We start from the raw sequence: 112,897 nt of genomic DNA, 5'->3' as shown, positions 1-112,897 counted from the left end.
CCAGCACCAGCGCCTGCCGCTCATGCACGGCCGCCGCGCCCATCGCGCGCCCCTTCCAGCCGCACCGGTCGATCAGCCAGCCGGCCGCCAGCTTCACCCGGCCATCCGCTTGCGCGTACGACACGATATCCGGCTCGCGGCGCTTCAGCGCCTCGAACTGCGCGGAGTCGATCACCGGATTCTTGAAGAAGCTCCCTGCGTTGCCAAGCTCGAGCGGATCGGGCAGCTTTGCGCGCCGCACGGCGACGACCGCATCGAAAATCGCCTGCGCGGTCGGCTGCACGGCTGCGCCATCCGTTTGCCCGGCGTTTGCGGTATCACCGCGCGCCGCCAGCTCGCGCGCGAGATCCGCATAGCCCGCGCGGGGCTGCCACACCTTCGGCAATCGAAACGTCACCGACGTGATCACGAAGCGCTCGCGCCCTTCCCGCTTGAAAAAGCTGTCTCGATAGCCGAACCCGCAGGCTTCGGCGTCGAGCTCCACCGCCTCGCCGGTCGCGATCTCGATCGCCCGCAGGGACGCGAAGCGCTCGCACATTTCGAGCCCGTACGCGCCGATATTCTGGATCGGCGCCGCGCCGACCGTGCCCGGAATCAGCGCGAGGTTCTCGAGCCCAGGCATGCCCTCCTCCAACGTCCACGCGACGAACTCGTGCCACGTCTCGCCGCCGGCCGCCTCGACGTACCACGCGTGCTGGTCCTCGCGCACCACGCGGCGGCCGCGCAGCGCTACCAGCAGCACGAGCCCGGCGAAGTCGCCGGTCAGCACGACGTTGCTGCCGCCGCCGAGCACGAGGCGCGGCAGGCCGGCGACGCGCGGATCGCGCAGCGCGGCGAGCAACTGCGCCTCACGCTCGATCAGGCACGCGAACTGCGCGCGCACGTCGAAACCGAAGGTGTTGTGGGCCTTCAGCGGGTAGTCGGCCATCAGGGACGCGGCGGCGGGAGCGGCAAATTCGGAATGGGACATCGGAATGGCAACAGGGCAACGACGGGAAACAACGAAAAACGACGACTGACGCGTGTGGCAACCGGAGCGGCGCCGTCCGGCGCGGGCTTGCCCGCCGTCAGGACCCTGCGCGGCGGCCTTGGGCAAAAGGGAGCGGCGTCGGTAAAATGACGTCCGGTCCGTGATTATAGCGAGTGCCTCGCACGCAGCCGGCCGGCGGCGTCGCGCACTGCCGCACTATTGGGAGAATGCAATGCCATCGTTTGACGTCGTCTGCGAAGCGAACATGATCGAAGTCAAGAACGCGATCGAACAGTCCAACAAGGAAATTTCCACGCGTTTCGACTTCAAGGGGTCCGACGCGCGCGTCGAACACAAGGAAAACGAAATCACCGCCTATGCCGACGACGACTTCAAGCTCGGCCAGGTGAAGGACGTGCTGCTGTCGAAAATGGCCAAACGCAACGTCGACGTGCGCTTCCTCGACTACGGCAAGATCGAGAAGATCGGCGGCGACAAGGTCAAGCAGGTCATCAAGATCAAGAAGGGCGTGTCCGGCGATCTGTCGAAGAAAATCGTGCGTCTCGTGAAGGACAGCAAGATCAAGGTGCAGGCCAGCATTCAAGGCGATGCGGTGCGCATCACCGGCGCGAAGCGCGACGATCTGCAAAGCGTGATCGCGATGCTGCGCAAGGACGTGACCGACACGCCGCTTGACTTCAACAACTTCCGCGATTGAGTGGCACGCCGCGCGAGGCTTGCAACAAGCCTCACGCGGGCGTGGAAACGCTTCGAATCAGGCCGGACGAACCGCCCTGCCCATCCATTTCACAGATCGTTGCCCGCCGCTGGACCGGCGACCTTCTTCTTGTCGCCGATGCGGCTCTCCTGCCCCCGCATCAGCTTCGCGATATTGCCGCGATGCCGCCACACGAGCAGCAGGCTCATCGCCAGAATCGCAAGCGCGACGATGCGCGGCCCGAACAGAAACACGTAGAAGAGCGGCGCGAACAGCGCCGAGCACAGCGCCGCGAGCGACGAGTAGCGCGTGAAGAACGCGACGATCAGCCAGGTCAGCAGGGTCGCGACGCCGAGCGTCGGGTTGATCGCGAGCAGCACGCCGGCCGCGGTCGCCACGCCTTTGCCGCCCTTGAAGCGGAAGAAAATCGGATACAGGTGACCGAGAAACACCGCGAGCGACGCAATCGCGATCGAACGCTCGTCGAGCCCGTAACGCGCGCCGAAATGCACGACCAGCCATACGGGTAGCCAGCCCTTGAAGGCATCGCCAATCAGCGTCAGAATCGCGGCCTTCCTGTTGCCGCTGCGCAGCACGTTGGTGGCGCCCGGGTTGCCCGAGCCGTACAAGCGCGGGTCGTCGAGACCCATCGCGGCGCTCACGATCACGGCAAACGACAACGAACCGATCAGATAGGCAACGACAGCGACGATCAGGTTTTGCATCTGAGACTCTTATAAGGATCGCGGTCTGACATTCGACGCCCCAACCGCAACAGGGCATGCCCGCCGAAACGGGGCGGCGCACATTTTACCGAACGCGTACGCGCGAAACACATTCAGGCACACGTCAACGCGCGGATGGGCGTCAGTCCACGCTCGCGCACTGCACCGGCTTTGCCGCCAGCAAATCAGTCAGCGCGTTCGGCTCGATACTGACGAGAAAGCCACGCCGTCCGCCGTTCAGCCAGATTTTGTCCATCTCGAGAATAGTCGACTCGACATACACCGGCATCTGCTTGCGCGTGCCGAACGGCGACGTGCCGCCGATCAGATAACCCGAATGCCGGTTCGCGACGTCGGGCTTGCACGGCTCGACCCGCTTCGCGCCGACCTGCCGCGCGAGATTCTTCGTGCTGACGGTGCGATCGCCGTGCATCAGCACGATCAGCGGCTTCGCGTGTTCGTCTTCCATCACCAGCGTCTTCACGACGTGATGCTCGTCGACGCCGAGCTGGCGCGACGATTCCGCAGTGCCGCCATGCTCGACGTAGTCGTAAGGATGCTCGCCGAACGGGACGCCGTGACGGCGCAGAAACTGCGTGGCGGGCGTTTCGGAGACGTGTCTGGATTTGCTCATCGGCGCATTGTAATGGCGAGTTTGCACAACGGCTATTCGCCGAACGGTCGATTGTGCGGCGTCGGCGCCTGTGGCACGATCGTTCGGGAACATGCCTGCGGTGTGCGGTACTGAGGCAAGGGCAATGATCCGCTTTTAGGAGAGAGAGAGAGTGTTGAACTCAGCCTCATCCAACCGTTGGACGATCGACATCCCCGCGTTGCTCGCCGCCCTGCCCGCGCGCATCAGCGACATTCCCGCGCTCGCCGCCGCGCGCGATCCGCAGCATGTCGCGCTGATCGAAGATGCGCGCCGCCTGACCTACGCACAACTGCGTGAAGCCGTCGATGCCGCCGCCGCGCTGCTGCGCGATTGGGGCGTGCGCGGCGGCGATCGCGTGATGATCGTCGCAGAGAACAGCATCGCGCAGATCGTGCTGCTGTTTGCGACCGCGCAGCTCGATGCATGGGCGCTCGTGTCGAACGCACGGCTATCCGCGGCCGAGCTCGATTCGATCCGTGCGCACGCGCAGCCGCGCGTCGTCGCGTATGCGATCGAAAGCTCGCCCGACGCGCGCCAGCATGCCGAGCGCCATCAGGCAGCACAGGCACCCACGCTGTCGCCGGACATCGGCGCATGGTCGTATGCGGTGGATAGCAGCGTGGAGCGCGAACCGGTCGAAGCCGCCAACGATCGCCAATGCGCGGCGCTGATCTACACGACCGGCACCACCGGCGCGCCGAAGGGCGTGATGCTGTCGCATCGCAATCTGCTTTACATCGCGGCGGTGTCGAGCCGGTTGCGCCGGGTCGGGCCGGACGACGTCGTCTATGCGGTGCTGCCGATCTCGCACGTGTACGGCTTCGCGTCGGTGTGCCTCGGCAGCCTGCATGCGGGCGCGACATTGCGGCTCGCGCCGCGCTTCGCGCCAGAAGCGGTGCGCCGCGCACTGGCCGACGAGCGCGTGTCGATCTTCCAGGGCGTGCCGGCGATGCACGCGAAGCTGCTCGAACATCTGCACACGCACGGCCACGCATGGTCCGCGCCGCGCTTGCGCTTCGCTTATTCGGGCGGCTCACCGCTCGACGCGGCGCTCAAGGCGCAGGCCGAAGCCGTGTACGGCCTGCCGCTGCACAACGGCTACGGCATGACCGAAAGCAGCCCGACCGTGTCGCACACGATGCTCGACGCGCCGCGCAGCGACTGCTCGGCCGGCGAGGTGATTCCCGGCGTCGAGGTGAAGTTCGTCGGGCTCGACGGCGCGGAAGCGGCGCCAGGCGAGATCGGCGAACTGTGGGTGCGCGGGCCGAACGTGATGCTTGGCTACTATCGCAGCCCCGAGCAGACGCGCGCAGCGCTCACCGAAGACGGCTGGCTGAAAACCGGCGACCTCGCGCGGCGTGACGCGGACGATGCGTTGCATATCGTCGGGCGCAGCAAGGAGCTGATCATCCGCTCGGGCTTCAATGTGTATCCGGCCGAGGTCGAGCACGTGCTGAACGCGCATCCGCAAGTCGTGCAGTCGGCGGTGATCGGACGCGCGGTCGAGGGCAACGAGGAAGTGATCGCGTTCGTCGAACTGGTATCAGGCGCGACGGTCACGCCCGCGGAGCTGATCGCGTGGTGCGGTGAACGGCTCGCGCCGTACAAGCGGCCGGCCGAGTTGAAGGTGCTCGCGGCGCTGCCGGCTGCGTCGACCGGGAAGATTCTCAAGCATCGGCTGCGCGAGTTCGTGTGAAACGGCGCGCGCCGTTGCACGCGCCTGCGCTTCGTGGCGCGCTCACCCGCGCGGATGATGCTGCGCGTGCAGCGATTTCAAACGTTCGCGCGCGACGTGCGTGTAGATCTGCGTCGTCGAAATATCGGTGTGGCCGAGCAGCAATTGCACGACGCGCAGATCCGCGCCGTGATTGAGCAGATGGGTCGCGAACGCGTGCCGCAGCGTATGCGGCGACAACGGCGCATGAACGCCCGCCACCTGCGCATGCCGCTTGATGATGTTCCAGAACTGCTGGCGCGTCATGCCTTCCGCGCGCGCCGTCACGAACAGTGCATCGGCCGCGCGCGCGCCGAGCAGCGCCGGGCGCGCGTCGCGCAGATAACGCTCGATCCACGCATGCGCCTCTTCGCCGAACGGAATCAGCCGCTCCTTCGAGCCCTTGCCCGTCACGCGCACGACGCCTTCGTTGAGCCCGACCTCGACGGTTTTCAGTGTGACCAGTTCGGTCACGCGCAAGCCGCTCGCGTACATCAGCTCGAGCATCGTGCGATCACGCAAGCCCAGCGGCGTGCCGATGTCGGGTGCGCCGAGCAACGCTTCGACCTGCGCTTCGCTCAACGTCGACGGAAACCGCGGCGGCTGCTTCGCCGAGCGGATGCGCAAGGTAGGGTCGGCAGCCGCGCGATGCTCGCGCACCGCCCATGCGTAATAGCGGCGAAATACCGACAGCCGGCGGTTCGCCGAGGTCGCCTTGTCCTTTTGCCGCGCCGCGCTGTAGGCGGTCAGGTCCGCTTCGCCCGCGAGGTCGAGCGAGGTGTTGCGCGTGTGCGCGAGCCACTCGCAGAACAGGCGCAAGTCGCGGCGATACGCGTCGAGCGTGTTGCGCGACAGGCCGTGTTCGAGCCACAGCGCGTCGCAGAAGGCGTCGATCGACGTGAAGCTGCTCAGCAGCAGCGGCGAGGCTGCGGGTAGGGCTGGGGCTTCGACAAGTGCGGCGGTAGCGGTGCTGGCGCTCATGCGTACGGCACCCCTTCATGCGCGAGCAGCCAGCGCTTCACGTTGCGAAAGAAGCCGTCGCCGCCATCGTGCGCGAAGCCGCCGATGCCGCTCGAACTCACCACGCGGTGACACGGAATCACGATCGGAAAGAAATTCGCGCCGCACGCCTGGCCGACCGCGCGCGGTGCGCTGCCGAGCTGCTTCGCGAGTTGCCCGTAGGTCAACACGACGCCCGGCGGGATCTCGTTGATCGCCTGCCACACGCGCCGCTGGAACGCGGTGCCGCACTCGGCGAGCGGCAGCTCGAACCTGGCTGAGGCGCGCTCGAAGTAACGCTCGATCTGCTCGGCCGCCTCGCGCGCGAGCGGCGTCGTGGGCGCGACGTTGCTCGCTGAATCGGGTAGATAGACGATCTCACGCACGGCCTCGCCTTCGAGCCGGATGCCGACCTTGCCGAACGGGGCGTCGATCACTGCGTCAAACATGATTGCCTGTTCCTCTTGCGTGCCAACTTACCGGCACAGAATTGCCGTCACCGATTGACAGCCGCCGATTTGCAGCCACCGAATTGCAGCCACCGAATTGCGCCAACTTTACGCCGCTTCGAGCGCCCACTCCACATGCTCGCGCACGAGCGCCGACGGATCGTCGGCGCGCTGCCTCAATGCCCGCACGATCGAGGTACGCGCGTCGGCGTCAAGGCTCGCGGGCGCGGCGCGCAACGCGTTGCCCATGCCGACCGCGAGATTGCGCAGCCAGCTCTCATAACCGATGCGGCGAATCGCGCTGCCCTGCATGCGCGTGTCGAACTCGTCCGCACTCCACGCGAACAATTCGACCAGGGACGCGCGATCGAGCCCATGCCGCACGTCGAAATCGGCGACCGGCGCGGCCTGCGCGAACTTGTTCCACGGACACACGAGCTGGCAGTCGTCGCAGCCATACACGCGATTGCCGATCAGCGGGCGCATGTCGAGCGGAATGCTGCCCTTCAGTTCGATCGTCAGATACGAGATGCAGCGCCGCGCGTCGACCTTGTACGGCGCGACGATCGCGCCGGTCGGACAGGCGCCGATGCAACGCGTGCAGCTGCCGCAATGCGAGCCCGGCGTTTCGGGCGCGGCCTCGGGCGAGGTCTCGGCATCGGCCGGCAGCGGGATATCGACGTAGATCTCGCCGAGAAAGAACAGCGAGCCGGCGTCGCGCTGCAACAGCAGCGTGTGCTTGCCGCGCCAGCCGATGCCGGCCTTCTGCGCGAGCTCGACTTCGAGTACCGGCGCCGAATCGGTGAACACGCGATAGCCGAACGGCCCGATCGCCGCTTCGATCCGGTCGGCCAGTTGTTGCAGGCGATGTCGCAGCACCTTGTGATAGTCGCGGCCGCGCGCATAGATCGACACGACCGCTGTCGACGGGTCCGCGAGCCGCGCGAGCTCGGCCGTGCGCCAGTCGCGCGCCCCTTCGGCCGCCTCTGCCTCCCGCATCTGCGCGGGCAAATAGGCGATGCGCGCGGTGATCACGCGTCGCGTGCCGGCCACAAGCTCGGCCGGCCGCGCGCGTTTCATGCCGTGTTTGGCCATATAATCCATCTCGCCGTGGCAACCCGCTTCGAGCCATGCTGCAAGCGGCGCTTCGGCGGCCGACAGATCGGTATCGCTGATGCCGATTGCCCCGAAACCGAGCTCACGGCCCCATGTCTTGATGTCGAGCGCAAGCGCACGCAGCGCCGCTTCATCGAAACGGGACGTTGCACACGAGACTCGCGCGGCATCATCGGCCAGCGCGGGCGTGCAGGAATCAGGGGACTTCGGACTTCGGTTCATCACGCCATTTTACGAGAATGCCTGCCAATCCCGATCACGCGACCCTACCGTCCGCTCCCGTGCTGCTCGAACGCACATTCGCGCTCGCGGACGAAGCCGCCACTCAGGCATTCGGCGCGCGCTTCGCACAGGCGATCGAAAGCGTGCGCGCTGACTCGCGGGCCCAGCCGGAGACCGCAAGCGGCCTCGCGTTCCACGGCCTGCAAGTCCAACTGCTCGGCGACCTCGGCGCCGGCAAAACCACGCTCGTACGCGCAACCTTGCGCGGCCTCGGCCACACCGGCCGCGTGCGCAGTCCGACCTACACGCTCGTCGAACCGTACCTGCTCGAGCGGCCCGCCGGGGAACTCGCGCTTTATCACTTCGATCTGTACCGATTCACCGATCCGGCCGAATGGGCCGACGCGGGCTTTCGCGAATATTTCGACAGCGGCGCGGTCTGCCTCGTCGAATGGCCGCAACGCGCGGGCTTGCTGCTCGGCGTGCCGGATCTCGTCTTCTCGCTCGGGCTCAGCGGCAACGTGGACGCAAACGCGGACGCACGCGTACTCGTCGCACGCGCCTATAGCGAATCAGGAAAGGCATGTCTCGAAAGATGTTAATCAAACCATTCCACTCGATCGAATCGGCCGCGGGCGCAACGCATAACTGGCGGCGCCGGCAGATTCTGCGCGCGGGCGCGTCGACGCTCGTGCTCGGTCTCGTCGCGCCGCGCCTCGCCTTGGCGAGCTCGGTGCTCGGCGTGCGCGTGTGGCCCGCGCGCGACTACACGCGCGTGACGATCGAATCCGACCAGCCGCTGCAGAACACGCAGCAACTGCTGCAGGGACCGGACCGGCTCGTCGTCGATCTGAACGGGCTCAATCTCGATCAGGCGCTGAAGGATCTGGTGTCGAAGATCACGCCGAACGATCCGCAGATTTCGTCGGTGCGGGTCGGGCAGTATCAGCCCCATGTCGTGCGCATGGTGTTCGACCTGAAGGGCTCGGTGAAGCCGCAGGTGTTCGCGCTGCCGCCGGTCGGCGCGTACAGGTACCGGCTCGTGTTCGACCTGTATCCCGCAGTCGCGCCCGATCCGCTGATGGAACTGCTCGCGCAGACCGAGCGCAAGCAGCAGGCGCTCGACGAACAAAACAGTGCGCCTCCCGCGACGCTCGCCGGCCCCGGCACGCCGCCGCCCGTCGACAACAGCGAGGCGTTCTTCGAGCGTTACGCGCAGAACGGCGGTGCGGGCAACGGCGCCGGTAACGGCGCCGCGACGGGCGTACCGCATCCCCCCGCGCGTGGCGCGACGCCGCCACCGGTCATCGCCGGCCGGCAGGCGACGCCCGCCGCTCCGCTTGCGCCGCCCGCCGCGATCGCCCGCAACAAGGGCGGCAACACCAGCAACGGCACTCCCGCGCGCGGCCCTGACAGCGAGAACCTCGGCAACAGCGACGACACCTACGCGTTCACCACGCCGAAGTCGAGCCGCGGCAACACCGTGCGATTGCTCACGGTCGCGATCGATCCGGGTCATGGCGGCGAAGACCCGGGCGCGATCGGCGGCGGCGGCAGCTATGAGAAGCACATCGCGCTCGACATCGCGAAGAAGCTGCGCGCGAAGATCGACGCGCAGCCGAACATGCGCGCGATGATGACGCGCGATGCCGACTTCTTCGTGCCGCTGAACGTGCGCGTGCAGAAAGCACGCCGCGTCGGGGCGGACCTGTTCGTGTCGATCCACGCGGACGCGTTCACCACGCCCGAAGCGAAGGGCTCCTCGGTGTTCGCGCTGTCGGAGCACGGCGCGTCGAGCGCGGCCGCGCGCTGGATGGCGAACAAGGAGAACTCGTCGGACCTGATCGGCGGCATCAACATCAAGTCCGACGACGCGACCGTGAGCCGCGCGCTGTTCGATATGTCGACCACCGCGCAGATTCGCGACTCGATGCGCTACGGCAACTTCGTGCTCAAGGAGATCGGCGACATCAACAAGCTGCACAAGGGCTCGGTCGAGCAGGCCGGATTCGCGGTGCTGAAGGCGCCGGACATTCCGTCGATCCTCGTCGAGACCGCGTTCATCAGCAATCCGGACGAAGAGCGCCGCCTGAACGACGACGCCTATCGCGACAAGATGGCCAATGCGATCCTGGCCGGCATCAAGCGCTATTTCGCGGCCAATCCGCCGCTCGCCAAGAACCGCATGACGTGATGTCGTCGGGCGAGGTGCAACCGGCGCTCAACGCGCTGGCATCAAACGCTGCACGACCCAGCCGCCGAACACGTTGACCGCGAGCCCCGCCATCACGAGCAGCGCGCCCGCCACCTGCATCTCGGAGAGTTGCTCGCCAAGCAGCAGCGACGCCGACGCGAGCCCGACGATCGGCACCAGCAGTGAGAACGGCGCGACCTGGCTGGCCGGATAGCGCGACAGCAGACGGCTCCACAAACCATAGCCGAGTAACGTCGCGACAAAGGCGAGATAGACGATCGCGAAAATCGACAGCGCGCTGATGCCGCTCAGCGCGGTCGCGATCTCGCGCGGCCCTTCGAACACAGCCGACGCCGCGAAAAACGGCAGCGGCGGAATCAGGCTGCCCCACACGACGAGCCCAACCAGATCGACCTTGCCGACCTTCTTCGTGACGATATTGCCGAGCGCCCACATGCACGCGGCGCACAGCGTCAACAGGAAGCCGGCGAGCGACATCGTGTGGCCGCCTTGCAGACCGATCACCGCGAGGCCCGCCGCGGCGATCAGCAGACCGGCGACATTCGGCAAATGGAAGCGCTCGTGCAGAAACAGCGCCGCGAAGATCAGCGTGAAAAACGCCTGCGCCTGTAAAACCAGCGACGCGAGCCCCGCCGGCATGCCGACGTACATCGCCGAGAACAGGAACGCGAACTGCCCGAACGAGATCGTCGCGCCGTAGGCGAACAGCCACCGCCACGGCAACTGCGGCCGCTTGACGAAAAACACCGCCGGCACTGCCGCGAGCGTGAAGCGCAGCGCACCGAGGAGCATGGGCGGCACGCCATGCAAGCCGACCTTGATCACGACGAAGTTGACACCCCACGCGATCACGACGATCAGCGCGAGCAGCAAGTCCCTGGGCGACATCCGCGTCTCCAATGTGATGGTTCGATCCGCCAGTGTAGCGGAGGCCGCGATTTCGATTCATTGCGCCCGCCCGTGGCGTGCCTGCGCCGTTGCCGTCGGCCGCACGCGCCGCGCAGTAGAATCGACCATTCGTGCCCTCCTCTTTCACTTTCACGTCGAGCCTGCCCATGAGTTCCTCGATCAAAGCCGTCCTGAAACCGCATTTGCGCGATATCGGCAATCTGACCGTGCGGCGCGTGCTGCCGGCGCTGGCCGCGCGCCTGATCGGCCCGTTCATCTTCTTCGACCACATGGGCCCCGCGACCCTCGAACCCGGCACCGGCCTCGACGTGCGCCCGCATCCGCACATCGGCCTCGCCACCGTCACCTATCTGTTCGACGGCGCGATCATGCACCGCGACAGCCTCGGCTCCGAGCAGAAGATCGTCCCCGGCGACGTCAACTGGATGACGGCGGGGCGCGGCATCGTCCATTCGGAGCGCACGCCGCCGGAAGACCGCGCACGCGGCCAGAAGATTCACGGCATCCAGACCTGGGTCGCGCTGCCGCTCGCCGATGAAGACGCCGAGCCGTCGTTCGCGCATCATGCGGCCGCGACCTTGCCGGTCGTCGAGCGCAACGGTGTGACGCTGCGCGTGATCGCGGGCGCCGCGTTCGGCGCGGTGTCGCCGGTCGCGACGTTTTCGGGCACGTTGTACGTCGCCGCCAACTTCACGCCGGGCAGCGCGTTCGCGCTCGAACCCGAACACGAGGAGCGCGGCGTGTATCTGGTGGAAGGCGATCTGGAGATCGACGGCACGCCGCTCGAAGCGGGCCAGATGGCCGTGCTCGCGCTCGACGAAACCGTCACCCTCGCGAGCACGGACGGCGCGCGCGTGATGTTGCTCGGCGGCGAAAAGCTCGACGGCGAGCGCTTTATCGAATGGAACTTCGTGGCGAGCTCGCGCGAGAAGATCGAAGCGGCGAAGCTCGCATGGACGAATCAGGAGATGGGCCACGTGCCCGGCGAAACCGAATGGATTCCGCTGCCGCAGCGCAAGTGACGGCCCCGGGACCGCGCGCGCAAGGACCGCATTGAATTCGCGCGCTTCGGCCCCAACTAGCCACAAACCGTTTCTATCGACGAGGACGCAATGGACACCACTCTGGCCACTTTCGAACAGGACGTCATCAAGGCGTCGCTGCTGGCCCCCGTGCTGGTCGATTTCTGGGCGCCATGGTGCGGCCCCTGCAAGAGTCTCGGCCCGATGCTCGAAAAGCTCGAAGCCGAAGCGGCCGGCAAATGGAAACTCGTCAAGGTCAACGTGGACGAGAATCACGAACTGGCCGCGCACTTCCAGGTGCGCAGCATTCCGCACGTCATCGCATTCGCCGACGGCCAGCCGGTCGATCAGTTCGTCGGCGTGCTGACGGAAGGACAGCTGCGCGAGTTCCTCGACCGGCTCGTGCCGCAGGGTGCGCCGGGCGCGCGCATCGAGGCGCAGACCGCGCTCGCCGAAGGCCGCCGCGACGACGCGTACGATCTGCTGCAAGCGGCGCTCGCGTACGACCCGGGCTTCGACGACGCACGCATGGACCGCATCGAGTTGCTGCTCGAAGACAATCGCATCGACGAGGCGCGCAACGAAGTCGATCTGCTGTCGCCGAAAACCACGCAAGGCATCGACGCGCGCTTCAACGCGATCAAGACGCGGCTCGACGCGGTGGACGCCGCCGCCGACCTGCCGCCCACCGATGCGCTCGAGGCGCGCGTCGCCGGCAACCCGGACGATCTCGAGGCGCGCTTCGATCTCGCGAATGCATTTATCGCGCGGCGCAAATATGCGCAGGCGCTGGAACAGCTTCTCGCGATCGTGCAGCGCGACCGCGCGTTCCGCGACGATATCGGCCGCAAGACGATGTTGTCGGTGTTCGATCTGGCCGCGCATCAGCCGGAGCTGGTGTCACAGTGGCGGCGCAAATTGAGCGCGTCGTTGTACTGATCGCTCGTGGCGATTCGCCGTGCGGCGGGTTGGGTGGTGTGCGGGTTGAAGAATCCGGCCGCCTAAACCGCCGCCTTCTTCCCCAACTCCCGTAAGACATACGCCGCGGCCGCGAAACCAAAGCTCGCGGTCACGCACACGCTCGACCCAAACCCCGCGCAATTCAACCCGACCGGCCCCGTATGTCCGGGCGAGGTGCTCACGTGCTCGGCTTCTTCATCGATATCGCAGACGGCCGCCTCCGGATAGATCAACGGCTCGTCCGAATACACGGCGCTCACCTTGAACTTCGCCTTTGGCCCGCGCGGAAAGCCATGCTGTTTGCGCAACTGGCCGCGCACCTTCGAGAGCAGCGGATCCTGAATCGTCAGCGCGAGATCGTCGATGCGGATGCGCGTCGGGTCGAGCTGACCGCCCGCGCCGCCGATCGTGATCAGCGGCTGCTTGCGCTCGACGCACCACGCGATCAGCGCGGTCTTCGTGCGCACGCTGTCGATCGCGTCGATCACGTAATCGAAGCCGCCGCCGAGCGTCGCCGCGAAATTGTCCGGCTCGACGAAGTCTTCGATCAGCCGCACGTCGCAATGCGGATTGATCGCCGCGATGCGTTCGGCCATCGCTTCGACCTTCGGCTTTCCGTAGTTGCCGTCGAGCGCGTGAATCTGCCGGTTCGTGTTGCTTTCCGCGACGTTGTCGAGATCGATCAGCGTCAGCGTGCCGAGCGCGCTGCGCGCAAGCGCCTCCGCGACCCACGACCCCACCCCGCCGATACCGATCACCGCGACGTGCGCGCGCTCGAACGCGGCGAGCGCAGGTGCGCCGTACAGACGCGCAATGCCGCCGAAACGGCGTGCCCGATCGGCGGATTCATTCGCGTCGAGGCTGGTAGTAAGATCGGATTGCGCGGTGGTGCTGGACATGATGGCAGGGCTCGAAGACACAGGCGGAACGGAGAAAGCGGCGGCGTTCTGGCACAGACCAGCGCGCGCAGCCCGTATTTTGCCTGAAGCCGTGAAAGCCGCCGCGCCGGACTCCTTGCAGCGGCGCAACGTTGCAGGCTTGCGCTGGGGCAACATGCGCCGCGCGATACGTTGATCCGCTCGCGCGCAAAAAACCGGCTCCTTAGTTATACTTGCCTTACTGTAGCGTTCGCATAAGAACATGATCTCCCTCGCCGAGCTTCGAAAAAACTATTCGCTGGGGTCACTGGACGTTGCCGACGTCAACCACGATCCATTCCGTCAATTCGACACGTGGTTCCAGCAGGCAATCGACGCCAGGCTGCCCGAGCCGAATGCGATGACCCTCGCTACGGTAGACGCGCGCGGCCGGCCATCGGCACGCATCGTGCTGATCAAGGGGGTCGACGAACGCGGTTTCGTGTTCTTCACCAATTACGAGAGCCGCAAGGGCCGCGAGCTAAGCGCGAATCCCTACGCGAGCCTGCTGTTTCACTGGATCGAACTCGAGCGCCAGGTGCGCATCGAGGGCCGCGTCGTCAAGACGAGCGAAGCGGACAGCGATGCGTATTTCGCGTCTCGTCCGCTCGGCTCGCGCATCGGTGCATGGGCTTCGAATCAGAGTCAGGTGATTGAAAGCCGTTCGCAGCTTGAAGTACGCGAACGCGAAATCAGCCTGCAATACGGCGACAATCCTCCGCGTCCGCCGCACTGGGGCGGCTACCGTCTGGTGCCCGACGCGATCGAATTCTGGCAGGGGCGGCCGTCGCGACTGCATGATCGTCTGCTCTTTACGCGCGCGCAAGAAGGCGGCATCTGGCAAATCGCGCGCCTGTCGCCCTGACCCGACGAATGACGCCGGCCATGCCGCCAATGTGGCGGCACGCGCCGGCGGGATTGCGTTGCGCGGCCCGCGGAATGCGCCGCGCCCCGTCGCGATCCACACAGCTTTGCTTTAAATCATCGAACACGGAGAGATCGCATGTTCTGGGAGAAAAAGCTGGCGCAGTGGGTTGAAGATGTCAAAACCAAAGCTAACCTGCCCGCACGCCTCGTGCTGTGGGACGGTCAGCAACACGACTTCGGGCAGTTCGCCGCGCCCCAGGTCACGCTACACGTGAAGAGCGCAACCGCGCTGCCCTATCTGCTCGAACCGAGCCTCGACAATCTGGGCGAAGCCTATGTGAAAGGCAAGATCGACATCGAGGGCAAGCTGTCGGACATCATCAATATCGGCTACCAGCTTGCTCGCAGCACCGTGACGAGCGCCAGCAAGCTCGCGCGAGTACGGCGCTACTTCAATCACTCGAAGAGCTCGGACAAGAAAGCGATCCAGTATCACTACGACGTCTCGAACGAGTTCTACAAGCTGTGGCTCGACGAGAACATGGTCTACTCATGCGCATACTTCGAGACCGGCACCGAAGATCTCGCGACGGCACAGCTAAAGAAAATCGATCACATTCTGACCAAAATCCAGCTGCAGCCGGGCCAGCGTCTGCTCGACATCGGCTGCGGCTGGGGCGCGCTCGTGCTGCGGGCCGCCCGGAAGTTCGGCGCGCAGTGCGTGGGCGTCACGCTGTCGCAAAACCAGTTCGATCTCGCTACAGCGCGCGTGAAGGCGGCGGGTCTCGCAGACCGGATCGAAATCCGCCTGCAGGACTATCGCGACGTGCAGGGGCAGTTCGACCGCATCACGAGCGTCGGCATGTTCGAGCACGTCGGCCGCAAGAACCTGGCGGGTTATTTCCAGAAGATGCACGATCTGCTCGCCGACGACGGCATCGCCATGAATCACGGCATTACGTCGAGCGACGCCGATAGCGGCGAAACCGCGCTCGGCGGCGGCGAGTTCATCGACCGCTACGTGTTCCCGGACGGCGAGCTGCCGCACATCAGCCTCGCGCTCGAATCGATGCAGCGCGGCGGCCTCGAACCGGTTGACGTCGAAAGCCTGCGCCGTCACTATGCGCACACGCTCGATATCTGGGCGGAGAATTTCGAGGCCCATGCGGACGCAGCCCGCAAGCTCGTCGACGACGAAAAATTCCGCATCTGGCGCGTGTATCTGGCCGGCTGCGCGTATGCGTTCGAGAACGACGACGTGTCGATCTTTCAGGTCGTGTGCCGCAAGGCCGGCCGCAGCGCGAAAACCCTGCCCTGGTCGCGCCGCTACATGTACGAAAAGCCGCTGTGAGCCGGCCCGGCTGTGACCGGTTGCGCCGAGCGCGGGCCTCGAGCATCCGCCTGCTGCCGATTGCAGGCGCACCGCCCCGCCGTCAACCGGCCTTGATCCGGTGCGCGAATTTCTGGCGGAATTTCGCGACCTTCGGCGCGACCACGAACGAGCAGTAGCCCTGATTCGGGTGCTGCGCGAAGTAGTTCTGGTGATACGCCTCGGCGGGCCAGTAGTTCTCGCCGAGCGGCAGCACCTCAGTCACGATCTTGCCATCGTAAATGCCCTTTTCCCCGATCTCGCGAATCGCCTGCAGCGCGGTTTCGCGCTGCGCGTCGGAATGCGTGAAGATCACCGAGCGGTATTGTGTGCCGACGTCGTTGCCCTGCCGGTTCAGCTGGGTGGGATCGTGGATCGCGAAGAAGATGTCGAGAATCTCGCGATAGCTGATCTTCGCCGGATCGAAATCGACCTTGACCACTTCCGCGTGACCGGTGTCGCCATCGCAGACCTGCTCATAGCTCGGATGGCGCGTGTGCCCTCCCGCATAACCCGACTCCACCGCATTGACGCCCTCGACACCCAGATACACCGCTTCGAGGCACCAGAAACATCCACCGCCGAGCGTTGCCGTCTCGTTCATAAGCTTCACTCCAGGATCAGAATCACGAAATGATGAGCAACCCGCGGGCCTGTGTAACGCCGCCGGGTCTGCCGCCGCATTGGAATATATGGCCGAAAACGCGTCCTGAAAGGTACACGCCAAACATCCGTCGCGCGACGCGGTGCGCGATTCCGGAAAATCCGACCGTACCAATATCGAGTATAGAAACGCCGTCGTACGATGGGCGAATATCTCCACCGCTACCGGCACACGCACACAAGCTGTGCGGCTCGCGCGGCGAATGCAGTTAAAATTGGTGGAAATCCACGCTTTTCACCATGACTTTCGAAAAATCCGCTGCCAGCCCCGCATGTCTGTGCGCTTATTCCCACTTTAGCCCGTCTTTCACACGGCGCGCGCCGGGGACCTTGCCCCAATGAAGCGCGCGAGCCCGCCCAACTTCGATCAGAGCGCCTTCAAACAGGCACTCAGCCAGTTCGCGACCGGCGTCACCGTGATCACGACGCGCGCCGCGTCCGGCCAACTGATCGGCATTACGGCCAGTTCCTTCAACTCGGTGTCGCTCGACCCGCCGCTCGTGCTGTGGAGTCTCGCGACGCGCTCGGCGTCGATGCCGGTATTCCGCGCCAACAGTCACTATGTCGTCAACGTGCTGGCCGCCTCGCAGCTCGATCTGTGCAAGCGCTTCGCGACCGTGAAGGGCGACCGCTTCGAGGGCGTGTCGCACGCGGCGGGCGACACCGGCATGCCGGTGCTCGACGGCGCGCTCGCGTGGTTCGAATGCCATAACCGCAGCCGCTACGAGGAAGGCGACCACGTCATTTTCGTCGGTGAAGTGGAACGCTGCGGCGTGCACGAAAATGCCGCGGAGATCCTGCCGCTGGTGTTCCAGAGCGGCCAGTTCCACGGCCTGAAGCCGCTTTGAGCGCTTAGGGTCGGTCAATCAGGCGGGGCAAACCCTGCGCGCCCCCGCCCTCATTTTCCTCAGCGCTCGCTATGCGTCGCCCCGTGCCCGCTGGCCTTCTTCACGAGCGACACCGGCACGCCCGAATCTTCCTTCAGCGTTTCGAGCACGATGTTCGAACGGATGTCCATCACGCCCGGCGCCTTGTAGAGGCGATTGAGCACGAAATCAGAATAGTGTTTGAGGTTGTGCACGAGCACCCGCAGCAGATAATGGGTCTCGCCGGTCACGACGAACGCGCCGACCACTTCGGGCCAGTCGCGTAGCGCTTCGGCAAAGCGCTCGTGCCAGTTCTGCTGGTCGTTGCGCATCGATACCTGCACGAACGCTTCCAGCTCGAATCCCAATACTTCGCGGTTCAGACAAGCGCGGTAATGCTCGATGACGCCCTGCTCCTCCAGCAGACGCAGCCGTCGCAAACAGGCCGATGGCGAGAGCGAGATGCGCTCCGCGAGGTCGAGGTTGCTGATCCTTCCTTCCTGCTGCAGCACCGTCAAGATACGGCAATCGGTGGCGTCGAGCGAGATCGCGTTCATATTCGGTCTCCCTTTTCCGTTTGACTCAAATTATGTTCCAAGACACGGCAAAGAAGGAGATTTTTTCGCAATCACATTTCGCGGCTCGACCTCTATGATTCAGAGACAGTCATCTTGCGCCGGAAGCGTCATGCGAGCACTTTGGGACATCACCCCCGCCGTCGATACCGCCACGCCCGTCTGGCCGGGCGACACGCCGGTCGGCATCGAGCGCGTCTGGCGCATGGAGACTGGCTCGCCCGTCAATGTCGCGCGTCTGACGATCTCGCCGCACACCGGCGCGCATGCTGATGCGCCGCTGCACTACGACGCCGACGGCGCCGCGATCGGCGACGTGTCCCTCGACGCGTACTTAGGTTTATGCAGAGTGATTCACTGTATCGGCGCGTCGCCTGTTGTGACGCCACAACACCTGGCTGGCTCGCTCGACGATCTGCCGCCGCGAGTCTTACTGCGCACTTACAGAAAGGCGCCGACGCGCGAGTGGGACAGCGCGTTCTGCGCGGTCGCGCCCGAGACCGTCGATCTGCTCGCCGCGCGCGGCGTCAAGCTGATCGGCATCGATACGCCGTCGCTCGATCCGCAGGAATCCAGGACGATGGACGCGCATCACAGGATTCGCGCGCACCGGATGGCAATTCTCGAAGGCATCGTGCTCGACGCGGTCGAGCCCGGCGACTACGAACTGATCGCGCTCCCGCTGAAGCTGACCACGCTCGACGCGAGCCCGGTGCGCGCGGTGCTGCGCGCGCTGCCGGGATGCACATGAGACAAAACATGCAACACCAGGCTGACCGCCCCAACCTTTCGGACTCACCATGAATCATCGTGACGAAGCAGTGGCGCTCGACGGCGCCGACCCGCTCGCAGCGCTGCGCGACCAGTTCGCGTTGTCGCCGACCACCATCTATCTCGACGGCAACTCGCTCGGCGTGCCGCCGGCCGCCGCCGCGCAGCGCGCGCAGACCGTGATCGCCGCCGAATGGGGCGAAGGCCTGATCCGCAGTTGGAACAACGCGGGCTGGTTCGCGCTGCCGCGCCGGCTCGGCAACAAGCTCGCGCCGCTGATCGGCGCGGCCAAGGACGAGGTCGTGATTACCGATACGATCTCGATCAATCTGTTCAAGCTGCTGTCGGCGGCGGTGCGGCTCGCGAATACGCGCGATCCGAAGCGTCGCGTGATCGTGTCCGAGCGCTCAAATTTTCCGAGCGATCTGTATATCGCGCAGGGATTGATCGAGCAGCTCGATCGCGGCTACGAGCTGCGCCTCGTCGACGATCCGTCAGAGCTGCCTGACGCGATCGGCGCGGACACCGCGATCGCGATGCTCACGCACGTCAACTACCGCACCGGCTACATGCACGACATGGCCGCGCTCACGAAGCTGATCCACGACAGGGGCGCGCTCGCGCTGTGGGATCTCGCGCATTCGGCGGGCGCGGTGCCAGTCGATCTGAACGGCGTGAACGCCGACTACGCGGTCGGCTGCACGTACAAGTATCTGAACGGCGGCCCCGGCTCGCCCGCGTTCGTGTGGGTGCCCAAGCGTCACCAGAACGAGTTCGCCCAGCCGCTGTCGGGCTGGTGGGGGCATCGCGCGCCGTTCGAGATGAACCCGTCGTATCAACCCGATAACGGTATCGGCCGCTACCTGTGCGGCACGCAGCCGATGGTGTCGATGGCGCTCGTCGAATGCGGGCTCGACGTGTTCCTGCAAACGACCATGCAGGCGGTCCGCGCAAAGTCGCTCGCGCTGACCGATCTGTTCATCGAACTCGTCGAGACACGTTGCGGCGACTTTCCGCTCAAGCTCGTGACGCCGCGTGAGCATGCGCAGCGTGGCTCGCATGCGAGCTTCGAACATCCGCACGGCTATGAGGTGATGCAGGCGCTGATCGCGCGCGGCGTGATCGGCGACTATCGCGAGCCGCATGTGCTGCGCTTCGGCTTCACGCCGCTGTACACGCGCTTCGTCGACGTATGGGACGCCGTCGAAACGTTGCGCGACGTGCTCACGCGCGAGGCCTGGCGGGCTCCCGAATTCGCCCAGCGCGGCGCCGTTACCTGAGGATTGCAGAAATGACCGATCACATGCACACGCCGGGCTTGCCAGAAGAACCGGCGGCACAAGGCTGCCCGTTCGGCCATGGGCAGAAGGCGGCGGCTGCCCAGGCGAGCGCGGCCGACAGCGGCTGGCACGACGCGCAGCTCGACTTCTCGGAGTCGATGAGCTACGGCGATTATCTGTCGCTCGGCACGCTGCTCGATGCGCAGCATCCGTTGTCGCCGGATCACAACGAGATGCTGTTCATCATCCAGCATCAGACGAGCGAGCTGTGGATGAAGCTGGCGCTCTATGAGCTGCGCGCGGCGCTCGCGGCCGTGCATCGCGACGAGTTGCCGCCCGCATTCAAGATGCTCGCGCGCGTCTCGCGGATCATGGAGCAACTGGTGCAGGCGTGGAGCGTGCTCGCGACGCTGACGCCGTCCGAATACACGGCGATGCGGCCTTACCTCGGCGGCTCGTCGGGCTTCCAGTCGTATCAGTACCGGCAGATCGAATTCCTGCTCGGCAACAAGAACGAGCAGATGCTGAAGCCGCACGCGCATCGCGCCGACGTGTACGCGCAAGTGAAGGCATCGCTCGAAGCGCCGTCGTTCTACGACGAAGTGGTGCGCCTCCTCGCGCGGCGCGGCTTCGCGATTTCGCCCGCGCGGCTCGAACGCGACTGGACGAAGCCGACCGAACATGACGCCTCGGTCGAAGCGGCGTGGCTCGAGGTGTATCGAAATCCGTCCGGGCATTGGGATCTATACGAGATGGCCGAGGAACTCGTCGATCTCGAAGACGCGTTCCGCCAATGGCGCTTCCGCCACGTGACGACGGTCGAGCGCATCATTGGCTTCAAACAGGGCACCGGCGGCACGAGCGGCGCGCCGTATCTGCGCAAGATGCTCGACGTCGTGCTGTTTCCCGAGCTGTGGCATGTGCGGACGGTGCTGTAACGGTTAGCGGGTGCGAGGTACTTTCCCCGCAACGGGAGAATCACGGCGAGCGCAATGCTCGCGGCTATTCCCGCTCGATGCAGAACAGGTCCCTCGCATCGGGCTACGGAAGATTCGGAGTTGTCCGAATCCTGAGAGATGGTCAGCAAGGCAGCATCGAAACCCCATAAAAACACCAGAGGGTTTCGATATGCCCGGTGCCGATAACACCGAAGGAGTGAAGGTTGTACTGAGTGCTCCACAACTCGTAGCCGTGCTATCCCACCAGTCGATCAGTCAGACGGAGATGTTTTCCAACCGGCTTTGGGGCGGGTTGCGGATCGTCGGCGGCGTGCTGGAAATGGTCGGTGCAGGTGCGCTGTGCGTTTTGCCCGAGCCGACGATGGCGAGCAAAGCCGGCTGTGTGACGTTCGGGGTACATGGCTCGGACTCGGCGGCTGCAGGCCTGAGGCAGGTCTGGACTGGTCAGGACACGGCCACGTTGACCCAGCAGGGCACGACGAAACTCGCTGAAGCGATGAAGGCGAGCCCCGACATGGCGAACAATATCGGCCTGTCCCTCGACATCGCCGTGCCATTCGGCTTTGCTGGCTCGATCAGGGCGGCCCGCGCCACGAGCGTCACGATGGGCCGGATCCACTTGCACATGCATGAGGCGAGGGCGGGCAGCCGGATTGGTGGGCATACGATTTCGAAGCACGTCGGACGGACTGAAACGCAGTTGCGGGAGAGGCTCAGGCTGGAGCCGACAAGACGCGTAGTATCGTCGTTCGTAAATCTTGAGGAGGCAGAGTGGGCTATATCGGAAACGATGCGCGCAAATGCCTTACTGATTAACGCATGGACGAAAGGACCGAAAGAGCCTCTGAGGCTGGAGAAGGACGTCGGAAGAAAGGTGGGTTATGCATTGGTCAGGAAGACCGACACGTTGGTGAACAGCAGTAAAGTATGGGTTGTCTTGAAATACGAAACGTATAACAGAATGCCCTGCTACATTCTCACGGCGATTCTCAGTGACTGATTTCGAGTGAATATCGATATATGAGATACGACAATCTGGATCAATTGATCGGTGTCTACTTCAATGAAGATTCCGACTACTGGGGAGAGACAATTGAAGATCTGGTTCGGGCTTGTGCAAGCGGATGCACGCCAGACATGATTAACGCGAAGGTGGCCGACATAGACCGGTTCAAGAGAGATCACGCTGGAAATCTTGACGCAGCCTTTGAGGAAAATTTTGGCAGGCAGTTCGATCCGACACTGTGGGGTCACACCACCGAATCCTTTCTTGACGAGCTCAGGCGTCTTCTTCTGAGTGTATAGCCTGCGCCTCCTTCCACGGCACGGCCCCACACAGTCTGGTGGAGCTTCTGCGTACTTTCAATTCATCTGGCAACCGAAAGTGCCTGCCCTCTAGCACGCCGTGATCTATGAGATACGAAGATTTGTTTCAATTGATCGGTGGCTACTTCAATGAAGATTTCGACTACTGGGGAAACACAATTGAAGAGTTGGTCCGGGCTTGTGCAAGCGGATGCACGCCAGACATGATTAACGCAACGGTGGCCGACATAGAGCGGTTCAAGAGCGATCATGCTGGAAATCTTGACGCAGCCTTTGAGGAAACCTTTGGCGGGCAATTCGACCCCGCCCTGTGGGGCCATACAGCGGAGTCTTTTCTTGACGAAGTGAAGCGTCTTCTTCTGAGCGAATAGCCCGCGAGTCCCCCTCTAGCGCGCCGTATACCCGCCATCAATCGGCAGACACACCCCGCTGATCATCGACGCCGCATCGCTCAGCAGAAACAGAATCGGCGCGGCCACTTCGGCCGATTCGGCGAAGCGCCTGAGCGGAATCGCCTGTAAAGCGGGATCGCGTTTGACAGGATCGCTCCAGGCCAGCACCGCCATCGGCGTCAGCGTGACCGTCGGGTTCACGCTGTTCACGCGAATCCCGTGCGGACCCAGCTCGACGCACAGCGCGCGCGTGACCGCATCGAGCGCGGCCTTCGAGGCCGAGTAGCTCAGATGGTCGTCGAGCGCGACGAGCGCGGCTTGGCTCGACACATTCACGATGCTGCCCGCGCGCCCCGAGTCGAGCATACCGCGTGCAACGTGCTTCGCGACCAGCACCGCGCCGCGTGTGTTCACCGCCATCACGCGATCGAAGTTAGCGGCCGTCGTATCCACCGCGCGTTCGAGCAACGCGATGCCCGCGCAATTCACGAGACCATCGAACGGTTCGAGCGAGGCGAATGCCTCGTCGATCGCGGCTTCGTCGCTGACATCGAGCACCAACGGCTCGCAGCAGGTTTCCTCGGCGAGCCGCGCGAGTTCGTTCACGTTGCGCGCGGCCGCGACGACCGACGCGCCGCTCGCGCGCAGTGCCTCGACCGTCGCACGGCCGATGCCGCTGGAGGCGCCCGTCACAAGAATCGAGCGGCCGGAAAAATCGAAAGTGGCATTCATGATGTTTGCAAGCGATGCATGACCGGCTTCAACGCCGGATAGAGATCCGTGTACACGCCAAAGCGCTGCGCGTATGACGCCATGCGCTCTGCGTCAGGCTGCGCGCGCTTGACGAGCGTGACCCAGCCGCCTTGCGCCGCTTCGCGCGACACGAGGCCGACGCCGAGCGCGGCGAGCAGCGCGGCGCCCATCGCGGCTTCGACGTCCTGCTCGATCGTATAGACCGGATAGCCGGTGACGTCGGCGATGATCTGCATCCACAGGTGCGAATGCGCGGCGCCGCCCACGACGATCAGCTTGTCATCAAGCGATTGCGCGCCTTTGCGCCCCGCCTCGATGTTGTGCTTCAGCGCAAACGACACGCCTTCGAGCACGGCGCGATACAGATGCGCACGCGTATGAAACAGCGACAATCCGACGAAGGCGCCGCTCGCTTTCGCATCCCACACCGGACTGCGCTCGCCCATCAGATACGGCAGGAACAGCACGCCGTCGGCGCCGGGCGGCACTTGCGCGGCGCTTTCTTCGAGCAGCCGATGCGGATCGCCATGCGGCGTCGCACGCGCGGCCTCGATCTCCGCGTGACAGAACTGCTCGCGATACCATGTGACCGAGGCACCCGCGGTGATCGCGCCGCCAAACACGTAGATGTCGTGCTGCCCGTTGAAAACGTGGGGCATGCTGATCAGGCCGTGCCGCGCGTCGACGCGCTGATTGATGTAGCCCCAGCACATACTCGTGCCGATCATCGCGACGTGCTGCCCCGCGCGCGTGACGCCGGCCGCGAAGGTCGCCATCGCCGCATCGACGCCGCCCGCCACGATCGCCGTGCCCGCTTCCAGCCCGAGTTGCGCGGTCCATTGCGACAACAGCCCGCCCACCACCTCCGACGATTCGACGAGCCGCTCGGGCATCATCGTCGCGGGAATGCCGAGCATGTCGAGGGCTTCATCCGACCAGTCGCGCCGCGCGATATCGTAGACGCCGCCGATATTGCCGGCCGAACTGTGATCGACGGCGACCTCTCCGGTCAGCATGTAGATCACGTATGCATTCGGCGGCAGGAAAAAGCGCGTATGCGCCCACACGTCCGGCTGGTTCTCGCGCAGCCACAGCATCTTCGTGTAGCCGTAATAGCTGTCCACCCCATTACCCGTGATCGCATAAAGCCGTTCGAGATCGACGTTCTCGCGCACCCAATCGACTTGCGCGGTCGCGCGCCGGTCCATCCAGATCAGGCACGGCGCGAGCGGCCGCATGTCGGTGTCGACCGGAATGCCCGAGCCGCCATACAGGCTGCTCACGCACAGCGCCTTGATCGAGCCCGGGGCGATGCCGGCCGCTTTCGCGTCCTTCACGCACGCGGCCACGCACTCGACAACCGCATTCATCCACACCGCGGGCCACTGTTCGGCCCACAACGGCTTCGGCGTATCGGGCTGATAAGCCGAAGCACGCTGCGCGACGATCGCGCCATGCTCGTCGACCAGCAACGCCTTCGTGCTCTGCGTGCCGATATCGACGCCGACGACGTAGTTCATAGAGTCTCCGTTGCAAAGCCACGCGCGACAGTCACGCGCGCGGCTTCATCAGCACCTTGATCGAGTCGAGCGAGTTCGCGATCCGGATCGCATCGTCCCATTCTTCCAACGAAAAGCCGTGCGTGACGATGCCCTTCGACGTGACGAGCCCGCGCGCGAGCAGATCGATCGCAATGGGATAGCAATAGGGTCCAAGATGCGCGCCACGCACGTCGAGCTCCTTGCGATCGCCGATCACCGACCAGTCGAGCGTCGTATCCGCGCCGAATACGGAGAATTCGACGAAGCGCCCGAGCTTGCGGATCAGGTCCATCCCCTGGTTCACGCCGATCGGCGCGCCCGTCGTTTCAATATAGACGTCGCAGCCGTATCCGTCAGTGAGCGAATGGATAATCGCGAGCGCGTCCTGCTCCTTCGGATTGATCGTCACGTCCGCGCCGTATTCGCGCGCGAGTGCAAGCCGCTCTTCGACGAGATCGATCACGACGAGCTTCTTCGGCGTCTTCAGATGCGCGACTTGCGTCATCATCAAACCGAGCGGTCCCGCGCCTGCGATCACGACGACGTCGTCGAGCTGCAGATCGCCGCGATTGACCGTATGAATCGCGCATGCGAGCGGCTCGATGATGGCGGCGTCTTCGAGCGAGATGCCGTCGGGAATCTTGTGGACGATCGCGGTCGGCGGAATGCGCATGTACTCGGCCATGCCGCCGTCCGCGACTTCGCGCTGAAAGCCGAAAATGTTGTGCACTTCGCACATCCAGTACTGGCCCGATTTGCAATAACGGCACTTGCCGCACGGCACGATCTGCTCGGCGATCACACGCTCGCCCTTGCGCACGCCGAAATGCTCGGCCGCGCCCTCGCCGAGTTCCTCGACATAGCCGAAGAACTCGTGGCCCGGAATCACCGGCGCCTTGACCCACGGGCTCGGGCCGCCCCAGAACATTTTCGCGCCCGAATGGCATTTGCAGTCGCTCGCGCAAATGCCGCACGCGGCAATGCGGATCACGAGTTCATGCGCGCGGGCGCGCGGCTTCTGTACCTGTTCGACGCGATAGTCTCTCGGTGCATGACAGACGATGGCGGTCATGTTCTGCTGGTCGGATTGGGTCGTCATTGCAAAGTCCTGCGAAAAGAAGGATGTGGGAAGGAGACGTTACTTGCGACGGTCGCGGCTGATATAGATTGCGAGCAGAATGATTCCGCCCTTGATCACGTTCTGCACGTATGGATTCACGCCGACCATGTTGAGGCCGTTGTTCAAGACGCCAAGTAGCAGTGCACCGATCAGCGTGCCGATGATTGAGCCGCGTCCGCCGGAGATCGACGTGCCGCCCATCACCACGGCGGCGATCGCGTCGAGTTCGAAGCCGACGCCCGCGTTCGGCTGACCGCTCATCAGACGCGCGGTCAGCACGATCGCGGCGAACGCGGAAGTCAAACCGGCGATCGTGTAGACGATCAGCTTCACCCGCGCGACGCGCACGCCTGACAATCGCGTCGCCTGCTCGTTGCCGCCGATCGCATAGACATAGCGGCCAAACGGCATGCGTTCGAGCAGCACCCACGCGATCACATAGATCACCGCCATGATGACGACCGGCGCCTGGACGCCGAGAATCTTGCCGCTGCCGAAGAAGCTGACCCAATCGGGCAGACCGTCGATCGGATAGCCGCCCGTGTAGATCAGCGCGAGACCGCGCGCGATACCCATCGTCGCGAGCGTGACGATGATCGGCGGCATGCCGGCGAACGCGACGAAGAAGCCGTTGGCCGCGCCGAAACCGAGGCCGACCGCGAGTCCGACCGCAAGCGCGGCCACGCCGTTCATGCCGGCCACCATCAGCCCGGCCGACAGCGTGCCGGCCAGCGCCATCACCGAGCCGACCGACAGATCGATGCCGCCCGTCAGGATCACGCAGGTCATGCCGACCGCGATGATCGCGTTGATCGACACCTGGCGCAGCACGTTCTCGATGTTCGCGGCGGACAGGAAGCTATCGCTCGCGAACACCATCACGATGCAGACGACCACGAGACCGATGAACGGATAGAACAGCGTCGAGCGTTTCAGCGCGGCCCACGCGAAGCTCACCGGAGCGCCCGGCGTGTCGCCGCTGACGCTCGATGTTTTCGGCGAGGAAGGCGGATTAGGCATGTTCATGAGTTGCTCCTGACGACCCGGCGGTCGCATACGTCATCACGGCGTTCGCTTCGATCGCATTGCCTTCGAGCAGCGCTTCGATGCGGCCCTGCCGGAACACGGCGACGCGGTCGCACATGCCGACGATTTCCGGCAATTCGGACGAGATCATGATGATCGAGTAGCCGCGCGCGGTCAGTTCGCGCATCAGCAGGTAGATCTCCGCTTTCGCGCCGACGTCGATGCCGCGCGTCGGTTCGTCGAAGATCAGGATGTTGGTGTGGTGATTGAGCCAGCGCGCGATCACGACTTTCTGCTGATTGCCGCCCGAGAGCGTCGCGACTTCGGTGTGCATCGTCGGCGCCTTCACGCCGACCCGTTTCATGATCTCGGCGGTCGCGCACGCTTCGCTGCGCTGGTCGATAAAGAAGCGCAGCGAGCGATACTTGCCGAGGTTGTTGATCGAGATGTTCTGCTTGATCGAGAAGTCGGTAATGAGCCCTTCGGTCTTGCGGCTCTCGGGCAGAATGCCGACGCCCGCGCGCAACGCATCGGCCGGATCGGCGAGCTTCGCGGCCGCGCCGTTCACGCGAATCTCCTTCACGTGGGCGCGCTCCGCGCCGATCACCGCGAGCGCGGTCTCGGTGCGCCCTGAACCGACGAGTCCCGCGAAGCCGAGAATCTCGCCTTCGCGCAGTGTGAAGCTCAGCTCCGGGCTGTCCTTGAACCGTTGCAGGCGCACGACGTCGAGCACGATCCTGGCGTCGGCGCGCGGCACAGGCTTCGGCGGAAAGCTGCTCTCGATGCGCCGTCCCACCATCATCTGCACGAGCCGGCTCACGTCGGATTGCGCGACCTCGGTCATGCCGACGTACTGACCGTCGCGCAGCACCGTGATGCGGTCGCACACTTCGAAAATCTCTTCGAGGTGGTGCGAGATAAAGATCATCGCGACGCCCTGCTGCTTCAACTCGCGCATGATCGTGAACAGATGCGCGGCCTCGGCGGGCGTCAGCGTCGCGGTCGGTTCGTCGAGAATCAGCACGCGCGCATCGAGCGACAACGCCTTGCCGATTTCGACGAACTGCTGCTGCGCGACCGACAGTTCCCGAATCGGCACCGACAGATCGATCGCAACGCCAAGCCGCCCAAAAATCTCCGCCGCCGCGCGCCGCATCCTGCCACGTTCGAGCAAGCCGAAGCGGTTGCGCAATTCGCGGCCGAGAAACATGTTCTCCACCGCGCTCAGATACGGAATCAGGCTGAACTCCTGAAATACGATGCCAACGCCCGCGGCCACCGCGTCGTGATAGTTCGCGAAGTGGCGTGGCTCGCCGTCGAGCGTGATCGCGCCTTCGTCAGGCTGGTAGATGCCGCACAGAATCTTCATCAGCGTCGACTTGCCCGCGCCGTTCTCGCCGAGCAGCGCATGAATCTCGCCGCGCGCGATCTCGAGGTGAATGCCTTGCAGCGCCTTCACACCGGGAAAGCTCTTGCTGATGTTCTCGAGCTTCAAAATCGTGTCCATCGCGTGTTCCTCTGCCGCGAGCCGCCGCGCATGATCCTCACTCGCGGCGGCCTGCGCTTGCATTACCAGCTGAAGCCCTTCGCGTTGCTCCTGTCGATCATCTTCACGTCGACCGGAATCGCTTTCGGCACATTGGCGCCCCACTTCTTCGCGAGCGCGATGCCGAGCGCGATGCGCACCTGGTCTGCGGGAAATTGCGCCGACGTCTCGACGAACTTCGAATTCGGCTTCTGGATCGCGGCGATCGCTTCGGGCGCACCGTCCACGCTCGTCAGCTTGATGTCCTTGCCCGACGATTCGATCGCCGAGAGCGCGCCCATCGAGCCGCCGTCGTTCACGCTGAACACGCCCTTCAGGTTCGGATGCGCCTGAATCATGTTCTCGGTGACGGACAGCGCGGTCGCGCGTTCCTGCTTGCCGTTCTGCGTATCGACGAGCTTCACGCCCGGCGCTTTCGCGAGCGCCGCCTTGCAGCCGCGCACGCGTTCGAGAATCGGCACGACCGGGATGCCGTCGAGAATCGCCACCTCGCCACTGCCGCCGATCGACTTCGCGAGGTACTCGCATGCCATCACGCCCGCGTCGTAATTCTTCGAGCCGACGAACGAATCGACCGGACCGTTCGCGTTCGCATCGACCGCGACCACGACGACCCCAGCCTTCTTCGCCGACGTGACCGCCGACTGGATGCCGGTCGAGTCGGTCGGATTGACGAGCAGGATGTCGATCTTCTTCTGCAGCATGTCTTCGACGTCGCTGACCTGCTTGCTGACGTCATGATGCGCGTCGGTCACGACGACCGTCGCGCCGGTCGACGCGGCGGCATCGTTCAGCGCTTTTTGCATCGTCACGAAGTACGGGTTGTTCAGCTCCTGGAACGTCATGCCGATTTTCAGCGGCGCGGCCTGCGCGGCCTGCGCGGCGGCTATAGCGACGAGCGACAAGCCCAACGTGAGCGCGGCGACGCGGCGCGGGAACCTGACCGGCGTCACCGAAGAATTGAACCGAAAAGCAGATGACTTCATGGTTGTCTCCATCTTTTGAAGTGAGCACGCCCCTCGCGCTGTGAGCGCACAGCGCGATCGATGCGTGGTGAAACGCGAGTGGATTGAAGCAGTGACTATCGGGCAGGCACTATGAGACCGGATACGCGAGGCCGCTACGCGGCCGGCCGGGCGCGAGCACGATCGCCGGTGCGTTGTCGATGCCCCTGCCATGCGCGGCCGCTTGCTCCGAAGCATCGCGGCTCGCGTCGTTCAGTTGCTGATAACGGCGAAACGTCGACGGCGCCATGCCCTTCATCGCAAGAAACTGCCGGTTGAAATTCGACAGGTTGTTAAAGCCCGCCTTGAAGCAGATGTCGGTCACCCGCAGCTCGCCATCGGTCAACAACTGGCAGGCGAGATTGATGCGCATGCGGTTCACGTACTGCACGAACGGCAGCCCGGTATGGCGGCGGAAATAACGCGAAAACGCGCTGACGCTCTGCCCGGCAAGTTGTGCAAGTTCCGACTCGCGCAACTCGTTCGCGAGGTTCTTGCCGATATAAGCGAGCACGTGATTGATGCGGGTTGCCGCGAAGCTGGTCGGATCGGCCTGATACGCGGGACTCGCGAGCGTGTCGCGATCCGGCGCGTTCATCAGGATCTCGAGCATCGACATGAACAGCACAAGCCGGCGCAGACCCCGCGCCGCGAGCAGTTCGAGAAAGAGCGGCTTGATCCGCTCGGATGTCTGCGGACCGAACGACAGGCCGCGGCGCGCATCGGCGAGCATCGCCTCGACCTGACGCCACTCGGGAAAACTCTCGAGACAGTTCGATACGAACTCCTGACCGAACTGCACGACCAGATTGCGCTGTGCGACGCTCTCGCCTTCAGGCACGTCGCTGACCCAGTTGTGCGGCAGGTTCGGCCCCATCAGCACGAGATTGCCCGGCGCGAAACTGCCGATGTGATCGCCGACGAACATCTTGCCGGTTGTCGCGACGATCAGATGGATCTCGTACTCCGGATGAAAGTGCCAGCGTACCGTGCGATACGGATAGCCATGCGACCACACTTTGAATGATTCGTCGTGGCGGACGGCCACGATTTCGAGATCAGGTTGCACTGTCTGCCTCCATGAAGCGGCGCGCTCAGTCGCTGCCGAACTTGATCTTGTATAAGCGAAAAGTAACCGCCAAACGCTTGGGCGGCCACTTAAAAAGCGGCCGCGGACCGATACTTTTTTGCATCCGGATCGGTCGCGCCGCGCGAAAGGTCAAATTTGATGCAATGCAATATGAATGGCGCGGCGGCTCTCCTGCCCTGCGGGGCTTTTCATTGCAACGCCCGCATTCCGCATGCCGCGCTGCGCCATGAAAAGCCGGGCCCTTACCTTGACTTTCGTTTCCTCGGGTACGATCATTCGCTCACATACAGAGCAAATGCTCTGAACCGAGAAACGCGCGCTCCGAGCGCCGCGAACAAGTTTTTTGGAGACAAACATGGACAGCGGGCAAGGCAGCGGCGCGGCCGCACACGTAATCCTGCACATCGGCGCGGGATCGTTCCATCGCGCGCACCAAGCGTGGTATCTGCACCGCCTCAACGAAGCGACGGCAGCCAGCGAGCCGCGCTGGTCGCTCACCGTCGGCAACATCCGCAGCGACATGAACCCGGTGCTCGACGCGCTCGCCGCGCAGAACGGCGTCTACACACTCGAAACCGTCACGCCGCACGGCGAGCGCGCGTACGAGACGATCCGCTCGATCGAGCGCGTGCTGCCATGGAGCGAAAGCCTCGACGGACTGATCGAAGCGGGCGCCGATCCGGCCTGCAAGATCATCGCGTTCACCGTGACCGAGGGCGGCTATTACCTCGACGAGCATGACCGGCTCGACATCGCGAATCCCGATCTCGCCGCCGACCTCGCCGGTGCCCGCACGACGATCTACGGCGCGCTCGCGGCGATTCTCGACGCGCGCGTGAAGCGCGGCGCGGGACCCGTCACGCTGCAGTCCTGCGACAACCTGCGCAGCAACGGCGAACGCTTTCATGCGGGCATGAGCGAGTTTCTCGAACGGCGCGGCGCCAACGAACTCGCGCAATGGTTCGACGACCACACGTCGTGCCCGTGCTCGATGGTCGATCGCATCACGCCGCGTCCAACGTCCGAGGTGCGCGAGCGCGTGAAGGCCGCGACCGGCGTCGACGACGCGTGTCCCGTGATGGGCGAGGCGTTCATCCAGTGGGTCATCGAGGACCGCTTCATCGCGGGGCGGCCGGCCTGGGAGAAGGTCGGCGCGGAGCTCGTCGCTTCCGTGCTGCCGTATGAGGAAGCGAAGATCCGCATCCTCAACGCGACGCATAGCTGCATCGCATGGGCAGGCACGCTGGTCGGCCTGAACTACATCCACGAAGGCTCGCTCGATGCCGACATTCGCCAGTTCGCGTACGACTACGTGACCGAGGACGTGATCCCGTGTCTCTTGCCAAGTCCGCTCGATCTCGAACGCTATCGCGATGTCGTGCTCGAGCGCTTCAGCAACCCGCATATCCTCGACACGAACCAGCGCGTCGCCGCCGATGGCTTTTCGAAGCTACCCGGCTTCATCGCGCCGACGCTCGCCGAATGCTTCGAGCGCGGAGCGACGCCGGCCGCGACCGCGAGGCTGCCCGCGCTGTTCTTCCGCTTTCTCGAACGCTGGCACAAGGGCAAGCTGCCGTATGCATATCAGGACGGCGTGATGGACGAGCGCGCCGCGCACGCATTCTTCACGGCGCCCGATCCGCTGTGCGCGTTCGCCGCCGACCGGCTGCTGTGGGGCAGCATGGCGCAGACACCGGAACTCGAAGCGGCGCTCGCGGGCGCGCTTGCGCGGGTCGACGCATGGCTCGCAAAACGCGGCGCAACGAGCCAGGCTTAATGCGCATGACAGCGCACACGATGTGCGGCTAAAGTAGCGCATCTCCAACGATGAAGGTTTCGCGCCCATGTACCTAGGCATCGATCTCGGCACGTCCGAAGTGAAAGTTCTGCTGCTCGCCTCCGACGGCCGCGTGATCGGCACGGCCGGCACGCCGTTCACGGTTTCGCGTCCGCACCAGCGCTGGTCCGAGCAGAATCCCGAAGACTGGTGGACCGGCACGCGCGCTGCGCTCTCCGCCTTGCGCGCGCGCCATCCCGACGAGTTCGCGCAGATTCGCGGCATCGGCCTGTCGGGGCAGATGCACGGGGCTGTGCTGCTCGACGCGGATAACCGCGTGCTGCGGCCCGCGATCCTTTGGAACGACATGCGCAGCGACAAGGAATGCGCGGAGCTGACCGAGCGCGCGCCGGAGCTGCACCGCGTCGCCGGCAATCTGGCGATGCCCGGTTTCACCGCGCCCAAGCTGCTGTGGGTCGCGCGTCACGAGCCGGAGATTTTCGCCAGGACGGCCTGCGTGCTGCTGCCGAAAGACTATCTGCGTCTGCAACTGACGGGCGGCAAGGTGTCCGATCCGTCCGATGCGGCTGGCACGCTATGGCTCGACGTCGCAAAACGCGACTGGTCCGACTCGTTGCTGGCTGCCTGCAACATGACGCGCGCGCAAATGCCGGCGCTGCGCGAAGGCAGCGCGCCGGCCGGCACACTGCTGCCGGAAGTCGCGCGCGAATTCGGCCTCAGCGAGAACGTGATCGTCGCGGCCGGCGGCGGCGACAATGCGACGAGCGCGATCGGCATCGGCGCGACGGAGCCGGGCGACGGCTTTGTGTCATTGGGCACGTCAGGCGTGCTGTGCGTGGTCGGCGACAGCTTCCGGCCGAACCCGGCCTCCGCCGTGCACGCGTTCTGTCATGCGATCCCGGACCGCTGGCATCAGATGAGCGTGGTGCTGTCGGCGGCGAGCTGCCTGCGCTGGGTCTGCAAGCTCACCTCGACCGACGAGCCGACGCTGCTCGCTGAAATCGAGGCGCTGCCCGCCGACGCCTTGCCCACCGCGCCGCTCTTTTTGCCGTATCTGTCAGGAGAGCGCACGCCGCATAACGACCCGTACGCGCAAGGTGTGTTCTTCGGCATGACTCACGCGACCGATCGCGCGCTGCTCGGCTACGCGGTGCTCGAAGGCGTGACGCTCGCGCTGACCGACGGCCTCGACGCCTTGCGCGCGGCCGGCACCGAGGCGAAGGTGCTGTCGCTGCTGGGCGGCGGCGCACGCAGCGACTATTGGGCCCAGCTGCTCGCCGACGCGCTCGACACCGTCACGGTCAAGCACGGCGGCGGCGAAACCGGAGCGGCGCTCGGTGCGGCGCGCCTCGGCTGGCTCGCCGCGGGCGGCGACCCCGCTATCGTGCTGACCAAGCCGCCGGTCGAAAAGGAGTTCACGCCGAATCCGCGCCGCCATGCGCAATTGCGCACCCGGCTCGAAGCGTATCGCGCGCTGTATCGCCACGTGCGGCCGCTGTTCGATCCCGCGCGCGCGCCGCTCGCCTGAGCGTCAACCGCGGCTGGCTTGCGCGATCGACGCGCAGGCCGGCCGCTGTCATCGGCACAGTCAAGCAAAACCCAAGCGAAACCTCATCGTGCCCAGGTCCACGGAAAAACTCGATCTCGCCACGCGCGCCGCGTGGCTCTACTACGTCGCGGGCAATACCCAGAACGAAATCGCCGAGAAGCTGCAGGTGTCGCGGCCGGTTGCGCAGCGGCTCGTCGCGTTCGCGGTCGAAAAAAATCTGATCCGCGTACGGGTCGATCACAAGCTCGCGGATTGCCTGTCGCTCGCCGATCAGCTTTCGAAGCGCTACGGCCTCAGCCTGTGCGAGATCGTGCCGATCGACGGCGATACATCCGAGGAACTCGACCGCAAGCTCGCGGTGGCCGGTGCGCAAGTGATGGAGCGCTATCTGAGCGAGGAAAAGCCGATGGTCGTCGCGGTCAGCAGCGGCCGTACGCTGAAGGCCGCGGTCGATCAGATCGCGCAGCTGGACCGTCCGCAGCATCGGCTGGTATCGATGGTCGGGGCCATCGCGCAGGACGGCTCCTCGAACCGCTATGACGTCGCGCTGCACATTTCGGAGAAGACCGGCGGCAAGCATTTTCTGCTGCCCGCGCCGCTGCTCGCCGACAGTGAGGCCGAGCGCGCGCAGTGGTGCAATCACCGGCTGTACCGGATCGTCGAGTCGCTGTCCGCGCAGGCCGATGTCGCGTTCGTCGGCATCGGCAACATCGGCATGACCTGCCCGTTGCACGAGGACGGCTTCATCACGGATGGCGAAGTGGAGGAGCTGATGCACAACGGCGCAGTCGCCGAAATGCTCGGCCTGCCTATTGATGCGGCCGGCGCGCACGTCGAATCGCCGACCGGCCGTCGCGTGACGAGCATCGCGCTCGACGCGCCGCCGCGCCGGCCGACCATCGGCTTCGCGGGCGGGCAGCGCAAGCGTGAGGCGCTCATCGCGGTGCTCAAGGGCGGGTGGCTGTCGGGGCTCGTGACGGACGAGTCGTGCGCGCGGGCGGCGTTGGAGGCGTGAGTTTCGCGCCGCGTGCCGGTCGCACTTTTTTCAACGCAAGGCGAAAAAGCGCCCGCTGAACAGGCGGGCCTTTGTTAGCCTTTCCCGAGGGATTACCTACTCACTCGCCAAATCAATCTTCATCCTCAAACCAGATACAGAAATATTGGCCATTCCCACTACTTATTACAATACCCGAGTCAAATGTCGAGTCCGTAAAATCATTCCATGAATCCGACGACGCTGATTCTTTGTTTGAAAAATATTTGCTATCTTTTGATTCGTTTTCTGCAACTATTCTTTCAGCGAGTTCTTTCGCCTTGCTCCTGTCCATGTGTTCACAATCATAAGCCTGCCCCTTCCAAAGCAGGTTCGTAAGAATTGCGATTGCGCCGGCTCTATCCTGAGCCACCAGCATCGCCTCATCTCGCGTCAAGCCAAATTTTGACAGCACCAGAGAAAGGTCATTTGAATAGTCCAGAATATTCGAAATTCTAACCATCGTTGGACCTCTCGCCGCAAGGATATCCGCAATCAAACTCATTTTCATACCCCCCTCAAAATCAGATATCCGTATAAGCGGTAAGAATAAAATACGGCATTCCATTGTATTTCTTATGCCGAAGAACAACGGTGACCTTGCTCGAATCGATCAATTTCCCTGATTCTTTTAGCAATGTGTAGCCAACATTTCTCCCGACATCCTTCTTCAAAGCCAAATCTCTTGCCGGTGAAGCGGCCCACGACCTGATTGCAATGGCGTTTGCCTGCATCGTCTCCGAAATGGCCCATTCCGCCGCAGCAATATTCGTGAACGACGAGACTCGGTCTCGCCACGGTTCCTTCAACAATCTCTCCGACAATTGTGCCTCAGTACGCTCCACGTGTTTCAGCAGCGTATGGCCGCCAATACCGCCGACCTCCCTCGCTTCATGCATCTTCAGGGAGATCCGGCCCATAGTCAGGCTGGCCGCCCGGGCAGCCTTGATCGAGCCAGCAAAGCCAAACGGCACAACTAGATCGAGCGACAAGCCGATATTGTTGGCCATCTCGGGGCTGGCCTTCATTGTTTCCGCCAGCTTCACAGTACCGCGTTGGGTGAGCGTCGCGGTGTCCTGCCCGGTCCAAACCTGTCGTAGGCCCGCTGCCGCCGTATCCGAGCCGTGCACGCCAAACACGATGCACCCGGCCTTGCTTGCCATCGTCGGCTCTGGCAGCACGCATAACGCACCCGCCCCGACCATTTCCAGTACGCCGCCGACCACCTGCAAACCGCCCCATAAACGGTTGGATAGCATCTCGGTCTGGCTAATCGACTGACGGGCGAGAACGGCCGCCAGTTGCGGCGCACTCAGTACGACGCGAACGCCGTCTGATTCATTCGTCTTTGCGACGCCGGGCATATCACTGACCATCTCTCAAGATTCGGATAACTCCGAATCTTCCGTGGCACTGATGCACAGTGCCTGTTCCACGTCAAACTGGAATATCCGACGCATTCCGTTCGCCGCTATTTTCGGATCATATCCCGCGCTTTCTAAATGGCATGCCACATTGCGTGCTTACCGGTTACATCGACTGTCCTGAAAGCGCAAACCGTGCCGTCAACAGACGGCGCGTGCGCCGCCTGCTTATGCAATGCGTCATGGCGCGGTCAAGCGGCCAACACCTCGACGATCTTGCGCTGGAACGCCTTGCCATCGCTGTCGAACAGATGGCAGTGCTCGGGGGTCGCGCCGAGCTTCTGCGTGTTGCCCTTCGCATGCCGCTCGAGCGGCGGTATCCGCGCGATCAAACCATCCGGCGCGACGCTCGACTCCGCGTATAGATACGCGGCGTCGCCGAGCGATTCGACCGTCATCGTGCGTGCATCGATGCCGTCCTCGGTCGTGCTGACATGCAGATGCTCGGGGCGGATGCCGACCGTCACCTTGTCGCCCTGCTTCGCCGCGCCCGGCTCGACCAACACGCGCTGCGTTTCGCCAGTCTCATAGCGCACCGTGACGCCGTCGCGCGATACCGACTGCACGACGCCTTCCATGAAATTCATCTTCGGCGAGCCGATGAAGCCGGCGACGAAGCGGTTCGCCGGCGCGTGATACAGCATCGTCGGGCTGCCGACCTGCTCCAGGTTGCCCGCCGACAGCACGACGATCTTGTCGGCCAACGTCATCGCCTCGACCTGGTCGTGCGTCACGTAGATCATCGTCGTCTTCAGCTCGTCGTGCAGGCGCGCGAATTCGAGGCGCATCTTCACCCGCAGCGCGGCGTCGAGATTCGACAACGGTTCGTCGAACAGGAACACTTTCGGCTTGCGCGTGATCGCGCGGCCGATCGCGACGCGCTGACGCTGCCCGCCCGACAATTGCTTCGGCTTGCGATCGAGCAGGTGGTCGATGTGCAGAATCTTCGCCGCGTTGCGCACCGCCGCGTCGATCTCCGGCTTCTTCGCGCCGGCGAGCTTCAAGCCGAATGCCATGTTGTCGTACAGCGTCATGTGCGGATACAGCGCGTACGACTGGAACACCATCGCGATGCCGCGCTTGGCCGGGGGCACGTCGTTCATGCGCACGGCGTCGATGTTCAGCTCGCCGCCCGTGATGTCCTCGAGGCCCGCGATCATCCGCATCAAGGTCGATTTACCGCAGCCGCTCGGCCCCACGAACACGACGAATTCGCCATCCGCGATGTCGAGATTGATGTCGCGCATCACTTCGTTGTCGTCGTAGGCTTTTCTGATGTTGCGCAAGGTTACGCTTGCCATGATGTGTCTCCGTGTAATGCTGTTCGATACCTCGTGCCGCCACTCGTTGAAGTGTAGTTCGGTGCGCTTGCGCGCGCTCATGGCGCCGCGGCCGTGACCGACAGCGTCCATCGGGCGACGAGTTCCGGCAACTGCCGCATATCGTCGAACACGTGACGCGCGCCCGCCGCATGCAGACGATCGACCTGCGCTTCGCTCGCGTGGCCGCCGCCGATGAACCCCAGCACCGCCATGCCCGCCGCGGCCGCCGCGCTCACGCCGGTCACGCTGTCCTCGACCACGAGGCACGCGCCCGGCGCGAGCCCGAAACCTTGCGCCGCCGCCAGGTACACGTCCGGCGCGGGCTTCGGATTCGGCACAGCATCGGCGCAGAACAGCCGCTCGCCGAAAAAGCGCTTCAGTCCCGTGCGCGCCAGCACCGCCTCGACATACGGCCGGAAGCTGTTGCTCGCGCAGCCTTTGACGAGCGGCACCTGGGCGAGCGCCATCTCGATGCCTTCGACCGCCGGCGCCTCGATCGCCGCCGCTTCGACCGCGCTACGGATCGCGTCGATATCGTCGGCGCCGAGCCGTTTGCCGAGCTGCGTCGCGGTGTCCTGCAACACGCGCTCGATGCGCAGCCCGAGCAGCGGCAGCACGACCGGTTCGACGTCGACGCCGGGCCAGCGCGCCTCGAGTTCGCGCACCAGCACGCGCCCGGCCACCGCTTCGCTGTCGATCAGCACGCCGTCGCAATCGCAAATCAGCGCGTGTCGCGCGACGCCCGGACCTGCCGTCATTTGACGGCCCCGAACGTGAGCCCGCGCACCAGCTGCTTCTGCGACAGCCAGCCGACGATCAGGATCGGTGCGACCGCGAGCAACGAAGCGGCCGACAGCTTGGCCCAGAACAGTCCCTCTGGGCTCGAATACGATGCGATGAACACGGTCAGCGGCGCCGCGTTCGAGCTCGACAGGTTGATGCTCCAGAACGCCTCGTTCCACGACAGGATCACGAGCAGCAGCGCGGTCGACGCGAGTCCGGGCAGCGCCATCGGCATCAGCAGGTAGACGATCTCCTGCCACGTCGCCGCGCCGTCGATGCGCCCGGCTTCCAGAATGTCGCGCGGAATTTCGGCGAAGTACGTGAACGCCATCCACACCGCGATCGGCAGATTGATCAGCGTGAAGATGATGATGAGACCCGACACGGTATCGAGCAGCCCGCTGTTTTTCCACAGCAGGTAGATCGGCACCAGCACGCCGACCGACGGCATCATCTTCGTCGACAGCATCCACAGCAGCACTTTCTGCGTGCGTTTCGTCGGGAAGAACGCCATCGCGTACGCGCAAGGCACCGCGAGGATCAGGCATAGCAGCGTGACGCCGATCGAGATCACGATCGAGTTCCACGCGAACGCGAAGTAGTTGCTGCGCGCGAACACCTCGCGGAAGCTGTCGAGTGTCGGAGTGAAAAAGAGCGAGGACGCATAGGCCTGCTGCTCGGTCTTGAATGCGGTGATCGTCATCCAGAAGATCGGGAAGAACAGCAGCAGTGCGACGAGCCAGGCGAGCACGCCGGGAATCGCACGCAGCACCGGCTCGAACGGCGACTTGTGCGGCAGCACGACCGGCTGCGCCGTCGATGCAGGGGTGGAAGCAACGTGGCTCATTTTTCGTACTCCCCTTTCAGGTTCTTCGCGAGCATCCGCACGAGGAAGAACGACACGATATTGGCCAGCACGACCGCGAGAATGCCGCCCGCCGAGGCGAGACCGACGTCGAACTGTTGCAGGCCGAGCGAGAAGATCAGGTACGACAGGTTGGTGGTCGCGTTGCCCGGACCGCCGCCCGTGGTCGTGTAGATCTCGGCGAAGATCGACAACAGGAAAATCGTCTCCATCATCACGACCACTGCGATCGCACGTCTGAGGTGCGGCAGCGTGATGTAGAAGAACATCGAGAATGGCCCTGCACCGTCGATCCTCGCCGCTTCCTTCTGCTCCTGGTCGAGCGACTGGATCGCCGTGAACAGGATCAGGAACGCGAACGGCAGCCATTGCCAGGCGACGATCATGATCACCGCGGTGAGCGGATAGTCGGCGAACCAGTCGATCGGCTGCATCCCCAGCGTGCGCATGCCTTGCGCGACGAGACCGTACACCGGGTGCAGGATCATGTTCTTCCAGATCAGCGCGCTGACCGTCGGCATCACGAAGAACGGCGCGATGGCTAGCAGGCGAGCCACGCCCTGACCGTAGAACTTGCGATCGAACAGGATCGACATCAGCACGCCGCCGCCCACGGTGATCACCAGCACGGACACGATCAGCTCGACCGTGTGTGCGATCGACGGCCAGAACGACGGATCGGTCGCCAGATAACGGTAATTGTCGAAGCCCGCGAAGCCGCGCAGATCCGGGTTCAGCAGGTTGTAGTGCGAAAACGAGAACCAGATCGTCATCGCGAGCGGAATCGTCATCCACAGAACCAGCACGCCGACCGACGGCGCGACGAGCCAGCGGGCCGTATTGGCCTTACGGGTCTCGCGTTCTTTTTCTGTCTGGGGATGGGTGTGCATCAGAGGTAAGCGCAACGGACGCATGATGAACCACCTGTACGGTAATGCGCGGAGCGTTCACCTGAGCCGCGTACGCGCGAGGCGGCGTGCCGTGCCGAAAGACGCACGACACGCGCCGCAGCGCATACGGCGCAGGCAAACGGCCGCCCTGCTGCATGAGCCGCATCGGTCGATGCGGCGGGCCTGCCGGGTTATTTCTGCGCAGTTATTTCCGCGCAGTTACTTCTGCGCAGTTACTTCTGATAACCCGCCTGCTTGACCGCGCGATCCGCGGCCGCGTTGCCGGCCGCGAGCGCCTGGTCGACGCTCATCTGACCGGCGATCGCGCCGGAGACGCTCTGGCCGACCACGGTGCCGAACGACTGGAACTCGGGAATCCCGACGAACTGCACGCCGGTGTACGGGACCGGCTTCAAGGTCGGATGATCCGGGTCGGCGGTCTGGATTGCCTTCAGCACGAAGTCGCCGAACGGCGCGGCCTGTTTGTACTCGGGGCGCGCATAAGTGGACTGGCGCGTGCCCGGGGGCACCGAGGCCCAGCCCTCATCCTTGGCGACCAGGTCGATGTACTCCTTCGACGTGGCCCACTCGATGAACTTCTTCGCCGCGTCTTGCTGCTTCGACGACTTAGGAATCGCGAGCGCCCAAGCCCACAGCCAGTGCGAGCCCTTCGGCGTGACCGCGACCGGCGCCGCAGCGAAGCCGACCTTGTCGGCGATCTGCGACTGCTGCTTGTTGTACAGCATGCCGGCCGCGACCGTCGCGTCGATCCACATCGCGCACTTGCCGGACGACATCAGCGTCAGGTTTTCGTTGAAGCCGTTCGAACTCGCTCCGGGAGGGCCGTCCTTCTTCAGCAAGTCGACGTAGAACGTCATCGCCTTCTTCCATTCCGGCGAGGTCAGCTGCGCGTTCCACTTCTCGTCGAACCAGCGCCCGCCGAAGGTGTTCACGACCGTCGTGCCATACGCCATGTTCTCGCCCCAGCCCGCCTTGCCGCGCAGGCAGATGCCGTATTGCTCCTTGGACTTGTCGGTGAGCTTGTCGGCGAACTGCGCGATCTGGTCGTAGGTCGGTTGGTCGGGCATCTTCAGGCCGGCCTTGTCGAACAGATCCTTGCGGTAATAGGTCATCGAGCTTTCCACGTAGAACGGCAGCGCATACAGCTGGCCGTTCACGGACAGGCCGTCGCGGGCCGTCTTCACGACGTCGTTCAGGTCATAGCTCGCCGGCAGGTTCGTGATCGGCGCGAGCCAGCCGCGCTTGCCCCATTGCGGCGTTTCGTACGCGCCGATCGTCATCACGTCGAACTGGCCGCTGCCGGTCGTGATGTCGGTCGTCGCGCGCTGCCGCAGCACGTTCTCTTCGAGAATCACCCAGTTCAGCTTGATCTCGGGATTCGCTTTTTCGAACGCGGGCGACAGCTTCTTCAGCTCGATCATGTCCGGATTGTTCAGCGTCGCGATCGTCACGGTCGCCGCCGATGCGCTCAGCGCGAAACAGGTGGCCGCACCGGCACCCAGCGCCTTCAGCGCGAATTTGCAAGCAGGTTTCATCGTTGTCTCCTTTCTCATACGTTATGTGGTTTTGTGTTCGTCCGACGACATGACGCGCCGCTCATAGCAGCCAACGTGCCCGCTCCCGGCTCGTCTTTCAACTCATCCAGTTACCGCCGTCGACGTTCAGCGTCTGCGCGGTGATGTAGTCGGCATCGGCCGACGCGAGGAACAGCGCGGCGCCGGTCAGGTCGTCGGGCACGCCCATGCGGCCAAGCGGCACCGCCTCGCCCACGAGGCGCTTCTTCTCGCCCGGCGGCCGATGCTCGTAGCGCGCGAACAGCGCGTCCACCTCGTTCCACATCGGCGTATCGATGACGCCCGGCGCGATGCCGTTCACATTGATCTTATGCGGCGCCAGCGCGAGCGCCGCGGACTGCGTGTAGCTCAACACCGCCGCCTTGGTCGCGCAGTAGTGCGAAACGAGCGCCTCGCCGCGCCGCCCGGCCTGCGACGACATGTTGATGATCTTGCCGCCGCGGCCCTGCTCGACCATCTGCCGCGCGACCGCCTGCATCAGGAAGAACATGCCCTTCACGTTGACCGCGAACAGGCGGTCGAACACGTCCCAGGATTCGTCGAGGAGCGGGCGCATGTCGAACAGCGCCGCGTTGTTGAACAGGATGTCGATCTGGCCGAAGCAGCCGAGCGTGCTCGTCACGATGCGCTCGATGTCCTCGCGGCGCGTCACGTCGGCGCTGACGCACGACACGCGCTCGCCATACGTGCCGCGCAGCGTGCCGCCGATGCTCTCGGCCGGCTTCACGTCGACCAGCACGCAGCGCGCGCCTTCGTCGAGATAGCGGCGGGCCACCGCTTCACCGATACCGCTGGCTGCGCCCGTCAGAATGGCCACCTTGCCCTGCAATCGTGCCACTGCCTGTCTCCGGTTCGTTTTGCATGCTGGCGCGCAGTGAGCGAACGCTCGTTGCGCGAACAATTGCTCTGTTTGTGATCGAATGATCGGATACGGACCGGGTCATGTCAAGGCACGCGGACGAATTTCGATGGTGCAGCGCGCCATGCGAAAACTTGCCCCGCTGACAGCAAATCGCGATACGTTATATCATTGCGGCCGCGAGGCCTCCCCGGTCCGTCCGTCAGGAAATTCGCGCGGTCATCGCCACCGCGACTGACTCATTCGACTCTCACGCAGCAGGAACCCACATGAAAGCAATCGGCTCGATGTTCTGCGCAGCGCGCCGCGCGCTGAAGCGATCGGCTTCTGCGCGCACGCATCTGTGCACCTGTCTTCTCGCGGTCGCGGCACTCGGGCTCGGCCACAACGCGTTGGCCGCCGACGCGAAAATCCCGGTCGTCGCCGCCGAGAACTTTTATGGCGACGTGGTGCGGCAACTTGGCGGCGATCGCGTCGACGTGACCAGCATCCTCAGCAATCCAGAGCAGGACCCGCATCTGTTCGAAGCGAGCCCGGCCACCGCGCGCGCGTTGCAGCACGCGATCCTTGTCGTCTACAACGGCGCCGACTACGACCCGTGGATGGCGAAGCTGCTGGCCGCGTCGAAGGGTGCGCAGCGCAATGTGATCGTCGCGGCCGATCTGGTCGGCAAAAAAGGCGGCGACAATCCGCACCTGTGGTACGACTTGGCGACGATGCCGAAAGTCGCGCGCGCGGTGAGCGACGCGCTCGCCGCTGCTGACCCCGCGCACAAGTCGGCGTACGATGCGAACCTCGCGAAGTTTCTCGATTCGCTGAAGCCGATCGACGCCAAGGTCGCCGAGCTGCACGGCCGCTATGCGGGCCTGCCGGTCACGGCGACCGAACCGGTGTTCGGCTACATGTCGGACGCGATTGGGCTCGCCATGCGCAACCAGCGCTTCCAGCTCGCCGCGATGAACGACACCGAGGCGAGCGCGGCCGATATCGCCGCATTCGAACGCGATCTGCGCGAGCGGCGCGTGCGCGTGCTGATCTATAACAGCCAGGCGACCGAGGCGCTGACCCAACGTATGCTGAAGCTCGCGCAACAATCGAACGTACCGACGATGAGCGTCACCGAAACCTTGCCCGCCGGCAAGACCTATCAGACGTGGATGCTGACGCAGCTCGACGCGCTGCAGAAGGCCCTTGCCGCGGGCGACGCGAACGGCGCGACGAACGCCAAAGGAAAGACGCCATGACTTCGACTGGCCGTCAAGCGCCAGCAGGTGGGCCGCCGGGCGCTGCAACCTCAGCCCGCGGCGGCACGCCCGTGCTCGAACTCGAGAACGTGACGCTCGAACTCGGCGAGCGCACGATCCTGCGCGACACGAGCTTCGTCGTGAATCAGGGCGAGTTCATCGGTGTGCTCGGACCGAACGGCGCGGGCAAGACGACCTTGATGCGCGCCGTGCTCGGGCTCGTGCCGGCCATGGGCGGTTCGATTCGCGTACTCGGGCAGACGGTCGAGCGCGGCAACGCCTCGATCGGCTATATGCCGCAGACGCGCAGCGCGCTCGCCGGCCGCCGTGTGCGCGGACGCGATTTCGTCGCGATGGCCGCCGACGGTCACCGCTGGGGTCTGCCGCATGCGGATGCGAAGACGCGCGCGGACGTCGATCGGGTGCTGGAGCTCGTCGGCGCGACGAATCTCGCGAAGCGGCCGCTCTCGCAGCTGTCGGGCGGCGAACGGCAGCGGCTCCTGCTCGCGCAGTGCCTGCTCGGCAATCCGAAACTGCTGCTGCTCGATGAACCGTTGATCAGCCTCGATCCGCATCATCAGAAGAGCGTCGTCGAACTCGTGCGGCGCGTGCAGCGTGAGCTCGGCATCGCCGTGCTGTTCTCCGCGCATGAACTCAACCCGCTCCTGAACTCGATCGATCGCGTGCTGTATCTCGGCAGCGGCGTCGCGGCGCTCGGCACCGTCGACGAAGTGATTACGCGGCCTGTGCTGTCGCGTCTGTACGGCTCGCCGATCGACGTGATGCGCGTCAATGGCCGCATCTTCGTGATGTCGGGCGGCGTCGAAGTCGAGAAGCACGATCACGAGCACGAACACGACGAGGACGGCGGACATACGCATTCGCACGATCACTCGCATGACCACGGCCACGGTCATTCACGCAAGCACTCTCACTCGCACGGCTCACGCGACGGACACACGCACGATGTTTGAATACGACTTCATGGTGAACGCATTCGCGGCGTCGGGGATCGTCGCGGTGCTGGCCGGCGTGGTCGGCTATTTCCTGGTGATGCGCGGACAGACGTTCGCCGGCCATGCGCTGTCGCATGTCGGCTTCACGGGCGCGACGGGCGCGGTGCTGATCGGCATCTCGCCGATCTGGGGGATGATCGGCTTCACGCTCGCGGCCGGTGTCGGCATGGGCGCGCTCGGCGAGCGGCTCGCCGGACGCGACGTGGCGATCGGCGTGATCCTGTCGTTGTCGCTTGGCTTCGGGCTGCTGTTTCTGCACTTCTTCACCGCGTACGCGACGCAGGTCACCGCGTTGCTGTTCGGCAACGTGCTCGGCGTGAATGCGTCGACGCTTGGCGTGCTCGCGGCGTTGGGTGTGGTCAGCCTCGCCGCGCTCGCGGCGATCATGCGGCCGCTGCTGTTCGCCTCGCTGCAGCCGGAGCTGGCCGAAGCGAAGGGCGTGTCGCTGCGTCGCGTGTCGGTGCTGTTTCTCGCCATCGCCGCGCTGGCCGTCGCCGCTTGCACGCAGATCGTCGGCGTGCTGCTCGTGTTCACGTTGATGGTCGGCCCGGCCGCCGCCGCGCAGAACCTGAGCACGCGGCTGTCCACCGGGCTCGTGCTCGCGGCCGTGTTCGCGCTCGCGCAGGCGTGGCTCGGGCTAACGCTCGCGTTTTATACCGATTGGCCGACGAGCTTCTGGATCACCGTGCTGTCGGCAGTGGTGTATGGCGGGAGTCTGCTGAAGCGGCATTGAGCGCCGCTTGCGCCGGTCACACGAAAAAACGGCGGCACGATGACGTGCCGCCGTTTTTCATTTCGCGCCGCACTCCACGACGCTTTCAGCCGAGCAACACCTTCGCGTGATGCGCGAGATGATCCTCGATGAACGTCGAAATGAAGTAGTAGCCGTGATCGTAGCCCGCATGACGGCGCAGCGTCAGCGGCTGACCGGCGGCTTGGCACGCCGCTTCGAATACGTCGGGATTCAGCTGCGTGGGCAGGAACTGATCGGCGAGGCCCTGATCGACGAGAATCCCTTGTGCAAATTTGCGCGTTGCGTGCGCGACCAGCTCGCTCGCGTCGTACTGCTTCCACGCCTCGCGGTTCTCGCCGAGATAACCGCTGAACGCCTTCTCGCCCCACGGGCAGCGCATCGGCGCCGCAATCGGCGCGAACGCCGACACCGACCGATAGACGTCCGGATTACGCAGCGCGAGCATCAGCGCGCCGTGCCCGCCCATCGAATGACCGAAGATGCCGAGGCGCGCGCCATCGACCGGCAAGTTCGCAAGCGCCGTTTCGCGCAGTTCGTCGCGCACGTACGAGTACATGCGGTAGTTCCGCGCCCACGGCTCCTGGGTCGCGTCGACATAAAAGCCCGCGCCGACGCCGAAGTCCCATGCAGCGCCTTCGCCGGGCACACCTGCGCCGCGCGGGCTCGTATCCGGCGCGATCAACGCGATGCCGTGCTGCGCCGCGAAGCGCTGCGCGCCGGCCTTGACCGCGAACGTCTCTTCGGTCGAGGTCAGCCCGGCCAGATAGAACAGCGCAGGCACGTTGCTCGCGCGCGCATGCAACACCTGCGGCGGCAGATAGACCGAGAAGCGCATCGGCAGACCGATCGTGCGCGACTCGTGGCGGTAGAAGCGCTGCTCGCCACCGTGGCAGGCGTGCGCCGAAAGTAGTTCGAGCATCGCGACGCTCCTCTGTTAGTAAAGCACGACCGAGCGGATCGACTCGCCCTTCTTCATGAGGTCGAAGCCCTCGTTGATGCGTTCGAGCGGCAGACGGTGCGTGATCAGATCGTCGATGTTGATCTTGCCTTCCATGTACCAGTCGACGATCTTCGGCACGTCGGTGCGACCGCGCGCGCCGCCGAACGCCGAGCCCTTCCACTCGCGGCCCGTCACCAGCTGGAACGGCCGCGTGCTGATCTCCTCGCCCGCCGCCGCCACGCCGATGATGAACGACTGCCCCCAGCCCTTGTGCGTGCATTCGAGCGCCTGGCGCATCACCTTCACATTGCCGATGCATTCGAACGAATAGTCCGCGCCGCCGTCGGTCAACTGCACGATGTGATCGACGACGTTCTCGACTTCGTTCGGGTTGATGAAGTGCGTCATGCCGAACTTCTTCGCGAGTTCAACGCGGCCCGGGTTGATATCGACGCCGATGATCTTGTCGGCCCCTACCATCTTCGCGCCCTGGATCACATTGAGGCCGATGCCGCCGAGCCCGAACACGACCACGTTCGCGCCCGCCTCGACCTTCGCCGAATAGACGACCGCGCCGACGCCCGTCGTCACGCCGCAGCCGATGTAGCAGATCTTGTCGAACGGCGCGTCTTCACGCACCTTCGCGACCGCGATCTCCGGTACGACGATGTAGTTCGAGAACGTCGACGTGCCCATGTAGTGGAACAACGGCTTGCCGTCGAGCGAAAAGCGCGAGGTCGCGTCGGGCATCAGGCCACGGCCCTGCGTGGAGCGGATCGCCTGACACAGGTTGGTCTTGCGCGACAGGCAGAACTTGCACTGGCGGCATTCGGGGGTGTAGAGCGGGATCACGTGATCGCCCTTCTTCAGCGTGCCGACGCCCGGTCCGACATCGACGATCACGCCCGCGCCTTCGTGGCCGAGAATCGCCGGGAAAAGGCCTTCGGGATCAGCGCCCGAGAGCGTGTAGTAGTCGGTGTGGCAGATGCCCGTCGCCTTCACTTCGATCAGGACTTCACCGGCGCGCGGACCTTCGAGATCGACTTCCTCGATCGTCAACGGGGCGCCGGCTTTCCATGCGATTGCTGCTTTGGTTTTCATCGTCAATGCTCCTCTGAATCCGTGAATGCGAAATGGCGTTGCGTGCCGGCCGACTGCGTGGCGCGCGAAAAGCGTCATGGTATTGCAAAGTGCGTGACGGCAGCGTTGCCGCGTTCGGTGCCGCGCCCGCTAATTCGCTTCGCCCGGCGTCGCAGCACCGAACCACGGCTCGACCCGGCCATACAGATCGATGAAGCGCGCATAGCGTTCGGCGAGCGCCGCATCGCCTCGCGGACTAGCGACGCGCGTCGCGCCTGGCGCGAGCGCGGCGAGATCGCGCGTGTGCCAGTGGCCGCATGCGAGACCGCCGAGGATCGCCGCGCCGCGCGGCGCCGCGTTCGGACAATCGACCGCGTGCAGCTCCGCATCGAGCGCATCGGCGAGCAGTTCTCGCCAGCGCGCGTCGACGGAGCCGCCGCCCGCGAGCTTGAGCGCCGTCACCGGCGCGCCGCTCGCGCGAATCGCGTCGAGCCCCGCGCGCAGCGAGAACGCGACGCCCTCGAAGGCGGCACGCATCATCGCGCCGCGCGTATGTTCGAGCGACAGACCGAGCCAGCCGCCACGCACCTGCGGATTCAGCCACGGCGTGCGCTCGCCGGTCAGATACGGCAGGAAGGTCAGCGGCGACGCGGGATGAGCGGCTGCATGAGCGCTTGCGTCAGCCGCATCGCCGAATGCCTCGCGATAAGCATCCGCCCATTCGTACGACAGCCACCCGCGCACCCGCTCCAGCGCGATGCCGACGTTTTGCATCGCCGCCATGCGATACCAGTGATCGCTCGCCGCGCGATAGCGATGCAGGCCCTTCAGCGGCGCGGGCTCGTCGTTCGCGAGCACGACGATCTGTCCACCGGTGCCGGTCGTCAGCAGCGCGTCGCCGTCACGCGCAAGTCCGCTGCCGAGCGCCGCGCACGGCGTGTCGGCGGCGCCGGTTGCGAGCACGATCCCGGCCGGGAGGCCGAGTGCCTGCGCCGCCTGTGACGACAGCATGCCCGCCGCCGCATACGACGGCGCCAGCGGCGCGAACCACGCGCGCGGAATCGCGAGGCGTTCGAGCAGCGCCGTGTCCCACACGCCCGCGGGATCGGCGAGCGCGGTCGCGCACGCGTCGGATGCATCGGTCACGCAGGCGCCGCCGAGCGCGACGCGCAGCCAGTCTTTCGGCTGCACCGCCCAACGCGTGCGCCGCGCGGCTTCCGGTTCATGCAGCACGAGCCAGCGCAGCAGGGGACCGGCCATGCCGGGCGCGACCGGATTCGGTTGCGGCTCGGGCCACGCGTCTAGCACGGCGAGCGCGCGCGAGTCGGGCCACAGCATTGCCCGCCGCACCGCTGTGCCGTTTGCATCGAGCAGCACGACGCCGTGCATCTGGCCCGAGAAGCCGATCGCGCGCACCCCGTCGCGCAACTCGCGCGGCAGGCGCGCCATGGCATCCACGAGCGCGTTCCACCAGGTCTTTACGCCGATTTCAGCCCAACCGGCTTGCGGCGTCACAAGCGCATAAGCGACGCTCGACACCGCCTGCTCGCGGCCATGTTCGTCGACGATTGCCGCTTTCAGGGAGCCGGTGCCGAGGTCGATGCCGAGAAAACTCATGAGCGCGGGAGGTTGAAAAGAGGGTGAGGAACAGGTCAGCGACGCTGGCAACGTGCTCGTCAGAACAGCACTATGCGTGACGCCTCATGGACGTCATTGATTCTCACACATATCCCTGCGCACGACGAACCGGTGCCGCGCACAAACAGAAACGCCACGGCATGCCGCGGCGTTTCTGTTTTGCTTCAGCGTTGCATCAACCCGCCGCGTTCACCCCGCGGTCGCCGCCGATGCCGCGACCGGCGCGCTCGCCGCACCGTAGTCGACCGGTGCGTCGGCGGGACGCGGCTGCTCGCCGCTGTGCTCGATCCAGCCGCCGCCGAGCGCCTGATACAGCGTGACCAGGTTCTGCAGACGCTCCATGCGCGCGGTGACCAGAGCCTGCTGAGCCACGTACAGCGCGGTCTGCGCGGTCAGCACCGACAGATAGCTGTCGACACCGTGCACATAACGGAGGGTCGACAGGTCCAGCCGGCGCTGCTCGGCCGCGACGTCCCGCTCGAGCGACGCGATCTGCTCGTCGTACGTGCCGCGCGCGGCCAGTCCATCCGCCACTTCGCGGAAGGCCGTCTGGATCGCCTTTTCGTATGTGGCGATCTGCACGTTCTTCTCGATGTTGGCCAGATCGAGGTTGGCCATGTTCTGGCCGCCCTCGAAGATCGGCAGCGTGATCGACGGCGCGAAACTCCACGCCGCCGAACCCGGCTTGAACAGCCCGCCGAGCGTAGGGCTGAGCGTACCGGCGCTGCCGGTCAGCGTGACCCGCGGGAAGAACGCGGCGCGCGCCGCGCCGATGTTCGCGTTGGCCGCGAGAAGATTTTCCTCGGCCTCCATGATGTCGGGACGGCGCGTCAGCAGATCGGACGGCAGGCCCGCCGGAATATCCGTGAGCAGGCTCTGATCGTTCAGCGGCAGCCCGTTCGGCAGATCGGCCGGCAACGGCTCGCCGATCAGCAGCACCAACGCGTTGTCAGCCTGGACTCGCAACCGCGTCTGCGCCTGCAGGTTTGCGCTCGCGGTCTCGACGACCGTCTGCGACTGGCGCAGATCGAGTTCAGAACCGGTGCCGTTGTCGAACTGCAGCTTGGTGATCCGATACGACTCCTCTGCGGTCTTCAGCGTGTTCTCAGTGACCTTGAGCAGGTCGTCCAGTTCGAGCACCGTCATGTACTGGTTCGCCACCTGCGCCACCAGCGCAATTTCCGCGGACTTGCGTGCCTGCGCGGTGCCGAGGTACGTCGCCAACGCCTGATCCTTCAGGCTCTGCACACGTCCGAAGAAGTCGATTTCCCACGACGCGTTCAAGCCCACCGAATACGTGTTGGAAATCGTCACGCCGTTGAACGTCAGGTCTTTCGGCGTGCGCGACCTGCTTTGCGAGGCCGCGGCATCGAGGGTCGGGAAGAGACCGGCGCGCACGATGCGGTACTGCGCCGCCGACGCCTGCATGTTCAGCACCGACACGCGCAGATCGCGGTTGTTCTTCAGTGCGATTTCGATCAACTGTTGCAGCCGCGGATCGACGAAGAAGTCGCGCCAGCCGATGTCGGCGGCGGCCTGGCCATTCGCGCTGCGCGCGCCGTGCGCGCCCGGCTGCTGGTCGTACACGCCGCCGGTCGGGAAGGTCGCCGTCACGGGCGCCGCGGGCCGCTGGTAGTGCGGCGCCAGCGTGCAACCCGCGGCGAGCAGCGCGACCGCCACTGCAATCAAAGAGTGTTTTTGCATCTCAATGCCCGTCCTTGCCCGTGCCATTGTCATCCGGCCGTTCGGCCGGGCCACCCGTCGCGCCGCCTTGCGGATCGTGCGGATGGTGTTGTTGGTAGTGGCGCATTGCTTCATCCGGATCTTCCGTCTCGCCGCCGAACTTCGCTCGAATCACGACGAAGAACATCGGGATCATGAAGATCGCGAGGAAGGTCGCGGTCAACATCCCGCCGATCACGCCCGTACCGATCGCGTGCTGGCTTGCCGAGCCCGCGCCGTTACTGATCGCGAGCGGCAGCACGCCGAGAATGAACGCGAGCGAGGTCATCAGGATCGGACGCAACCGCAGACGCGCCGCTTCGAGCGCGGCCTCGATCGGCCCCATGCCTTCACTCTGCTGCAGTTCGCGCGCGAATTCCACGATCAGAATCGCGTTCTTCGCCGACAGACCGACCGTGGTCAACAGTCCCACCTGGAAGAACACGTCGTTTTCGAGCCCGCGCAGCGTTGCGGCCAGCAGCGCGCCGATGACGCCGAGCGGCACCACCATGATCACCGAGAACGGGATCGACCAGCTTTCATAGAGCGCCGCGAGACACAGGAACACGACGAGGATCGAGATGCCGTACAGGATCGGCGCCTGCGAACCCGACTGGCGTTCCTGCAGCGATAGACCCGTCCACTCGTAACCGACGCCCGCCGGCAGCTTCGTGACGATCGATTCCATCGCCGCCATCGCCTGGCCGGTCGACTTGCCCGGCGCCGCCGTGCCCTGGATTTCCACCGACGAGATACCGTTGTAGCGTTCCAGCTTCGGCGAGCCGAACGTCCATTCGGTGCGCGCGAAGGCCGAGAACGGCACCATCGTGCCCGCGTTGTTGCGCACGAACCAGGCGTTCACGTCTTCCGGTTTCATCCGGAACGGCGCGTCGCCCTGCAGGTAGACCTTCTTGATCCGGCCGTCGGTGTCGAGGAAGTTGTTCACGTACGCCGACGCCCATGCGATCGAGAACGTCTGGTCGATCGAGGCCAGCGACACGCCGAGCGCCGAAGCCTTCTCGTGGTCAATGCTCACCTTGAACTGCGGCGTATCGTTCAGGCCGTTCGGACGCACCTGCGCGAGCGTCGGGTCCTTCGCGGCGAGACCGAGCAGCATGTTGCGCGCTTCCATCAGTTTCGCGTGACCAATACCCCCGCGATCCTGCAGCTGGAAGTCGAAGCCCGCCGCGGTGCCGAGTTCCGGAATCGACGGTGGATTGACCGGAAATACCACCGCGTTCTTGTAGCTGCTGAAGTGCATGTAGAGGCGCCCAACCAGTGCCTGCACTTTCTGGTCCGCATGCTGACGCTGCGCGTAGTCCTTCATTCGCACGAACACGAGACCCGCGTTCTGGCCACGACCCGCGAAGCTGAAGCCGTTCACCGTGAAGGTCGATTCGACGATCGCCTTCTCTTCGTTCAGCAGGTAGTCCGAGACGTCCTTCAGCGCGTGCGCGGTGGTCTCCTGCGTGGAACCCGACGGCGTTTGCACGAGCACGAACATCGTGCCCTGGTCTTCGTCAGGCAGGAACGACTTCGGCAGTCGCACGAACAGCAAGCCCACCGCGAAGATCACCACCATGTAGATGATGAGCCAGCGGCCCGAGCGCTTGATCACGTGGTGTACGCCCGAGTGATACTTGTCGCGGCTCCTGTTGAACGTACGGTTGAACCAGCCGAAAAAGCCGGTGGCTTTCTCATGATGCCCCTGCGGAATCGGCTTGAGGATCGTCGCGCACAGCGCCGGCGTCAGAATCAACGCGACGAGCACGGACAGCACCATCGCCGCGACGATCGTCAGCGAGAACTGCCGGTAGATCGCACCCACCGAGCCGCCCGAGAACGCCACCGGCACGAACACCGCTGACAGCACGAGCGCCACGCCGACGAGCGCGCCGGTGATCTGGCCCATCGCCTTGCGGGTTGCTTCGCGAGGCGACAAGCCCTCCTCCTGCATCACCCGCTCGACGTTTTCCACCACCACGATCGCGTCGTCCACGAGCAGACCGATCGCCAGCACGAGACCGAACATCGACAGCACGTTGATCGAGAATCCGACCACGCTCATGATCGCGAACGTGCCGAGCAGCACCACCGGCACCGCGATCGTCGGGATCAGCGTGGCACGCAGGTTCTGCAGGAACAGGTACATGACGAGGAACACGAGCACGATGCCCTCGAGCAGCGTCTTGACCACTTCCTCGATCGACAGGCGCACGAACGGCGTCGTGTCGTACGGGTACTGCACGACGAGACCATGCGGGAAATATTTCGACAGTTCGGTGATCTTCGTGCGCACCGCCTTCGCGGTGGCGAGCGCGTTCGCGCCGGTGGCGAGCTGGATACCGAAGCCTGCAGTCGGCTGACCGTTGTACTTGGTGTCGAAGTTGTAGTTTTCGCCGCCGAGCTCGATGTGCGACACGTCGCGCAGACGCACCTGCGAGCCGTCCTGGTTCACCTTCAGCAGGATGTTGCCGAACTGCTCGGGCGTATTGAGCAGCGTGGCCTGCGTGATGGTGGCCTGCAGCACCTGACCCGGCACCGACGGCGTGCCGCCGAGCGAGCCGCCCGCGACTTGCACGTTCTGCGCCTGCAACGCACTTTCGACATCGAGCGGCGTCAAGCCGAAGTTGTTCAGCTTGTTCGCGTCGAGCCAAATCCGCATCGCGTACTGCGAGCCGAACAGCGTCACCGTGCCCACGCCGTCGATACGGCTGATCGGATCCTGGATGTTCGACGCGACGTAGTTCGCGAGGTCGTACTTGTTCATGCTGCCGTCGGTCGACACGAATGCCATCACCAGCAGGAAGCTGCTGCTCGACTTCGTGACCCGGGTGCCGAGCTGCTGCACCGCCTGCGGCAGCAGCGGCGTGGCGAGCTGCAGCTTGTTTTGCACCTGCACCTGCGCGATGTCAGGGTTGGTGCCGGCCGCGAACGTCAGCGTGATGGTGGCCGTGCCCGAGTCGTCCGAGGTCGACGCGAGGTACAGCAGGTGGTCGAGACCGCTCATCTGTTGCTCGATCACCTGCGTGACGGTGTTTTCCACCGTCTTCGCCGAAGCACCCGGGTACGTTGCGCTGATCTGGATGGCCGGCGGCGCGATGGTCGGGTATTGCGCGATCGGCAGCGTGAACACCGACGCAAGACCCGCGAGCATCAGGATGATGGCGATCACCCATGCAAAAATCGGGCGATCAATAAAGAACTTTGCCATGAGGCGGGCTCCCTGTTATTACGCGCCTGACGCGGCGGAGGCAGGTTGAGCCGCGGGTTGGCCCGTCTGCGCGCCATTCGCGGCGGCGTCGGAAGCCGGGGTGCCGGGCAGTTGCGCCGGCACGGGCTTGACCTGTTGGCCGGGGCGCGCCTTGTCGACGCCCTGGACGATCACGCGGTCACCCGCTTTCAGGCCGTCGGAGACCACCCAGTACGTGCCGAAGGTGCCCGTGGTGACGAGCTGACGCAGTTCGACCTTGTTGTCCGCGCCGACGACGAGTGCGGTAGGCTGACCCTTCTGGTCGTGCGTGACGCCGACTTGCGGCACGATCAGCGCGTTCTGGTTGACGCCCTGGTCGATCTTCCCGCGCACGAACATGCCCGGCAGCAACACGTGGTTCGGATTCTTGAAGATCGCGCGCACCGTGACCGAGCCGGTGCTCTGGTCGACGGTCACGTCGGTGAACTGCAGCTTGCCCTTCTCGGGATACACGCGGCCGTCTTCCAGCACCAGCGAAACCTGCGCGGCGCTGGGACCCGTCGTCTTCAGACGCCCTTCCTGGATGTCGCGGCGCAACTTCAGACCATCGAGGCTCGATTGCGTGAGGTCGACGTAGACCGGGTCGAGCTGCTGGACCGTGGCCATCAGCGTGGCCGCGCTCTGCTGCACGAAGGCGCCCGGCGTAACCTGCGACACGCCGATCTGGCCGCTCACGGGCGAGGTCACGTCGGTGTAGCCGAGGTTGATCTGCGCGGTATCGACCGCAGCCTTGCCCGCGGCGACGTCGGCGGCTGCCTGGCCTTCCGCGGCGACCGCGTTGTCGTAGTCCTGCTTGCTGACCGCGTTCGCGGCGACCAGCACCTTATAACGATTGGCCTGCGCGGTGGTCGACGCGAGGTTCGCCTGTGCCTTCGCAAGCGCTGCCTTGGCGTTGTTCAACGACGCGATGTACGGCGCCGGATCGATCTTGTACAGACGCTGGCCGGCCTTGACCTCACTACCTTCGGTGAACTCGCGGCGCAGCACGATGCCGTCGACCCGCGCGCGCACCTGCGCGACGAGGAAAGCACTGGTACGGCCGGGCAGTTCGGTGATGACGGGAACGGTCGTCGGCTGCAGGGTGACGACGCCGACTTCGGGGGTCTGTGGCGGCGGAGCAGATTGTTTTGGTCCGCATGCCGCCAGCAAGATGGCAGCCGTCGCGGCACTGATTAAGCGGAATGGAACCCGTTCGACGCGCATGGAGCGACCTCTGTCAAAGACTGGGAATGAAAAAGCGCCCGCCCCTACCCCGGGGACGACAGCGCAAACAGGCGTCTCGCGACGCTCAACCGGAAGCCCACGGATGCAAACGTTCGCCTGCAGGACGCCCTGCCACGAACGCGCCATATCGGGGAGTGCCGCACAGGACCGCCGTTTGGCGGGTGTGATTGCGTGTTGGCATGCAGCAGTGACGGATATTAACCGGTCGTCGCAGCTTGGGCTATCCGATCATGGGGTGCTATTATATATACATCCACGGATGCATGTATAAGTGCATTTACATCAGTTGGAGGGCGATGTACGCAAGTTCGCTTCGTCATTGGTGGGGAAAGTAGTCAGATTGTCATCGGATTGACTTCAAACCACCCCGGAGAAACTCCAGGATCAGCGCAGGTCACACCAATATGGTCAGAAGAACCAAAGAAGAGGCGTTGGAGACGCGCAACCGGATTCTCGACGCGGCCGAACAGGTCTTTTTCGAGAAAGGTGTATCGCGCACGTCGCTGGCCGATATCGCACAGGCCGCGGGCGTCACGCGCGGCGCCATCTATTGGCACTTCGCGCACAAGAGCGATCTCTTCACCGAAATGTTCGATCGCGTGCTGCTGCCGCTCGACGAACTGAAGGCGGCGTCGAACGACCCGAGCGCAGCCGATCCGCTTGGCCTGATCATGGAAACCTGCGTGGTCTGCCTGCGCGACACCGCCAACGACCCGCGCCGCCGCCGCGTGTTCGACATCCTGTTCCTGAAGTGTGAGCTGGTCGAGGATATGGGACCGGTGATGGAACGGTATCAGACCAATATGCGCGAGGGGCTCGCCAATATTGAAGGCGGTCTGCGTAACGCGGTCTCCAAGGGCCAGTTGCCTGCCGATCTCGACACCAAGCTCGCCACGGCGATGGTGCATGCCTTTGTCGGCGGCTCGCTGCGCGACATGCTGTTTTTGCCCGAAGCGACCGACTTCGGCGCGCATGCGCAGCAGATGGTGGAAGCGATGTTCGACGCGTTGCGCCTGAGTCCGGCGTTGCGCAGGAAGGCGCCGGCGTAGCAGGACGCAAGGGTGGCAGGTTCAGAAAGCGGGCGGTCCGGTGAACCGCCCGTTTGTTTTTTTGGGTAGACGGGCCGCTCATCCAATGCGCTGCGGGTCAGGCAGCCGCCCGCCGCGCTCGCGCCGCCTGATTCGACGCATAGATATTGCCGCGCTCGAGCGGCGCGCCGCTCTTGAGCGCCGCGATCCACTGATCGGTGCTGGCGACCGCAGCGAAGCGCGACTGCAGCACCACGCTGAACACGCGATGAATCTCCTCCGCGCTCGCGAAGCCCGCGCTGTTCTCGTACGGCACCGAACCGGTGGCGTCGTGCAGGAACTCGACCGCGAGCCCCGCATGCACCGCGTGGTTGATCGTCGAGGCATCGCAGTTGTGGGTCATGTAGCCGGTGACGGTCAGCGTATCGATCTGCCGGGCTGCGAGCCAGTCTGCCAGATCGGTGCCGGTGAACGCGCTCGGCAGCGATTTCTCGACGAAATGGTCATGCGCGCGCGAGCTCACGACCGTATGCAGTTCGGCGCCCGCGCTGCCGCGCGCGAACAGCGGCGAGCTAGCCGGCGCGACGTTCTGCACCACCACGACCGGAACATCGACGGCACGTGCCGCATCGATCGCGCGACCGATGTTGGCGAGCGATGTCCGCACGTCCGGAAACTCGATCGGCAGGTCGCCGCTCACGTATTCGTTCTGGACGTCGATGACGATCAGCGCGCGGCGCGGTGAGGATGTGGTCATGGCAAGACTCCGTGTCAGAAAAAGGTCGACGACGCGCGCCCAGCCTGATGGCCGCAGCGCCGCGGTAATGGAGGCATTGTTGCTCCGCGGCCCGCGCGCCGACAGCGGCCCGGATGACAACTTTCGCTAGAATCGGGCCACACTTCCGCCATTCATGAGGCGTCCGGCATGTCCGCATCCAGACCTTCCGGGGATCTTCCCGACCCCGTACCGCGCCACGTCGTAGCCGTCGTCGCGTTCGACCGCATCAGCCCGTTCCACCTGTCGGTGCCGTGCGTCGTGTTCGGCGAGGACCGCCGCGGCGGCGAGGTGCCGGCCCTCGACTTCCGCGTCTGCGCCGCGGAGACGGGCGCGCTTGCGACGACCGCGGGCTTCTCGATCGCGCTCACGCATGGACTCGACGCGCTCGCCGACGCGCACACGATCATCGTGCCGAGTTGGCGCGATCCCGACGAACCGCCGCCCGCCGCGCTTCTCGACGCGCTGCGGGCCGCCCATGCACGCGGCGCGCTGCTGGTGAGCCTGTGTCTCGGCGCGTTCGTGCTGGCCGCCGCGGGTATCCTCGATGGACGGCCCGCTGCGACGCACTGGGTCTGGGCCGACGACTTCGCCCGCCGTTACCCGCGCGTGCGGCTCGACCCCGACGTGCTGTATGTCGACGACGGCAACGTGCTGACCTCGGCCGGCACGGCCGCCGGTCTCGACTGCTGCCTGCACGTGCTGCGCAAGATCTGCGGCGCGCGGGCGGCGAACTATGTCGCGCGCCGGCTCGTCGTATCGCCGCACCGCCAGGGCGGCCAGGCGCAATACGTGGAGCAGCCAATGCCGGCGAATCCGCGCGGCGACCGCCTGTCGGGTCTGCTCGACTGGATGAGCGGCAATCTGGCCGTACCGCATACGCTCGACACGCTCGCCGCACGCGCCTTGATGAGCCGCCGTACGTTCACGCGACGTTTCCGGCTGGCGACCGGCACCACCGTCGGCGCGTGGCTGCTCGCCCAGCGCCTCGCACGTGCGCAACAACTGCTGGAAGGCACCGACGAGTCGGTCGAAGCGATCGCGGCGAACGCCGGATTCCGCTCAGCGGCCTCGCTGCGGCAGCATTTCGGGGAAGCGTTTCGCACGTCGCCGAGCGCGTGGCGGCGGGAGTTTCGCGGAGATTAGGCGAAGGCGGCGAGAGCACCGGCATTTCGTAGTGCGCCACCGGAATTTCGTAGTCGCACGTACGCGTCAGTCGCGCGCGCCAGGAGACGCCGCACCGGACCCGGCGCCTCAATGCTCGCTGAACCAGCGTGCGAGATACAGGAGCAGCGCGACCAGAAAAATCATCCCGGCCCACGCCCAGTACGGCACGACATGTTGGCCGGGCTCGTGGTGCGACCAGCTATGCGACGCGCTCGCCGCGCGTCCCGGCAACGCATGGCTGTGCTCGATGCGCGCCCGCCGCGCGAGGCCGCCAAGCGTGATCGGCCGCAAAAATACGTACTGGCGACGCGGCGCCTCGCCGCGCGCGCGGTTCGGCCCCTTGCCGTGCTTGGCGCGCACGACGGCGTCGAACTCGGCGAAAAAATCGTCGGCCAGCTGACGCAGAGCGCTTTCGAGCTGGCGCGTCGGCAGCTCGGCGAGCGGTCCCGACGACGTCGCCCACATCGTGTAATCGATGCGGGTGCCGCTCTCCCGGTCGTCGTCCGCGCGCAAACGCACTTCGATCTGACCGCGCAGCGCGCCGATGCCCTCGGCGCGCGCCTTGAAGCTGATAGTGCGGCGCTGCGCGTCCGCCGGGCCGGAATCCTGGCCGGCGACGTGCGCGCGCACTTCGTAATGCGCGCGCAGCGGGCCGAGCGGAACAGTCATCGTCAGCGCGTATTCGCCGTGGGCAAGACGCGCGAACGACTCGCAGTTGTCGAGGCTGGCACGCAACAGCGCGAGATCCTGCAGCGCCTCCCAGACTACGGTAAGCGGCAGCGGAATCCGTAACGCGTCGTTCAGTTCCATGACAACCTCCCCCGATGAACGGCTCCGACTGCAGGATCACGACGTCTGATCGATGCGGTCGACACGCGATGCGTAAAAAGCGAGATAGCCCTTGATCCGCCCAACCTGCTCGAACGGCGCTTCGTAGCTCCACACCGCGTTCTCGATCACGCCATCTTCGGTGCGCAGATGGTAGTACGACGCGTCGCCCTTGAACGGGCAATGCGTCGAGTGCGTCGAGCGTTCGAGCCGGGCCATGTTCACGTGCTCGCGCGGGAAATAGAACACGTCGGGCAGGCCGGTCTCCGACAGCGTCAGCGCGGCCTGGGTGTCGGCCATCGTCACGCCGCCGTGAATCACGCGCACGCGGTGGCTGTTGTCGCGAATCACAATGGTATGACCGTCCGGCCGTCCCGCAGATGTCGATGCATCGCTCATGTCCACGCTCCGTGATGGGATGGGCGCTGCAATGGCGGCTGTCACCGCGGGAACGGCGAAGCCACGGCAGAGGCCCGTGGCTTCATTATCGGCCAAACTTTGGCCGATTGCGTAGGCCTCCTGCGCGGCGGGAAGCAGACCTGTCCGCTACGTCACGTTCCAGACGAACGCGGATTTGACGTTGCCATGCGCCGGCACGCTGACCGCGCGGGTCTGCTCGCTGTCGTTGTATTTCGCGTGCACCGTGTAGCGGCCGGGGCTCAGGCGTACCAGCATGAACGGGCCGCGCGAGGTCGTGTTCAGCACTTCGCCGTTGTGCGCATCGACGATACGTACGTGCACGTCGGCCAGAAACTCGGCGTTGGGTCCGGTAAAGCGCAGCGTCAGCGGCCACTGGCTTTGCGCGCTTCGCAGCGCCTGCGACTCATCGAGGCCGACACCGCCCGACACGTACGACACGTCGCCCTGCTGCTGGACCTGCGGCAGACCGCCGCCGTTGGTGTTGCCCGCGCTGGTGTTATCGATGGTCGAGCCGCCGGCGACGCCTGCCTGCTGCGCGTACGCACCGCCCGCCACTGCGAGCGTAAGCGCCGTGCACAGCGCGCCGGCTACGATCCGTTGCAGATTGCGTTGAGTTTTCATCGGTTCGCCCTCTTGTCGAAGCCCTTCCCAGGTACCGGGATGGCTCAATTCATGGAGGTCAGCAACCTGTGTGCCAATCGTCCGGTTGCATCGACCGAAACGGCGCGGCTGTCATGATTCCGAGGCACGGCGCGCGTTCCGCCTACGCGCGCCGGGCGCGGACGCCGTAGGTCGGACAGACGAAAAAAAGCCGGTTCTTGGAGTAAATACCAAGGACCGGCAATCGCTACTACAGCTCTTACGAGGTTGGGCGATCCGTTCGAACCGCCCGGATACTGGATCAGCCGAGATCAACGGGCACAAAAATCTGCGCGTTGTCCCGCTGGATCAGCAGCGCAATGCTGTTGCCTGCGCCCGAAATCATCTGCTTCAGCTGGTCGACGTTCGTGACCGGACGGCCGTTGACCGCGAGAATCACATCCCCCGGCTGGATGCCGGCGCTCGCCGCCGCGCCGCCCGCCTGCTGCACGAGCAGACCATGCGACACCGAGGCGCTGCTCTTCTCTTCCGGCGTCAGAGACCGCACGGCGACGCCGAGACGCCCTTGCAGTTGGGTCTGCTCATCGGTCTTGGCCGCGGACGCGACCTTTGCGTCCGAGAACGAGCCGATCGTCACCTTCACGTCCTTGCTGGCCTTGTCGCGCCACACTTTCAGTGTCGCCGAGCTACCCGGTGCGAGGCTGGCGATCTTCCCCGGCAGATCTGTCGAATCGCTGACTTCGTCGCCATTCACGGACAGGATTACGTCGCCAGGTTGCAGGCCAGCCTTGGCCGCAGGACCGCCGGCGTCGACCGAGCTGACCAGCGCGCCTTGCGGCTTCTGCATGCCGAACGAATTGGCGAGCGTCTGGTTCATGCCCTGCACCGCGACGCCGAGGCGGCCGCGGCTCACGTGACCGGTCTTGACGAGGTCGTCCTTGACCTTGATCGCCTCGTTGATCGGAATCGCGAACGACAGGCCCTGGAAGCCGCCCGTCTGCGAGTAGATCATCGAGTTGATGCCGATCACTTCGCCTTGCAGATTAAAGAGCGGACCGCCCGAGTTGCCCGGGTTCACCGGCACGTCGGTCTGGATGAACGGCGTGTAGTTCTCGTTGGGCAGCGAACGTGACTTCGCGCTGATGATGCCCGAGGTCACGGTGTTATCGAAGCCGTACGGCGAGCCGATCGCGACGACCCACTGACCAACCTTGCTCTGGCGCGGATCGCCGATCTTGACGGTCGGCAAATTGCTCGCGTCGATCTTCAGCACGGCGACGTCGGATTGCTTGTCGGCGCCGACCACCTTCGCCTTGAACTCGCGCTTGTCGGTGAGCTTCACAGTGACGACGTTCGCGCCATCGACCACGTGCGCGTTCGTCAGAATGTAGCCGTCATTGCTGACGATGAAGCCGGAACCGAGGCTCGCGCTCGGCTGATCGGGCACGTCGCCGCCATCGCCGCCTTGCATGCCCGGTACGCCCGGCATGCCGCCAAAGAAACGTTTGTAGAACTGATAGAACGGATCGTTCGGATCGATCGGCAACTGGTTGCCATTGAGGGTGCCGCCATTACGGCGCAGGGCGGTCTGCTTGACTACGTGCTTCGCGCTGATGTTGACGACAGCCGGACCGTAGGTCTCGACGAGACCGGAGAAATCGGGGACACCGGTCTTGGCCGCCGCTTCGGCTGGCATCATCGCGGCAGCTTCCGCCGGCGAGATGATCTGCGGCGCGGGCACGTCGCGATGGCCTGCCGCGTAGCCGGCTGAAAGAGCAGCGGCGACCGCTACCGCAACGGCGCCGCGGGACAAGGTTTTCGCGTTCATCATGAGCTCCTGATTGGAGAAAGTGACTTTGGATGTCGACGAGCGTAAGCGGCCTCACTTAAACGAGTCTTAAGCAGCGCCAGATCGTGGGAACCTTTTCCGATGGTCCGCCGGAACCGTCGCGGCGGCACGAACGGCGAGTTTGTCCGAAGGACTAACCGCCATTGTCAAAAACGTACGACCACCAGCAAACCGCCGGCCGTCGATTCGTCGAGCGACACTTCCGCATGATGTTGGGTGGCGATCCGGCGCACGATCGCGAGACCGAGACCACTGCCCGCCACATCGGTGCGTGCACGATTCGCCCCCGCGCCCGCGCGATAGAAGCGGTCGAACACGCGCTCGCGATCGGCCGGGTCGATGCCCGGGCCGCTGTCGGCGATCCGCACTACCGGATGGCCTTCCTCGACGCGCAGGCTCACGTCGACGCGGCCGCCGTGAGGCGTGTACTTGGTCGCGTTGTCGACGAGGTTGTTGAACATCACGCGCAGCGCTTCGGCGTCGCCGCTCACGCTGGCGGCCTCGCTCGCCTCGATGCCGAGGTCGACGCCGCGATTCACCGCGAGCGGCGCGTAGGTCGCGACGCACTCCCGCAGCAGTTCGCGCAGATCAAGCGTCTCGGCGACAGCGGCGCCGTCCGGTTCGGCGCGCGCGAGCGCGAGCAACTGCTCGGCGAGGCGCGTTGCGCGCGTGACGCCCGCGTGCAGATCGGCGAGCGCTTCGCCGCGGGCAGCGTCGTCCTTCGCGCGCGCGACCAGTTGCGCCTGAATCTGCACCGCGGCAAGAGGCGTGCGCAGTTCGTGCGCGGCATCGGCGACGAACGCCTTCTGGATGTCGAGCGCGGTCGCGAGCCGCTGCAGCAGCCCATTCAGCGCGCGCACGAGCGGCTGCACTTCGAGCGGCAAGCGCCGATCGGGCAATGGATCGAGCGCCTCGGGACGACGCGTGTCGAGCGCGCTCGTCACGCGTCGCAGCGGTTGCAGCCCGCGGCCGACGATCACCCACACCGCGAGCCCGAGCAGCGGCAGCAGCACGATCAGCGGCCACAGCGTGCGCAGCGCGACGTCGGCGGCAAGCCGGTTGCGCACCGACAACGGCTGCGCGAGTTGCACGACGTTGTCGCCGACGATCGCGCCATACACGCGCCAGTCGCCGCGGTCGGTACGTTCCGTCGAAAAGCCGAGCTCGGCGCGCGGCGCGAGCGGCGCGCGCGGCCGCGAGTAATACATCAGCATGCCGTTGCGATTCCAGATCTGCAGCACGATGCCCTCGTCGCCGGTATCGCGTCCAAGCACCTGCGAGAATGGCTCCGCCGGCAGCGCCGCGGCAATCTGCTCGAGCTGGTAATCGAACAGCTCGTTCGCTTCGGCTAGCGCCTGCCGATAGATCAGCCAGCCTGCGATGCCTACGCCGAGCAGCACGAGCGCGAGCAGCCAGAACAGCAATTGACGGCGAATCGAGCGCATCGGCTCAGGCTTCCTTCGCGATCATGTAGCCGAGCCCGCGCACGTTGCGAATCAGATCGGCGCCGAGCTTCTTGCGCAGCGCGTGAATATAGACCTCGACGGTATTGCTGCCGATCTCCTCGCCCCAGCCATACATCTTTTCCTCGAGCTGGCTCTTGGACAGCACCGCGCCGGGCCGCGCGAGCAACGCTTCAAGCAGAGCGAATTCGCGCGCGGAAAGCGCGACCGGCGCGCCATCGAGCGTCACCTGGTGCGACGCGGGATCGAGGGTCAGGGTGCCGTGGCGAATCGTCGAATCGCTGCGTCCGGACTGACGTCGGATCAGTGCGCGCATGCGCGCACCGAGTTCGTCGAGATCGAATGGTTTGACAAGGTAGTCGTCGGCGCCGGCGTCGAGGCCCTTGACGCGGTCGGCAACCGCGTCGCGCGCGGTGACGATCAGCACCGGCAGCGCATGGCCGCGCGCACGCAGTGCGCGCAGCACCTCGAGACCGTCGCGCTTGGGCAGACCAAGGTCGAGCAACGCGAGATCGTAAAGCTGGGCGGCCGCCGCGCGCAGCGCCGCTTCGCCGTCTTCGACCCAATCGACGGCGAAGCCTTCGCCGCGCAGCGCCTTGCGCACGCCTTCGGCGATCATCCGGTCATCTTCGACTAGCAGGATGCGCATGGTTGTCCGTTCCGAAACATTTGATGATGCCGCATTCTAGCGCCCGCCTTCGGGCTGCGCGGCGTGTGGCGCTTTTTTCACCGCAGCGCCGTGGCATGTCACTACAATGGGCGCTTTGCGTCGCGCGACGTCCGTCGGGTGGCACGCGGCGCGTTGGTGCGCCGTCCGAGCGGCCGGATGGTAGTTCCATCGTCCCGCGCTCGCCGCATGCCGCTCGCCGCGCGCCCTGAAATCCTGCTCGTCTGTTTGCCCGTTCACCCGTTCATGACGCACGCTTTTTTGTCTTCTGTGGTACGCCGTATGGGGCTGCGTCCGCGCAGTATGTTCAACCGTGCAGCCATCATGCCTCAGCGCTTCGTGCCGCGTGCGGCCGTGTGGCTCTTCGCCGCAGCGCTCGGTGCGAGCGCACTGCTGCCGCAGGCCGCAGCGGCGCGCGTCAGGGCCGCGCATCCGAGTGTCAACGTCACGACGGTCCTGCCGCCGGCGGTGATGGCCGGTCTGCAGCGCGCGCACGTGCCGCTGTCGTCGATCAGCGTGGTCATCGAAAAGGTCGGCGACCGCACGCCGATCGTCGCGCTGAACGCCGGCAAGCCCATGATGCCCGCCTCGACGATGAAGCTCGTCACCACCTACTCGGGCCTGTCGATCCTCGGACCCGGCTACCGCTGGCGCACCACCGCATACGCCGACGGCACGCTCGACGCGAGCGGCGTGCTGCATGGCAATCTGTACATGCAGGGCACCGGCGATCCCAAGCTCGTGCCCGAGGAATTGATCGATCTCGTGCAGAAGATTCACAAGGCGGGCATCAACGGCATCGACGGTGCGCTCGTGCTCGACAAGCGGTACTTCGATCCGTCGACGCGCGAGCTCCCCGCGTTCGACGACGACGTCAACGCGCCATACAACGTCGGCCCCGATCCGCTGCTGTACGCGTTCAAATCGCTGTCGTTCACGCTGACGCCATCGCAGGACGGCACCGTGGCGATCGACGTGCTGCCCGCGCTCGCGCAGCTGCGCATCGACAACCAGCTGCGCGCGACGAACGGCCCGTGCCGCGGCGAGGTGCCGACGCCGACCGTCACACCGCAGCCCGACGGCACGATCGACGCATCGTTCACCGGCGACTTTCCGGTACGCTGCGATGCACGCACGATCAACATCGCCGTGCTCGATCACTCGACGTTCTTCGTGCGCGGCTTTCTCGCGTTATGGCAGCAAACTGGCGGCACGTTCACCGGCACGACCCGCGAAGGCGCGGTACCGGCCGGCGCGAAGCTCGTCGCGACGCACGAGGGGCCGATGCTGTCGGACATCGTTCGCGACATCAACAAGTTCAGCAACAACACGATGGCGCGCAATCTGTTCCTGACGATCGGTGCTGCCGAGGAAAGGCCGCCCGCGACGCCCGACAAAGCCGCGCGCGCGGTCGAAGCTTTCCTGCAGCGCGACAGCCTGAACACCGAGTACCTGACGCTCGACAACGGCTCGGGCCTGTCTCGCGACGAGCACATCACCGCGCTCGCGCTCGCCGATCTTCTGCAACGCGCGAACGCGAGTCCGGTTGCGCAGGTGTTTGTCGACTCGCTGCCGATTGCGGGTGTCGACGGCACCATGCGCAACCGGCTGACCACCCAGGGCGCGGGCGGCAACGCGCACATCAAGACCGGCACGCTGCGCGACGTGCGTGCGATCGCCGGCTACGTCGCGTCGGCCGACGGCAACAGCTACGTCGTCGTGAGCCTGATCAACGATCCTCATTCGGAAGCGGCGCGCGCCGCGCACGACGCGCTGCTCGAATGGGTATACGACGGCCCGTCGCAAGGCTTCACGAAGGTCTCCGCGCCCATCGGGGAAGCGCGCGAGAAGCCCAGGAAAAACCCGCGCAGGCGCGGCGCCCACTGAGTATTCCTTCTAGCGATGCGGCGCGCGGCAAGCTGCTAACCGTGTACGCTGTCGGGCAACATGCGGCGCACGGCATCACGCGCCTGGCGCGCAGGACGCCCGGTCGTTCAGACCACGCGACCCGCACGAACGATAACGACACCACCCGCCGCGTACCGCGCGGTGATCAGGGACCAGGAAGGGAGACTCGATGCAATTCGATGCCGAATTGCTGTTGCTCGCGATGGCGCCCGTCATTCTTGCCTGCATCGGCTGGGAGGCGGGGCACTTCGTTGCGCTGTTCTTCGCGCAGGACCCGGTCCATTACGTGTTGCATCGCTGCGGTCATCGGGTGCGCTGGATGAGCAAAACCACCGCCGAACCCCGAGGCTTGAACCTGAACGGTACGATCGCGCTTCGGGCCTCACCCAAGCCGTAGAAGATTCTGCAAGCTGTCGTCACGCCGCCGACGCGACGGACGCTGCCTGCAATACATGGCATCAAGAGCCACACATACGAGGAGATGCAGTCAACATGAATCAAACCGCTTCGAAAAAACAGCAATGGATGCGCGCCACGCAGATCGCCCTGGCGAGCGCAGCGTTCGCCGCGCTCGCGGCGTGCGGTGGCGGCAGCAGCGACAATAATTCGAGCAGCACGCCGGCGGGGGGCGTCAAGCTGCAGGTCGTGTCGTTCGGCGACAGCCTGTCGGATGTCGGCACCTATCAGCCGTCGGTCCAGGCGAACGTGGGCACGGGCGGCGGCCGCTTCACGACGAACCCGGGCGAAGTCTGGACGCAAAAGGTTGCCGAGTATTACGGTGGCACGCTCACCGCCGCGTACGTCGGCGGCTTCGGCGCGCCGCTCACCGCGGCGGGCGGTCTCGGTTATGCGCAGGGCGGCGCCCGTGTCGATCTGCAGCCGGGCATCGGCTACGCGCCGAACAATATGGCCGCGACCACGGTGCCGGTCACCACGCAGGTCAGCGAGTATCTGGCCGCGCACAACAACAGCTTCAATTCGAACCAGCTCGTGCTGATCGAGGGCGGCGCGAACGATATCTTCTACTGGGTGCAAGCGGTTTCGGCTGCCGGCCCGGCAGCGGCGCAGGCAGCGATCGCAGCCGGCGGCGACCCGCAAGCAGCGGCCACCGCCGCGACGGCGCAGGCCGTGAGCGCCGCGCAGACGGCGATCTACACCGCGGCGACGACGTTCGCCGGCACGGTGCTGCAGAACATCGTCGCGAAGGGTGCAACGCATGTGGTGGTGTCGAACCTGCCGGACATCGCGCAGACGCCGCAAGGTCTCGCCGCAGGCGCACAGGGCCAGGCGCTCATCACCGGGCTCGTCCAGCTCTACAACGGCGTGCTGAAGCAAGAACTCGGGTCGGTCCCGCAGGTCATTTACGTGGACTCGTACGCGTGGCTGGACCAGACGTTGGCGAACTATCAATCGCTCGGCTTCAGCGTGTCGAATACGGGCACGGCTTGTAACCTGACGTCGATGGCCGCGGCCGCGACCGCCTACGCGACGGCCAATCCGAGCGTGCTCGCATCGGGCCAGACGGCGGCGTCGTGGGGCAGCGCGTTCGGGTCGTCGCTGTTCTGCTCGCCGCAGACCTACACGGTGGCCGGTGCCGATCAGAGCTACGTGTTCGCGGACAACGTGCATCCGACCACGCATACTTGGGCGCTGTTCGCGCAGCAGGTCGAGTCGCAGATCGCTGCGAGCGGGCTTGGCAAGTAACGCGTTGTCGGCCGCGGGGTAGCTGGATCGACAGCAAGGCCGCGGAGCTAAGGTTACTCAGATGGCAAAAGGCCCGGCTCGTTCAACGAGCCGGGCCTTTATCATTTTCCGCTGGCCTCCCGATGCAAGGCAGCGAGCCGATCGCTTCAGTTCTGCGCTTCGAAAGCCGCCGCCGCGCGCCCGAGCCGATCGTTGACCGCGATCCATTCGATCGTGTCCGGCAGCTTCTCGATCAGAATCCGCGTGACGTTGGCGCGATCGAGCGCGCGCAGCAAGCCGTATAGCTCGCGTGCATAGACGTGCGGATCTTCTGGCGCGGCGACGAAATGCACGCCCTCTGCATCGGCCCACTGGCCCGCCCGCGATGCGCGCGCAACCAGCGCGACGCGCTCGCCCGCCTCGCGCACCGCGAGCAGCGGCTCGAGCTCGCCAAACGGCAGCAGCGCGAGCGGCGTGCGTGGCGCGTAGTGCGCCTTCAGCGTTCCCGACGCGCGCGGCGCGGTCGCATCCGAGCCGTCGGGCAGACGCGGCGCCTCGCCGAGCACGTCGGCGATATCCTGCGGCGTCACGCGCCCCGGTCTGAGCAGCGCCGGAAAGCCGCGCGACAGATCCAGAATCGTCGATTCGATCCCGACATCCGACGCGCCGCCGTCGAGCACATGAATCGCGCTGCCGAACTCGTCGCGTACATGTTGTGCGGTGGTCGGGCTCACGTGGCCGAAACGGTTCGCCGACGGCGCGGCGACACCGCCGTGTCCGCCACGCAACGCGCTGAATGCTTCGAGCAAGGCCTGCGCGACCGGATGCGACGGGCAGCGCAGCCCTACCGAATCCTGCCCGCCGCTGACCGCCGCCGGAATGCGCGCGGCGCGCCTGAGGATCAGCGTGAGCGGTCCCGGCCAGAAGGCGTCGATCAGGCGCTGCGCGTCCGCCGGCAGATGCTCGACCCAGTAGTTCGGGTCGCCGTGCGGCGCGAGATGCACGATCACCGGATGATTGGCCGGCCGCCCCTTCGCCGCGTAAATGCGCGCGACCGCGTCCGGGTTCTCGGCATCGCCGCCGAGTCCGTAGACAGTCTCCGTCGGAAATGCGACCAGTTCACCGGCGTCAAGCAACGCCGCCGCGTGCTCGATCTGCGCGGCGCTGACGGGCAACGCGTTCGAAGCGTCTTCGGCGGGTTTGTGTTGATCCGGCATGGCGCGCGCGTCAGCTGGTAGCGATGTGCAGCAGCCGTGCGCAATCACGCGCCGCGGTGCGGGCTTCTTCGAGCGTCGGCGCGGTGAAGTTCACGTGGCCCATCTTGCGGCCGCAACGCGCCTCTTCCTTGCCGTACAGATGCAGTCGTGCGGCCGGCATCGCGGCGACCTCCTGCCAGGGCGGCGTGACCGCCGCGCGCTTCGGACCGTCCGGGAACCACACGTCGCCGAGGATGTTCAGCATCGCCGCCGGCGAATGCTGGCGCGTGTCGCCGAGCGGCATACCGGTCATCGCGCGCACCTGCTGTTCGAACTGGCTCGTCGCGCAGGCGTCGACCGTGTAGTGGCCGGAGTTGTGCGGGCGTGGCGCCATTTCGTTGGCGACGAGCGAGCCGTCTTCGAGAATGAAGAACTCGACGCACAGCACGCCGACATAACCGAGCTTCTCGGCGATCTGCAGGGCGGCCTGTTGAGCCTGCTGCACGAGCGCCGGCGACGCGTCCGGCGCGGGGACGATGGTGTGCGACAGCACGCCGTGGCGATGCGTGTTCTGCGCGAGCGGATAGACGACCGACGCCCCGCTTGCCGCGCGCGCGATCAGCGCCGACACCTCGAACTTCAGCGGCAGGCGCTTCTCGAGCACGCACGGCACGCCGCCGAGCGACGCATGCGCCTCGCGCACTTCCTCGGCGTTGCCCACGCGAATCTGACCTTTGCCGTCGTAGCCCATGCGCGCCGTTTTCAGGATGCCCGGCAGCACCGCTTCAAGCTCGGCATCACCGAGCGCCGCAAGCGCATCCGAGGACTCGATCACGACGTGCGGCGCAACCGTCACACCCGCGCCCGCGATAAAGCGCTTCTCGGCAATCCGGTCCTGGGCAACAGCGACGCACCGCGCCGCCGGACTCACGAACGTGGTTTTGCCGAGAAAGTCGAGGCTCGCGGCCGGCACGTTCTCGAACTCGGTCGACACCGCGGCGCACAGCCGCGCGAGTTCGGTCAGCGCCGCTTCGTCGTCGTAGGCCGCGCGCAGGTGGCGGTCGGCGACCGCGCCGGCCGGACTGGTCTCGTCCGGGTCGAGTACGGCGACGCGATAGCCCATCGCCTGGGCGGCAAAGCAGAACATGCGGCCGAGCTGGCCGCCACCGACCATGCCAAGCCATGCGCCGGGCAGAATCGGTGAAACCGGGGTGTTGTCAGGGTTCATCTTGGTGGTCGGTCGCGGCCTGATACGCGTCGCGCTCGCAGTGCGAGCGGCGGGCATCCGGCCGGGGGTCGGACAGGAGACGTCATTAAAAACAGCCGGCGCGCTTACAGCGCCGGCAATACCATCGCGTGAGCCGCTTCGTTCTGGCGCACACGGAAAGCAGCGAGCTTGTCCGCGAATTCGACGCTCGTGCCGGACAGCAGCGACACCGCGAACAGCGCCGCATTCGCGGCACCCGCCTCGCCAATCGCAAACGTCGCGACGGGCACGCCCTTGGGCATCTGCACGATCGAATGCAGCGAATCGACGCCCTTCAGATACTTGCTTGCGACCGGCACGCCGAGCACCGGCACCGTGGTCTTCGCGGCCAGCATGCCCGGCAGATGCGCCGCGCCGCCCGCGCCCGCGATGATCGCGCGAATGCCGCGCGCGCGCGCGCTTTCAGCATAGGCGAACATTTCGTCGGGCATGCGGTGCGCGGACACCACTTTCGCTTCGTACGGCACGCCGAACTCCTGCAGGATCGCGACGGCGTTTTTCATCACTTCCCAGTCGGAACTGGAGCCCATCAATACGCCGACGACCGGCGCATCATGCGTATGGGCGGTTTGTGCTTCACTCATTTTTACGGCTTCCTTGTTTCCCGGCGATGCGCGCCTGACACGGCGCGCGCGATCAGATCAGTCGAGCTTATGGCCGGTCAGGCGCCCGAGCGCTTCCTGATACTTTTCGCCCGTTTTCGCGACCACGTCGTCCGGCAGCTTCGGTGCTGGCGGCTCTTTCTTCCACGGCTGGGTTTCGAGCCAGTCGCGCACGAACTGCTTGTCGAACGACGGCGGGTTCGTGCCGACCTGGTACTGGTCCGCCGGCCAGAAGCGCGACGAATCGGCCGTGAGCGCCTCATCCATCAGGTACAGCTTGCCGTGGTTGTCCAGCCCGAATTCGAACTTCGTGTCCGCGATGATGATGCCGCGCGTCGCCGCATAGTCCGCGGCTTCCTTGTACAGGCGAATCGAGATGTCGCGGATCGTGGCCGACAGCTCGGTGCCGATGCGGCGCTCCATCTCGTCGTAAGTGATGTTTTCGTCGTGGTGGCCCATCTCGGCCTTGGCGGCCGGCGTGAAGATCGGCTCGGGCAGCTTCTGCGCGTTCTGCAGGCCCGGCGGCAGTTGCACGCCGCACACCGAACCGGTGGCCTGGTAATCTTTCCAGCCGCTGCCGGCCAGATAGCCGCGCACCACCGCCTCGACGAGGATCGGCTCGAGACGCTTGACCACGACCGCGCGCCCCTTGACCTGCTCCACTTCGTCCGGCGCGACCACCGACTCGGGCGCCACGCCCGTCAGGTGGTTCGGCACCACGTGCTGCAGTTTCTCGAACCAGAAGTTCGCCATCGCGTTGAGCACGCGGCCCTTGTTCGGAATCGGCTCGCCCATGATCACGTCGAACGCCGACAGACGGTCGGTCGTGACGATCAGCAGCTGGTCGTTACCCACCGCATAGTTGTCGCGGACTTTGCCGCGGCCGAGCAGCGGCAGCGAGCGGAGCGTGGATTCGTAGAGGGTAGACATCGTCGTGGTTCGCTAAAAGTGGTGCAGAAAATGTGACCGGAACAAAAGGGAAACGCCGTTCCCCATGATGCGGGAACGGCGATCGGACGACAACCTGGCCAATCGGCTAAGCGAGCGGCCAGGCGCGGAGCCAAAATTACAGCTTAGCGGACGACTTGCGCGAGCTCGCCCGACTTGTACTTCTCAGCAATTTTATCAAGCGAAACCGGCTTGATCTTGCCAGCCTGGCCTTCGCAGCCGAATTGCATGTAACGGTCGATACAGATCTTCATCGCGGCTTCGCGCGCCGGCTTCAGGTAATCGCGCGGATCGAACTTGCTCGGGTTGGTCGCCATGTAGCGGCGAATCGCGCCCGTGATCGCGAGACGCAGGTCGGTGTCGATGTTGACCTTGCGCACGCCGTGACGGATGCCTTCCTGGATTTCCTCGACCGGCACGCCGTAGGTCTCCTTCATGTCGCCGCCGAATTCGCGGATTTCCGCGAGCAGCTCCTGCGGCACCGACGACGAGCCGTGCATCACGAGGTGCGTGTTCGGAATGCGCTGGTGGATTTCCTTGATGCGCTGGATCGAGAGGATATCGCCCGTCGGCTTCTTGCTGAACTTGTAGGCGCCGTGCGAGGTGCCGATCGCGATGGCCAGCGCGTCGCACTGGGTCCGCTTGACGAAGTCGGCGGCCTGCTCCGGATCGGTCAGCAGCTGTTCACGCGTCATCGTGCCTTCGGCACCGTGGCCGTCTTCCTTGTCGCCCTTCATCGTTTCGAGCGAACCGAGCACGCCCAGCTCAGCCTCGACGGTGACGCCGATCGAGTGCGCCGCTTCCACGACCTTGCGCGACACTTCGACGTTGTACTCGTACGATGCGACCGTCTTGCCGTCGGCTTCGAGCGAACCGTCCATCATCACGCTCGTGAAGCCGCTGCGGATCGCCGCCATGCACACAGCCGGCGACTGGCCGTGGTCTTGGTGCATCACGACCGGGATGTGCGGATACGACTCGACCGCCGCTTCGATCAGATGACGCAGGAACGGCTCGCCCGCGTACTTACGCGCGCCAGCCGACGCCTGCATGATGACCGGGGCGTTGACCTTGTCGGCCGCGGCCATGATTGCCTGCACCTGCTCCAGGTTGTTCACGTTGAATGCCGGAAGTCCATAGCCGTTTTCCGCGGCATGGTCCAGCAGTTGACGCATTGATACGAGAGGCATGCTCAAACTCCTTGGATTGAAACGAATTCTCTTGCCGTCGGCATCTCTTGCGGCGATTTTATCGCGAAGCGGGTGACGTTCCCGCGCTGGCGCCGGCGCGTTGGTGCGCCGTCGCACATGGACCGCGCGGGTTGCGCCGCCCTGCTTCGCTCAATCCAGCCCCGTGCCGATCGGATAGTCTTGCCTGATCAGTACGGCTCACCCACCCGCACGATCTTCAACGTATTGGTGCCGCCCGCCTGACCCATCGGTTCGCCGACCGTCAGCACGACCATATCGCCGTGCGACGCGTAGCCCTTGCCGACCACGGTTTCAAGCGCCTGCTGAAGCGCGGTGTCGCGGTCGGTGTTGGTGTCCAGATGCAGTGACGTCACATTGCGGTACAGCGCCATCGCGCGCTCGCTGCCGACGCGCGGCGTCAGCGCGAAAATCGGCACGTGGGTCCAGTGACGCGACAACCACAGCGCGGTCGAGCCCGATTCGGTCAGCGCGACGATGGCCTTGGCGCCAAGGTGATAGGCGGTAAACAAGGCGCCCATTGCGATCGACTGGTCGATCCGCGTGAACGTACGGTCGAGGAAATCCTTGTCGAGCTCCGACTGCTCGGACTTCTCCGCTTCGACGCAGATCGCGGCCATCGTCTCGATGGTCTGCACCGGGTACTTGCCCGCCGCCGATTCCGCCGACAGCATCACCGCGTCGGTGCCGTCGAGCACGGCGTTCGCGACGTCAGACACTTCCGCGCGGGTCGGCACCGGCGCGTGGATCATCGACTCCATCATCTGCGTCGCAGTGATCACGAACTTGTTCGATTCGCGCGCCATGCGGATCATGCGTTTTTGCAGCGCCGGCACCGCGGCATTGCCCACTTCCACGGCCAGATCGCCACGCGCGACCATGATGCCGTCCGACGCGTCGAGGATGCCCTGCAGCGCCGGAATCGCTTCCGCGCGCTCGATCTTCGCGATCATCTTCGGCTTGATGCCGTACGGCGCGCCGGCGATGTTCGCGAGCTGACGGGCCATTTCCATATCGGTCGCGTTCTTCGGGAACGACACCGCGATGTAATCGACGCCGAGCGACATCGCCGTGCGGATGTCTTCCATGTCCTTCGCAGTCAGTGCGGGCGCCGACAGACCGCCGCCCTGGCGGTTGATGCCCTTGTTGTTCGACAACTCGCCGCCGATCCTCACGACCGTGTGGATCTCGTGGCCGATCACGCGCTGCACGCCCAGCACGATCAGGCCGTCGTTGAGCAGCAGCACGTCTCCCGCTTTCAGGTCACGCGGCAGATCCTTGTAGTCGAGGCCGACGCGCTCGTCGTTGCCGAGCTCGCATTGCGCGTCGAGGATGAACAGATTGCCGGCGACGAGCGTCGTGCGGCCGTTCTCGAACTTGCCGACGCGGATCTTCGGGCCTTGCAGGTCGGCCATGATGGCAACTTCGCGGCCCGCCAGGCGGGCCGCCTCGCGCACGAATTCGGCACGCTGGCGGTGGTCGTCGGCGGTGCCGTGCGAAAAATTGAGCCGCACCACATCCAGCCCCGCCTGCATCATTTGCAGCAGGATCTCCGGTGTGCTGGAAGCCGGACCGATAGTGGCGACAATCTTGGTGGCGCGATGCATGAGTCTCCTCGTCTGGATGGGATCGCTGGAAAGAGCGCTGCGAGTCTGGTGCGGAGTCTGCGCATCGGAAGATGCTGCCAGGGGGCGCGCGCCGGCTGTGGCCGATGTCGCTTTGTGGAGTGATGCGGTATGCGAGACCGGCGCCTCGGGCGCCGGAGATAGGTGGCCCTGCTTGCCGGCAGGCTGATCCGGCTGGGTGGGATCGGCAGGTGCCGCCAGCGGTGGCGCGGCTTGGGCGGCCGCGAGCGCTACGAGCGCCTCGGCAGCCGCATCCTGTCCGGCCATGGCTGCCGACGCCGCGGCCGCGCGTATCGTGGGCTCCCCCGCCAGCGCCGCCGCGTCACCGCGCTGCGCTTTCGCGCCGCGCGCCTTTATCGACTTTGCCGAAGGGGAGCGCGTCGCCACGTTATGCCCGCGATTCCAGAACTTCGACCGCCGGCAGCTTCTTGCCCTCGAGGAACTCGAGGAACGCGCCGCCGCCCGTCGAAATGTAGCTGACCTGATCGTGGATGCCGTACTTGGCGATCGCCGCGAGCGTGTCGCCGCCGCCTGCGATCGAGAATGCCGCCGAGCGCGCGATCGCGTCCGCGAGCGTCTTGGTGCCGTTGCCGAACTGGTCGAACTCGAACACGCCGACCGGTCCGTTCCACACGATCGTGCCGGCCTTCTCGAGTTGCGCGGCAAGCGCCTTGGCGGTGTCCGGACCGATGTCGAGGATCATGTCGTCGTCCTGCACATCGGCGACGGCCTTCACTTCGGCCTTCGCGGTCGGCGAGAACTCCTTGGCCGTGACCACGTCGGTCGGGATCGGCACCGAGGCGCCGCGGGCCTTGGCTGCGTCGATGATCGCCTTCGCTTCGTTGACGAGATCGGCTTCGGCGAGCGACTTGCCGATCTTCAGGCCGGCCGCGAGCATGAACGTATTGGCGATGCCGCCACCGACGATCAGCTGGTCGACCTTCTCGGCGAGCGACTTCAGGATGGTCAGCTTGGTCGACACCTTCGAGCCCGCGACGATCGCCACGAGCGGCCGCTTCGGCGCGCCGAGCGCCTTGCCGAGCGCTTCGAGTTCAGCGGCGAGCAGCGGACCCGCGCACGCGATGGGCGCGTACTTCGCGATGCCGTGCGTGGTCGCTTCGGCGCGGTGCGCGGTGCCGAATGCGTCGTTCACGTAGACATCGCAGAGCTTCGCCATTTTCTGCGCGAGCTCGTCGGAGTCCTTCTTTTCGCCCTTGTTCACGCGGCAGTTTTCGAGCAGCACGACCGAGCCCGGCGCGACGTTCACGCCATTCTCGACCCAGTTCGCGACGAGCGGCACATCGCGGCCGAGCAGCTCGGCGAGGCGCTTGGCCACCGGCGCGAGCGAATCTTCCGGCTTGAAGCCGCCTTCGGTCGGACGGCCAAGGTGGGAGGTGACCATCACGGCGGCACCGGCGTCGAGCGCGGCCTTGATGGCCGGCACGGAGGCACGGATGCGCGTGTCTTCGGTGATGTTGCCTTGATCGTCCTGCGGCACGTTCAGATCGGCGCGGATGAACACGCGTTTGCCGGACAGCTTGCCTTCGGCGATCAGGTCGGAGAGACGCAATACCTTGTTCATGGGCTTGAGTATGCGAGTTGATGAGAAGGCGGTGACGGACTGCGCGCGGGGCGATGCGCGGCGAACTCCAGCGCTTCGGCCCAACGGCTCCGCGGGATCGGGCGCCGGCGGCCGGCCGCGACACAGGCGCCTTGCCGCGGCGCGCTCAACCCGGAAAAGGCCATTTTAACTGATCCAAACCGCCTGCTGACCCGCGGCGCCGTGAATGTCGCGCATTTGATCGCCGGGCCGTCGGTCTCGCGCTGCAGCATTGACGGTGGGGACGGTCAGAGGAAGACGCGCATCAGCGAGAACACGACCATTCCGGTCACGATCGTGCCGAGCATGGTGCGCCGCCACAAGAACCAGCCGAGTGCGGCGAGCGTCGCGTAAAGCTCATGGTTGGAGGTGGCGAACGACAGTCCGGCCGGTGTCGTCAGCACTTCGGGCACCACCACGGCGGCGAGCGCGGCCGCCGGCGCGTAGCGCAGCATCTTCTGCACGCGCGCCGGCAGCACGGTGCGCTCGCCGCCGATCAGGAACATCGCTCGCGTGAGCGCGGTAACGAACGTCATGCCGAAAATGGCGAGCCAGATTTGCGTGGAGGTCATCGGGAGTCTCCGGCGGCATCGCTCGCGCTACGGATGCGGCGCAGGTCGGCGCGCTCGATCATCAGATCGGCCGCGCTGCCGGCGACGATCGCCGCGACCACCGCGAGCGGCAGCGCGAGCCGGTACGGCAGATCGAGCGCGAGCAGCGCCACGATGCCGGCCACGCTGACCGCGACCAGCGTCGAGCGCGTGGCGATCGCCGACACCATCACCGGCAACAGCGCGAGCGTGCCGGCGAGCGCGAGCCCCCAGTTGTCGGGAATCAGGCTCGCGAGCAGGATGCCGATGATGGACGACACCTGCCACGACAGCCAGCTCGACACGGCCATGCCCCAGAAGTACGCCTCCTTGCCCGGCACGTAGCCGGTCGGAAAGCTCTTCTTCACGAACAGCAGATAGATCACGTCGCCGTTGAAATAGCCGAGCACGATGCGCCGCCACATCGACAGATACGAGAAATGGGGCGCGAGGCCGGCACTGAAGATCACGAAGCGGGTGTTGACCATCGCCGCGGTTAGCAGCACGGTCCATACCGGCAGCTTCGCCGCGAGCAGCGGCAGCACCGCCAGCTGCGACGAGCCGGCATAGCAGAGCAGCGACATCGTGAGCGCCTGCGGCAGCGTGAGCACTGACTTGCTCATCGCGATACCGGTGACGAGGCCCCACGAAAAAATCGCCATCAACGTGGGGGCATAGGCGCGCGCGCCTTCACGAAAAGCGCGGCAATCGGTGTCTGACAGTCGAGCGAGCATCGGAAGAAGAATACGGGCGCAAGGCGCGCCGTCGGCAAGGCCCGGTCGGAGCCGGGTCGCGAGGCCGCCCGCCGGCGTACCCGGATGTGATTTATGCGTGCGCCGGATTATAGCCTCCGGGGCGCGCTCCAATGCCCGTTGTGCGTGCAAAAGACGCTAAAATAGCGCTCCCGGCTATGTCCTGCGCTCATGGCCGCACCTCATAACGCACCTGCTGGAGAACCGTATGTCAATGGCCGACCGTGACGGCAAGATCTGGATGGATGGCAAGCTCATCGACTGGCGCGATGCCAAAATCCACGTGCTCACCCACACGCTGCATTACGGCATGGGCGTGTTCGAGGGCGTGCGCGCTTACAAGACCGCCGCCGGCGCCACCGCGATTTTCCGCCTGCAGGAGCACACCAAGCGGCTCCTGAACTCTGCAAAGATCTTCCAGATGGACGTGCCGTTCGACCATGAAACGCTCGCCGCCGCGCAGCGCGAGGTGGTCCGCGAGAACAAGCTCGATTCGTGCTATCTGCGCCCGATCATCTGGGTCGGATCGGAGAAGCTCGGCGTGTCGGCCAAGGGCAATACGATTCACGTCGCGATCGCCGCGTGGCCGTGGGGCGCGTACCTCGGCGAAGACGGCATCACCAAGGGCATCCGCGTGAAGACGTCGTCATTCACGCGCCATCACGTGAACGTCTCGATGGTGCGCGCGAAGGCGTCGGGCTGGTACGTGAACTCGATCCTCGCGAACCAGGAAGCGGTCGCCGACGGCTACGACGAAGCGCTGCTGCTCGACGTCGACGGCTACGTGTCGGAAGGCTCGGGCGAGAATTTCTTCCTCGTCAACAACGGCAAGCTGTACACGCCGGACCTGTCGTCGTGCCTCGACGGCATCACGCGCGACACCGTGATCACGCTCGCGCGCGACATGGGCCTGCAGGTGATCGAAAAGCGCATCACGCGCGACGAGGTCTACACCTGCGACGAAGCCTTCTTCACGGGCACGGCAGCCGAAGTCACACCGATCCGCGAGCTCGACAACCGCACGATCGGCGCTGGCGCCCGCGGCCCGATCACCGAAAAGCTGCAGTCGGCCTTCTTCGACGTCGTCAACGGCAAGAACGCGAAATACGCGCACTGGCTTACGAAAATCTGAGCGAACGTCCGAGCGAAGGTCCAGGAAGCACCCCGCATACAACGAGAATCTCTCATGAGCGAAATCAAGGAAATGCCGCTGGTCGAACTGTCGGCAAAAGATCTGCCGGCGTATTGTCCGAATCCGGCCATGCCGCGCTGGAGCGCGCATCCGCGCGTCTTTATCGACGTTTCGCACGGCGAAGCGCGTTGCCCGTACTGCAGCACGCGCTACAAGCTGCGCGACGGCGAAGTGATCAAGGGCCATTGATCCGGCTCATCGAGCGGTTCTGAGCCAGCTTGGGCGGCACGCGGCGCGGGGTTAGGACCACGCGCTCGCCGCAATTCAGGCTCGAGCCGCGCGGCCACGTGGCCGCCCGCATCGTCATTGCGACGTGAATGGGCGAACGGCTTGCGCCGCGCGGTTTTCCGCTTTCCCCTTTTACCCATTCGAGTGCCACGCGCAGCGCGCGCGGCGCTCGCTATCGACACCGGACACTCACTCTGATGCGTCGCGCGTTGGTTATCGCACCGAACTGGATCGGTGACGCATTGATGGCGCAGCCGCTGTTTGCGCGCCTCGTGAAATTGCATCCGCGCATCGTCATCGACGCGGTCGCGCCCAGCTGGGTCGCCCCCGTGCTCGAACGGATGCCGGAGATCCGCGACGTCTACGCGACCGATCTCGCGCACGGCAAGCTGCAGATGCTACGCCGCTGGCAGCTCTCGAGCGATTTGCGCGACGTCGGCTACGACGCGGCCTACGTGCTGCCGAACTCGTTCAAATCGGCGCTGATTCCGTGGCTGGCGGGCATTCCGCTGCGCATCGGCTATACCGGCGAGAGCCGCTACGGCGTGCTGAACGTGCGTCACGCGAATCCGCGCAAAGACGAACGTCCGCCGATGGTCGGCCACTACGCCGCCCTCGCCTATGCGCCCGGCGCCAAGGTCCCCGAGAACCTGCCGATGCCGCGCCTCGACACGGATCTGAACGAGGCCTCGCGCGTGTCGGCGCGCTTCAATCTCGATACGCGCGTGCCGCTGCTGGTGTTTTGCCCCGGCGCCGAATACGGCCCCGCGAAGCGCTGGCCGCCCGAGCATTTCGCGTCGCTCGCGCGGATGGTCGGCCAGTCGTTCCCATACACGCAGATCGTCGCGCTCGGCTCGCCGAAAGACGCGCCGCTCGCGCAGGCGATCGCCGAGAAAGCGCCGAACGTGCGCAACCTGTGCGGCCAGACGGCGCTCGGCGAGGCCTGTGCGCTGATCTCGCGGGCCAACGCGGTCGTCACGAATGATTCCGGCCTGATGCACGTCGCCGCGGCGCTGCGCCGCCCGCTCGTGGCCGTCTACGGTTCGACCGATCCGCGCCACACGCCGCCCTTGTCCGAGCTCGCAAAGGTACAATGGCTTCATCTCGAATGCAGCCCCTGTTTTGAGCGCGAGTGCCCGCTCGGTCATCTGAACTGCCTGAAGCAACTGAGCGCCGAGCAGGTTTTCGGCGATTTGCGCGGCATGCTGCTCGCGCAGCGCTGAGCCACTGGCACTTGCACGCAACACCGCACGCCTCCTTCGCGCGTCGCGTCACGTTCGCGCCTTGCGGCGAGGGCAAGCTGACGCCGGGGAGCGAAGGTCCGGCGCATTGGACCGTCCCGCTACCGCTGACCCGCAACCGCGCGCCGCGCACAAGAGACTGACGAGCCATGCCACGTTTTGCCCATATCTTCGAAGCCGCCGCCGATACCCTGAACGCCTACTATCAGGCCGTCGCCGAGGTCAATATCGACAGCTTGATGGGCTTGTGGATCGACGAGGAGTTCGTCACTTGCATCTGTGCGGACGGCGCGCATCTGCACGGTCTCGACAGCATCCGCAATGGCTTGCAGGTCCAGCTCGAAGCGATGCCGGTGTCGATCGAACCGCTCGACATCCGCGTCTACGACAGCCTCGGCACCGTCGTCTATGCGATTGCCGAAGCGCATCGCCCGGCCGACCCGACCGCCACGCCCACGATGGTTTTCACCACCTACGTGATGGTCCACGAACGCGGCGAATGGCGCATTGCGCATATTCACGCGAGCCCGATGCCGAACGAGACCGCCAGCCAGTTCGCAACGAAGATGCGGCATGGTCAGGGCCCGCTGCACTGAGGCGGCACCACTACAGATTCGGATTCACGTTTTTCCGCTTGTCCTCCGGTATGAGTTCGACGCCCGATAAAACCGCTTCCCCCGCTACCACCCCCGCCAAGGTGGCGGCCGCCGTCGAGGCGAGCGTCGAGCTGCTGTACCGCGCGCCGCTGTGGCTGCCTAACCGGCATGCGCAGACGATCGTCCCGTCGCTGTTCGCGCGCCGCCCCGCGGTGTCGTTTCGACGCGAGCGCTGGGACACGCCCGACGGCGATTTCATCGATCTCGACTGGGTCGCGCACGATACTCCCCCCACCGACGCGGCGCCCCTTTTCGTGCTGTTTCACGGACTCGAAGGCAGTTCATCGTCGCACTACGCGGCCACGCTGATGGCGGCCGCGCGCGGGTATGGCTGGCACGGCGTGGTGCCGCACTTTCGCAGTTGCAGCGGCCCGTTGAACCGGCTGCCGCGCTTCTATCATCTCGCCGACAGCAACGAGGCCGACTGGATCCTGCGCCGCCTGCGCGCCGCGCACCGCGGGCCGGTGGTCGCGGCAGGCGTGTCGCTCGGCGGCAACGTGCTGCTGCGCTGGCTCGGCGAGCGGCAAGACGATGCGGCGCAAGTGGTATCGGCCGCCGCCGCAATTTCGACGCCGATCGACGTCCATGCGGGCGGCCGTGCGCTCTCGCAGGGCTTCGGTCTCGTCTACACGCGCAACTTCCTGAAGACCCTGAAGCACAAGGCCAACCAGAAGCTCGAGCAGTATCCCGGTCTGTTCGACCGCGACGCGATGCTCGCAAGCCGTACCATGTACGAGTTCGACAACGTCGTGACCGCGCCGCTGCACGGCTTTCGCAATACCGACGACTACTGGCGCACCGCAACCACCCGCCCGCTGCTGCCGCACATTCAGGTGCCGACGCTCGTGCTCAACGCTCGCAACGACCCGTTCCTGCCGGCCGAGGCGCTGCCGTCGCGGCACGAGGTGTCGGCTGCGGTCGAGCTTGACCAGCCCGAGCACGGCGGCCACGCGGGCTTCATGACCGGGCCGTTTCCGGGCCGCATCGACTGGCTGTCGCGGCGCGTGTTCGGCTATCTGGAACAGCACGTCAATCATGGATGACATCGTCAAACAGTCGTTGGCCAAATGGCCGAACGTGCCGAGCTGCACCGGCTGGCTGATGCTCGACCGGCGCGGCAACTGGCGCATGCGCGACGAAGCGGCCCAGGCGAGCGGCGCGCCCGGCGCGCCGATCCGGCACGAAGCGCTGCTCGGCTTCATCAACCGGAACTACGAGGCCGATGAGCGTGGGCAGTGGTTTTTCCAGAACGGGCCGCAGCGTGTCTATGTCGAGCTGGGTTATACGCCGTGGGTGGTCAGGTTATCCGCGCACGCGGACGGGACGCTCGCGTTGCACGACCAGGGCGGCGGCGCATTCGAACCGGCGGCGGTATTCGTCGATGAAGACGGCGGCATTCTGTTCGCCGATCGCGCGCAGCCGCCGCGCATCGCCGTCCTGCATGACCACGACCTCGAGATCTTCTGCGACCACGCAACGCTCGCCGACGATGGATCGATGAGCGGCGCATTCCACTGGAGCGCGCAGGTCACGTTGCCGCTGCAAAGCGTGCGACGCGATCAGGTGGCTGCGCGCTTTGGCTTCGTCGCGAGCCCCGCCGCGCAGGTCTGACGCGCGCGCCCCTACCCCTTCTCGTCGAGCCGCTCTTCCTTGTAGCGGTTCTCCATTTCGTGCAGACGCGCGTCGACGGTCGCGAGGTCGTAGTAGCCAATCGTCTTCAGGTCGCGCGCGTCCTTTAACTGCCGGATCGCCGACGGCCACGCCCCCTCCAGCGCGAATTTCTCGGCCATCGCGCGATGCTGCGTCAACGCATCGCCGCTGCCCGCGCTCGCCTGCGCGAGATACAGCCACCACGCGGATTGATCGGGATGCGCCTGAGTTTCCTGCCTCGCGAGGGCCTGCGCGTCGGTGAAACGGTGCAGCGTCAGCAGCGTGCGGATATGCATGTCGATCGCGGCGTTCGATCGCGGCCAGCGCTTCTGCGCGAACTCGGCGAGACGCGCGGCTTCGTCGGGGCGACCCGCGGACCGCGCGATATCGGCCGCGAGCACGTCGAGGCTCGGCGAATCGCGCTCCGGCTCGCCTTGCGCACGCGCGCCCAAAACGAAAGTAGCGCGCGCGTTCGCGAGCGAGGCTGCCGCGTCGTCGTAGCGCTCGAGCAGCATTTGCCCGTACGCGATGCCGTACCAGTTCGCCGCGACGTTCAGCGCGGTGCGCTCGTCGATTTCCGAGCGCAGCCGCGAAATCTCGTCCGCGTAGTCGCTGCGCGAGTGGACCTGCAACAGACGCGAACGCGCCCGCACGAAGCCGTACTCGGAGTCCTGATGCGGTTGCCGGTACGGCGCGCGACGCGCGCGGTCTTCCATGTCGGCAATCCGCTCGCCGGTCAGCGGATGTGTGCGTGCGTAGGCCGGTATGCCGTTTTCGTTCATCGCTGCGCGGTCGAGCCGCTGGAAGAACGCCGGCATCGCGTACGGGTCGTAGCCGGCGCCGGCAAGCAGCAGAAAGCCGACGCGATCCGCTTCCTGCTCGGCCGATCGCGAGAAGCGCAACTGGCTGTCGACCGCATAGGCTTCGCTGCCGAGCGCGATCGCGCTGCCGAGGTCGCCGCTATGCGCGAGCACGCCAGCCAGCACGCCGAACAGCACACCGGCGAGCGCCGCGTAACCGCTGCGCTCGCCGTTCGAAAGCATCCGCGAGATGTGCCGCTGCAGCACGTGTCCCATCTCGTGACCGAGCACCGAAGCGAGCTCGGACTCGGTCTGCGTCGCCACGATCAGCCCGGTGTTCACGCCGATGAAACCGCCCGGCAGCGAAAACGCATTGATCTGCGCGTCGCGCACCGCAAACAGTTCGAAGTCCGGACGATAGCCGCCGATATAAAGCGCATTGGCCGCCGCCGCGAGCTTGGCCGCGACCGAATTCAGGTAGTCACGCACGAGCCAGTCGTCGAGATAGTCGGGGTCGCGGCGCAGCTCGCGCATCACGCGCTCACCGAGCTTGCGCTCGGCTTGCGGGGTCAGCGAGCCGGCCCCGCCGCTGCCGAGATCGGGCAATTGCTGTGCGGCGATCGGCGCGCGCCAGTCGTTACTGCCGGCTGTGCTGCCGTTGCCGCCGCCGGAGAAACGGCTCTGCGCGCCGCCATAGGTGCCGAACACGCCGCGCGCGATGTCGGACGGCAGGATCGGATCGGCGTAAGCGTCGGTCGGGCCGCTGACGAGCGGCGCCTCCGAGGACGACGTGTCCGGTGCGACGGCCGCTCCGCCGGTCGATTGCGCGAACGCGCCCGGCGGCATCGCGAGTGCGACGCAAAGGAATACAGCGAGGAACCGTTCTGGATGCATCGCGAAGCTCGTCAGACGAAGTCGAAAAGTGCCGCCCGCGGCCCGGACTAAGATAACGGGCAGAGGCGCCGCAGGGCACGCACAAGGCAAAACGCAGAGCACGACACAGCGCAAGTGTAACCAGTCGGCGCGAGGATTCGAGGGCGCGCCGCACTGCTATGATAGGCGCCCTCTGAAGGAGTCAACCATGCCTGAACTCACTCATTTCGATGCGGCCGGCGACGCGCATATGGTGGACGTCGGCGGCAAGCAGGAGACGAAGCGCATCGCGATCGCGCGCGGCTCGATCCGCATGCTGCCCGATACGTTCGCGCTGATTCGCGACGGCAGGGCCAAAAAAGGCGACGTGATCGGCGTCGCGCGCATCGCGGCGATCCAGGCCTCAAAGCGCACCGCCGATCTGATTCCGCTGTGCCATCCACTCGCGCTGACACGCGTGAAGGCCGATTTCGAACTCGACGAGCAGATGCCTGGCGTGCATTGCACGGTTCAGGTGGAGACGTTCGGGCGCACGGGCGTCGAAATGGAAGCGCTCACCGCCGTGCAGGTCGGACTGCTGACCGTATACGACATGTGCAAGGCCGTCGATCGCGGCATGACCATCACCGATGTGAAGGTGATGGAAAAGCATGGTGGGAAGTCGGGAGATTGGGTGGCGCAAGGTTGAAGCGCCGTTCGACAACTATCCGGATACCAAAATGACCATCGACGAACTGCTCGAGCAGCTACTGGCGTTTCGCGACGCGCGCGATTGGCAGCAGTTTCACACGCTGCGCAACCTGATCGTTTCCACCGGCATCGAAGCGGGCGAATTACTCGAGACGATCCAGTGGAAGACCGATGCGCAGATCGACGCGCTGCTTCACGATCCGGCGGAATCGACGAACCTCAGGCACGAGTGCGCCGACGTGTTCATGTACCTGCTGCTGGTCGCCCATACCGCCGGCTTCGATCTGGTTGACGCAGCGGCGGAAAAGCTGAAGCTCAACGAAGCGCGCTATCCCGTCGACAAGGCGAGAGGCACGGCCGCGAAGTATTCCGAACTTTGAACTTCGGGGCGCGCAAGCCTCGGCGCCAACGCGCCCAGGCTTGCGCCGCACGATCAGTCGTCGTCGCCCTTGTCGTCGGGCGCCGCATTGGCCGGCGGCGGGCCGTAGCGCTTCACCAACTGCTCCCTGAAGCCCGCGAGCGACTTCTGCTCGTCGACGAGTTCGTATAGATAGCCGAGCTGGGCGGGCCAGTCCTTCAGTTCCTCCGCGAAAATCCGCAGGCGTTCGACCGTATCGAGCGCCGCCGCGGTGTCGCCGGTCAATGCCTGCAGCACCGCAAAGCGACGCAGCACCGTCTCGCCCGGCAACAACGAGATCGCCTGCTTGTGCATGGCGAGCTTGCGTTGCAGGTTCAGGGGATTCATCGGCTGCAAGGTCGCGAGACCGTATTCGCCCCAGGAGCCGAACAGGACCGACGGGGCGGCGCTGTATTGCTCGGCCGGATGGGCGCCGTAGTACAGCACCTCGGCGCGCGCATAGTCGCGATACACCGGATACAGCGCGGCAAGTCCGCCGAACACCACGACCGCAAACGCGCCGAACGAAACGCCTGGGGGCATTGCGCGCAACGGCCGTGTCTCGAGCAAGCCGAACACGAACATCGAGGGTAACAGGAAGAACATGTACTGCTGCGGATACTCGACAAGTGCATGCATCGTCAGCACGCCGATCAGCGCGATGCCGAATACGCGCGTGGCGCTTTGCGGCGCACGCACGACACGCACGAGCCACGCGACGAGACCCACGAGCACGATCCCGAGACCGATCAGACCGGTTTTCGCGAGCAGGTCGATAAAGATGTCATGCGAGTTGTTGGCGATCTCGACCCCGCCTAGCTGCCTGACGAGCGCGTATTGATAGCCCGGGAATTCGCCCCAGCCGACGCCGAGCAGCGGATGCTCCTTGAACATCGTCCAGCCGTACTTCCACAGTGCGAGGCGCGGTGCGATCTGGCCGGCATCCTGGAAGCGCTCGGCGGCCGACTGCGCGAGCCCGAAGTGATAACGCACGTTGGCCCAGCGGATCAGCGCGTTGACCACGAAGAACAGCACCGCTAGCACGATGGGAACCAGCCATTCACGGTTGCTGCGACGCAGCCGGGGCTCGTTGCGCGTCTGCGCGAAGGCCATCCAGAAACCGGCCACGACGATCACACCCATTTGCAGCCACGGACCGCGCGACACGGTCAGCGCGAGTCCGGCAGAGAAAATCGTCGACACGAGCAGCCAGACCGGCACCGCGATGCGGCGCGTCTGCACGAGATACAGCGCACCCGCCATCGCGAACGCGATATACGTCGCGAGATGATTTGCCTGCGCCATGTTGCCGAACGGCCGGCGCTCGACGGTCACGTTATACGCGACGACGAACGGCGCGACCCGCGTCTCGAGGTGGAGCAGCTGGATCACCTGGCTGAACACCGAAAACAGACCGCCGACGATCAACGCCCCCGCCGCCCAGCGCAAGGCGGTCTCGTCGAGTTTCACGCGCGTGAAGCCATAGCCCACATGCGCGGCCATCAAAGCGGCAAGCAGGAAGCCCGCGCCGAGCCAGTTCATCGACGGTTGCGCGACCGGCAACACCAGCGTCTGCACGACCAGCACAAGGCCGAACAGCAATGGCACGAGCGCGACCGTGGGCGACGCGAAGCTCACGCGCGGCCGCGCGGACCTGACCAGCAGCACGACGGCCGCGCCGGTCAACAGATACATCGCGAGCGAGGTGAATTCGGCGTAGAAGGTCGGGATCGGATATGTATGGTTGGCAACTGCGTAGGGCAGGATCCACGCAAGAGCCAGCAGTACGAGAGACAGGTAGCGCGCGAAAGGGGTGGGCATTGAGTCAACGGTAGGCATCAGCAACCGGCGCACTATACAAAAAAATCGTTGCACTGTGCGCCGGCCCGGCCGAAATAGCCGGAAAACCGGCCTTTTACGTTGCGGTACCGACTCCTCCGGTCAGCGCTCGGTCACTCCCTCATTGGCGACCTTACGAACGGCATTCCGGCGGTGCCAGATTCGCGGCGAGGGTCGGCGCTTCGACCGGCATCGGCCCCGAGCCCGGCGCCGGCAGCGACGACGCGCTCTTGCCGCTCGCGAAGCATTCCCACGTCAGCGCGCCGCCCTGCACCGCGTCCTTGCTCAACGCGACACGCGCGCTCGGCGCATCCGCGTTGTCCGGCACCGAGGGCACCAGCGTCAGCGTGTTGGCACCGGCCGGCGCGACGCGCGTCGTGTACGTGATCGAGATCTGGCCGGTATCGTCGTCGATCTGGATGGACTCGACGTTGCGCGTGGCGGGCGGCGACGCATAACCGCCGCTGAGCGCATTGCCGCTCGCGGCATTTTCGGCCACGGCGAGCCGCGCCGACGCCGCGAGCGACAAGCCCTCGCCGACCCGGCTACGCGCCAGATAGTCCTGATACGCGGGAATGGCATAGGCCGCGATCACGCCGACGATCGCAAGCACGATCATCAACTCGATCAGCGTGAAGCCGACGCGGCAACGGCGCGACGCTCGTCTGGAATGAGAGCAGAGAAAATACGGCAGCAGGGTAACGATCATCGGCAGACTCCTGATACGAGAAACGCCTGGCCCGCGAATCGGGAACAGGCGTATTTATCGTAGCGAGAGAGGCTCGCGGCTCACAGTCAGCCGGATGGCCAGGCTTGCGTTCGGACCGCACTACGGTTCAGCCGGCGGCTCGCGGCGGAACCACGCTCACACCGCCGCGCGTTTCGCGCGACGGCGCTTCAGCAGATGACCCACGATCACGACGAACAGCGCGCCCGCGACGCTCATCCCATATTCGGCGACGGGCGTGTCGAGGATCGGCCAGCGATCGCCCGCCGGGTCGTTGATGATCAGCCCGCCCGCAATCCAGCCGAGCAGAGCCGCGCCGAACAGCACGATGACCGGAAAACGATCGAGCAGCTTCAAAATTAGCTGGCTGCCCCACACGATCAACGGAATGCTCACCACAAGGCCGAAGATCACCAGGGCAAGCCGATGCTGAGGCTCAGCGGCTTCGGCCGCGCCCGCGATCGCGATCACGTTGTCGATGCTCATCACCGCATCCGCGACGATGATCGTCTTTACCGCCGACATCAGTCTCTCGGCCGGCTTCACGTTCTCATGCCCGTCGTGCGCCGGCGAGAGCAGACGCACGCCGATCCATAGCAGCAGCACGCCCCCCGCGAACTTCAGGAACGGCACGTCGAGCACCACGACCGCGAACGCGATCAGTACGACACGCAACACGATCGCGCCGACAGTCCCCCACACGATGCCGCGCATGCGCTGCGACGACGGCAGGTTGCGGCAGGCGAGCGCGATCACGACCGCGTTGTCGCCGCCGAGCAGAAGGTCGATGACGATGATCTGAAAGACCGCGCCCCAATGAAGGGTCGTAAAGGATTCGAGCATGGAAAAACGGATCAGAAAAATCGGCCGGGTGGACGGAAACCCGGCACGAGCGCGGACGAAAAAAAACGGAGGAGTCTGCACTCCCCCGTTTTTCGGGACCATCCGCTCACGAAAGGATTTCGTAAGCGTATCAAAAACGCGCGCCTACGGCACGCGAATTCGATTTACAGCATCGCCTTCAGAAGACGCGCCATTTCCGACGGGTTCTTCGTGACCTTGATACCACATGCGTCCATGATTTCCAGCTTCGCTTCGGCGGTGTCAGCACCGCCCGAGATCAGCGCGCCGGCGTGACCCATGCGCTTGCCCGGAGGCGCCGTGACGCCGGCGATGAAGCCAACCACCGGCTTCTTCATGTTGTCCTTGATCCAGTGCGCGGCGTTCGCCTCGTCCGGACCGCCGATCTCGCCGATCATGATGACGGCGTCCGTGTCCGGATCGTCGTTGAACATCTTCATGACGTCGATGTGCTTCAGACCGTTGATCGGGTCGCCGCCGATACCGACTGCCGACGACTGGCCGAGGCCGATCGCGGTCAGCTGGCCGACTGCTTCATACGTCAGCGTGCCCGAACGCGACACGACGCCGATGCGGCCCTTGCGGTGGATGTGACCCGGCATGATGCCGATCTTCAGCTCGTCCGGCGTGATCGTGCCCGGGCAGTTCGGTCCGAGCAGCAGCGTCTTGCGGTTTTCGCGACGCATGCGGTCCTTGATCTCGATCATGTCGCGCACGGGAATGCCTTCCGTGATGCAGATTGCGAGATCCAGGTCGGCTTCGACGGCTTCCCAGATTGCCGCGGCAGCGCCTGCCGGCGGAACGTAAATCACCGACACGGTCGCGCCCGTTTCAGCCTTGGCTTCAGCGACGCTAGCGTAGATAGGAATGCCTTCGAAATCTTCGCCTGCACGCTTCGGATTCACGCCTGCAACGTACGCTTCGCGGCCGTTTGCGTATTCACGGCAAGCACGCGTGTGGAACTGACCAGTCTTGCCGGTGATGCCCTGCGTGATGACCTTGGTGTCTTTGTTGATCAGAATCGACATGTATTGACCTCTGTTCGTTTGGCGTCGCACCTGTGCGCCACGAGGCGCGATGTTGCGCGCCCGCGTCGCTCGCGCGCCGCCATTCGTAATCCTGGTAAACGCGCTGGGGAGCTTACGCCTTGCCCGCAGCGGCCGCGACGACCTTCTGAGCCGCTTCTTCCATGCTGTCGGCCGAGATGATCGGCAGACCGGACTCGGCGAGCATCTTCTTGCCCAGGTCTTCGTTCGTGCCCTTCATGCGGACGACGAGCGGCACCTGCAGCGACACGGCCTTCGACGCCGCGATCACGCCTTCCGCGATCACGTCGCAGCGCATGATGCCACCGAAGATGTTGACCAGAATCGCGGTCAGGTTCGGGTTCTTCAGCATGATCTTGAACGCTTCGGTGACCTTCTCGGTCGTGGCGCCACCGCCGACGTCGAGGAAGTTCGCCGGTTCGCCGCCGAACAGCTTGATGGTGTCCATCGTTGCCATTGCGAGGCCGGCGCCGTTCACGAGACAGCCGATGTTGCCGTCGAGCGAGATGTACGCGAGGTCGAACTTCGACGCTTCGATTTCAGCCGGATCTTCTTCGTCCAGATCGCGGTACGCGACGATTTCCGGGTGGCGGAACAGCGCGTTCGAGTCGAAGTTGAACTTCGCGTCGAGCGCGATGACCTTGCCGTCGCCGGTCAGGATCAGCGGATTGATTTCGGCGAGCGATGCGTCGGTTTCCCAGAATGCCTTGTAGAGGCCTTGCAGGATTGCACGAGCTTGCGGGATCGAAGCCTCGGGCACGCCGATCTTCTTCGCGAGGTCGTCCGCTTCCGCGTCCTTCAGGCCGGTCGACGGGTCGACAGCAACCTTGTGGATCAGCTCAGGCGTCTTTTCCGCGACTTCTTCGACGTCCATGCCGCCTTCGCTCGACGCCATCACGACGATCTTCTGCGAAACGCGATCGATCACGAGACCGACATACAGTTCCTTCTTGATGTCCGCGCCTTCTTCGATCAGCAGGCGGTTCACCTTCTGACCTTCCGGACCGGTCTGGTGCGTGACGAGCTGCATGCCGAGGATCTGGTTCGAGTACTCGCGAACCTGTTCCAGCGACTTGGCGACCTTCACGCCGCCGCCCTTGCCACGGCCACCTGCGTGGATCTGAGCCTTGACGACCCACACCGGGCCGCCCAGCTCTTCCGCGGCCTTGACCGCATCATCCACCGAGAAGACCGGCTTGCCGCGCGGTACCGCGACGCCGAATTTCCGCAGGATTTCCTTACCCTGGTACTCGTGAATCTTCATGCGTGATTCCCTTCAGTCTGAGAGTTGGATTGAACTTCGTTTCCGTTGCCGCCGTTCAGGCAGACGCAGTGCCGCCTGGGTCGCGGGGCACCGCGTCGTCCGATGAGGCCTCGCGCTCCGCCGGACGCGGTGCGCGGCCATACCAGCGCGGATAAAACTGTTGCACCGCCTCGCCGTCGAAACGCAGCGCGTGGCAGCGTCCCAGCTGGAATGGCGGTTTGTCGTTGGAATGCTCGCCTGTGCCGTTAGACGATTCGTCTCCCGAACCCGTGCTCGCGCCCGCCGCGCCGTCACCGGTGTCCCACACATCACCGGCGAACGCCTGAATCGCGGCGGTCGGCAGGATCGCGCACAACTCGGTGAGATGCGTGCAACCGGCCGTGCCGGCCAGCAAACGGGCAGCATCGCGACGGAAGTTGTGGAACAGATTGAGCCCGATGAGGGCTCGGTAGGCGGGATTGCTGGCCTGGCACAACCCTGGATAGGGAACCCAGTCGGACGACGCCTCGGCGTCGACGACGTTGAGCTTGCGATCGATGGTGATGCGAAGCCAGAGTTCATGGATCGGCTGGCCATTGGGCCGGACACCCGACGCAAGCACCACGTCGCGTGGCTTTTCGTCGGTCAGGCACGCTTCCACGTCCCACAGGCCATCGACTCGCTCGTAAGCTTCCGCTCTGATTGCGCGACGATGGCGCAACTGACGGGACACTGGCGGGGAGAGCGACATGCGGGAAGGAAAGGCCGGATTGGAAAACCGTTGGATTTTAGCATAACGGGTATTTGGGACAGCCCCGATTGCGCACGGCCGCGCGGCGGGGTACGGCGCGGCAATTGCCGGCTGCCGGGGGTGGCGAGCTAGTCGCCGTCCCACATGTCGTCGATACCCTTGAGGATCTTGCCGATCGTCGCACCAGAAAAACCGCGCGACGCAAGAAAGCGCGCCTGCTTCGCGCGCTCGGCCGGCGTTTGCGGCAGCTCGCCGAATTTCTTGCGCCAGACGGCCTGAGCGCGGGCGAGTTCGGTTTCGCGCAATTGCGCGCTCGCCTCTTCGACGAGCGCCGGGTTGAGCGCGTGCTGCTTCAGTTCGCCGAGAATGCGGCTCGTGCCGAGCCGCGATGCGCGCCGGTGGACCAGGCTTTCGGCGAAGCGTGAGTCGGAAAGCCAGTTTTCGGCTTCCAGCGAGTCGAGCACCGTGTCGAGCGAATCGGTTTCCTCGACGTAGGGCTTCAGCTTGCGGGCGAGTTCGGCGCGGCTATATTCGCGGCGCGACAGATAGCCGAGCGCACGCGCTTTCAGCGAACGGACGGGGCGTTGGGATTTTCTGTTGTCGTCTTCGTCGGACTGCCCTGGCTTCGCTTCGCCGGGTTGGCGGCGCGAGCGGGTGTAGGTGGCTTCGGAGGGAGAGGTGGAATCGAGCGCGGAAAACTTCTGGCTGGACGACGCCGCAGCGGATACAGACCGCCTACGCTGCGTGCCACGCCCAGCGGCATGGTCGTGCGCGTCGAACGATTCGAACGATTCGAACGGATCGAATGGATCGCCGGAGTCAGGCGATCCATTCGCCGCATCGCGCGGGCCGTCCGGATGGCGCCCTGAGTCGGACAACGGCCGGCCTTTGCGTATCACGTGATACTTACTCTTCTTCGTCCGCGACTTCAGCGTCGGCGCCGGTCACGGCGTCCGCCATCGCGGTGACGCCCAGCGATTCGCGGATGCGGTTTTCGATTTCGCGAGCGATGTCCGGATTTTCGCGCAGGAATTCACGCGCGTTGTCCTTGCCCTGACCGATCCGCTCGCCGTTGTAGCTGTACCATGCGCCAGCCTTGTCGACGATCTTCGCCTGCACGCCGAGGTCGATGATCTCGCCCTGCCGCGAGATGCCTTCGCCGTACAGGATGTCGAAAATCGCTTCGCGGAACGGCGGCGACACCTTGTTCTTGACGACCTTCACGCGCGTTTCGTTGCCGATCACTTCGTCGTTCTTCTTGATCGAACCGATGCGGCGAATGTCCAGGCGCACGGACGCGTAGAACTTCAGCGCATTGCCGCCCGTGGTGGTTTCCGGGTTGCCGAACATCACGCCGATCTTCATGCGGATCTGGTTGATGAAGATCACGAGGCAGTTGGTGCGCTTGATCGTGCCAGTGAGCTTGCGCAGCGCCTGCGACATCAGACGCGCCTGCAGACCCGGCAGCGAGTCGCCCATTTCGCCTTCGATTTCCGCCTTCGGCACCAGCGCGGCGACCGAGTCGATCACGATCATGTCGATCGAGCCCGAGCGCACCAGCGCGTCGGCGATTTCGAGCGCCTGTTCGCCGGTGTCCGGTTGCGAGACCAGCAGGTCGGCGACGTTCACGCCAAGCTTGCCCGCGTATTGAATGTCCAGTGCGTGTTCCGCGTCGATGAACGCCGCGGTGCCGCCGAGCTTCTGCATTTCGGCGATGACCTGCAGCGTCAGCGTGGTTTTACCGGACGACTCCGGACCGTAGATTTCGACCACGCGGCCACGCGGCAAGCCGCCGACGCCCAGTGCGATGTCGAGGCCGAGCGAACCGGTGGAGACCACCTGGATGTCTTCGACTGCCTCACCTGCGCCGAGCCGCATGACCGACCCTTTGCCGAACTGCTTTTCGATCTGCGCAAGCGCGGCGGCGAGAGCCTTGCTCTTTTCAGCAGTCAGTCCAGCCGAGCCTTTCTTGCTTTCTTCCATGAATCGTCCTTTGCTATGATGAACGGCGTCTGAGGCAGGTGTATGCCCGAGATACCGCCAGATTGGGCGGAGTATTCAGGTCATCACACGAAACGCAGACACTGTATAAAAAAACAGTAGTCTTGGCAAGCGCGATTGCGATGCGAACGCGCATTTTTACCGTCGCGTTGCCCCAACTACCCACAATAATGTTCGGAGACCGCTGCGCGCCGGGGCGAACCCCACGGTGCCGGCAAAGCCAGGCTGCGCATCATGCGAATTCTGATAGCCGAAGACGACAGCATACTCGCGGACGGTCTGGTTCGATCACTCCGCCAATCGGGCTATGCGGTCGATCACGTCAAAAGCGGCGTGGAAGCCGATACCGCGTTGTCAATGCAGACGTTCGACCTATTGATCCTCGATCTGGGCCTGCCGCGCATGTCCGGGCTCGAGGTGCTGCGCCGACTGCGCGCGCGCAATTCGAACCTGCCGGTGCTGATCCTGACCGCGGCCGACAGCGTCGACGAACGCGTCAAAGGCCTCGACCTCGGCGCCGACGACTATATGGCCAAGCCCTTCGCGCTGAACGAACTCGAAGCGCGCGTGCGCGCGCTGACGCGGCGCGGCGCGGGCGGCGGGCCGACGGTCGTGCGGCACGGCTCGCTATCGTTCGATCAGGTGGGCCGCATCGCCTACGTGAACGACCAGGTGATCGATCTGTCCGCGCGCGAGCTCGGCCTGCTCGAGGTGCTGCTGCAACGGATCGGCCGGCTGGTCTCGAAGGAACAACTCGTCGACCATCTGTGCGAATGGGGCGAGGAAGTCAGCAACAACGCGATCGAAGTCTACGTGCACCGGCTGCGCAAAAAGATCGAGCCGAGCGGCGTGCGCATCATCACCGTGCGCGGGCTGGGCTACTGCCTGGAAAAGGCCGCGCCGCCGGCGACTGCGAGCCCGGCGCCAGGCGCAACGGCGAACGCGCCCGCCGGCTCGGAGCCGCAAACGCCGCAAACGCCGCAAGCGTCCAGCGCGCCGCCGTCCGCCGCGATGCCGGCGAGCCACCACTACAAATAGAGGCCAGCGATGTCCGCACGCGCTGATCGCGCCACGGCGCACGCGGCGGACCTCGACGAGGCGCGCGACGCGCGCTACGCCAATCCGTTCGCCCCGCCCGACGAAACCGAAGCCGCCGCCGAAGCACGTCCGCGCTCGCTGTTCGGCGAGATTCTCGACTGGATGCTCGCGCCGCTCCTGCTGCTGTGGCCGATGAGCCTTGCGGTCACGTATCTGGTCGCGAAGTCGATCGCGAACGGACCGTTCGACCGCGCGCTCGAAACCGACGCCTACGTGCTCGCGCGCCAGATCCACCCCATCAACGGCGTCGCGGAGCTGGCGCTGCCCGAGTCGACGCGCGATTTCCTGCGCGCCGACAACGTCGACAGCGTGTTCTTCCAGGTGCTTGGCACGCGCGGTGAGCTCGTCGCGGGCGAGCGCGACATGCCGCTGCCGCGCGAGGAGGACCGCCCGCAACCCGGCATCGTGGAATTCCGCGATGACGTGCTGCGCGGCAACGACATTCGCGTCGCGTATACGACCGTCGAGTTTCCGCAGACGCCTGGCGCGCAGCCGGTGCTCGTGCAGGTTGCCGAAACGCTCGACAAGCGCAGCCAGCTCGCCAACGACATCATCAAGGGCGTGATCCTGCCGCAGTTCGTGATCCTGCCGCTAGCGATCCTGCTCGTTTGGTTCGGGCTGTCGCGCGGGCTCGAGCCGTTGCATGCGCTGCAGGCGCACATCCGCGCGCGCCGGCCGGACGACCTGTCGCCGCTCGAGGCGCGCCGCGCGCCGCCGGAAATCGAACCGCTCGTCACGTCGTTCAACGATCTGCTCACGCGCCTGGAACAGAACATGGAGTTGCAGAAGCGCTTCATCGCCGACGCTGCGCATCAGATGAAAACGCCGCTCGCCGGCCTGCGCACGCAGGCGGAGCTCGCGCTGCGCCAGAACGTGTCGGCCGAGGTGCATCGCTCGCTCGAACAGATCGCGACGAGCTCCGAACATGCCGCGCGGCTCGTCACGCAGTTGCTCGCGCTCGCACGCGCGGAGAACCGTCGGTCGGGACAGATCTTCACGCCGGTTGAGCTGGGCGAACTCGCGCGCAGCGCGGTGCGCGAATGGGTGCAGGCCGCGCTCGCGAAGCAGATGGACATCGGCTACGAGGCGCCCGACGCGCCGGTCGAAGTCGCAGGCAATCCGGTCATGCTGCGCGAGATGCTCTCGAACCTGATCGACAACGCGATCCGCTATACGCCGGCGGGCGGCCGCGTCACCGTGCGCGTGCGGCACGACGCGGCCGCGCGGCGCGTGCATCTGGAAGTCGAGGACACCGGGCTCGGCATTCCGGTCAGCGAGCGCGCACGCGTGGTCGAGCGGTTCTACCGGATTCTCGGCCGCGAGGAAGACGGCAGCGGCCTCGGTCTCGCGATCGTGCGGGAGATCACGGCGATGCACGGCGGCGAGCTCGTCATCGACGACAACGTCTACCAGGAGTCGCCGCGGCTCGCCGGCACGCTCGTGCGTGTCAGCTTGAACGTGCTCGAACGGGGGCGGGACTTACCCTAACACGGCTAGCTCGCCGGCCACACGGCGGCGCGAATTTCAGATATTTCGACGCAAGTTGCGCGAACATACCGGTCCATTGCCTGAAGTTGAACGCCAACTCATCGTCCTGCCGGCCTGCCCCAGGTTCTGCCGCCGAGTCAGAACGCCGTAAGTTTCCACTCCAATAATCGCTTGCACGGAACGCCGTTCCCGGCGACCCGTGTGTATATCAAAATTGGAGACGACATATGGCTACCGTTGGCGGGCAAATCTCGCACGCGCCGATGACGCGCGATGAGAAGCGGGTGATCTTCGCATCGTCGCTGGGTACGGTTTTCGAATGGTACGACTTTTATCTGGCCGGCTCGCTCGCGGCCTTCATCAGCAAGAGCTTCTTCTCCGGCGTCAATCCGACCGCAGCCTTCATCTTCACGCTGCTCAGCTTCGCAGCGGGCTTCGCGGTGCGGCCGTTCGGCGCGATCGTGTTCGGCCGGCTCGGCGACATGGTCGGGCGCAAGTACACGTTCCTCATCACGATCGTCATCATGGGCCTGTCGACGTTCCTCGTCGGCTTCCTGCCTGGCTACGCGGCGATCGGCATGGCTTCGCCGGTGATCTTCATCGCAATGCGCCTGCTGCAGGGTCTCGCGCTCGGCGGCGAGTACGGCGGCGCCGCGACCTACGTTGCCGAACACGCGCCGGCGGGACGGCGCGGCTTCTACACCGCGTGGATCCAGACTACGGCGACGCTCGGTCTGTTTCTGTCGCTGCTCGTGATTCTCGGCGTGCGCACGACGATGGGCGAAGACGCGTTCGGCGCATGGGGCTGGCGCATTCCGTTCATCGCGTCGATCGTGCTGCTCGCGGTATCGGTGTGGATTCGTCTGCAGCTGCACGAGTCGCCGGTGTTCGAGCGCATCAAGGCCGAGGGCAAGACCTCGAAGGCGCCGCTCTCTGAAGCGTTCGGCCAGTGGAAGAACCTGAAGGTCGTGATTCTCGCGCTGCTCGGCCTGACGGCCGGCCAGGCCGTCGTGTGGTACACGGGGCAGTTCTACACGCTGTTCTTCCTCACGCAGACGCTGAAGGTCGACGGCGCAAGCGCCAACATCATGATCGCGCTCGCACTGCTGATCGGCACGCCGTTCTTCCTGTTCTTCGGCTCGCTGTCGGATCGCATCGGCCGCAAGCCGATCATCATGGCCGGCCTGCTGATCGCCGCGCTGACCTACTTCCCGCTGTTCAAGGCGCTCACGCACTATACGAACCCCGCGCTCGAAGCGGCGACCGCGAAGTCGCCGATCGTCGTGATCGCCGATCCGGCCGAGTGCTCGTTCCAGTTCAACCCGGTGGGCACGGCGAGGTTCACGAGTTCGTGCGATATCGCCAAGGGCGCGCTGTCGCGCGCCGGCCTGAACTACGACAACGTCGCGGCGCCGGCTGGCACGATCGCGCAGATCCGCGTGGGAGATGCGGTCGTCAACACGTTCGACGGCCGCGCCCCCGACGCGAAGGAGCAAGCCAAGATCTTCGAGAAGACGCTCGCGGCGACGCTGAAGGCCGCCGGCTACCCGCCGAAAGCCGATCCGGCGCAGATCAACTGGCCGATGACCATCGTGATCCTGACGATCCTCGTGATCTACGTGACGATGGTGTACGGGCCGATCGCGGCGATGCTGGTCGAGATGTTCCCGACGCGCATCCGCTATACGTCGATGTCGCTGCCGTATCACATCGGCAATGGCTGGTTTGGCGGCTTCCTGCCGGCGACCGCATTCGCGATCGTCGCGGCCAACGGCAACATTTATTCGGGGCTCTGGTATCCGATCGTGATCGCGCTGTTCACGTTCGTGATCGGCATGCTGTTCGTGCGCGAAACCAAGGATTCGGATATCTACGCGAGGGATTGAGCGGCTCGACGCCAGCGTTATCTGAAAAAGTTGGGCGACGGGGTTGACAGTCTCCGGTTGCCCCAGCATAATCTCGCTTCTTTCGGCGAATTAGCTCAGTCGGTTAGAGCGACGGAATCATAATCCGCAGGTCCGGGGTTCGAGTCCCTGATTCGCCACCAGCTTCAAGAAAAGCCGCTGTCCCACAAGGACAGCGGCTTTTTGCTTTGAACCACCACCACGGCCGATGCGCCGGAAATGGCGCACTGCGCGCATCTAGACTTTAAATGCGCGCTTCTTCGAAGCATCCCGGTTGCTACGCGCCACATGCCCAAACCCCTCGCGCGAAAGGCAAACAGCATCTGAACTCTGGCGGTCAATCTGCCGAGGGCGGGCAGACCACGGGATGAAATCCCGCTGCTTCGATGGCGGCGGCCAACCGCTGCGGCGGCAGCACGGAATCGATTTTCACGATTTTGCTTGAGATATCCACGTCGAGCCTGGCCGCAGGGTCGACGTTCGCGACCGCACGCGTAATTGCGCTGGCGCAGCCTCCACAGGACATATCTTTTACCTCGAATTCCACTTGAACCTCCATTGAGCGACAAGAAATCCAAGCATGAAGCTTCCCACGGTGGCATGGTCAAGTGGACGATGAGAAGACGGGATGCGGCGAGCTGCCGTCGAGACGATTTGCCCCAGCGTGACAACCGAAAACCAGTGGACTCCAAGGTAGATGCGTGAGAACGAGACGATGAAAATCCGCGAAAGCAGGAAGGGGAGCTGGCGCGCGGCAGTCCTCCACTCTTCGATGGTCCGCCGTCGAGGGCCCTTCCCTTCGAAGCCTCCGCAGAGCACTACAACTGCTTACAAATCTCACGCTGGTCCAGTGCACCGCCGTGTCGATTGCGGCGTTCTTGCTGACACACATCAACGGAGCGCGACATGAGCACCAACCTCACTTCCAGTTCGCCGCAGCGTAGTCGCATTCACCCTTTGGTCGCCGGTGCAGCGGTGGCGGTCATCCTTGCAAGCGCGACGGGTATCGCGGCGATGACAGGCGTTCTTCCGACGTCCCGAGCGGTGACGGCTCCTGCGACGCAAGCTACACCGGTCGCCGCACACATCGCCAGCGCACCGGTCGCTTCGCGGCAACCGAATGTGGAACAGCGCATGTCCCGGGAAGAAGCACCCGCCCAACCTCGCGTCCATCATCACCCTGGCGTGTCGACTCAGCAGCCCCCAAGGTATGCGAACAACGACGCATACCCGTCGTCGGCACAACCTGCTCCGAGGCCCGTCGCCGTCGATCCGAACGCCGGTGAAGTCGTTGCCGTCAATACACTCCAGGAACCCGAGCCGACAACGGGTCTCGGGGCCGTAGGCGGGGCAGTCGCCGGCGGGCTGTTGGGGAATCAGCTCGGCGCGGGACGCGGTCGAGTTCTGGCAACGATTGCCGGCGCCGTCGGCGGCGGCCTTGCGGGCAATGGCATCGAGCACGCTGTACGCAAGGCGACGAGCTACCAGGTGCAGGTCAGGATGCAGGACGGCAGCTACCGGAACTTCAACTATTCGACGCAGCCACCGGTCCAGGTCGGTGAGCGCGTTCATGTCTCGGGTGACGCCCTGAGCGCGTCGTAGTCAGCCTCCAAACGGCGGCGTCTTTACGCTTACCGCCGGTTAGAGAATGGACGACCCGACTGGATCTTCTGCGGCCTGGCAGCCGCGCAATAAGCGTCATTCGGCGTCGTCTGACACCCGCCAGCACCGGGAAGGACAGGAAAACTTCATGAAGCGCACTACTCTTTTTCTCGCAGCGGCAATCTCCGCTGTCTGTGCTTCGAGCGCGGCTTTCGCTCACGCGGACATAGGCGTTAATGCATGCGGCGGGGTGTGTGCACCGTCCGCAAGTCTCCACTCAGAAGTATGACTGCAGTGTGCCGCGCCGACGAACATCGAGGGTCGCACAATGGAAGGTGCCGCCGAACGGCCCATAACTGATGAACGCACACGGAATCGGCTCGAATCCCCAAGTCCTGAACGCCTTTATCAGCGACACCTGGGACGCGTCGACGATCACGCGCTTTTCGTCGAGCATCAACGTGTTGACACTGGTCCAGGGACTGCACATCGAAACTTTCGACATGACCCCGGGGACCGGATCGGGGCGTGGCGCGACCAGCACGTCCCAGCGCTTCAGGATCGGTGGGAGCCGGTCAACGTCGATATAGTCCGGGTTGACCAGCACCTTGCCCGGACACAATGGACTGAGGCACGAATCGATATGCATGGGCTGACGGCAACGGGTCTCGATCTCGTGAATGTGAAAGCCGTCGCCGAGATGGCGCCGGAGCCATTCGATGCCGGCCCGGTTCGTGACGTTGGAGCGGGTGACGAACAGGTCGCGGCCGCAGCGCGCGAAATCGGCGGCGTCGAACAACGGCTCGAACTCGGTGACGATGTAGCGCAACGGCTCAGCCGTCTGCGGGATGCCGTAGCGGTAATCGAATAGCTCGTCGGTCAACTGCGGCCGCGGCGCAGCGACCCAGCGAGCGCCGTTGCGAAAGTACTCCTCGAATAGCGCACGGTACGCTTCGCCCTCGAAGTAGCGGGAACGCCAGCACATCGGCGTTTCGATGATCTCGTCGCCGATCACCAGGTATCCGTCACGCGGGCAGGACACGCAAATCCCGCGGCTAGACCGGCATGGCGTGCGGAAGCGGGCGCGATGGTCGACGACGTCGGGCCGGCGAACCATCACGCCTTCTCCTTCCAGGAGGCGGACGAACGCGTCGAATTCCTTCTGCGCCTGATCGAATATCCACTTCGGGTAGTGCCGGCCAGCGAAAAGACGATGCAGCCTCGCCGTGAAGCCCGGCACGTTGGCAGTAACTGTGACGTGGTATGGAGGAATGACGGCTGCGTCGGGCCGTCCGACGATGACCTCTTCGAGCGGGTCCCACTCGTTCCACGAATTGACCGGCTTGCTGCCTCCGGATGTCCGATCAGGTGGCAGCGAAACGGTTAAGGCTGGCTTGACCTGAATATCGATCGTAGATCCCGTCGGTCGCTCGTCGGCGAAGCGAACTTCCGAATGAACCCGTGATCCGGTTACGTCGGCCGACACGGCCCCCACCCGGCGGCGCAACAGCAGGCGTCGCGTCTCGGTGAGATGCCAGGCCAATAGCCCCGGCAGGCCCAGCGCGACGTCGGGTACGCGCTTGACCAGCGACAGCGCAAGCGCAATCTCCGCAGGCAGCCCGTAGATGTGGCCAAGCAGCAGGAAACCGCCCTCCTGAACGCCGATGGCGCCCGGCACGGGGAAGGCCGCATCGCGCACCGCCTGGCCGATGCTTTCCAGCACCAACGCCTGCGCGAGAGTTGGTTCGGCGCCCATGCACGTCAGCGCGATCCATACCTCCGCGACTCCGCAAAGCCAGGCCGCCAGGTGGGCGAAGAGGGCACTCAGCATGGCCATCCTGTTCGCGTGGATGCGCTGCAGGTTGTCGTGCAGCCGGATCTCGCTGCCGAACGACGCCTTCGACCAACGCAGTACCGCGAGCATGCCGCGCTCGACCAGATCGAACAGGCGCAAGCGTTGTGCGACGTAGAAGCCGACGAGCGCCGCCGCTGCGATCAGCAGGCCGGTCGCCAGCCACTGTGCCATCGCGCCTGCGCGACCGTCGGCAACGAGCAGCCCCACCCCCGCGACTGTAAACAGGAACTGGGCGAAAGCCTGAATCAGCAGGTCTACGAGAATTGATGCGCCGGCAAGGCCACCGGCCACACCCCAGAAGGTCAAGAGCCGCGCGCCGATCAGATCGCCACCGAACGACGCTACCGGTAGCAGCACGTTGATCGCCTCTCGCACCCAGCGCAGAAACACGAACAGCCCGAACCCCCGCTGCACGAGCGGGCGAACGAGGCAACCCCAGGCCACGCCAGTCAACCCCATGATGCCGGCGCGAATCGCCACGATGACGGCGATGCCCCAACCGACGCGGGCTATGGCACGCAGCACGAGCGCTGCATCGTTGGCGACGACCAGCGCAACGGCTGCGATGAGTCCACAGGAAGTCACGACGATCGTACCAATCGCGATACTCCAGCTCTTCTTCGCCGCGGCAATGTCTGTTTGAGTTTCGAACAAACGACCTCCTACAGGCCGACAGTCTTGCGCCAGTAGCCCCGCTTGCGGTCAATCGAGCTTATTCGTTCTGTGCTGCCAAACGGCGTGCGCCGGTCCGCCCTGCTAACGAGGTCAGCGACGCCCGAGGCAATTCCTCCACGGCAAGCGCCCACAGCGAATACGCAACGCCGCGCTGGAACAACGAACTAACGGCAGCGCGAAACTCGCCCCTGCCCAGCGCGTACGCCGACTCCGTCACTGCAATGGCGCCATGCATCAGGACGCTGGCATGCCGGTAGCACCCCATCATGCAGTCGTTGCAGGGCTCCCGATTGTCGGGCAGCCGGTCGAGGTCGAACACGGAGCCCATCGGCTCAGGCCACGCTTCGCAACGCCAGATATCGAGGTTCCAGTCGATATAAAAATACTTGCTGCCACCGATACAGGGAATTAGTTGCTGTTCGCCGCGCACGAACCGCGCGACCTCGGCCAGCGCAGCGCTCGGGTCCATCACACGGAAACGCTTTTTGAGTTGCGCAATCGCGCTCAACGCTTCGAGCAATTCGGCAGGGCTTAGGTCGACGAGCGTCGAATTTTCGTCGTAAACAAGCGATGAGGAACCGAACGCCTCGCGTCTTGGATAGGAAAAAACGGCGCTATCGAAGCCAAGCCGGCTGAGCGTTTCGGGAAGCAGTTCGTAACGAACCAGACGGCTCACTGTAATCGATGCGCAGACCTCGATGCCGAAGGTATGCGCCTGAGCGATACCCTCGCGGATGCGGGCCTCCAGACCGCGCAGGCCGCGGTTGTGCTCATGCTCGCGCATGTCCGCACTATCGATGGAGATCAGAAGACGCTTGAGGCCGGCCGCCGCCAGTTCCTTGATGTGGCGGGGAAGAAACCAGCCGTTCGTGATCACGCCGCACTGGATGCCGGCCTTGGTGGCCGACGCCACGAGCGATGCGATCTCGGGGTGAACCAGCGGTTCGCCTCCCTGCAGCGTCATGTAACGAATACGGCGTCGGCGCAGGATCGGCAGCGCACGCGCGAACTCGTCAGGGTCGAGATAGCGTCGCGGGCCCGCCAGCTTCTTTTCGCGCGAGAACCCGCAGAAGTCGCACGCGGCATTGCAAACGTTCGTTATCGATACATCACAGACCGCAGGAAGTGGATTCCTTGGCTCGCTTCCGGCAGCTTCTGCGTGCCGAAGATTTCGCCACTTGATGGTCCGCTCAGTCGTATCCATGAAACCCTCACCGTCTGTTGACGAATCCGGCACGAACCTTCGTAGGATACACGCCACGCGAGACGGCGATTCAATTTCGCCCATACTACCGGGGGTGAGGCGGCCAGCCGCGGCGTCCGCGAGCGGCGGCGCAGAGCAGCTCAATCTGGCATTCGCAGCCGCCCGCCATTGGCCGATTCTGTCGAACGAATGTCGCTCTGGTTTGGGGACGCAGGCTCTGGCAGCCTTCTTTCCAGAATCGTCCCATCTATCGCAACTTCGAGGAGGTTCCCCCTGATGACGTTCCGCACCGTCGCGCTCGCCGCAACCACTGCTGCGCTCACGCTCGCCGGCACGACCGCCACCCTGACCGCTCGAGCCCAAACCCCGGCCGCGTCCGACAGCCAATGGCGCGCCAGCTCAATCATGCTCGCGACGTTGCTGCAGGACGGCTACAAGATCGTCGCCGTCGTCAACACGAGCCCGACCGAGACGATCTTCGTGCAGCGCGATCAGAGCGCGTTCAAATGCATCGATCCACAGCAGCCGGATGCAAAAGCGAAAACCTCGGCGGCGCCGGGCTGTTACGAGCTGGTACCGCCGAGCGGCGCCGCGGCCGCCTCGGAATCCCGATAACGTGATTTGAAGCGCGAGCCGAACACCACCCCGGCTCGCGCGAGCGGCCTCGACGTCGCGCAAACACCGCGACGCTTCAGCGGTCCACCAGCCGGCTCAGATTGCCGCGCACCCGCTGCAAAAGCGCGATCAGCTGCGCCGCTTCATCATCGCTGAAGCCGTTTAGCGCTTCGAGCGCAACTTCGTCGCCGACCTTGCGCGCCTTGCCGAGCGTGCGCTCGGCTTTCGGCGTCATGCGCACCTGGCGCTCGCGACGGTCCTGCGGATTCGCAGCCCGCACGATCCAGCCGCCCTCTTCCATCCGGTCGAGCAGCCGGCCCGCCGAGATCGGGGCGACCTCGAGCAGATCCGCGAGCCGCGCCTGATTGATGTCGCCGTAGTGGCCGAGATAGGCCAACACGCGGCACTGCGCGCGCGTCAGATCGACCGACGACTTCGCGAGATCGTCGAAACGCTTGCCCGAGAGGCGGCCAACTTCGTAAATGAGAAAGCCGAAGCGCTCTTCGAATTGAGTTTTCATGCGCGGATTATACGGAAGCGCTCCGGCTTGCAGCGCGACTGCGCTTCCTCCCGAACGTCAGAACAACCCCCGCTAGCGCAAACCGGCGCATCCGATATACTAAGCATGCTTACTATATCGACGATTCCCTCCCTTCATGTCTTCCGCCTCCACGCCGGCAAGCGCCGCCGCGCCGCTCAACCGGCCGATGATCACGATCTCGATCATGCTCGCGACGCTGATTCAGACGCTGGACAGCACGATCGCCAACGTCGCGCTGCCGCATATGCAAGGCACGCTTTCCGCGTCGCAGGACGAGATCACGTGGGTGCTCACCTCCTATATCGTCGCCGCCGCGATCGCGACGCCGCTTACCGGCTGGCTGTCGGATCGCCTCAGCACGAAGCGGCTGCTGCTGATTGCGATCAGCGGCTTCACCGTGGCGTCCGCGCTGTGCGGACTCTCGGAGACACTGCCGCAGATCGTCGTGTCGCGCCTGCTGCAGGGGGTCTTCGGCGCGTCGCTGGTGCCGCTGTCGCAATCGATCCTGCTCGACATCAACCCGCGCGAAAAGCAGGGTCAGGCGATGGCCGTGTGGGGCATGGGCGTGATGGTCGGCCCGATCCTCGGTCCGACGCTTGGCGGCTGGCTGACCGATAGCTACAACTGGCGCTGGGTGTTCTTCATCAACGTGCCGATCGGCGCGTTCGCGCTGTTCGGCGTCGCAACCTTCCTGCCGACGCGCGAACCGAAACACCACGTGAAGTTCGACGCGTTCGGCTTCGTCACGCTCGCCCTCGCGATCGGCGCGTTGCAGGCGATGCTCGATCGCGGCGAGCAACTCGACTGGTTTTCGTCGACCGAGATCGTGATCGAGGCGCTCGTCGCGGCGACCAGCTTTGCGTTTTTTCTCGTGCACACGGCGACGGCGGGCAAGGATTCGTTCTTCAAGTACCGGTTGCTGAAGGACCCCAACTTCGCGACCGGCACGTTCTTCATCTTCGTGATCGGCGCGGTGATGTACGCGACGCGCGCGCTGTTGCCGCCGATGCTGCAAAACCTGATGGGGTACCCGGTCGCGACCACGGGCCTCGTCACCGCGCCTAGCGGCGCGGGCACGATGGTCGCCATGCTGATCGCCGGCCGGCTGCTAAGACGTGTCGATGCGCGGCTGCTACTGCTCTGCGGCTTCGTGATTTCGGCGTTCGCGCTGTGGCAGATGATGCATTACACGATCGTGCTGTCGGCGTCGAACATCGTGTGGCCCGGCGTGATCCAGGGCTTCGGGCTCGGCCTTGTGTTCGTGCCGCTGTCCACGCTGACTTTTTCGACGCTGTCGCCGGAACTGCGCGCGGACGGCACCGCGACCTACAGCCTGATGCGCAACATCGGCAGCAGTATCGGCATCTCGATCGTGCAGACGCTGATGACGCGCAACACGCAAATCTCGCACGCGGACCTCGCGGCGAACATCACCGCGTTCAATCCGGTGATCCAGCCTATGCTCGGCAGCGGCTCGAGCTATGACATCGCGGCGCTGAACGCGTCGATCACGCAGCAGGCGGCGATGGTCGCCTATCTGGACGACTTCAAGCTGATGTTCATGGCGACGCTGCTCGTCATTCCGTTGCTGCTGCTGATCCGTCCGTCGCGCAAGGCGCCCGATGCATCGATTGCACACGCGGCAATGGATTGAGATCGAGTACGGCGACGCCGGCCTCAGCTTTCGATTCGCCCGCGCGTCACGCCGAGCAATGACGCCATCGCCGTGCGCGCCGCTGCGGCATCGCGCGCGCGGATCGCGTCGAACACCGCCGTGTGCTCGGCGAGCGACGCGTTGAACACACCGGCGCGTTTCGCATTGAGCCGCAACTGCGCCTCGAGCGTGCGCTCGATCAACGCACCGAGTGGAATCAGCAATTCGTTGCTGCACGCGTTGAGCACGCTCAGGTGAAACTCCAGGTCCGCGCGCACCCATTCGTCCACGTTGCGCGCCGCCGCCATCGCGGCATGCGCGGCCGCGAGCGCGCGCAACGTCTCGGCGGTGTACGCGTCGGCCGCGAGGCCGGCGGCGTACGGCTCGATCATCTCGCGCATCTCCTGAAGCTTCAGAGCGAACGCCATCGGCTCGGCGACTCGCGAGTACCAGTCGAGAAGATCGGCATCGAGCAGATTCCACGCGGACTTCTGACGCACGCGCGTACCGACGCGCGGCCGCGATGCGATCAGCCCTTTCGATGTCAGCGTGCGCAGCGCCTCGCGCAGCACCGTCCGGCTCACGTCGAACCTCTCCATCAGCTCGGCTTCGCGCGGCAGGATCGAGTCCGGCGCGTAGTCGCCGCGCAGAATCGCAGTTGCGAGCAGTTGGGCGACTCGCCCGTGCAAATCGTGCTGAATGGCTTTCTCCTCGCGGCTGGTGGCGTCGTGGCACCCGGTTTGACCACTATGTGGCAAATAATACTATTAATAGTACTTTAATGCGCTTTGTTGTAGCATGGGATTCCCGAATCTACGAATGCGCGCTGACCGCAAGAAGAGACACTCACCATGAAAATCACGAAGCTCGAAACCTTCATCGTCCCGCCGCGCTGGTGCTTCCTGAAAATCGAGACCGACGAAGGCATCGTCGGTTGGGGCGAGCCGGTGGTGGAAGGCCGCGCGCATACGGTCGCCGCGGCCGTCGAGGAACTGTCCGACTATCTGATCGGCAAGGACCCGCTTCTGATCGAGGATCACTGGCAGGTGATGTACCGCGCGGGCTTCTATCGCGGCGGCCCGATCACGATGAGCGCGATCGCCGGCGTCGATCAGGCGCTGTGGGACATCAAGGGCAAGCATCATGGCGTGCCCGTGCATGCGCTGCTCGGCGGCCAGGTGCGCGACAAGATCAAGGTGTACTCGTGGATCGGCGGCGACCGTCCGAGCGATGTCGCCAACAACGCGCGCGCGGTAGTCGAACGCGGCTTCAAGGCCGTCAAGATGAACGGCTCGGAAGAGTTGCAGATCATCGACACGTTCGACAAGGTGCAAGGCGTCATCAACAACGTCGCGGCGGTGCGCGAGGCGGTCGGGCCTAACATCGGCATCGGCGTGGACTTTCACGGCCGCGTGCACAAGCCGATGGCGAAGGTGCTCGCCAAGGAACTCGATCCGTACAAGCTGCTGTTCATCGAGGAGCCGGTGCTCTCCGAGAACGCCGAGGCGCTGCGCGACATCGTCAACCAGACCAACACGCCGATCGCGCTCGGCGAGCGTCTGTATTCGCGCTGGGACTTCAAGCACATCCTGTCGGGCGGCTACGTCGACATCATCCAGCCGGACGCGTCGCACGCGGGCGGCATCACCGAGTGCCGCAAGATCGCCGCGATGGCCGAAGCCTACGACGTCGCGCTCGCGCTGCATTGCCCGCTCGGCCCGATCGCGCTCGCAACCTGTTTGCAGATCGATGCGGTGAGCTACAACGCGTTCATCCAGGAACAGAGTCTCGGCATCCACTACAACCAGGGCAACGACCTGCTCGACTACATCCGCAACCCGGAAGTCTTCAGGTACGAAGACGGCTTCGTGTCGATTCCGCAGGGCCCGGGACTCGGCATCGAGGTCAACGAAGAAAAGGTGCGCGAGATGGCGAAGGTCGGTCATCGCTGGCGCAATCCGGTGTGGCGTCACGCGGACGGCAGCGTCGCCGAGTGGTGATCTGAGCGGTTGAGCGAAGCAGGCGGAATGCTGCCGGCCGGCGGCGTTCCTGCCACCTTGCGCGACGTTTGTTCGGTATCGGACAGACGCATCGCCTGCGCCTTGCTGCAATGCATGCAAACCACACATGCATCGGGCACGGCCATGGGCGAATTCCTTCCTGACTATCTGATCCGCGAACAGGCGGCGGTCGGCGCGCTGGCCGCGTTCGGCGTGCTGCGCGTCATCGGCGCGATGCTCGCGTACGAGCGCGGATGGAGCATCGCGGTGGTCGGGAGATGCTTTCTCGCCGCGGCGGTGCTGTACTGCCTGCCGCAGGTCTTCGATCTGCTCACGCAGATGGCCGGCTCGCACGCGGCCGGCGCCGAACTCGAAGGCAAGGCCGCGGGCTGCGCGATCGCGCTATTCTGCGCGCCGATTCTCGGTCATCGCCTCGGCTTCGAGTAAGCGGCCGTCAGGCATCCGTCGACGCGTCGCTCAAACACGCATGCCGCGCCGCGCGTTCAACCGAGCGCCGCGAACGCCGGCACGGTATGCGACAGCGCAGCCGCGACGACGAACACGCCGATCATCACGAGCGCTTCCAGATACATCACGTTGACGAAGGTGTGCGCATCCGTGGTCGACGCGGTGCGGCGCAGGCGCGGCAACGCGGAGGTCCGGTTCAGCCCGCCGAGCACGAGGGCGAGCGCGACGAGCACGAGTTTCAATGTCAGCACATGCCCCCACGTGCTCGCATGGACCGCCTCGAACGTACCGCCCGAGCCGCGCACCGCATTGAAGACACCGGACAGCAATACCAACCCGACCGCGACGATCGACACGTTCGACACCTGGGTCGCCGTGCGGATCAGCATGCCGCGCGCCGTCGATGCGCCGAGCGCCGGCAGCACTGCAAGGCCGGAGGCCATCGCGAGTCCGCCCCATACGCTCGTCGCGAGCACGTGCAGCGTCTGCATGCCGATTGCAGCCGACACGACGCCTGCATCGGTCGCATGACCGAGCGACGCCTTGCCCGCGGCAATCGCGAGCACCGCAAGCCACACCAGGGTATTGCGCAGCATGCCCGAGCCGTGGCTCAGCGCGGTCCCGAGCAACACCAGTGCGCCGCCGAACGCGATACTCCAGCCGTAGCCGACGTGAGTTTGGGTCAACACCGTCGGGACCATGCCGAACGCCGCGGGCAACGTGACGCCGCTCATCGAGGCCGCCTGATACAGGAGCCAGCCGAGATCGGCAAGCACCAACACGATGGTCGCCGCGAGCATCGACCGTTGCGCCCGCATCCAGCCGGGGCGCGCCGGCGACGTGCCTGCTCGTCCGTCCTTCGCGAGCCATGCGTCGAGCAGTGCCGAGCCGACGGCGAAGCCGAACGCGACGTTCATGAGCGCGGCCATTGCGACCTGCCCGATTCCCAGTCCGTCGAAGTTCATTTGACGTTGAACGCGAAGTCGCCTTGCGTACGATGGCCGTCGGTGGCCACCGCGACCCAGTGCACCGCATAGCGGCCGCTCGTCAGTTGAGGCAGCGCGAGGCGCATCACGCGAGCGTCCGAGCTGTCCACCGTCGAGGTGCTCGTCGTCGCGGGCTTGCCGCTGGCGCCGGCAAGCGTAATCCGGCTGAACGCGGGCTCGAGCGGCTCGGTGAAATGAATCGTCACGTCGGCAGGCCCGACGGCGTCGGCGTTCGCTGCCGGCACGCTCGAGATCAGATGCGCATGCGCGAACGCGGTGGACGACATGGCCAGCGCCACCGCGCCGGACATCAACGCACGCAGCGTCGACGAGGAAAAATCGAATAGCTTCATGTAGGGCCGATAGCGGATCAGAACGAATGGAACATGGCCGGACCGGCGAGGCGCGTCGTCTCGACGACGGCCGGCGAGCCCCGAAGTGTACGCTTCGATGGCGCGCGCGGGGATCGGTTCAACCCGGCTCGATCGAATGCGTTGCGTGACATCACGCTTGCCGCGGCGACACTGCGATCATCTTCGGGTGACAGTAGGCGTTGACCACGACACATGTCTCAAGAGAAGTCCTAAATCGGCGAACCGCGCCGCACTGTCGCATGGCGGTCACACCTTGAACGGTCTCTCATGCGGCAAATAGTCACCATTACCCTTCGATGATAGAATGCTGCGTCGCCGCAGCGACGGCTGTCCTTCACACCGAGCCGCCCGAAGTTCGGTCAGGTCCCCGATTCTGATGGAGTTACGCGTGTCTTCAAGACGCCTCTTCCGCCCGTTGCTTGCCATTCTGTTGATCGGCACCGCGGGTGTCTACAGCGCTGCGAAAGCGCAGACTCAACCGAAGGCCCCTGACACGATGGAAGCGCGCGTGCAAGGCTGCACAGCCTGCCACGGCTCACATGGGCAAGGCACCGACAACGACTACTTCCCGCGCCTCGCGGGCAAACCGGCGGGATATCTGTTCAATCAGTTGCAGAACTTCCGTGAAGGGCGCCGCAAGTACCCGCCCATGAACTACCTCGTCACGTATCTCTCCGACGACTACCTCCATCAGATCGCCACTTTCTTCTCGCAGCAGCGCCCGCCGTATCCGGCGCCGGCCACGCCCACGGTATCGACCGCCACGCTCGCGCGCGGTCAGCAGATCGTGCTGCAAGGCGATGCATCGAAGCAGGTGCCCGCTTGCGCGGCTTGCCATGGCAAGGCGCTGACCGGTATGGAACCGGCCATCCCGGGTCTCGTCGGTCTGCACGCCGACTACATCAGCGCGCAGTTGGGCGCATGGCGCTCGGGTACGCGTCGCGCCATTGCGCCGGACTGCATGCACACCATCGCCACGCGCCTGAGCGACGAAGACGTGAACGCGGTCGCGGCCTGGCTTTCCACGCAGCACGCTCCGCAAAACCCCGTGCCGGCTCCGGCCCGCTCCTTGAAGACTCCGCTTGCCTGCGGCAGCGCACCGCAATAAGGCGCCGGGAGAGACATTCAAATGAAACGCAAGTCTTTGTTCGCCCTCTCGGCAGTCATCGTGGTCGCGGCTGCCGCACTCGTTCCCGTCCTCTGGTCGGGCGGCGACAATCTGCATGGCAGCGGCGCGGCCGTGGCGGCAACGCCCGCGGACCAGGCCGACCTGATCAAGAAAGGCGAGTACCTCGCCCGCGCCGGCGACTGTATCGCCTGCCACACGGTGCGCGGCGGCCAGCCGTTCGCCGGCGGCCTGCCGATGGCCACGCCGTTCGGCACGATGTTCACGCCGAACATCACGCCGGACGACCAGTACGGCATCGGCAAGTGGACTCAGGACGACTTCTATCGCGCGATGCACACGGGCCGCTCGAAGGACGGCAGCCTGCTGTATCCGGGCTTCCCGTTCACGAGCTACACGAAGGTCACGCGCGCCGACTCCGACGCGATCTACGCGTACCTGCGCTCGGTCGCGCCGGTCAACGTGCCGAGCCGTCCGCACGAACTGAAATTCCCGTTCAACCAGCGCAACATGCTGATCGGCTGGCGCACGCTGTTCTTCCGTGAAGGCGAGTTCAAGCCGGATCCGACCAAGTCGGTCGAATGGAACCGCGGCGCATATCTGGTCGAGGGTCTCGGTCACTGCGGCATGTGCCACACGTCGATCAATGCAATGGGCGGCCCGGTCAGCTCGGCGGCCTTCGCGGGTGGTCTGATTCCGCTGCAGAACTGGTATGCGCCGTCGCTGACGTCGAACAGGGAAGCAGGCCTTGGCGACTGGGACCTGCAGGACATCGCCGATCTGCTCAAGACCGGCGTGTCGAACCGCGGCGCGGTGTTCGGTCCGATGGCCGAAGTGGTTCACAACAGCCTGCAATATCTGACGACTGAAGACATCAACGCGATGGCGACGTACCTGAAAACGATTCCGCAGAAGAGCGAAGCACCGGAACCGTTGCAGCTTGAAACCTCGGAGAAGTTTGGCGGCGAACTGTTGAAGCAAGGCCAGAAGATCTACACCGACAGGTGTGCGAAGTGCCACGCGGACAACGGTCTCGGCATGCCGCCGGCGTTCCCGCCGCTCGCGAACAACCAGTCGATCCAGATGCCGTCGGCGGTCAACCCGATCCGCATGGTGCTGAACGGTGGTTATCCGCCGAGCACGGACGCGAACCCGCATCCGTATGGCATGCCGCCGTTCGCGCAGTCTCTGTCGAATCAGGAAGTGGC

The 112,897-nt window shown here is 65.0% G+C and carries 107 protein-coding genes and 1 tRNA gene (2 of these 108 cut by a window edge); 45 read left to right on the top strand and 63 right to left on the bottom strand.

The genetic code is table 11. The features are described 5' to 3' along the window. Positions 1-970, bottom strand: the 5' portion of a protein-coding gene (gene murB, locus LJ655_RS17435) for a UDP-N-acetylmuramate dehydrogenase (protein ID WP_230562487.1). The gene continues 113 nt to the left of window position 1, outside the view; the window shows 970 of its 1,083 coding nt (coding positions 1-970); it begins with the start codon at positions 968-970; the stop codon falls past the left edge of the window. 232 nt (positions 971-1,202) lie between these two features. Here murB and LJ655_RS17430 point away from each other — a divergent pair, with 232 nt between their 5' ends. Further along, positions 1,203-1,688, top strand: coding sequence for a YajQ family cyclic di-GMP-binding protein (locus tag LJ655_RS17430; protein WP_018421633.1), 486 nt, complete (start codon positions 1,203-1,205; stop codon positions 1,686-1,688). A gap of 89 nt (positions 1,689-1,777) precedes the next feature. On the opposite strand, the gene plsY is transcribed toward LJ655_RS17430, so the two are convergent. Both plsY and ybaK read right to left on the bottom strand, forming a co-directional pair. Then, a complete protein-coding gene (plsY, locus tag LJ655_RS17425; protein WP_230562486.1) occupies positions 1,778-2,413 on the bottom strand; it encodes a glycerol-3-phosphate 1-O-acyltransferase PlsY in 636 nt (211 codons plus the stop codon). A 142-nt stretch (positions 2,414-2,555) separates the two neighbouring features. Continuing rightward, positions 2,556-3,047, bottom strand: a complete 492-nt coding sequence (ybaK, locus tag LJ655_RS17420) for a Cys-tRNA(Pro) deacylase (protein WP_230562485.1) — start codon at positions 3,045-3,047, stop codon at positions 2,556-2,558. A gap of 154 nt (positions 3,048-3,201) precedes the next feature. On the opposite strand from ybaK, the gene LJ655_RS17415 reads away from it, so the two are divergent. Then, the gene (locus LJ655_RS17415; RefSeq protein ID WP_230562521.1) at positions 3,202-4,764 is read left to right on the top strand and encodes a class I adenylate-forming enzyme family protein; all 1,563 of its coding nucleotides are present in this window, start codon (positions 3,202-3,204) and stop codon (positions 4,762-4,764) included. A 42-nt stretch (positions 4,765-4,806) separates the two neighbouring features. On the opposite strand, the gene xerD is transcribed toward LJ655_RS17415, so the two are convergent. The 3 genes from xerD to queG form a co-directional block, all read right to left on the bottom strand. Beyond that, positions 4,807-5,763 carry a site-specific tyrosine recombinase XerD gene (gene xerD, locus LJ655_RS17410; protein ID WP_230562484.1) on the bottom strand — a complete coding sequence of 319 codons (957 nt, stop codon included), beginning with the start codon at positions 5,761-5,763 and terminating at the stop codon, positions 4,807-4,809. After that, positions 5,760-6,230 (bottom strand): methylated-DNA--[protein]-cysteine S-methyltransferase, encoded by a 471-nt coding sequence (locus tag LJ655_RS17405; RefSeq protein ID WP_230562483.1) that lies wholly within the window; start codon positions 6,228-6,230, stop codon positions 5,760-5,762. Before LJ655_RS17405 ends, xerD begins: the two co-directional genes overlap by 4 nt. 108 nt (positions 6,231-6,338) lie before the next feature. Continuing rightward, positions 6,339-7,568 (bottom strand): tRNA epoxyqueuosine(34) reductase QueG, encoded by a 1,230-nt coding sequence (queG, locus tag LJ655_RS17400; protein WP_230562482.1) that lies wholly within the window; start codon positions 7,566-7,568, stop codon positions 6,339-6,341. Positions 7,569-7,585: 17 nt separating this feature from the next. On the opposite strand from queG, the gene tsaE reads away from it, so the two are divergent. Next, complete coding sequence (tsaE, locus tag LJ655_RS17395; protein WP_230562481.1) at positions 7,586-8,170, top strand: tRNA (adenosine(37)-N6)-threonylcarbamoyltransferase complex ATPase subunit type 1 TsaE; 585 nt, start codon at positions 7,586-7,588, stop codon at positions 8,168-8,170. After that, positions 8,164-9,762: an N-acetylmuramoyl-L-alanine amidase gene (locus tag LJ655_RS17390; protein ID WP_230562480.1), complete on the top strand. Its 1,599-nt coding sequence runs from the start codon at positions 8,164-8,166 to the stop codon at positions 9,760-9,762. Before tsaE ends, LJ655_RS17390 begins: the two co-directional genes overlap by 7 nt. A gap of 27 nt (positions 9,763-9,789) precedes the next feature. Here the strand turns inward: LJ655_RS17390 and LJ655_RS17385 are convergent, their stop codons facing one another. Continuing rightward, entirely contained in the window at positions 9,790-10,671 is an 882-nt protein-coding gene (locus LJ655_RS17385) for an EamA family transporter (RefSeq protein WP_230562479.1), read from the bottom strand. 167 nt (positions 10,672-10,838) lie between these two features. Here LJ655_RS17385 and LJ655_RS17380 point away from each other — a divergent pair, with 167 nt between their 5' ends. Further along, the gene (locus tag LJ655_RS17380) at positions 10,839-11,714 is read left to right on the top strand and encodes a pirin family protein (protein ID WP_230562478.1); all 876 of its coding nucleotides are present in this window, start codon (positions 10,839-10,841) and stop codon (positions 11,712-11,714) included. 90 nt (positions 11,715-11,804) lie between these two features. Further along, positions 11,805-12,653: a thioredoxin gene (gene trxA, locus LJ655_RS17375; RefSeq protein WP_230562477.1), complete on the top strand. Its 849-nt coding sequence runs from the start codon at positions 11,805-11,807 to the stop codon at positions 12,651-12,653. A gap of 62 nt (positions 12,654-12,715) precedes the next feature. Here the strand turns inward: trxA and tcdA are convergent, their stop codons facing one another. Further along, a complete protein-coding gene (gene tcdA, locus LJ655_RS17370; protein ID WP_230562476.1) occupies positions 12,716-13,573 on the bottom strand; it encodes a tRNA cyclic N6-threonylcarbamoyladenosine(37) synthase TcdA in 858 nt (285 codons plus the stop codon). 241 nt (positions 13,574-13,814) lie between these two features. Here tcdA and pdxH point away from each other — a divergent pair, with 241 nt between their 5' ends. Together pdxH and LJ655_RS17360 are read left to right on the top strand one after the other, a co-directional pair. Next, the gene (pdxH, locus tag LJ655_RS17365; RefSeq protein ID WP_230562475.1) at positions 13,815-14,456 is read left to right on the top strand and encodes a pyridoxamine 5'-phosphate oxidase; all 642 of its coding nucleotides are present in this window, start codon (positions 13,815-13,817) and stop codon (positions 14,454-14,456) included. Positions 14,457-14,594: 138 nt separating this feature from the next. Next, complete coding sequence (locus LJ655_RS17360) at positions 14,595-15,809, top strand: SAM-dependent methyltransferase (RefSeq protein ID WP_230562474.1); 1,215 nt, start codon at positions 14,595-14,597, stop codon at positions 15,807-15,809. An 82-nt stretch (positions 15,810-15,891) separates the two neighbouring features. Here the strand turns inward: LJ655_RS17360 and msrA are convergent, their stop codons facing one another. Further along, the gene (gene msrA / locus LJ655_RS17355) at positions 15,892-16,431 is read right to left on the bottom strand and encodes a peptide-methionine (S)-S-oxide reductase MsrA (RefSeq protein WP_230562473.1); all 540 of its coding nucleotides are present in this window, start codon (positions 16,429-16,431) and stop codon (positions 15,892-15,894) included. A 397-nt stretch (positions 16,432-16,828) separates the two neighbouring features. Here msrA and LJ655_RS17350 point away from each other — a divergent pair, with 397 nt between their 5' ends. Continuing rightward, on the top strand, positions 16,829-17,338 hold the full coding sequence (locus tag LJ655_RS17350; protein ID WP_230562472.1) for a flavin reductase family protein: 510 nt from the start codon (positions 16,829-16,831) through the stop codon (positions 17,336-17,338). A gap of 59 nt (positions 17,339-17,397) precedes the next feature. Here LJ655_RS17350 and LJ655_RS17345 read toward each other — a convergent pair whose 3' ends face one another. After that, complete coding sequence (locus tag LJ655_RS17345) at positions 17,398-17,913, bottom strand: Lrp/AsnC family transcriptional regulator (protein WP_230562471.1); 516 nt, start codon at positions 17,911-17,913, stop codon at positions 17,398-17,400. Between the two features lie 130 nt (positions 17,914-18,043). On the opposite strand from LJ655_RS17345, the gene kynB reads away from it, so the two are divergent. The 6 genes from kynB to LJ655_RS17315 all read left to right on the top strand — a co-directional run bounded on the left by kynB (position 18,044) and on the right by LJ655_RS17315 (position 22,638). Beyond that, complete coding sequence (gene kynB, locus LJ655_RS17340; RefSeq protein WP_230562470.1) at positions 18,044-18,682, top strand: arylformamidase; 639 nt, start codon at positions 18,044-18,046, stop codon at positions 18,680-18,682. A 49-nt stretch (positions 18,683-18,731) separates the two neighbouring features. Then, positions 18,732-19,982 carry a kynureninase gene (kynU, locus tag LJ655_RS17335; RefSeq protein ID WP_230562469.1) on the top strand — a complete coding sequence of 417 codons (1,251 nt, stop codon included), beginning with the start codon at positions 18,732-18,734 and terminating at the stop codon, positions 19,980-19,982. 11 nt (positions 19,983-19,993) lie between these two features. Next, entirely contained in the window at positions 19,994-20,920 is a 927-nt protein-coding gene (gene kynA / locus LJ655_RS17330; protein WP_230562468.1) for a tryptophan 2,3-dioxygenase, read from the top strand. Positions 20,921-21,110: 190 nt separating this feature from the next. After that, positions 21,111-21,941, top strand: a complete 831-nt coding sequence (locus LJ655_RS17325) for an RNase A-like domain-containing protein (protein ID WP_230562467.1) — start codon at positions 21,111-21,113, stop codon at positions 21,939-21,941. Positions 21,942-21,961: 20 nt separating this feature from the next. Next, complete coding sequence (locus tag LJ655_RS17320; RefSeq protein WP_230562466.1) at positions 21,962-22,246, top strand: contact-dependent growth inhibition system immunity protein; 285 nt, start codon at positions 21,962-21,964, stop codon at positions 22,244-22,246. 107 nt (positions 22,247-22,353) lie between these two features. After that, entirely contained in the window at positions 22,354-22,638 is a 285-nt protein-coding gene (locus LJ655_RS17315; RefSeq protein WP_230562465.1) for a contact-dependent growth inhibition system immunity protein, read from the top strand. Positions 22,639-22,653: 15 nt separating this feature from the next. Here LJ655_RS17315 and LJ655_RS17310 read toward each other — a convergent pair whose 3' ends face one another. From LJ655_RS17310 to LJ655_RS17280, 7 genes are all read right to left on the bottom strand, one after another. After that, a complete protein-coding gene (locus tag LJ655_RS17310; RefSeq protein ID WP_230562464.1) occupies positions 22,654-23,391 on the bottom strand; it encodes an SDR family oxidoreductase in 738 nt (245 codons plus the stop codon). Further along, the gene (locus LJ655_RS17305; protein ID WP_230562463.1) at positions 23,388-24,932 is read right to left on the bottom strand and encodes an FGGY-family carbohydrate kinase; all 1,545 of its coding nucleotides are present in this window, start codon (positions 24,930-24,932) and stop codon (positions 23,388-23,390) included. The genes LJ655_RS17310 and LJ655_RS17305 overlap by 4 nt, the downstream gene beginning before the upstream one ends. Before the next feature lie 31 nt (positions 24,933-24,963). Next, entirely contained in the window at positions 24,964-26,052 is a 1,089-nt protein-coding gene (locus tag LJ655_RS17300; RefSeq protein ID WP_230562462.1) for an alcohol dehydrogenase catalytic domain-containing protein, read from the bottom strand. 39 nt (positions 26,053-26,091) lie between these two features. Continuing rightward, entirely contained in the window at positions 26,092-27,099 is a 1,008-nt protein-coding gene (locus LJ655_RS17295; protein WP_230562461.1) for an ABC transporter permease, read from the bottom strand. After that, a complete protein-coding gene (locus tag LJ655_RS17290) occupies positions 27,086-28,669 on the bottom strand; it encodes a sugar ABC transporter ATP-binding protein (RefSeq protein ID WP_425605815.1) in 1,584 nt (527 codons plus the stop codon). The genes LJ655_RS17295 and LJ655_RS17290 overlap by 14 nt, the downstream gene beginning before the upstream one ends. Continuing rightward, positions 28,669-29,631 carry an ABC transporter substrate-binding protein gene (locus LJ655_RS17285; protein WP_230562459.1) on the bottom strand — a complete coding sequence of 321 codons (963 nt, stop codon included), beginning with the start codon at positions 29,629-29,631 and terminating at the stop codon, positions 28,669-28,671. The genes LJ655_RS17290 and LJ655_RS17285 overlap by 1 nt, the downstream gene beginning before the upstream one ends. Positions 29,632-29,740: 109 nt before the next feature. Further along, positions 29,741-30,718, bottom strand: coding sequence for an AraC family transcriptional regulator (locus tag LJ655_RS17280; RefSeq protein ID WP_230562458.1), 978 nt, complete (start codon positions 30,716-30,718; stop codon positions 29,741-29,743). 376 nt (positions 30,719-31,094) lie between these two features. Between LJ655_RS17280 and dalD the strand changes: the two genes are divergently transcribed. The 3 genes from dalD (at position 31,095) to LJ655_RS17265 (ending at position 35,101) form a co-directional block, all read left to right on the top strand. Beyond that, positions 31,095-32,516, top strand: coding sequence for a D-arabinitol 4-dehydrogenase (dalD, locus tag LJ655_RS17275; RefSeq protein ID WP_230562457.1), 1,422 nt, complete (start codon positions 31,095-31,097; stop codon positions 32,514-32,516). Between the two features lie 67 nt (positions 32,517-32,583). After that, on the top strand, positions 32,584-34,065 hold the full coding sequence (gene xylB / locus LJ655_RS17270; RefSeq protein WP_230562456.1) for a xylulokinase: 1,482 nt from the start codon (positions 32,584-32,586) through the stop codon (positions 34,063-34,065). 88 nt (positions 34,066-34,153) lie between these two features. Beyond that, a complete protein-coding gene (locus tag LJ655_RS17265; protein ID WP_230562455.1) occupies positions 34,154-35,101 on the top strand; it encodes a sugar-binding transcriptional regulator in 948 nt (315 codons plus the stop codon). Between the two features lie 112 nt (positions 35,102-35,213). Here LJ655_RS17265 and LJ655_RS17260 read toward each other — a convergent pair whose 3' ends face one another. The 8 genes from LJ655_RS17260 to LJ655_RS17225 all read right to left on the bottom strand — a co-directional run bounded on the left by LJ655_RS17260 (position 35,214) and on the right by LJ655_RS17225 (position 42,836). Then, positions 35,214-35,630, bottom strand: coding sequence for a hypothetical protein (locus tag LJ655_RS17260; RefSeq protein ID WP_230562454.1), 417 nt, complete (start codon positions 35,628-35,630; stop codon positions 35,214-35,216). A 13-nt stretch (positions 35,631-35,643) separates the two neighbouring features. Next, the gene (locus LJ655_RS17255; RefSeq protein WP_230562453.1) at positions 35,644-36,483 is read right to left on the bottom strand and encodes an RNase A-like domain-containing protein; all 840 of its coding nucleotides are present in this window, start codon (positions 36,481-36,483) and stop codon (positions 35,644-35,646) included. Positions 36,484-36,734: 251 nt separating this feature from the next. Further along, positions 36,735-37,844 carry an ABC transporter ATP-binding protein gene (locus LJ655_RS17250; protein ID WP_230562452.1) on the bottom strand — a complete coding sequence of 370 codons (1,110 nt, stop codon included), beginning with the start codon at positions 37,842-37,844 and terminating at the stop codon, positions 36,735-36,737. Positions 37,845-37,921: 77 nt separating this feature from the next. Beyond that, complete coding sequence (locus LJ655_RS17245) at positions 37,922-38,623, bottom strand: HAD family hydrolase (protein ID WP_230562451.1); 702 nt, start codon at positions 38,621-38,623, stop codon at positions 37,922-37,924. After that, on the bottom strand, positions 38,620-39,495 hold the full coding sequence (locus tag LJ655_RS17240) for a carbohydrate ABC transporter permease (protein ID WP_230562450.1): 876 nt from the start codon (positions 39,493-39,495) through the stop codon (positions 38,620-38,622). Before LJ655_RS17240 ends, LJ655_RS17245 begins: the two co-directional genes overlap by 4 nt. Then, complete coding sequence (locus tag LJ655_RS17235) at positions 39,492-40,427, bottom strand: carbohydrate ABC transporter permease (protein ID WP_230562449.1); 936 nt, start codon at positions 40,425-40,427, stop codon at positions 39,492-39,494. The genes LJ655_RS17240 and LJ655_RS17235 overlap by 4 nt, the downstream gene beginning before the upstream one ends. A gap of 209 nt (positions 40,428-40,636) precedes the next feature. Next, complete coding sequence (locus LJ655_RS17230) at positions 40,637-41,959, bottom strand: ABC transporter substrate-binding protein (protein ID WP_230562448.1); 1,323 nt, start codon at positions 41,957-41,959, stop codon at positions 40,637-40,639. A 97-nt stretch (positions 41,960-42,056) separates the two neighbouring features. Further along, the gene (locus LJ655_RS17225) at positions 42,057-42,836 is read right to left on the bottom strand and encodes an L-iditol 2-dehydrogenase (protein WP_230562447.1); all 780 of its coding nucleotides are present in this window, start codon (positions 42,834-42,836) and stop codon (positions 42,057-42,059) included. 290 nt (positions 42,837-43,126) lie between these two features. Between LJ655_RS17225 and LJ655_RS17220 the strand changes: the two genes are divergently transcribed. The 3 genes from LJ655_RS17220 to LJ655_RS17210 are packed head-to-tail and all read left to right on the top strand — an operon-like array spanning position 43,127 to position 45,850. Continuing rightward, on the top strand, positions 43,127-44,101 hold the full coding sequence (locus LJ655_RS17220) for a metal ABC transporter solute-binding protein (protein ID WP_230562446.1): 975 nt from the start codon (positions 43,127-43,129) through the stop codon (positions 44,099-44,101). Next, positions 44,098-45,075 carry an ABC transporter ATP-binding protein gene (locus tag LJ655_RS17215; protein ID WP_230562445.1) on the top strand — a complete coding sequence of 326 codons (978 nt, stop codon included), beginning with the start codon at positions 44,098-44,100 and terminating at the stop codon, positions 45,073-45,075. The genes LJ655_RS17220 and LJ655_RS17215 overlap by 4 nt, the downstream gene beginning before the upstream one ends. After that, positions 45,068-45,850, top strand: coding sequence for a metal ABC transporter permease (locus LJ655_RS17210; protein ID WP_230562444.1), 783 nt, complete (start codon positions 45,068-45,070; stop codon positions 45,848-45,850). The genes LJ655_RS17215 and LJ655_RS17210 overlap by 8 nt, the downstream gene beginning before the upstream one ends. Positions 45,851-45,935: 85 nt before the next feature. Here LJ655_RS17210 and fghA read toward each other — a convergent pair whose 3' ends face one another. From fghA to LJ655_RS17180, 6 genes are all read right to left on the bottom strand, one after another. Continuing rightward, a complete protein-coding gene (gene fghA / locus LJ655_RS17205) occupies positions 45,936-46,790 on the bottom strand; it encodes an S-formylglutathione hydrolase (RefSeq protein ID WP_230562443.1) in 855 nt (284 codons plus the stop codon). A 15-nt stretch (positions 46,791-46,805) separates the two neighbouring features. Then, complete coding sequence (locus LJ655_RS17200) at positions 46,806-47,912, bottom strand: S-(hydroxymethyl)glutathione dehydrogenase/class III alcohol dehydrogenase (RefSeq protein WP_230562442.1); 1,107 nt, start codon at positions 47,910-47,912, stop codon at positions 46,806-46,808. 129 nt (positions 47,913-48,041) lie between these two features. Further along, entirely contained in the window at positions 48,042-49,508 is a 1,467-nt protein-coding gene (locus LJ655_RS17195; RefSeq protein ID WP_230562441.1) for a xylulokinase, read from the bottom strand. Positions 49,509-49,718: 210 nt separating this feature from the next. After that, on the bottom strand, positions 49,719-51,233 hold the full coding sequence (locus LJ655_RS17190; protein WP_230562440.1) for an efflux transporter outer membrane subunit: 1,515 nt from the start codon (positions 51,231-51,233) through the stop codon (positions 49,719-49,721). 1 nt (position 51,234) lies between these two features. Beyond that, a complete protein-coding gene (locus LJ655_RS17185) occupies positions 51,235-54,465 on the bottom strand; it encodes an efflux RND transporter permease subunit (RefSeq protein ID WP_230562439.1) in 3,231 nt (1,076 codons plus the stop codon). Positions 54,466-54,483: 18 nt separating this feature from the next. Beyond that, positions 54,484-55,707 carry an efflux RND transporter periplasmic adaptor subunit gene (locus LJ655_RS17180; protein WP_230562438.1) on the bottom strand — a complete coding sequence of 408 codons (1,224 nt, stop codon included), beginning with the start codon at positions 55,705-55,707 and terminating at the stop codon, positions 54,484-54,486. A gap of 425 nt (positions 55,708-56,132) precedes the next feature. On the opposite strand from LJ655_RS17180, the gene LJ655_RS17175 reads away from it, so the two are divergent. Beyond that, complete coding sequence (locus tag LJ655_RS17175; RefSeq protein WP_230562437.1) at positions 56,133-56,777, top strand: TetR family transcriptional regulator; 645 nt, start codon at positions 56,133-56,135, stop codon at positions 56,775-56,777. A gap of 97 nt (positions 56,778-56,874) precedes the next feature. Here the strand turns inward: LJ655_RS17175 and LJ655_RS17170 are convergent, their stop codons facing one another. After that, complete coding sequence (locus LJ655_RS17170; RefSeq protein WP_230562436.1) at positions 56,875-57,513, bottom strand: isochorismatase family protein; 639 nt, start codon at positions 57,511-57,513, stop codon at positions 56,875-56,877. Positions 57,514-57,681: 168 nt separating this feature from the next. Between LJ655_RS17170 and LJ655_RS17165 the strand changes: the two genes are divergently transcribed. Then, positions 57,682-58,677 (top strand): helix-turn-helix domain-containing protein, encoded by a 996-nt coding sequence (locus tag LJ655_RS17165; RefSeq protein ID WP_230562435.1) that lies wholly within the window; start codon positions 57,682-57,684, stop codon positions 58,675-58,677. Between the two features lie 108 nt (positions 58,678-58,785). Here the strand turns inward: LJ655_RS17165 and LJ655_RS17160 are convergent, their stop codons facing one another. The 6 genes from LJ655_RS17160 to LJ655_RS17135 all read right to left on the bottom strand — a co-directional run bounded on the left by LJ655_RS17160 (position 58,786) and on the right by LJ655_RS17135 (position 64,507). Beyond that, entirely contained in the window at positions 58,786-59,508 is a 723-nt protein-coding gene (locus LJ655_RS17160) for an SRPBCC family protein (RefSeq protein ID WP_230562434.1), read from the bottom strand. 36 nt (positions 59,509-59,544) lie between these two features. Beyond that, entirely contained in the window at positions 59,545-59,925 is a 381-nt protein-coding gene (locus LJ655_RS17155) for a DUF427 domain-containing protein (RefSeq protein WP_230562433.1), read from the bottom strand. A 147-nt stretch (positions 59,926-60,072) separates the two neighbouring features. Continuing rightward, positions 60,073-60,567, bottom strand: coding sequence for a carboxypeptidase regulatory-like domain-containing protein (locus LJ655_RS17150; protein WP_230562432.1), 495 nt, complete (start codon positions 60,565-60,567; stop codon positions 60,073-60,075). A 280-nt stretch (positions 60,568-60,847) separates the two neighbouring features. After that, positions 60,848-62,374: a DegQ family serine endoprotease gene (locus LJ655_RS17145; protein WP_230562520.1), complete on the bottom strand. Its 1,527-nt coding sequence runs from the start codon at positions 62,372-62,374 to the stop codon at positions 60,848-60,850. A 167-nt stretch (positions 62,375-62,541) separates the two neighbouring features. Then, positions 62,542-63,840 (bottom strand): ATP-binding protein, encoded by a 1,299-nt coding sequence (locus tag LJ655_RS17140; RefSeq protein ID WP_230562431.1) that lies wholly within the window; start codon positions 63,838-63,840, stop codon positions 62,542-62,544. Between the two features lie 4 nt (positions 63,841-63,844). After that, positions 63,845-64,507, bottom strand: a complete 663-nt coding sequence (locus LJ655_RS17135) for a response regulator (RefSeq protein ID WP_230562430.1) — start codon at positions 64,505-64,507, stop codon at positions 63,845-63,847. A 264-nt stretch (positions 64,508-64,771) separates the two neighbouring features. Here LJ655_RS17135 and dacB point away from each other — a divergent pair, with 264 nt between their 5' ends. From dacB to LJ655_RS17120, 3 genes are all read left to right on the top strand, one after another. Further along, complete coding sequence (dacB, locus tag LJ655_RS17130; RefSeq protein WP_230562519.1) at positions 64,772-66,412, top strand: D-alanyl-D-alanine carboxypeptidase/D-alanyl-D-alanine endopeptidase; 1,641 nt, start codon at positions 64,772-64,774, stop codon at positions 66,410-66,412. Positions 66,413-66,602: 190 nt separating this feature from the next. Beyond that, on the top strand, positions 66,603-66,830 hold the full coding sequence (locus LJ655_RS17125; RefSeq protein ID WP_230562526.1) for a hypothetical protein: 228 nt from the start codon (positions 66,603-66,605) through the stop codon (positions 66,828-66,830). A gap of 95 nt (positions 66,831-66,925) precedes the next feature. Then, positions 66,926-68,137: an SGNH/GDSL hydrolase family protein gene (locus LJ655_RS17120; RefSeq protein WP_230562429.1), complete on the top strand. Its 1,212-nt coding sequence runs from the start codon at positions 66,926-66,928 to the stop codon at positions 68,135-68,137. A gap of 146 nt (positions 68,138-68,283) precedes the next feature. On the opposite strand, the gene LJ655_RS17115 is transcribed toward LJ655_RS17120, so the two are convergent. The 9 genes from LJ655_RS17115 to LJ655_RS17075 form a co-directional block, all read right to left on the bottom strand. Continuing rightward, entirely contained in the window at positions 68,284-69,333 is a 1,050-nt protein-coding gene (locus LJ655_RS17115) for an L-threonylcarbamoyladenylate synthase (RefSeq protein ID WP_230562428.1), read from the bottom strand. Positions 69,334-69,343: 10 nt separating this feature from the next. Further along, positions 69,344-70,540 (bottom strand): 5-(carboxyamino)imidazole ribonucleotide synthase, encoded by a 1,197-nt coding sequence (locus LJ655_RS17110; protein WP_230562427.1) that lies wholly within the window; start codon positions 70,538-70,540, stop codon positions 69,344-69,346. A 104-nt stretch (positions 70,541-70,644) separates the two neighbouring features. Beyond that, positions 70,645-71,163: a 5-(carboxyamino)imidazole ribonucleotide mutase gene (purE, locus tag LJ655_RS17105; RefSeq protein ID WP_230562426.1), complete on the bottom strand. Its 519-nt coding sequence runs from the start codon at positions 71,161-71,163 to the stop codon at positions 70,645-70,647. 57 nt (positions 71,164-71,220) lie between these two features. Next, positions 71,221-72,111: a phosphoribosylaminoimidazolesuccinocarboxamide synthase gene (locus LJ655_RS17100; protein ID WP_230562425.1), complete on the bottom strand. Its 891-nt coding sequence runs from the start codon at positions 72,109-72,111 to the stop codon at positions 71,221-71,223. A gap of 143 nt (positions 72,112-72,254) precedes the next feature. After that, the gene (gene fba, locus LJ655_RS17095; RefSeq protein WP_230562424.1) at positions 72,255-73,319 is read right to left on the bottom strand and encodes a class II fructose-bisphosphate aldolase; all 1,065 of its coding nucleotides are present in this window, start codon (positions 73,317-73,319) and stop codon (positions 72,255-72,257) included. Between the two features lie 188 nt (positions 73,320-73,507). After that, positions 73,508-74,944 (bottom strand): pyruvate kinase, encoded by a 1,437-nt coding sequence (gene pyk, locus LJ655_RS17090; RefSeq protein ID WP_230562423.1) that lies wholly within the window; start codon positions 74,942-74,944, stop codon positions 73,508-73,510. A gap of 406 nt (positions 74,945-75,350) precedes the next feature. Continuing rightward, the gene (locus tag LJ655_RS17085) at positions 75,351-76,544 is read right to left on the bottom strand and encodes a phosphoglycerate kinase (protein WP_230562422.1); all 1,194 of its coding nucleotides are present in this window, start codon (positions 76,542-76,544) and stop codon (positions 75,351-75,353) included. Positions 76,545-76,810: 266 nt separating this feature from the next. Beyond that, on the bottom strand, positions 76,811-77,134 hold the full coding sequence (locus LJ655_RS17080; protein WP_230562421.1) for an AzlD domain-containing protein: 324 nt from the start codon (positions 77,132-77,134) through the stop codon (positions 76,811-76,813). After that, entirely contained in the window at positions 77,131-77,886 is a 756-nt protein-coding gene (locus tag LJ655_RS17075) for an AzlC family ABC transporter permease (protein ID WP_230562420.1), read from the bottom strand. The genes LJ655_RS17080 and LJ655_RS17075 overlap by 4 nt, the downstream gene beginning before the upstream one ends. A 226-nt stretch (positions 77,887-78,112) precedes the next feature. Between LJ655_RS17075 and LJ655_RS17070 the strand changes: the two genes are divergently transcribed. The 6 genes from LJ655_RS17070 to LJ655_RS17045 all read left to right on the top strand — a co-directional run bounded on the left by LJ655_RS17070 (position 78,113) and on the right by LJ655_RS17045 (position 82,832). Further along, complete coding sequence (locus LJ655_RS17070) at positions 78,113-79,036, top strand: branched-chain amino acid transaminase (RefSeq protein WP_230562419.1); 924 nt, start codon at positions 78,113-78,115, stop codon at positions 79,034-79,036. Between the two features lie 54 nt (positions 79,037-79,090). Next, the gene (locus tag LJ655_RS17065; protein WP_008920434.1) at positions 79,091-79,285 is read left to right on the top strand and encodes a zinc-finger domain-containing protein; all 195 of its coding nucleotides are present in this window, start codon (positions 79,091-79,093) and stop codon (positions 79,283-79,285) included. Between the two features lie 236 nt (positions 79,286-79,521). After that, positions 79,522-80,547: a lipopolysaccharide heptosyltransferase II gene (waaF, locus tag LJ655_RS17060; RefSeq protein ID WP_230562418.1), complete on the top strand. Its 1,026-nt coding sequence runs from the start codon at positions 79,522-79,524 to the stop codon at positions 80,545-80,547. Positions 80,548-80,714: 167 nt separating this feature from the next. Then, complete coding sequence (locus tag LJ655_RS17055) at positions 80,715-81,161, top strand: nuclear transport factor 2 family protein (RefSeq protein ID WP_230562417.1); 447 nt, start codon at positions 80,715-80,717, stop codon at positions 81,159-81,161. Positions 81,162-81,211: 50 nt separating this feature from the next. Then, the gene (locus LJ655_RS17050) at positions 81,212-82,264 is read left to right on the top strand and encodes a hydrolase (protein WP_230562416.1); all 1,053 of its coding nucleotides are present in this window, start codon (positions 81,212-81,214) and stop codon (positions 82,262-82,264) included. Beyond that, entirely contained in the window at positions 82,257-82,832 is a 576-nt protein-coding gene (locus LJ655_RS17045) for a DUF2946 family protein (protein WP_230562415.1), read from the top strand. Before LJ655_RS17050 ends, LJ655_RS17045 begins: the two co-directional genes overlap by 8 nt. A gap of 11 nt (positions 82,833-82,843) precedes the next feature. Here the strand turns inward: LJ655_RS17045 and LJ655_RS17040 are convergent, their stop codons facing one another. Beyond that, entirely contained in the window at positions 82,844-84,565 is a 1,722-nt protein-coding gene (locus LJ655_RS17040; RefSeq protein ID WP_230562414.1) for a M48 family metalloprotease, read from the bottom strand. A gap of 187 nt (positions 84,566-84,752) precedes the next feature. Here LJ655_RS17040 and moaC point away from each other — a divergent pair, with 187 nt between their 5' ends. Both moaC and LJ655_RS17030 read left to right on the top strand, forming a co-directional pair. Then, positions 84,753-85,232, top strand: coding sequence for a cyclic pyranopterin monophosphate synthase MoaC (gene moaC / locus LJ655_RS17035; protein ID WP_230562413.1), 480 nt, complete (start codon positions 84,753-84,755; stop codon positions 85,230-85,232). A 31-nt stretch (positions 85,233-85,263) separates the two neighbouring features. After that, positions 85,264-85,614, top strand: a complete 351-nt coding sequence (locus tag LJ655_RS17030; RefSeq protein WP_230562412.1) for a nucleotide pyrophosphohydrolase — start codon at positions 85,264-85,266, stop codon at positions 85,612-85,614. Positions 85,615-85,667: 53 nt separating this feature from the next. Here the strand turns inward: LJ655_RS17030 and LJ655_RS17025 are convergent, their stop codons facing one another. The 8 genes from LJ655_RS17025 to recA all read right to left on the bottom strand — a co-directional run bounded on the left by LJ655_RS17025 (position 85,668) and on the right by recA (position 94,081). Beyond that, positions 85,668-87,452, bottom strand: coding sequence for a PglL family O-oligosaccharyltransferase (locus tag LJ655_RS17025; protein WP_230562411.1), 1,785 nt, complete (start codon positions 87,450-87,452; stop codon positions 85,668-85,670). 151 nt (positions 87,453-87,603) lie between these two features. After that, positions 87,604-88,179: a pilin gene (locus tag LJ655_RS17020; RefSeq protein ID WP_268991532.1), complete on the bottom strand. Its 576-nt coding sequence runs from the start codon at positions 88,177-88,179 to the stop codon at positions 87,604-87,606. A 156-nt stretch (positions 88,180-88,335) separates the two neighbouring features. Beyond that, a complete protein-coding gene (locus tag LJ655_RS17015; RefSeq protein WP_230562410.1) occupies positions 88,336-89,040 on the bottom strand; it encodes a TerC family protein in 705 nt (234 codons plus the stop codon). Between the two features lie 164 nt (positions 89,041-89,204). Further along, a complete protein-coding gene (gene sucD, locus LJ655_RS17010) occupies positions 89,205-90,086 on the bottom strand; it encodes a succinate--CoA ligase subunit alpha (protein ID WP_013090441.1) in 882 nt (293 codons plus the stop codon). 112 nt (positions 90,087-90,198) lie between these two features. Then, on the bottom strand, positions 90,199-91,368 hold the full coding sequence (gene sucC, locus LJ655_RS17005) for an ADP-forming succinate--CoA ligase subunit beta (protein ID WP_230562409.1): 1,170 nt from the start codon (positions 91,366-91,368) through the stop codon (positions 90,199-90,201). Positions 91,369-91,423: 55 nt separating this feature from the next. Next, the gene (locus LJ655_RS17000) at positions 91,424-92,098 is read right to left on the bottom strand and encodes a DUF2889 domain-containing protein (protein ID WP_230562408.1); all 675 of its coding nucleotides are present in this window, start codon (positions 92,096-92,098) and stop codon (positions 91,424-91,426) included. Between the two features lie 128 nt (positions 92,099-92,226). Next, positions 92,227-92,997, bottom strand: coding sequence for a recombination regulator RecX (gene recX, locus LJ655_RS16995; protein WP_230562407.1), 771 nt, complete (start codon positions 92,995-92,997; stop codon positions 92,227-92,229). Between the two features lie 7 nt (positions 92,998-93,004). Next, positions 93,005-94,081, bottom strand: coding sequence for a recombinase RecA (recA, locus tag LJ655_RS16990; RefSeq protein ID WP_013090445.1), 1,077 nt, complete (start codon positions 94,079-94,081; stop codon positions 93,005-93,007). Positions 94,082-94,333: 252 nt separating this feature from the next. Here recA and LJ655_RS16985 point away from each other — a divergent pair, with 252 nt between their 5' ends. From LJ655_RS16985 to LJ655_RS16970, 4 genes are all read left to right on the top strand, one after another. After that, the gene (locus tag LJ655_RS16985) at positions 94,334-95,137 is read left to right on the top strand and encodes a response regulator transcription factor (RefSeq protein WP_230562406.1); all 804 of its coding nucleotides are present in this window, start codon (positions 94,334-94,336) and stop codon (positions 95,135-95,137) included. A 9-nt stretch (positions 95,138-95,146) separates the two neighbouring features. Continuing rightward, positions 95,147-96,685, top strand: a complete 1,539-nt coding sequence (locus LJ655_RS16980; RefSeq protein WP_230562405.1) for a sensor histidine kinase — start codon at positions 95,147-95,149, stop codon at positions 96,683-96,685. Between the two features lie 227 nt (positions 96,686-96,912). Then, positions 96,913-98,571: an MFS transporter gene (locus tag LJ655_RS16975; protein WP_230562404.1), complete on the top strand. Its 1,659-nt coding sequence runs from the start codon at positions 96,913-96,915 to the stop codon at positions 98,569-98,571. 84 nt (positions 98,572-98,655) lie between these two features. Next, a tRNA-Met gene (locus LJ655_RS16970) sits at positions 98,656-98,732 on the top strand. A 194-nt stretch (positions 98,733-98,926) separates the two neighbouring features. On the opposite strand, the gene LJ655_RS16965 is transcribed toward LJ655_RS16970, so the two are convergent. Then, the gene (locus LJ655_RS16965; protein WP_230562403.1) at positions 98,927-99,136 is read right to left on the bottom strand and encodes a heavy-metal-associated domain-containing protein; all 210 of its coding nucleotides are present in this window, start codon (positions 99,134-99,136) and stop codon (positions 98,927-98,929) included. A 359-nt stretch (positions 99,137-99,495) separates the two neighbouring features. On the opposite strand from LJ655_RS16965, the gene LJ655_RS16960 reads away from it, so the two are divergent. After that, positions 99,496-100,191: a glycine zipper 2TM domain-containing protein gene (locus LJ655_RS16960; protein ID WP_230562402.1), complete on the top strand. Its 696-nt coding sequence runs from the start codon at positions 99,496-99,498 to the stop codon at positions 100,189-100,191. A gap of 277 nt (positions 100,192-100,468) precedes the next feature. Here LJ655_RS16960 and LJ655_RS16955 read toward each other — a convergent pair whose 3' ends face one another. Together LJ655_RS16955 and LJ655_RS16950 are read right to left on the bottom strand one after the other, a co-directional pair. Continuing rightward, a complete protein-coding gene (locus LJ655_RS16955) occupies positions 100,469-102,700 on the bottom strand; it encodes a lysylphosphatidylglycerol synthase domain-containing protein (RefSeq protein WP_230562401.1) in 2,232 nt (743 codons plus the stop codon). A gap of 58 nt (positions 102,701-102,758) precedes the next feature. Further along, the gene (locus LJ655_RS16950) at positions 102,759-103,925 is read right to left on the bottom strand and encodes a radical SAM protein (protein ID WP_230562400.1); all 1,167 of its coding nucleotides are present in this window, start codon (positions 103,923-103,925) and stop codon (positions 102,759-102,761) included. 276 nt (positions 103,926-104,201) lie between these two features. Here LJ655_RS16950 and LJ655_RS16945 point away from each other — a divergent pair, with 276 nt between their 5' ends. Beyond that, a complete protein-coding gene (locus tag LJ655_RS16945) occupies positions 104,202-104,540 on the top strand; it encodes a hypothetical protein (RefSeq protein WP_230562399.1) in 339 nt (112 codons plus the stop codon). A 76-nt stretch (positions 104,541-104,616) separates the two neighbouring features. On the opposite strand, the gene LJ655_RS16940 is transcribed toward LJ655_RS16945, so the two are convergent. Then, a complete protein-coding gene (locus tag LJ655_RS16940) occupies positions 104,617-105,060 on the bottom strand; it encodes a MarR family winged helix-turn-helix transcriptional regulator (protein ID WP_230562398.1) in 444 nt (147 codons plus the stop codon). 136 nt (positions 105,061-105,196) lie between these two features. Here LJ655_RS16940 and LJ655_RS16935 point away from each other — a divergent pair, with 136 nt between their 5' ends. Further along, entirely contained in the window at positions 105,197-106,735 is a 1,539-nt protein-coding gene (locus LJ655_RS16935) for a DHA2 family efflux MFS transporter permease subunit (RefSeq protein WP_230562397.1), read from the top strand. A 23-nt stretch (positions 106,736-106,758) separates the two neighbouring features. Here LJ655_RS16935 and LJ655_RS16930 read toward each other — a convergent pair whose 3' ends face one another. Beyond that, positions 106,759-107,493: a FadR/GntR family transcriptional regulator gene (locus tag LJ655_RS16930; RefSeq protein WP_425605814.1), complete on the bottom strand. Its 735-nt coding sequence runs from the start codon at positions 107,491-107,493 to the stop codon at positions 106,759-106,761. Positions 107,494-107,586: 93 nt separating this feature from the next. On the opposite strand from LJ655_RS16930, the gene dgoD reads away from it, so the two are divergent. Together dgoD and LJ655_RS16920 are read left to right on the top strand one after the other, a co-directional pair. Continuing rightward, positions 107,587-108,735: a galactonate dehydratase gene (gene dgoD, locus LJ655_RS16925; RefSeq protein WP_230562395.1), complete on the top strand. Its 1,149-nt coding sequence runs from the start codon at positions 107,587-107,589 to the stop codon at positions 108,733-108,735. 144 nt (positions 108,736-108,879) lie between these two features. Next, positions 108,880-109,182: a hypothetical protein gene (locus tag LJ655_RS16920; RefSeq protein ID WP_230562517.1), complete on the top strand. Its 303-nt coding sequence runs from the start codon at positions 108,880-108,882 to the stop codon at positions 109,180-109,182. Positions 109,183-109,238: 56 nt separating this feature from the next. Here the strand turns inward: LJ655_RS16920 and LJ655_RS16915 are convergent, their stop codons facing one another. Together LJ655_RS16915 and copC are read right to left on the bottom strand one after the other, a co-directional pair. Next, positions 109,239-110,168 carry a CopD family protein gene (locus tag LJ655_RS16915; RefSeq protein WP_230562394.1) on the bottom strand — a complete coding sequence of 310 codons (930 nt, stop codon included), beginning with the start codon at positions 110,166-110,168 and terminating at the stop codon, positions 109,239-109,241. Beyond that, positions 110,165-110,542, bottom strand: a complete 378-nt coding sequence (gene copC, locus LJ655_RS16910; RefSeq protein ID WP_230562393.1) for a copper homeostasis periplasmic binding protein CopC — start codon at positions 110,540-110,542, stop codon at positions 110,165-110,167. Before copC ends, LJ655_RS16915 begins: the two co-directional genes overlap by 4 nt. A gap of 397 nt (positions 110,543-110,939) precedes the next feature. Here copC and LJ655_RS16905 point away from each other — a divergent pair, with 397 nt between their 5' ends. Together LJ655_RS16905 and LJ655_RS16900 are read left to right on the top strand one after the other, a co-directional pair. Beyond that, a complete protein-coding gene (locus tag LJ655_RS16905; RefSeq protein WP_230562392.1) occupies positions 110,940-111,671 on the top strand; it encodes a c-type cytochrome in 732 nt (243 codons plus the stop codon). 21 nt (positions 111,672-111,692) lie between these two features. Further along, positions 111,693-112,897: the 5' portion of a c-type cytochrome gene (locus LJ655_RS16900; RefSeq protein WP_230562391.1), read on the top strand. It continues 97 nt past the right edge of the window; the window shows 1,205 of its 1,302 coding nt (coding positions 1-1,205); it begins with the start codon at positions 111,693-111,695; its stop codon lies off the right edge, out of view.

It is taken from the genome of Paraburkholderia translucens (genome assembly GCF_020881035.1).
GTDB lineage: Bacteria > Pseudomonadota > Gammaproteobacteria > Burkholderiales > Burkholderiaceae > Paraburkholderia > Paraburkholderia translucens.
The sequence above is the reverse complement of the archived record's forward strand: the minus strand, read 5'-3'. Positions and strand labels throughout refer to the sequence as shown.

What these genes read in the sequence shown, in the direction of transcription:
- LJ655_RS17430 (WP_018421633.1), top strand. Translation starts at nt 1,203, where the DNA reads ATGCCATCGTTTGACGTCGTCTGCGAAGCGAACATGATCGAAGTCAAG.
- plsY (WP_230562486.1), bottom strand. Translation starts at nt 2,413, where the DNA reads ATGCAAAACCTGATCGTCGCTGTCGTTGCCTATCTGATCGGTTCGTTG.
- ybaK (WP_230562485.1), bottom strand. Translation starts at nt 3,047, where the DNA reads ATGAGCAAATCCAGACACGTCTCCGAAACGCCCGCCACGCAGTTTCTG.
- xerD (WP_230562484.1), bottom strand. Translation starts at nt 5,763, where the DNA reads ATGAGCGCCAGCACCGCTACCGCCGCACTTGTCGAAGCCCCAGCCCTA.
- LJ655_RS17405 (WP_230562483.1), bottom strand. Translation starts at nt 6,230, where the DNA reads ATGTTTGACGCAGTGATCGACGCCCCGTTCGGCAAGGTCGGCATCCGG.
- queG (WP_230562482.1), bottom strand. Translation starts at nt 7,568, where the DNA reads ATGAACCGAAGTCCGAAGTCCCCTGATTCCTGCACGCCCGCGCTGGCC.
- tsaE (WP_230562481.1), top strand. Translation starts at nt 7,586, where the DNA reads ATGCCTGCCAATCCCGATCACGCGACCCTACCGTCCGCTCCCGTGCTG.
- LJ655_RS17390 (WP_230562480.1), top strand. Translation starts at nt 8,164, where the DNA reads ATGTTAATCAAACCATTCCACTCGATCGAATCGGCCGCGGGCGCAACG.
- LJ655_RS17385 (WP_230562479.1), bottom strand. Translation starts at nt 10,671, where the DNA reads ATGTCGCCCAGGGACTTGCTGCTCGCGCTGATCGTCGTGATCGCGTGG.
- LJ655_RS17380 (WP_230562478.1), top strand. Translation starts at nt 10,839, where the DNA reads ATGAGTTCCTCGATCAAAGCCGTCCTGAAACCGCATTTGCGCGATATC.
- trxA (WP_230562477.1), top strand. Translation starts at nt 11,805, where the DNA reads ATGGACACCACTCTGGCCACTTTCGAACAGGACGTCATCAAGGCGTCG.
- tcdA (WP_230562476.1), bottom strand. Translation starts at nt 13,573, where the DNA reads ATGTCCAGCACCACCGCGCAATCCGATCTTACTACCAGCCTCGACGCG.
- pdxH (WP_230562475.1), top strand. Translation starts at nt 13,815, where the DNA reads ATGATCTCCCTCGCCGAGCTTCGAAAAAACTATTCGCTGGGGTCACTG.
- LJ655_RS17360 (WP_230562474.1), top strand. Translation starts at nt 14,595, where the DNA reads ATGTTCTGGGAGAAAAAGCTGGCGCAGTGGGTTGAAGATGTCAAAACC.
- msrA (WP_230562473.1), bottom strand. Translation starts at nt 16,431, where the DNA reads ATGAACGAGACGGCAACGCTCGGCGGTGGATGTTTCTGGTGCCTCGAA.
- LJ655_RS17350 (WP_230562472.1), top strand. Translation starts at nt 16,829, where the DNA reads ATGAAGCGCGCGAGCCCGCCCAACTTCGATCAGAGCGCCTTCAAACAG.
- LJ655_RS17345 (WP_230562471.1), bottom strand. Translation starts at nt 17,913, where the DNA reads ATGAACGCGATCTCGCTCGACGCCACCGATTGCCGTATCTTGACGGTG.
- kynB (WP_230562470.1), top strand. Translation starts at nt 18,044, where the DNA reads ATGCGAGCACTTTGGGACATCACCCCCGCCGTCGATACCGCCACGCCC.
- kynU (WP_230562469.1), top strand. Translation starts at nt 18,732, where the DNA reads ATGAATCATCGTGACGAAGCAGTGGCGCTCGACGGCGCCGACCCGCTC.
- kynA (WP_230562468.1), top strand. Translation starts at nt 19,994, where the DNA reads ATGACCGATCACATGCACACGCCGGGCTTGCCAGAAGAACCGGCGGCA.
- LJ655_RS17325 (WP_230562467.1), top strand. Translation starts at nt 21,111, where the DNA reads ATGCCCGGTGCCGATAACACCGAAGGAGTGAAGGTTGTACTGAGTGCT.
- LJ655_RS17320 (WP_230562466.1), top strand. Translation starts at nt 21,962, where the DNA reads ATGAGATACGACAATCTGGATCAATTGATCGGTGTCTACTTCAATGAA.
- LJ655_RS17315 (WP_230562465.1), top strand. Translation starts at nt 22,354, where the DNA reads ATGAGATACGAAGATTTGTTTCAATTGATCGGTGGCTACTTCAATGAA.
- LJ655_RS17310 (WP_230562464.1), bottom strand. Translation starts at nt 23,391, where the DNA reads ATGAATGCCACTTTCGATTTTTCCGGCCGCTCGATTCTTGTGACGGGC.
- LJ655_RS17305 (WP_230562463.1), bottom strand. Translation starts at nt 24,932, where the DNA reads ATGAACTACGTCGTCGGCGTCGATATCGGCACGCAGAGCACGAAGGCG.
- LJ655_RS17300 (WP_230562462.1), bottom strand. Translation starts at nt 26,052, where the DNA reads ATGACGACCCAATCCGACCAGCAGAACATGACCGCCATCGTCTGTCAT.
- LJ655_RS17295 (WP_230562461.1), bottom strand. Translation starts at nt 27,099, where the DNA reads ATGAACATGCCTAATCCGCCTTCCTCGCCGAAAACATCGAGCGTCAGC.
- LJ655_RS17290 (WP_425605815.1), bottom strand. Translation starts at nt 28,669, where the DNA reads ATGCAAGCGCAGGCCGCCGCGAGTGAGGATCATGCGCGGCGGCTCGCG.
- LJ655_RS17285 (WP_230562459.1), bottom strand. Translation starts at nt 29,631, where the DNA reads ATGAAGTCATCTGCTTTTCGGTTCAATTCTTCGGTGACGCCGGTCAGG.
- dalD (WP_230562457.1), top strand. Translation starts at nt 31,095, where the DNA reads ATGGACAGCGGGCAAGGCAGCGGCGCGGCCGCACACGTAATCCTGCAC.
- xylB (WP_230562456.1), top strand. Translation starts at nt 32,584, where the DNA reads ATGTACCTAGGCATCGATCTCGGCACGTCCGAAGTGAAAGTTCTGCTG.
- LJ655_RS17260 (WP_230562454.1), bottom strand. Translation starts at nt 35,630, where the DNA reads ATGAAAATGAGTTTGATTGCGGATATCCTTGCGGCGAGAGGTCCAACG.
- LJ655_RS17255 (WP_230562453.1), bottom strand. Translation starts at nt 36,483, where the DNA reads ATGCCCGGCGTCGCAAAGACGAATGAATCAGACGGCGTTCGCGTCGTA.
- LJ655_RS17250 (WP_230562452.1), bottom strand. Translation starts at nt 37,844, where the DNA reads ATGGCAAGCGTAACCTTGCGCAACATCAGAAAAGCCTACGACGACAAC.
- LJ655_RS17245 (WP_230562451.1), bottom strand. Translation starts at nt 38,623, where the DNA reads ATGACGGCAGGTCCGGGCGTCGCGCGACACGCGCTGATTTGCGATTGC.
- LJ655_RS17240 (WP_230562450.1), bottom strand. Translation starts at nt 39,495, where the DNA reads ATGAGCCACGTTGCTTCCACCCCTGCATCGACGGCGCAGCCGGTCGTG.
- LJ655_RS17235 (WP_230562449.1), bottom strand. Translation starts at nt 40,427, where the DNA reads ATGCGTCCGTTGCGCTTACCTCTGATGCACACCCATCCCCAGACAGAA.
- LJ655_RS17230 (WP_230562448.1), bottom strand. Translation starts at nt 41,959, where the DNA reads ATGAAACCTGCTTGCAAATTCGCGCTGAAGGCGCTGGGTGCCGGTGCG.
- LJ655_RS17220 (WP_230562446.1), top strand. Translation starts at nt 43,127, where the DNA reads ATGAAAGCAATCGGCTCGATGTTCTGCGCAGCGCGCCGCGCGCTGAAG.
- LJ655_RS17215 (WP_230562445.1), top strand. Translation starts at nt 44,098, where the DNA reads ATGACTTCGACTGGCCGTCAAGCGCCAGCAGGTGGGCCGCCGGGCGCT.
- LJ655_RS17210 (WP_230562444.1), top strand. Translation starts at nt 45,068, where the DNA reads ATGTTTGAATACGACTTCATGGTGAACGCATTCGCGGCGTCGGGGATC.
- fghA (WP_230562443.1), bottom strand. Translation starts at nt 46,790, where the DNA reads ATGCTCGAACTACTTTCGGCGCACGCCTGCCACGGTGGCGAGCAGCGC.
- LJ655_RS17200 (WP_230562442.1), bottom strand. Translation starts at nt 47,912, where the DNA reads ATGAAAACCAAAGCAGCAATCGCATGGAAAGCCGGCGCCCCGTTGACG.
- LJ655_RS17195 (WP_230562441.1), bottom strand. Translation starts at nt 49,508, where the DNA reads ATGAGTTTTCTCGGCATCGACCTCGGCACCGGCTCCCTGAAAGCGGCA.
- LJ655_RS17190 (WP_230562440.1), bottom strand. Translation starts at nt 51,233, where the DNA reads ATGCAAAAACACTCTTTGATTGCAGTGGCGGTCGCGCTGCTCGCCGCG.
- LJ655_RS17185 (WP_230562439.1), bottom strand. Translation starts at nt 54,465, where the DNA reads ATGGCAAAGTTCTTTATTGATCGCCCGATTTTTGCATGGGTGATCGCC.
- LJ655_RS17180 (WP_230562438.1), bottom strand. Translation starts at nt 55,707, where the DNA reads ATGCGCGTCGAACGGGTTCCATTCCGCTTAATCAGTGCCGCGACGGCT.
- LJ655_RS17175 (WP_230562437.1), top strand. Translation starts at nt 56,133, where the DNA reads ATGGTCAGAAGAACCAAAGAAGAGGCGTTGGAGACGCGCAACCGGATT.
- LJ655_RS17170 (WP_230562436.1), bottom strand. Translation starts at nt 57,513, where the DNA reads ATGACCACATCCTCACCGCGCCGCGCGCTGATCGTCATCGACGTCCAG.
- LJ655_RS17165 (WP_230562435.1), top strand. Translation starts at nt 57,682, where the DNA reads ATGTCCGCATCCAGACCTTCCGGGGATCTTCCCGACCCCGTACCGCGC.
- LJ655_RS17160 (WP_230562434.1), bottom strand. Translation starts at nt 59,508, where the DNA reads ATGGAACTGAACGACGCGTTACGGATTCCGCTGCCGCTTACCGTAGTC.
- LJ655_RS17155 (WP_230562433.1), bottom strand. Translation starts at nt 59,925, where the DNA reads ATGAGCGATGCATCGACATCTGCGGGACGGCCGGACGGTCATACCATT.
- LJ655_RS17150 (WP_230562432.1), bottom strand. Translation starts at nt 60,567, where the DNA reads ATGAAAACTCAACGCAATCTGCAACGGATCGTAGCCGGCGCGCTGTGC.
- LJ655_RS17145 (WP_230562520.1), bottom strand. Translation starts at nt 62,374, where the DNA reads ATGAACGCGAAAACCTTGTCCCGCGGCGCCGTTGCGGTAGCGGTCGCC.
- LJ655_RS17140 (WP_230562431.1), bottom strand. Translation starts at nt 63,840, where the DNA reads ATGCGCTCGATTCGCCGTCAATTGCTGTTCTGGCTGCTCGCGCTCGTG.
- LJ655_RS17135 (WP_230562430.1), bottom strand. Translation starts at nt 64,507, where the DNA reads ATGCGCATCCTGCTAGTCGAAGATGACCGGATGATCGCCGAAGGCGTG.
- dacB (WP_230562519.1), top strand. Translation starts at nt 64,772, where the DNA reads ATGACGCACGCTTTTTTGTCTTCTGTGGTACGCCGTATGGGGCTGCGT.
- LJ655_RS17125 (WP_230562526.1), top strand. Translation starts at nt 66,603, where the DNA reads ATGCAATTCGATGCCGAATTGCTGTTGCTCGCGATGGCGCCCGTCATT.
- LJ655_RS17120 (WP_230562429.1), top strand. Translation starts at nt 66,926, where the DNA reads ATGAATCAAACCGCTTCGAAAAAACAGCAATGGATGCGCGCCACGCAG.
- LJ655_RS17115 (WP_230562428.1), bottom strand. Translation starts at nt 69,333, where the DNA reads ATGCCGGATCAACACAAACCCGCCGAAGACGCTTCGAACGCGTTGCCC.
- LJ655_RS17110 (WP_230562427.1), bottom strand. Translation starts at nt 70,540, where the DNA reads ATGAACCCTGACAACACCCCGGTTTCACCGATTCTGCCCGGCGCATGG.
- purE (WP_230562426.1), bottom strand. Translation starts at nt 71,163, where the DNA reads ATGAGTGAAGCACAAACCGCCCATACGCATGATGCGCCGGTCGTCGGC.
- LJ655_RS17100 (WP_230562425.1), bottom strand. Translation starts at nt 72,111, where the DNA reads ATGTCTACCCTCTACGAATCCACGCTCCGCTCGCTGCCGCTGCTCGGC.
- fba (WP_230562424.1), bottom strand. Translation starts at nt 73,319, where the DNA reads ATGCCTCTCGTATCAATGCGTCAACTGCTGGACCATGCCGCGGAAAAC.
- pyk (WP_230562423.1), bottom strand. Translation starts at nt 74,944, where the DNA reads ATGCATCGCGCCACCAAGATTGTCGCCACTATCGGTCCGGCTTCCAGC.
- LJ655_RS17085 (WP_230562422.1), bottom strand. Translation starts at nt 76,544, where the DNA reads ATGAACAAGGTATTGCGTCTCTCCGACCTGATCGCCGAAGGCAAGCTG.
- LJ655_RS17080 (WP_230562421.1), bottom strand. Translation starts at nt 77,134, where the DNA reads ATGACCTCCACGCAAATCTGGCTCGCCATTTTCGGCATGACGTTCGTT.
- LJ655_RS17075 (WP_230562420.1), bottom strand. Translation starts at nt 77,886, where the DNA reads ATGCTCGCTCGACTGTCAGACACCGATTGCCGCGCTTTTCGTGAAGGC.
- LJ655_RS17070 (WP_230562419.1), top strand. Translation starts at nt 78,113, where the DNA reads ATGTCAATGGCCGACCGTGACGGCAAGATCTGGATGGATGGCAAGCTC.
- LJ655_RS17065 (WP_008920434.1), top strand. Translation starts at nt 79,091, where the DNA reads ATGAGCGAAATCAAGGAAATGCCGCTGGTCGAACTGTCGGCAAAAGAT.
- waaF (WP_230562418.1), top strand. Translation starts at nt 79,522, where the DNA reads ATGCGTCGCGCGTTGGTTATCGCACCGAACTGGATCGGTGACGCATTG.
- LJ655_RS17055 (WP_230562417.1), top strand. Translation starts at nt 80,715, where the DNA reads ATGCCACGTTTTGCCCATATCTTCGAAGCCGCCGCCGATACCCTGAAC.
- LJ655_RS17050 (WP_230562416.1), top strand. Translation starts at nt 81,212, where the DNA reads ATGAGTTCGACGCCCGATAAAACCGCTTCCCCCGCTACCACCCCCGCC.
- LJ655_RS17045 (WP_230562415.1), top strand. Translation starts at nt 82,257, where the DNA reads ATGGATGACATCGTCAAACAGTCGTTGGCCAAATGGCCGAACGTGCCG.
- LJ655_RS17040 (WP_230562414.1), bottom strand. Translation starts at nt 84,565, where the DNA reads ATGCATCCAGAACGGTTCCTCGCTGTATTCCTTTGCGTCGCACTCGCG.
- moaC (WP_230562413.1), top strand. Translation starts at nt 84,753, where the DNA reads ATGCCTGAACTCACTCATTTCGATGCGGCCGGCGACGCGCATATGGTG.
- LJ655_RS17030 (WP_230562412.1), top strand. Translation starts at nt 85,264, where the DNA reads ATGACCATCGACGAACTGCTCGAGCAGCTACTGGCGTTTCGCGACGCG.
- LJ655_RS17025 (WP_230562411.1), bottom strand. Translation starts at nt 87,452, where the DNA reads ATGCCCACCCCTTTCGCGCGCTACCTGTCTCTCGTACTGCTGGCTCTT.
- LJ655_RS17020 (WP_268991532.1), bottom strand. Translation starts at nt 88,179, where the DNA reads ATGATCGTTACCCTGCTGCCGTATTTTCTCTGCTCTCATTCCAGACGA.
- LJ655_RS17015 (WP_230562410.1), bottom strand. Translation starts at nt 89,040, where the DNA reads ATGCTCGAATCCTTTACGACCCTTCATTGGGGCGCGGTCTTTCAGATC.
- sucD (WP_013090441.1), bottom strand. Translation starts at nt 90,086, where the DNA reads ATGTCGATTCTGATCAACAAAGACACCAAGGTCATCACGCAGGGCATC.
- sucC (WP_230562409.1), bottom strand. Translation starts at nt 91,368, where the DNA reads ATGAAGATTCACGAGTACCAGGGTAAGGAAATCCTGCGGAAATTCGGC.
- LJ655_RS17000 (WP_230562408.1), bottom strand. Translation starts at nt 92,098, where the DNA reads ATGTCGCTCTCCCCGCCAGTGTCCCGTCAGTTGCGCCATCGTCGCGCA.
- recA (WP_013090445.1), bottom strand. Translation starts at nt 94,081, where the DNA reads ATGGAAGAAAGCAAGAAAGGCTCGGCTGGACTGACTGCTGAAAAGAGC.
- LJ655_RS16985 (WP_230562406.1), top strand. Translation starts at nt 94,334, where the DNA reads ATGCGAATTCTGATAGCCGAAGACGACAGCATACTCGCGGACGGTCTG.
- LJ655_RS16980 (WP_230562405.1), top strand. Translation starts at nt 95,147, where the DNA reads ATGTCCGCACGCGCTGATCGCGCCACGGCGCACGCGGCGGACCTCGAC.
- LJ655_RS16975 (WP_230562404.1), top strand. Translation starts at nt 96,913, where the DNA reads ATGGCTACCGTTGGCGGGCAAATCTCGCACGCGCCGATGACGCGCGAT.
- LJ655_RS16960 (WP_230562402.1), top strand. Translation starts at nt 99,496, where the DNA reads ATGAGCACCAACCTCACTTCCAGTTCGCCGCAGCGTAGTCGCATTCAC.
- LJ655_RS16950 (WP_230562400.1), bottom strand. Translation starts at nt 103,925, where the DNA reads ATGGATACGACTGAGCGGACCATCAAGTGGCGAAATCTTCGGCACGCA.
- LJ655_RS16945 (WP_230562399.1), top strand. Translation starts at nt 104,202, where the DNA reads ATGACGTTCCGCACCGTCGCGCTCGCCGCAACCACTGCTGCGCTCACG.
- LJ655_RS16940 (WP_230562398.1), bottom strand. Translation starts at nt 105,060, where the DNA reads ATGAAAACTCAATTCGAAGAGCGCTTCGGCTTTCTCATTTACGAAGTT.
- LJ655_RS16935 (WP_230562397.1), top strand. Translation starts at nt 105,197, where the DNA reads ATGTCTTCCGCCTCCACGCCGGCAAGCGCCGCCGCGCCGCTCAACCGG.
- dgoD (WP_230562395.1), top strand. Translation starts at nt 107,587, where the DNA reads ATGAAAATCACGAAGCTCGAAACCTTCATCGTCCCGCCGCGCTGGTGC.
- LJ655_RS16920 (WP_230562517.1), top strand. Translation starts at nt 108,880, where the DNA reads ATGGGCGAATTCCTTCCTGACTATCTGATCCGCGAACAGGCGGCGGTC.
- LJ655_RS16915 (WP_230562394.1), bottom strand. Translation starts at nt 110,168, where the DNA reads ATGAACTTCGACGGACTGGGAATCGGGCAGGTCGCAATGGCCGCGCTC.
- copC (WP_230562393.1), bottom strand. Translation starts at nt 110,542, where the DNA reads ATGAAGCTATTCGATTTTTCCTCGTCGACGCTGCGTGCGTTGATGTCC.
- LJ655_RS16905 (WP_230562392.1), top strand. Translation starts at nt 110,940, where the DNA reads ATGGAGTTACGCGTGTCTTCAAGACGCCTCTTCCGCCCGTTGCTTGCC.